At 54.3% G+C, this 115,343-nt stretch carries 112 protein-coding genes, 1 other RNA gene and 2 pseudogenes (2 of these 115 running past the window's edge); 63 read left to right on the plus strand and 52 right to left on the minus strand.

Annotated elements, in window-relative coordinates:
• A protein-coding gene (locus tag J9880_RS05055; protein WP_232770175.1) for a proteasome-type protease crosses the window boundary here: on the plus strand, positions 1-312 show its 3' portion. The gene continues 420 nt to the left of window position 1, outside the view; the window shows 312 of its 732 coding nt (coding positions 421-732); its start codon lies beyond the left edge, outside the window; it ends in the stop codon at positions 310-312.
• A 24-nt stretch (positions 313-336) separates the two neighbouring features.
• On the opposite strand, the gene J9880_RS05060 is transcribed toward J9880_RS05055, so the two are convergent.
• The 4 genes from J9880_RS05060 to uxaC form a co-directional block, all read right to left on the minus strand.
• Entirely contained in the window at positions 337-900 is a 564-nt protein-coding gene (locus tag J9880_RS05060; RefSeq protein WP_119822432.1) for a YgjV family protein, read from the minus strand.
• 96 nt (positions 901-996) lie between these two features.
• Complete coding sequence (locus J9880_RS05065) at positions 997-2,487, minus strand: UxaA family hydrolase (protein WP_095924457.1); 1,491 nt, start codon at positions 2,485-2,487, stop codon at positions 997-999.
• A gap of 11 nt (positions 2,488-2,498) precedes the next feature.
• Positions 2,499-3,950, minus strand: coding sequence for a tagaturonate reductase (locus J9880_RS05070; protein ID WP_095924456.1), 1,452 nt, complete (start codon positions 3,948-3,950; stop codon positions 2,499-2,501).
• Positions 3,951-4,120: 170 nt separating this feature from the next.
• Complete coding sequence (gene uxaC, locus J9880_RS05075) at positions 4,121-5,533, minus strand: glucuronate isomerase (protein ID WP_119822431.1); 1,413 nt, start codon at positions 5,531-5,533, stop codon at positions 4,121-4,123.
• A gap of 984 nt (positions 5,534-6,517) precedes the next feature.
• Here uxaC and J9880_RS05080 point away from each other — a divergent pair.
• The 10 genes from J9880_RS05080 (at position 6,518) to J9880_RS05125 (ending at position 13,665) form a co-directional block, all read left to right on the plus strand.
• Positions 6,518-7,810, plus strand: coding sequence for an MFS transporter (locus J9880_RS05080; protein WP_095924454.1), 1,293 nt, complete (start codon positions 6,518-6,520; stop codon positions 7,808-7,810).
• A gap of 189 nt (positions 7,811-7,999) precedes the next feature.
• Positions 8,000-8,776 carry a transcriptional regulator ExuR gene (gene exuR / locus J9880_RS05085; RefSeq protein WP_095924453.1) on the plus strand — a complete coding sequence of 259 codons (777 nt, stop codon included), beginning with the start codon at positions 8,000-8,002 and terminating at the stop codon, positions 8,774-8,776.
• A 386-nt stretch (positions 8,777-9,162) separates the two neighbouring features.
• Positions 9,163-9,843: a DedA family protein gene (locus J9880_RS05090; protein ID WP_095924452.1), complete on the plus strand. Its 681-nt coding sequence runs from the start codon at positions 9,163-9,165 to the stop codon at positions 9,841-9,843.
• Entirely contained in the window at positions 9,843-10,226 is a 384-nt protein-coding gene (gene mzrA / locus J9880_RS05095) for an EnvZ/OmpR regulon moderator MzrA (RefSeq protein WP_095924451.1), read from the plus strand. Before J9880_RS05090 ends, mzrA begins: the two co-directional genes overlap by 1 nt.
• A 134-nt stretch (positions 10,227-10,360) precedes the next feature.
• A complete protein-coding gene (locus tag J9880_RS05100) occupies positions 10,361-10,738 on the plus strand; it encodes a DUF1090 domain-containing protein (RefSeq protein ID WP_232770176.1) in 378 nt (125 codons plus the stop codon).
• Between the two features lie 148 nt (positions 10,739-10,886).
• Positions 10,887-11,189 carry a DUF883 family protein gene (locus tag J9880_RS05105; RefSeq protein ID WP_013577208.1) on the plus strand — a complete coding sequence of 101 codons (303 nt, stop codon included), beginning with the start codon at positions 10,887-10,889 and terminating at the stop codon, positions 11,187-11,189.
• Between the two features lie 2 nt (positions 11,190-11,191).
• A complete protein-coding gene (locus J9880_RS05110) occupies positions 11,192-11,599 on the plus strand; it encodes a phage holin family protein (RefSeq protein WP_095924449.1) in 408 nt (135 codons plus the stop codon).
• On the plus strand, positions 11,596-11,880 hold the full coding sequence (locus tag J9880_RS05115; protein WP_095924448.1) for a YqjK-like family protein: 285 nt from the start codon (positions 11,596-11,598) through the stop codon (positions 11,878-11,880). Before J9880_RS05110 ends, J9880_RS05115 begins: the two co-directional genes overlap by 4 nt.
• Before the next feature lie 238 nt (positions 11,881-12,118).
• The gene (locus J9880_RS05120; RefSeq protein ID WP_095924447.1) at positions 12,119-12,511 is read left to right on the plus strand and encodes a DoxX family protein; all 393 of its coding nucleotides are present in this window, start codon (positions 12,119-12,121) and stop codon (positions 12,509-12,511) included.
• A gap of 170 nt (positions 12,512-12,681) precedes the next feature.
• Positions 12,682-13,665, plus strand: a complete 984-nt coding sequence (locus J9880_RS05125; protein ID WP_095924446.1) for a glutathione S-transferase family protein — start codon at positions 12,682-12,684, stop codon at positions 13,663-13,665.
• A 54-nt stretch (positions 13,666-13,719) separates the two neighbouring features.
• Here the strand turns inward: J9880_RS05125 and J9880_RS05130 are convergent, their stop codons facing one another.
• Positions 13,720-14,628, minus strand: coding sequence for a LysR family transcriptional regulator (locus tag J9880_RS05130; protein WP_095924445.1), 909 nt, complete (start codon positions 14,626-14,628; stop codon positions 13,720-13,722).
• Between the two features lie 110 nt (positions 14,629-14,738).
• On the opposite strand from J9880_RS05130, the gene J9880_RS05135 reads away from it, so the two are divergent.
• Positions 14,739-15,443 carry a pirin family protein gene (locus J9880_RS05135; protein WP_095924443.1) on the plus strand — a complete coding sequence of 235 codons (705 nt, stop codon included), beginning with the start codon at positions 14,739-14,741 and terminating at the stop codon, positions 15,441-15,443.
• 175 nt (positions 15,444-15,618) lie between these two features.
• Here J9880_RS05135 and rnpB read toward each other — a convergent pair.
• An RNA gene (rnpB, locus tag J9880_RS05140) (RNase P RNA component class A) lies at positions 15,619-15,997 on the minus strand.
• Between the two features lie 25 nt (positions 15,998-16,022).
• Positions 16,023-16,892 (minus strand): 16S rRNA (cytidine(1402)-2'-O)-methyltransferase, encoded by an 870-nt coding sequence (rsmI, locus tag J9880_RS05145; RefSeq protein WP_095924442.1) that lies wholly within the window; start codon positions 16,890-16,892, stop codon positions 16,023-16,025.
• Positions 16,893-16,953: 61 nt separating this feature from the next.
• Here rsmI and J9880_RS05150 point away from each other — a divergent pair, with 61 nt between their 5' ends.
• The 13 genes and pseudogenes from J9880_RS05150 (at position 16,954) to J9880_RS05210 (ending at position 28,586) form a co-directional block, all read left to right on the plus strand.
• Complete coding sequence (locus J9880_RS05150) at positions 16,954-18,990, plus strand: penicillin-binding protein activator (RefSeq protein WP_232770177.1); 2,037 nt, start codon at positions 16,954-16,956, stop codon at positions 18,988-18,990.
• Positions 18,991-19,055: 65 nt separating this feature from the next.
• Positions 19,056-19,424 carry a YraN family protein gene (locus J9880_RS05155; protein WP_232770178.1) on the plus strand — a complete coding sequence of 123 codons (369 nt, stop codon included), beginning with the start codon at positions 19,056-19,058 and terminating at the stop codon, positions 19,422-19,424.
• A gap of 30 nt (positions 19,425-19,454) precedes the next feature.
• Complete coding sequence (gene diaA / locus J9880_RS05160; protein WP_013577230.1) at positions 19,455-20,045, plus strand: DnaA initiator-associating protein DiaA; 591 nt, start codon at positions 19,455-19,457, stop codon at positions 20,043-20,045.
• A 9-nt stretch (positions 20,046-20,054) separates the two neighbouring features.
• On the plus strand, positions 20,055-20,630 hold the full coding sequence (dolP, locus tag J9880_RS05165) for a division/outer membrane stress-associated lipid-binding lipoprotein (RefSeq protein WP_119822427.1): 576 nt from the start codon (positions 20,055-20,057) through the stop codon (positions 20,628-20,630).
• A gap of 417 nt (positions 20,631-21,047) precedes the next feature.
• Positions 21,048-22,694 carry a DUF6531 domain-containing protein gene (locus J9880_RS05170; RefSeq protein WP_232770179.1) on the plus strand — a complete coding sequence of 549 codons (1,647 nt, stop codon included), beginning with the start codon at positions 21,048-21,050 and terminating at the stop codon, positions 22,692-22,694.
• Positions 22,691-23,338, plus strand: coding sequence for a hypothetical protein (locus J9880_RS05175; protein WP_232770180.1), 648 nt, complete (start codon positions 22,691-22,693; stop codon positions 23,336-23,338). The genes J9880_RS05170 and J9880_RS05175 overlap by 4 nt, the downstream gene beginning before the upstream one ends.
• Positions 23,287-25,200: an RHS repeat-associated core domain-containing protein gene (locus J9880_RS05180; protein WP_232770181.1), complete on the plus strand. Its 1,914-nt coding sequence runs from the start codon at positions 23,287-23,289 to the stop codon at positions 25,198-25,200. The genes J9880_RS05175 and J9880_RS05180 overlap by 52 nt, the downstream gene beginning before the upstream one ends.
• Positions 25,154-25,681, plus strand: coding sequence for a hypothetical protein (locus J9880_RS05185; RefSeq protein WP_232770182.1), 528 nt, complete (start codon positions 25,154-25,156; stop codon positions 25,679-25,681). The genes J9880_RS05180 and J9880_RS05185 overlap by 47 nt, the downstream gene beginning before the upstream one ends.
• Positions 25,682-25,752: 71 nt before the next feature.
• Positions 25,753-26,469, plus strand: a pseudogene (locus J9880_RS05190) (RHS repeat-associated core domain-containing protein); the annotation flags it as partial.
• Between the two features lie 83 nt (positions 26,470-26,552).
• Entirely contained in the window at positions 26,553-26,945 is a 393-nt protein-coding gene (locus J9880_RS05195; protein ID WP_166654473.1) for a DUF3887 domain-containing protein, read from the plus strand.
• A gap of 78 nt (positions 26,946-27,023) precedes the next feature.
• Positions 27,024-27,203, plus strand: a pseudogene (locus J9880_RS25180) (RHS repeat-associated core domain-containing protein); the annotation flags it as partial.
• A gap of 418 nt (positions 27,204-27,621) precedes the next feature.
• On the plus strand, positions 27,622-28,266 hold the full coding sequence (locus J9880_RS05205) for a tetratricopeptide repeat protein (RefSeq protein WP_232770183.1): 645 nt from the start codon (positions 27,622-27,624) through the stop codon (positions 28,264-28,266).
• On the plus strand, positions 28,176-28,586 hold the full coding sequence (locus J9880_RS05210; RefSeq protein ID WP_232770184.1) for an SEL1-like repeat protein: 411 nt from the start codon (positions 28,176-28,178) through the stop codon (positions 28,584-28,586). The genes J9880_RS05205 and J9880_RS05210 overlap by 91 nt, the downstream gene beginning before the upstream one ends.
• Before the next feature lie 212 nt (positions 28,587-28,798).
• On the opposite strand, the gene mtgA is transcribed toward J9880_RS05210, so the two are convergent.
• Positions 28,799-29,521, minus strand: a complete 723-nt coding sequence (gene mtgA, locus J9880_RS05215) for a monofunctional biosynthetic peptidoglycan transglycosylase (protein WP_095924438.1) — start codon at positions 29,519-29,521, stop codon at positions 28,799-28,801.
• Between the two features lie 896 nt (positions 29,522-30,417).
• Positions 30,418-32,757, minus strand: coding sequence for an aerobic respiration two-component sensor histidine kinase ArcB (gene arcB, locus J9880_RS05220; RefSeq protein WP_232770185.1), 2,340 nt, complete (start codon positions 32,755-32,757; stop codon positions 30,418-30,420).
• An 872-nt stretch (positions 32,758-33,629) separates the two neighbouring features.
• Here arcB and gltB point away from each other — a divergent pair.
• Entirely contained in the window at positions 33,630-38,087 is a 4,458-nt protein-coding gene (gltB, locus tag J9880_RS05225; protein ID WP_095924436.1) for a glutamate synthase large subunit, read from the plus strand.
• 9 nt (positions 38,088-38,096) lie between these two features.
• Entirely contained in the window at positions 38,097-39,515 is a 1,419-nt protein-coding gene (locus J9880_RS05230; RefSeq protein WP_095924435.1) for a glutamate synthase small subunit, read from the plus strand.
• A gap of 64 nt (positions 39,516-39,579) precedes the next feature.
• Here J9880_RS05230 and nanK read toward each other — a convergent pair whose 3' ends face one another.
• From nanK to zapE, 10 genes are all read right to left on the minus strand, one after another.
• On the minus strand, positions 39,580-40,455 hold the full coding sequence (gene nanK, locus J9880_RS05235; protein ID WP_232770186.1) for an N-acetylmannosamine kinase: 876 nt from the start codon (positions 40,453-40,455) through the stop codon (positions 39,580-39,582).
• Positions 40,452-41,141 carry an N-acetylmannosamine-6-phosphate 2-epimerase gene (locus J9880_RS05240; protein ID WP_119822421.1) on the minus strand — a complete coding sequence of 230 codons (690 nt, stop codon included), beginning with the start codon at positions 41,139-41,141 and terminating at the stop codon, positions 40,452-40,454. The genes nanK and J9880_RS05240 overlap by 4 nt, the downstream gene beginning before the upstream one ends.
• A gap of 18 nt (positions 41,142-41,159) precedes the next feature.
• Positions 41,160-42,653, minus strand: a complete 1,494-nt coding sequence (locus J9880_RS05245; RefSeq protein WP_095924432.1) for an MFS transporter — start codon at positions 42,651-42,653, stop codon at positions 41,160-41,162.
• Positions 42,654-42,741: 88 nt separating this feature from the next.
• Positions 42,742-43,641, minus strand: coding sequence for an N-acetylneuraminate lyase (gene nanA, locus J9880_RS05250; protein WP_095924431.1), 900 nt, complete (start codon positions 43,639-43,641; stop codon positions 42,742-42,744).
• Between the two features lie 181 nt (positions 43,642-43,822).
• Positions 43,823-44,605: a transcriptional regulator NanR gene (locus J9880_RS05255; protein ID WP_119822420.1), complete on the minus strand. Its 783-nt coding sequence runs from the start codon at positions 44,603-44,605 to the stop codon at positions 43,823-43,825.
• A gap of 165 nt (positions 44,606-44,770) precedes the next feature.
• On the minus strand, positions 44,771-45,265 hold the full coding sequence (sspB, locus tag J9880_RS05260; RefSeq protein WP_095924429.1) for a ClpXP protease specificity-enhancing factor: 495 nt from the start codon (positions 45,263-45,265) through the stop codon (positions 44,771-44,773).
• A gap of 3 nt (positions 45,266-45,268) precedes the next feature.
• Positions 45,269-45,910 (minus strand): stringent starvation protein SspA, encoded by a 642-nt coding sequence (gene sspA, locus J9880_RS05265; protein WP_095924428.1) that lies wholly within the window; start codon positions 45,908-45,910, stop codon positions 45,269-45,271.
• A 333-nt stretch (positions 45,911-46,243) separates the two neighbouring features.
• Positions 46,244-46,636 (minus strand): 30S ribosomal protein S9, encoded by a 393-nt coding sequence (gene rpsI / locus J9880_RS05270; RefSeq protein ID WP_013577238.1) that lies wholly within the window; start codon positions 46,634-46,636, stop codon positions 46,244-46,246.
• Between the two features lie 16 nt (positions 46,637-46,652).
• Positions 46,653-47,081, minus strand: coding sequence for a 50S ribosomal protein L13 (gene rplM, locus J9880_RS05275; RefSeq protein WP_013577239.1), 429 nt, complete (start codon positions 47,079-47,081; stop codon positions 46,653-46,655).
• A 319-nt stretch (positions 47,082-47,400) separates the two neighbouring features.
• On the minus strand, positions 47,401-48,537 hold the full coding sequence (gene zapE, locus J9880_RS05280) for a cell division protein ZapE (RefSeq protein WP_095925265.1): 1,137 nt from the start codon (positions 48,535-48,537) through the stop codon (positions 47,401-47,403).
• Positions 48,538-48,822: 285 nt separating this feature from the next.
• Between zapE and zapG the strand changes: the two genes are divergently transcribed.
• The 3 genes from zapG (at position 48,823) to degS (ending at position 51,900) form a co-directional block, all read left to right on the plus strand.
• The gene (gene zapG, locus J9880_RS05285; RefSeq protein ID WP_013577242.1) at positions 48,823-49,224 is read left to right on the plus strand and encodes a Z-ring associated protein ZapG; all 402 of its coding nucleotides are present in this window, start codon (positions 48,823-48,825) and stop codon (positions 49,222-49,224) included.
• Positions 49,225-49,377: 153 nt separating this feature from the next.
• Positions 49,378-50,745, plus strand: a complete 1,368-nt coding sequence (gene degQ / locus J9880_RS05290; RefSeq protein WP_095924427.1) for a serine endoprotease DegQ — start codon at positions 49,378-49,380, stop codon at positions 50,743-50,745.
• A gap of 87 nt (positions 50,746-50,832) precedes the next feature.
• Positions 50,833-51,900 (plus strand): outer membrane-stress sensor serine endopeptidase DegS, encoded by a 1,068-nt coding sequence (gene degS / locus J9880_RS05295; RefSeq protein WP_095924426.1) that lies wholly within the window; start codon positions 50,833-50,835, stop codon positions 51,898-51,900.
• Between the two features lie 77 nt (positions 51,901-51,977).
• Here degS and murA read toward each other — a convergent pair whose 3' ends face one another.
• From murA to mlaF, 7 genes are all read right to left on the minus strand, one after another.
• Positions 51,978-53,237, minus strand: coding sequence for a UDP-N-acetylglucosamine 1-carboxyvinyltransferase (gene murA, locus J9880_RS05300; protein ID WP_095924425.1), 1,260 nt, complete (start codon positions 53,235-53,237; stop codon positions 51,978-51,980).
• Between the two features lie 67 nt (positions 53,238-53,304).
• Complete coding sequence (gene ibaG / locus J9880_RS05305) at positions 53,305-53,559, minus strand: BolA family iron metabolism protein IbaG (protein ID WP_013577246.1); 255 nt, start codon at positions 53,557-53,559, stop codon at positions 53,305-53,307.
• A gap of 167 nt (positions 53,560-53,726) precedes the next feature.
• The gene (gene mlaB / locus J9880_RS05310) at positions 53,727-54,041 is read right to left on the minus strand and encodes a lipid asymmetry maintenance protein MlaB (protein WP_095924424.1); all 315 of its coding nucleotides are present in this window, start codon (positions 54,039-54,041) and stop codon (positions 53,727-53,729) included.
• Positions 54,038-54,673 (minus strand): phospholipid-binding protein MlaC, encoded by a 636-nt coding sequence (gene mlaC, locus J9880_RS05315; RefSeq protein WP_095924423.1) that lies wholly within the window; start codon positions 54,671-54,673, stop codon positions 54,038-54,040. Before mlaC ends, mlaB begins: the two co-directional genes overlap by 4 nt.
• A 41-nt stretch (positions 54,674-54,714) precedes the next feature.
• Positions 54,715-55,275 carry an outer membrane lipid asymmetry maintenance protein MlaD gene (mlaD, locus tag J9880_RS05320; protein ID WP_095924422.1) on the minus strand — a complete coding sequence of 187 codons (561 nt, stop codon included), beginning with the start codon at positions 55,273-55,275 and terminating at the stop codon, positions 54,715-54,717.
• Between the two features lie 3 nt (positions 55,276-55,278).
• A complete protein-coding gene (mlaE, locus tag J9880_RS05325) occupies positions 55,279-56,061 on the minus strand; it encodes a lipid asymmetry maintenance ABC transporter permease subunit MlaE (RefSeq protein ID WP_095924421.1) in 783 nt (260 codons plus the stop codon).
• 15 nt (positions 56,062-56,076) lie between these two features.
• A complete protein-coding gene (gene mlaF / locus J9880_RS05330) occupies positions 56,077-56,880 on the minus strand; it encodes a phospholipid ABC transporter ATP-binding protein MlaF (RefSeq protein WP_095924420.1) in 804 nt (267 codons plus the stop codon).
• Positions 56,881-57,190: 310 nt separating this feature from the next.
• On the opposite strand from mlaF, the gene J9880_RS05335 reads away from it, so the two are divergent.
• From J9880_RS05335 to npr, 11 genes are all read left to right on the plus strand, one after another.
• Entirely contained in the window at positions 57,191-58,168 is a 978-nt protein-coding gene (locus tag J9880_RS05335; RefSeq protein ID WP_095924419.1) for a calcium/sodium antiporter, read from the plus strand.
• Positions 58,169-58,187: 19 nt separating this feature from the next.
• Positions 58,188-59,174, plus strand: coding sequence for an arabinose-5-phosphate isomerase KdsD (gene kdsD, locus J9880_RS05340; RefSeq protein ID WP_232770187.1), 987 nt, complete (start codon positions 58,188-58,190; stop codon positions 59,172-59,174).
• A 16-nt stretch (positions 59,175-59,190) separates the two neighbouring features.
• The gene (gene kdsC / locus J9880_RS05345; protein ID WP_095924417.1) at positions 59,191-59,757 is read left to right on the plus strand and encodes a 3-deoxy-manno-octulosonate-8-phosphatase KdsC; all 567 of its coding nucleotides are present in this window, start codon (positions 59,191-59,193) and stop codon (positions 59,755-59,757) included.
• On the plus strand, positions 59,754-60,323 hold the full coding sequence (gene lptC, locus J9880_RS05350) for an LPS export ABC transporter periplasmic protein LptC (RefSeq protein ID WP_095924416.1): 570 nt from the start codon (positions 59,754-59,756) through the stop codon (positions 60,321-60,323). Before kdsC ends, lptC begins: the two co-directional genes overlap by 4 nt.
• Entirely contained in the window at positions 60,301-60,858 is a 558-nt protein-coding gene (lptA, locus tag J9880_RS05355) for a lipopolysaccharide ABC transporter substrate-binding protein LptA (RefSeq protein WP_095924415.1), read from the plus strand. Before lptC ends, lptA begins: the two co-directional genes overlap by 23 nt.
• Positions 60,859-60,864: 6 nt before the next feature.
• Positions 60,865-61,590 carry an LPS export ABC transporter ATP-binding protein gene (lptB, locus tag J9880_RS05360; protein ID WP_195816579.1) on the plus strand — a complete coding sequence of 242 codons (726 nt, stop codon included), beginning with the start codon at positions 60,865-60,867 and terminating at the stop codon, positions 61,588-61,590.
• A gap of 101 nt (positions 61,591-61,691) precedes the next feature.
• Positions 61,692-63,125, plus strand: coding sequence for an RNA polymerase factor sigma-54 (rpoN, locus tag J9880_RS05365; RefSeq protein ID WP_232770188.1), 1,434 nt, complete (start codon positions 61,692-61,694; stop codon positions 63,123-63,125).
• 23 nt (positions 63,126-63,148) lie between these two features.
• Positions 63,149-63,436: a ribosome hibernation promoting factor gene (hpf, locus tag J9880_RS05370; protein WP_013577259.1), complete on the plus strand. Its 288-nt coding sequence runs from the start codon at positions 63,149-63,151 to the stop codon at positions 63,434-63,436.
• Positions 63,437-63,534: 98 nt separating this feature from the next.
• Positions 63,535-64,017, plus strand: a complete 483-nt coding sequence (gene ptsN / locus J9880_RS05375; protein WP_173362074.1) for a PTS IIA-like nitrogen regulatory protein PtsN — start codon at positions 63,535-63,537, stop codon at positions 64,015-64,017.
• 66 nt (positions 64,018-64,083) lie between these two features.
• Positions 64,084-64,935, plus strand: a complete 852-nt coding sequence (rapZ, locus tag J9880_RS05380) for an RNase adapter RapZ (RefSeq protein ID WP_095925264.1) — start codon at positions 64,084-64,086, stop codon at positions 64,933-64,935.
• Entirely contained in the window at positions 64,932-65,204 is a 273-nt protein-coding gene (gene npr / locus J9880_RS05385) for a PTS phosphocarrier protein NPr (RefSeq protein ID WP_056776243.1), read from the plus strand. Before rapZ ends, npr begins: the two co-directional genes overlap by 4 nt.
• Before the next feature lie 86 nt (positions 65,205-65,290).
• On the opposite strand, the gene J9880_RS05390 is transcribed toward npr, so the two are convergent.
• From J9880_RS05390 to J9880_RS05435, 10 genes are all read right to left on the minus strand, one after another.
• Positions 65,291-67,210 (minus strand): BglG family transcription antiterminator, encoded by a 1,920-nt coding sequence (locus tag J9880_RS05390; protein ID WP_232770189.1) that lies wholly within the window; start codon positions 67,208-67,210, stop codon positions 65,291-65,293.
• Positions 67,211-67,222: 12 nt separating this feature from the next.
• On the minus strand, positions 67,223-68,431 hold the full coding sequence (locus J9880_RS05395; protein ID WP_232770190.1) for a lactonase family protein: 1,209 nt from the start codon (positions 68,429-68,431) through the stop codon (positions 67,223-67,225).
• 122 nt (positions 68,432-68,553) lie between these two features.
• The gene (dagF, locus tag J9880_RS05400) at positions 68,554-69,294 is read right to left on the minus strand and encodes a 2-dehydro-3-deoxy-phosphogluconate aldolase (protein WP_119822415.1); all 741 of its coding nucleotides are present in this window, start codon (positions 69,292-69,294) and stop codon (positions 68,554-68,556) included.
• On the minus strand, positions 69,291-70,418 hold the full coding sequence (locus tag J9880_RS05405; protein ID WP_095924410.1) for a DgaE family pyridoxal phosphate-dependent ammonia lyase: 1,128 nt from the start codon (positions 70,416-70,418) through the stop codon (positions 69,291-69,293). The genes dagF and J9880_RS05405 overlap by 4 nt, the downstream gene beginning before the upstream one ends.
• Positions 70,408-71,541 carry an amidohydrolase/deacetylase family metallohydrolase gene (locus J9880_RS05410; RefSeq protein ID WP_232770191.1) on the minus strand — a complete coding sequence of 378 codons (1,134 nt, stop codon included), beginning with the start codon at positions 71,539-71,541 and terminating at the stop codon, positions 70,408-70,410. The genes J9880_RS05405 and J9880_RS05410 overlap by 11 nt, the downstream gene beginning before the upstream one ends.
• 69 nt (positions 71,542-71,610) lie before the next feature.
• A complete protein-coding gene (locus J9880_RS05415; protein WP_047605604.1) occupies positions 71,611-72,258 on the minus strand; it encodes a DUF4310 family protein in 648 nt (215 codons plus the stop codon).
• Between the two features lie 13 nt (positions 72,259-72,271).
• Positions 72,272-73,048, minus strand: a complete 777-nt coding sequence (locus J9880_RS05420; RefSeq protein WP_013577268.1) for a DUF4311 domain-containing protein — start codon at positions 73,046-73,048, stop codon at positions 72,272-72,274.
• Between the two features lie 32 nt (positions 73,049-73,080).
• Positions 73,081-73,380 carry a DUF4312 family protein gene (locus J9880_RS05425; protein ID WP_047605601.1) on the minus strand — a complete coding sequence of 100 codons (300 nt, stop codon included), beginning with the start codon at positions 73,378-73,380 and terminating at the stop codon, positions 73,081-73,083.
• Entirely contained in the window at positions 73,380-73,745 is a 366-nt protein-coding gene (locus J9880_RS05430; protein ID WP_013577270.1) for an SFCGS family glycine-rich protein, read from the minus strand. Before J9880_RS05430 ends, J9880_RS05425 begins: the two co-directional genes overlap by 1 nt.
• Before the next feature lie 46 nt (positions 73,746-73,791).
• The gene (locus J9880_RS05435) at positions 73,792-74,142 is read right to left on the minus strand and encodes a PRD domain-containing protein (RefSeq protein ID WP_095924407.1); all 351 of its coding nucleotides are present in this window, start codon (positions 74,140-74,142) and stop codon (positions 73,792-73,794) included.
• A gap of 399 nt (positions 74,143-74,541) precedes the next feature.
• Here J9880_RS05435 and rnk point away from each other — a divergent pair, with 399 nt between their 5' ends.
• Positions 74,542-74,952, plus strand: coding sequence for a nucleoside diphosphate kinase regulator (gene rnk / locus J9880_RS05440; protein ID WP_095924406.1), 411 nt, complete (start codon positions 74,542-74,544; stop codon positions 74,950-74,952).
• A gap of 449 nt (positions 74,953-75,401) precedes the next feature.
• On the opposite strand, the gene cybC is transcribed toward rnk, so the two are convergent.
• The gene (cybC, locus tag J9880_RS05445) at positions 75,402-75,788 is read right to left on the minus strand and encodes a cytochrome b562 (protein ID WP_119823070.1); all 387 of its coding nucleotides are present in this window, start codon (positions 75,786-75,788) and stop codon (positions 75,402-75,404) included.
• 159 nt (positions 75,789-75,947) lie between these two features.
• Positions 75,948-77,288, minus strand: coding sequence for a metalloprotease PmbA (pmbA, locus tag J9880_RS05450; RefSeq protein ID WP_095924404.1), 1,341 nt, complete (start codon positions 77,286-77,288; stop codon positions 75,948-75,950).
• A 227-nt stretch (positions 77,289-77,515) separates the two neighbouring features.
• Between pmbA and yjgA the strand changes: the two genes are divergently transcribed.
• Positions 77,516-78,067: a ribosome biogenesis factor YjgA gene (gene yjgA / locus J9880_RS05455; protein ID WP_015698912.1), complete on the plus strand. Its 552-nt coding sequence runs from the start codon at positions 77,516-77,518 to the stop codon at positions 78,065-78,067.
• 37 nt (positions 78,068-78,104) lie between these two features.
• Here yjgA and J9880_RS05460 read toward each other — a convergent pair whose 3' ends face one another.
• From J9880_RS05460 to J9880_RS05470, 3 genes are all read right to left on the minus strand, one after another.
• Positions 78,105-78,398, minus strand: coding sequence for a barstar family protein (locus J9880_RS05460; protein WP_133823623.1), 294 nt, complete (start codon positions 78,396-78,398; stop codon positions 78,105-78,107).
• A 5-nt stretch (positions 78,399-78,403) separates the two neighbouring features.
• Entirely contained in the window at positions 78,404-78,853 is a 450-nt protein-coding gene (locus tag J9880_RS05465; RefSeq protein WP_119823074.1) for a ribonuclease domain-containing protein, read from the minus strand.
• A gap of 77 nt (positions 78,854-78,930) precedes the next feature.
• On the minus strand, positions 78,931-80,391 hold the full coding sequence (locus J9880_RS05470; protein ID WP_232770192.1) for an NAD-dependent succinate-semialdehyde dehydrogenase: 1,461 nt from the start codon (positions 80,389-80,391) through the stop codon (positions 78,931-78,933).
• 413 nt (positions 80,392-80,804) lie between these two features.
• Here J9880_RS05470 and J9880_RS05475 point away from each other — a divergent pair, with 413 nt between their 5' ends.
• Together J9880_RS05475 and J9880_RS05480 are read left to right on the plus strand one after the other, a co-directional pair.
• Positions 80,805-82,403, plus strand: a complete 1,599-nt coding sequence (locus J9880_RS05475; RefSeq protein ID WP_015698916.1) for an APC family permease — start codon at positions 80,805-80,807, stop codon at positions 82,401-82,403.
• Positions 82,404-82,496: 93 nt separating this feature from the next.
• The gene (locus tag J9880_RS05480; protein WP_095924400.1) at positions 82,497-83,078 is read left to right on the plus strand and encodes a maltose acetyltransferase domain-containing protein; all 582 of its coding nucleotides are present in this window, start codon (positions 82,497-82,499) and stop codon (positions 83,076-83,078) included.
• Between the two features lie 7 nt (positions 83,079-83,085).
• Here J9880_RS05480 and aaeB read toward each other — a convergent pair whose 3' ends face one another.
• From aaeB to aaeX, 3 genes are read right to left on the minus strand one after another with little or no spacing between them, the layout of a single operon-like run.
• Positions 83,086-85,044, minus strand: a complete 1,959-nt coding sequence (aaeB, locus tag J9880_RS05485) for a p-hydroxybenzoic acid efflux pump subunit AaeB (RefSeq protein ID WP_195816573.1) — start codon at positions 85,042-85,044, stop codon at positions 83,086-83,088.
• Positions 85,045-85,053: 9 nt separating this feature from the next.
• Positions 85,054-85,989: a p-hydroxybenzoic acid efflux pump subunit AaeA gene (aaeA, locus tag J9880_RS05490; RefSeq protein ID WP_095924398.1), complete on the minus strand. Its 936-nt coding sequence runs from the start codon at positions 85,987-85,989 to the stop codon at positions 85,054-85,056.
• 7 nt (positions 85,990-85,996) lie between these two features.
• Positions 85,997-86,200 carry a p-hydroxybenzoic acid efflux pump operon protein AaeX gene (aaeX, locus tag J9880_RS05495; RefSeq protein WP_015698919.1) on the minus strand — a complete coding sequence of 68 codons (204 nt, stop codon included), beginning with the start codon at positions 86,198-86,200 and terminating at the stop codon, positions 85,997-85,999.
• 274 nt (positions 86,201-86,474) lie between these two features.
• Between aaeX and aaeR the strand changes: the two genes are divergently transcribed.
• Complete coding sequence (gene aaeR, locus J9880_RS05500; RefSeq protein WP_095924397.1) at positions 86,475-87,413, plus strand: HTH-type transcriptional activator AaeR; 939 nt, start codon at positions 86,475-86,477, stop codon at positions 87,411-87,413.
• Positions 87,414-87,459: 46 nt separating this feature from the next.
• On the opposite strand, the gene tldD is transcribed toward aaeR, so the two are convergent.
• The 8 genes from tldD to csrD all read right to left on the minus strand — a co-directional run bounded on the left by tldD (position 87,460) and on the right by csrD (position 100,134).
• Positions 87,460-88,905: a metalloprotease TldD gene (gene tldD / locus J9880_RS05505; RefSeq protein ID WP_095924396.1), complete on the minus strand. Its 1,446-nt coding sequence runs from the start codon at positions 88,903-88,905 to the stop codon at positions 87,460-87,462.
• Between the two features lie 143 nt (positions 88,906-89,048).
• Positions 89,049-92,876 (minus strand): AsmA2 domain-containing protein YhdP, encoded by a 3,828-nt coding sequence (gene yhdP, locus J9880_RS05510; protein ID WP_232770194.1) that lies wholly within the window; start codon positions 92,874-92,876, stop codon positions 89,049-89,051.
• Positions 92,877-92,974: 98 nt separating this feature from the next.
• Positions 92,975-94,444: a ribonuclease G gene (rng, locus tag J9880_RS05515; RefSeq protein ID WP_013577287.1), complete on the minus strand. Its 1,470-nt coding sequence runs from the start codon at positions 94,442-94,444 to the stop codon at positions 92,975-92,977.
• Positions 94,434-95,027: a Maf family protein gene (locus tag J9880_RS05520; RefSeq protein ID WP_095924394.1), complete on the minus strand. Its 594-nt coding sequence runs from the start codon at positions 95,025-95,027 to the stop codon at positions 94,434-94,436. The genes rng and J9880_RS05520 overlap by 11 nt, the downstream gene beginning before the upstream one ends.
• A gap of 7 nt (positions 95,028-95,034) precedes the next feature.
• Complete coding sequence (mreD, locus tag J9880_RS05525; RefSeq protein ID WP_095924393.1) at positions 95,035-95,523, minus strand: rod shape-determining protein MreD; 489 nt, start codon at positions 95,521-95,523, stop codon at positions 95,035-95,037.
• On the minus strand, positions 95,520-96,527 hold the full coding sequence (gene mreC / locus J9880_RS05530) for a rod shape-determining protein MreC (protein ID WP_095924392.1): 1,008 nt from the start codon (positions 96,525-96,527) through the stop codon (positions 95,520-95,522). The genes mreD and mreC overlap by 4 nt, the downstream gene beginning before the upstream one ends.
• 274 nt (positions 96,528-96,801) lie before the next feature.
• Positions 96,802-97,845 carry a rod shape-determining protein MreB gene (gene mreB / locus J9880_RS05535; protein ID WP_013577291.1) on the minus strand — a complete coding sequence of 348 codons (1,044 nt, stop codon included), beginning with the start codon at positions 97,843-97,845 and terminating at the stop codon, positions 96,802-96,804.
• Between the two features lie 354 nt (positions 97,846-98,199).
• Positions 98,200-100,134 (minus strand): RNase E specificity factor CsrD, encoded by a 1,935-nt coding sequence (csrD, locus tag J9880_RS05540; protein WP_119823082.1) that lies wholly within the window; start codon positions 100,132-100,134, stop codon positions 98,200-98,202.
• A 316-nt stretch (positions 100,135-100,450) separates the two neighbouring features.
• Between csrD and msrP the strand changes: the two genes are divergently transcribed.
• The 17 genes from msrP to J9880_RS05625 all read left to right on the plus strand — a co-directional run.
• Positions 100,451-101,452: a protein-methionine-sulfoxide reductase catalytic subunit MsrP gene (gene msrP / locus J9880_RS05545; RefSeq protein WP_195816570.1), complete on the plus strand. Its 1,002-nt coding sequence runs from the start codon at positions 100,451-100,453 to the stop codon at positions 101,450-101,452.
• A gap of 18 nt (positions 101,453-101,470) precedes the next feature.
• Positions 101,471-102,073: a protein-methionine-sulfoxide reductase heme-binding subunit MsrQ gene (gene msrQ / locus J9880_RS05550; protein WP_232770195.1), complete on the plus strand. Its 603-nt coding sequence runs from the start codon at positions 101,471-101,473 to the stop codon at positions 102,071-102,073.
• Between the two features lie 241 nt (positions 102,074-102,314).
• Positions 102,315-102,767 carry a type II 3-dehydroquinate dehydratase gene (gene aroQ / locus J9880_RS05555; RefSeq protein WP_095924388.1) on the plus strand — a complete coding sequence of 151 codons (453 nt, stop codon included), beginning with the start codon at positions 102,315-102,317 and terminating at the stop codon, positions 102,765-102,767.
• A gap of 32 nt (positions 102,768-102,799) precedes the next feature.
• Positions 102,800-103,261: an acetyl-CoA carboxylase biotin carboxyl carrier protein gene (gene accB, locus J9880_RS05560; protein WP_095924387.1), complete on the plus strand. Its 462-nt coding sequence runs from the start codon at positions 102,800-102,802 to the stop codon at positions 103,259-103,261.
• Positions 103,262-103,272: 11 nt separating this feature from the next.
• Entirely contained in the window at positions 103,273-104,622 is a 1,350-nt protein-coding gene (accC, locus tag J9880_RS05565) for an acetyl-CoA carboxylase biotin carboxylase subunit (RefSeq protein WP_095924386.1), read from the plus strand.
• Between the two features lie 84 nt (positions 104,623-104,706).
• Positions 104,707-104,949, plus strand: a complete 243-nt coding sequence (locus tag J9880_RS05570) for a YhdT family protein (RefSeq protein ID WP_119823095.1) — start codon at positions 104,707-104,709, stop codon at positions 104,947-104,949.
• Complete coding sequence (gene panF / locus J9880_RS05575) at positions 104,939-106,384, plus strand: sodium/pantothenate symporter (RefSeq protein ID WP_232770196.1); 1,446 nt, start codon at positions 104,939-104,941, stop codon at positions 106,382-106,384. The genes J9880_RS05570 and panF overlap by 11 nt, the downstream gene beginning before the upstream one ends.
• 43 nt (positions 106,385-106,427) lie before the next feature.
• Positions 106,428-107,312 (plus strand): 50S ribosomal protein L11 methyltransferase, encoded by an 885-nt coding sequence (gene prmA, locus J9880_RS05580; protein WP_095924384.1) that lies wholly within the window; start codon positions 106,428-106,430, stop codon positions 107,310-107,312.
• Between the two features lie 147 nt (positions 107,313-107,459).
• On the plus strand, positions 107,460-108,212 hold the full coding sequence (locus J9880_RS05585; RefSeq protein WP_095924383.1) for a carbonic anhydrase: 753 nt from the start codon (positions 107,460-107,462) through the stop codon (positions 108,210-108,212).
• A gap of 388 nt (positions 108,213-108,600) precedes the next feature.
• Positions 108,601-109,566: a tRNA dihydrouridine synthase DusB gene (gene dusB / locus J9880_RS05590; protein ID WP_095924382.1), complete on the plus strand. Its 966-nt coding sequence runs from the start codon at positions 108,601-108,603 to the stop codon at positions 109,564-109,566.
• A gap of 21 nt (positions 109,567-109,587) precedes the next feature.
• The gene (fis, locus tag J9880_RS05595) at positions 109,588-109,884 is read left to right on the plus strand and encodes a DNA-binding transcriptional regulator Fis (protein ID WP_004097144.1); all 297 of its coding nucleotides are present in this window, start codon (positions 109,588-109,590) and stop codon (positions 109,882-109,884) included.
• Positions 109,885-110,081: 197 nt separating this feature from the next.
• The gene (locus tag J9880_RS05600; protein WP_408637229.1) at positions 110,082-110,513 is read left to right on the plus strand and encodes a DoxX family protein; all 432 of its coding nucleotides are present in this window, start codon (positions 110,082-110,084) and stop codon (positions 110,511-110,513) included.
• A gap of 424 nt (positions 110,514-110,937) precedes the next feature.
• Positions 110,938-111,858 carry a kdo(2)-lipid IV(A) palmitoleoyltransferase gene (gene lpxP / locus J9880_RS05605; RefSeq protein WP_095924380.1) on the plus strand — a complete coding sequence of 307 codons (921 nt, stop codon included), beginning with the start codon at positions 110,938-110,940 and terminating at the stop codon, positions 111,856-111,858.
• Positions 111,859-111,945: 87 nt separating this feature from the next.
• Complete coding sequence (locus tag J9880_RS05610; protein WP_119823090.1) at positions 111,946-112,131, plus strand: hypothetical protein; 186 nt, start codon at positions 111,946-111,948, stop codon at positions 112,129-112,131.
• Positions 112,132-112,538: 407 nt separating this feature from the next.
• Positions 112,539-113,564 (plus strand): amino acid ABC transporter substrate-binding protein, encoded by a 1,026-nt coding sequence (locus J9880_RS05615; protein WP_095924378.1) that lies wholly within the window; start codon positions 112,539-112,541, stop codon positions 113,562-113,564.
• A gap of 184 nt (positions 113,565-113,748) precedes the next feature.
• On the plus strand, positions 113,749-114,927 hold the full coding sequence (locus J9880_RS05620; RefSeq protein ID WP_095924377.1) for an amino acid ABC transporter permease: 1,179 nt from the start codon (positions 113,749-113,751) through the stop codon (positions 114,925-114,927).
• A 9-nt stretch (positions 114,928-114,936) separates the two neighbouring features.
• Positions 114,937-115,343: the 5' portion of an amino acid ABC transporter permease gene (locus tag J9880_RS05625; RefSeq protein ID WP_408637219.1), read on the plus strand. It continues 703 nt past the right edge of the window; only the first 407 of its 1,110 coding nucleotides appear in the window; it begins with the start codon at positions 114,937-114,939; its stop codon lies off the right edge, out of view.

Consider the following 115,343-nt stretch of genomic DNA (forward strand, 5'->3'; position numbering starts at 1 on the left):
CATGACACGCCGTATTTCCAGATTGGCGAAAGTAAGTACGGCAAACCGATCATCGACCGGGTGCTGAACTACGACACCGCGCTGGATCAGGCGATGCAATGTGCGCTGATTTCGATGGATTCGACGCTGCGCAGCAACCTTTCCGTCGGCCTGCCGCTGGATGTCATGACCTATCCGACCGACAGTTTCAGCGCCGCGCAGCAGCACCGGATCACCGAAACGCACCCGTATTTCGACATGATCCGCAAAGGCTGGGGCGAGGGTTTGCTGAGCATTTTTGGTCAGTTACCGCCGCTGAAATTAGACGAGTAAATCCGCTTCTGGCGGAGTGATATCTCACTCCGCTGCTTTATTTTCATCCATTTTCTGGACTATCTTCTTCTCGACCTCAAACGGGTCGATGCCGCGCAGTTGCAGGCGACGGAAGCGGATGATGTTAAAACCGTTCATCACCAGAAAACTGCCTTCGATCAGTGAGCCACCGATCGAGCCGAGCCAGATGTTGTGCGCCACCCAGCAGCAGGTTGAGCACCACATTATGCATCGCGTGGTCAGCCCGCTGGTGCGGAACAGCGCCCAGGTGCTGACTACCGTGGCGCCGACCGGCAAAAGCTCCACCCAGTGATGGGCGCGGCTTAGCCCTAATCCCAGCGTCAGGACGATGAAAATTACCATGATCCACTGGTTACGGGTACGCAGGGAAATCAGTGTGCGCAGGGAGTTGAGTAAGGCGCTCATGCCCGCAGGCGCAGCACCCATCATCAGGAAATGCACGCCGATAATGGCGCTGTAAGCAGAAAGTTGTTGTTTAAAGCGGCGGTCGCTGCGGTTGAAAAACATCGTGATGCCGACCATGAAGGCCACAACACCAACTGACTGGGCAAACCAGTAATACGTCATTTGTCAGGAGTCTCATACGTGGAGTTCTTGCGCTGCAAAAGCAAACGGCGCTTCATAACTGAAACGCCGTTTCATCCTAACGATAAACTTGACCGGTTACAATGTGACACCGCTTTTAAAGATGGCTAATTCGCGGAAATCATTGAGTTCGTTTTTGGCTTTGCGCCCATCGGCGATCGCCACGATCAGATCCACAAATTCACCCAGCAGTTGATCCATGCTGACATCGTGGATCAGGCGTCCGGCATCAAAATCGATCCAGTGCGGTTTTTTGGTCGCCAGTTCACTGTTAGTCGCCAGTTTCACCGTCGGCACAAAACCACCGTATGGCGTACCGCGGCCAGTACTGAACAGCACCATATGGCATCCGGCACCGGCCAGCGCACTGGTGGCGACGGCGTCGTTACCCGGCGCACTCAGCAGGTTCAGACCCGGCGTGGTCAGACGTTCGCCGTATTTCAGCACGTCCATCACCGGGCTTTGACCGGCTTTCTGCGTACAGCCGAGGGATTTTTCTTCCAGCGTGGTGATGCCACCGGCTTTGTTACCCGGAGACGGATTCTCATAAATCGGCTGGTTATGCTCGATAAAGTACTGTTTGAAATCATTCACCATGTGAACGGTTTTTTCAAACGTGCCTTCATCGCGGCAGCGGCTCATCAGAATGCGTTCCGCGCCAAACATTTCCGGCACTTCGGTCAGTACGGAGGTACCGCCGTTAGCGATCACATAATCAGAGAAGCGGCCGAGCAGCGGGTTGGCGGTGATCCCGGACAAGCCGTCAGAACCCCCACATTCCAGACCGAATTTCAGTTCGCTGAGTTTGCCCGGCACGCGTTTATCGTCACGCATCACGGCATACAGCTCGCGCAGACGTTCCAGACCGGCTTCCACTTCGTCGTCGAATTTTTGCAGCGTCATGAAACGCACGCGCTCTTCGTCAACGTCGCCCAGCGTGTCGCGGAACACGTCCACCTGATTGTTTTCACAACCGAGGCCGATCACCAGCACCGCGCCCGCGTTCGGATGACGAACCATGTTTTGCAGCATGGTGCGGGTGTTCACATGGTCGTCGCCCAGCTGTGAACAACCGAACGGATGGGTGAACAGGAAAACGCCATCGATGCCTTCCGCGTCATTGGTTTCTTTCAGGAAACGTGACTGGATCTGACGGGCGATCCCGTTGACGCACCCCACCGTCGGGATCAGCCACAATTCATTGCGGATCCCCACCTGTCCGTTTTTACGACGGAAGATCTGTACATCGCGATCTGCCATCTGTTCCGGCAGGCTGGCGAAATCCGGCTGATACTGGTATTCGTCCAGATCGCTGAGATTGGTTTTGCCGTTTTGTGAGTGGATATGCACACCCGGCTCAATGGCCGCCAGCGCATGCCCGATCGGCAAACCGTATTTAACAATGTTCTCCCCCGCCGCAATCGGGCGGAGGGCGAATTTATGACCACGGGCCACAGGCTGCGGCAGGACGACGGTGTAACCGCCTGCTTCAACCTGCTCGCCTGCTTCGATGTCGCGCAGCGCGACAGCAACGTTATCAGCGGTATGAATTTGAATGATACTTTGCATAGATCGCTCTCTTAGCTGTAAGCCGCCAGCGCATCGCGCATGCCACGGTCTTCAATCGCCTGCAGTTGTTCGGTGACTTTGGCAGTCAGACCCGGCACGGTGTTCAGGTCACGTCCCCAGTGTTCTTCATCGGCCAGCACGGTTTCCACCAGCCCGATCAGCGGCAGACTGCCACTGCGCACATCGCCCCAGAGTTCGGAGAAACGGCTCAGCCAGTGGGCATCGTCCTGCAACGGATAGATTTCACCGTGACGCTCGCCACGGTAGAACGCCAGCAGTGCCGCCAGCGCAAAGGTCAGACGCGGAGGCAGCATCTGGTTCTTTTCCTGACTCGCCAGCAGTTGCGGCAGAATACGGGTGCGGTATTTGGTCATGCCGTTCAGGGCAATCGACAGCAGCTGATGCTGAATGAAAGGGTTGCGGAAACGGCTGAGTACCGCCTGGGCAAAGGACGTCAGTTCATCCTGCGGCAGATCCAGCACCGGCGAGATTTCCTCGGCAATGGCCAGTTCCACAAAGCGGCTGATCTGCGGATCATTCATGGATTCGCCCACGGTATTCAGCCCTGACAGGAAGGCCACCGGCACCAGCGCGGTGTGCGCGCCGTTGAGGATCGCCACTTTGCGTTCTTTGTACGGTTTGATGTCGTCAACCAGACGGATATTCAGCGGCAGTTTGTCCAGGCGCAGTTCCTGAGCCAGACTTTTTGGCCCCTGAATGACGAACAGGTAGAAGTGCTCGGCGCTGTCAAAGAAGCTGTCCTGATAGCCCAGTTCTTCCTGCAGGCTGTCAATTTCGCTGCGCGGATAACCGGTCACGATGCGGTCAACCAGCGTCGAACAGAATGTATTGCTGTTTTCCAGCCACTGCGTGAAGGCCGCAGGCAACGCCCATTGTTGCGCGTAACGCAGCACCAGTTCCTGCAATGCTTCACCGTTATAGTCGATCAGTTCGCAAGGCAGCAGCACCCAGCCTTTATCGGCCGCACCGGAGAAATGCGTGAAACGTTCAAACAGCAAACGGGTCAGTTTGGCCGGGAAACTGGCCGGAGGCGCATCTTCAAGGCGATCGCTTTCTACATAACTGATACCGGCTTCGGTGGTGTTGGAGAACACGAAGCGGATATTCGGGTCGCGGGCCAGCGCCAGATACTCATCAAACTGATGATAAATATTAATTTCGCGGTTAACGGAACGGATGATGCGGGTATCACGCACCGTTTCACCCTGTTCGTTCAGGCCGCTGATGATGGTGGTATACAGACCATCCTGCGTGCTGAGTGAAGGTGGGAAGTCGGTATCAATCGGGCGAATGACCACGATCCCGGCGTCCAGATCGGTGTGTTCATTCAGCAGGTCGATTTGCCAGTCAACAAACGCCCGCAAAAAGTTACCTTCACCAAACTGGATAATTTTGTCCGGATGTTGACGGCCAGGGAAGTCACGGCGATTTAACCTTTGCATCTCACATTCACCTTAATTTGCTCAGACTCCGGTCTTTGAGGGCGGGAAAAATGCCCCGTGGCCGTCGTTCTCTGTTGGGATAGTTAGTTGTTATTACAGTGTTTATTTCAGGAGCGCAGGGACCTGCGCTCCGTCGAACTACTTAATCTATGAAGCTCAGTTTTTGCAGATCAGTTCAGTTCAATCTGGAAATACTGTTTGGCATTATCGAAGCAGATATTTTTCACCATGCTGCCCAGCAGTTCGATATCTGCCGGTGCTTCGCCATCTTCCACCCAGCGGCCGATCATCTGGCACAGGATGCGACGGAAATATTCATGACGCGTATAGGACAAGAAGCTGCGGCTGTCAGTCAGCATGCCGACGAAACGGCTCAGTAAGCCCAGATTGGCAAGCTGGGTCATCTGACGTTGCATGCCGTCTTTCTGATCGTTAAACCACCAGCCGGAACCGAACTGCATTTTGCCCGGCATCCCTTCGCCCTGGAAGTTACCGACCATGGTGCCGATCACTTCGTTATCACGCGGGTTCAGGCAATACAGGATAGTTTTTGGCAGGCCACCGGCCAGACCCTGCGCGCCCAGCAGTTTGGACAGCGGTTCTGCCAGCGGCTGGTCGTTAATGGAGTCGAAACCGACGTCTGCACCAATCAACTGGAACATACGGGTGTTGTTATTGCGCAGCGCGCCAATGTGGTACTGCTGTACCCATTCACGACGTTGATATTCAGAAGCCAGATACAACAGAACGCCGGTTTTGAACTGGGCAATTTCCTGCGCAGTTGGCGTTTCGCCGTTCAGACGACGGGCCAGAATGCCGTCCAGCGTGGCGTCATCCGCTTCGCCGTACACCACCACATCCAGTGCGTGGTCAGACACTTTGCAACCGTGCGCCGCGAAGTGATCCATACGTTTTTTCAGGGCATCACGCAGATCGCTGAAACGGGTAATAGAGACGTCAGCCGCCGCTTCCAGTTTCTTCATGTAATCCACGAACGTGGCCGCTTCAATGTTGAAGGCTTTATCCGGACGCCAGCTTGGCAGCACTTTAATGTCAAAACCGGCATCTTGTGCGACAGCTTTATGATGTTCCAGCGAATCGATCGGGTCATCGGTGGTGCCGACCATTTTCACGTTCATCTGTTTCATGATGCCGCGGGCAGAGAATTGATCCTGCGCCAGCAGTTCATTACCGCGTTCCCAGATTTCGCCCGCCGTAGACGGAGAAAGCAGTTTTCCGGTGATACCGAACGGACGGCGCAGTTCTAAGTGCGTCCAGTGGTACAGCGGGTTACCGATCGTGTGAGGAACCGTTGCAGCCCAGGCATCAAATTTTTCACGGTCACTGGCATCGCCTGTACACATACGCTCAGGCACACCATTGGTACGCATCGCGCGCCATTTGTAGTGATCGCCTTTCAGCCAGATGTCATACAGGTTTTTGAATTTGTAGTCCTGCGCAATCAGCTCAGGTGGCAAATGGCAGTGGTAGTCAAAAATGGGCTCATCTTTCGCATAGTCGTGATACAGGCGACGTGCGAATTCAGTGTCAAGAAGGAAGTCTTCCGTTAAAAACTGCGCCATTTTAAGTTCCTCATCATCAATTCTGTAGAGTTGTCACTCAATGGTGCGAAGTTATCACACCAATTTAAGCTATCGTCCAGTACTTTTTAACGCAGCAAAGCCGCTAAAACGCCTGATTTCATTCCAAAAACTCAAACTAATTCGCTGTAAAATAATGGCTTTATCACCATCAGGTACTGGTGCGTATTATCCTCACAATTAGAGTGTCATTTTGTGATGTTACTCAAACTTTAAATCTGTATGACAAGTTAATTCGTACCAAATGTGACAAAAGCCCCTTTGTCGCTTTATTTCGGCTTTATAGCGCCTTTCGCCCCGTCCCGCCGTCTTCCCTGCCAGGGCAGATCGCCGCACAGCAAGGCGCAGGCGATCGGTTCGTTCATTCGTTGTACAGCCTCTTTCTCATAAGCGAACAAATAAGGTCGTTCATTAACTGTTCGTTTTAAATGTGATCGTTTCGTAAAGTTGTTACACCAATTACGTTTCGATAATCAGGTTGTCATTGTTACTCATGGGCGGAAAAGTGTGAAGCCGATCAAACGAAAGGCAGTTTTCATTGTAAAATCAAGTAAATAAGTCTGTAGTTAAAAAAGTTAAGTAACCACACAATTTAAATGTGGTTTTGTGATGTCATTCAAATTTTAAATCTGTATGACAAGTTATCTTTGCATCGCCCGGACAAGAGCGTCAGAGATTACCTGCCACGTCCTTTCGCTGTTGCCCGGGCAAAACACTTCCCTGGCGCACTCCGCCCATGGCGAAGCAGTAATTCTGGTGTTCAGGACGTTCATCGGACACTTACGCACAGATAACAATAACGCAGTGCGTAATAGCACGGGCAGCTCCCAGTGAAATCATCTGGCGGCGACATTCCCGGAAAACACGTTAAGGAAAGCCAGAACCCCATGCTTGTACAGGTGGTGAGAAATACGCCCTGACAGCCTGACGCTGTCATCGCCGGATTATTTACTGGGAGAGAGTTAAATGGGTAAGATTAAAGGGTTACGCTGGTACATGATCGCACTGGTCACATGCGGCACTGTATTAGGTTATTTAACACGTAACGCCATTGCCGCCGCAGCGCCAACGCTGATGAGCCAGCTGAACATCACCACACAGCAATATTCTTATATTATCGCCGCCTATTCCGCATGCTATACCCTGATGCAGCCGGTGGCCGGTTATGTCCTTGACGTCATGGGCACCAAAGTCGGTTACGCCATGTTCGCCGTGATGTGGGCCGTCTTCTGTATGGCGACCGCGCTGGCAAGCAGCTGGGGTGGCCTGGCCATCGCCCGCGGTGCGGTCGGTATGGCGGAAGCCGCAATGATCCCTGCCGGTCTGAAAGCCAGCAGCGAATGGTTCCCGGCAAAAGAACGTTCTATTGCCGTCGGCTACTTCAACGTCGGTTCCTCTATCGGCGGGATGATTGCGCCGCCGCTGGTCGTCTGGTGTATCGTGATGCACAGCTGGCAGTTAGCCTTCATCATTACCGGTGCGCTGAGCCTGATCTGGGCACTGAGCTGGCTGGTCTTCTACAAGCATCCTAAAGATCAAAAGAAACTCAGCCCTGAAGAGCGTGAATACATTCTGGAAGGTCAGGAAGCACAGCATCAGACCGACAACGGCAAGAAAATGTCTGCCTGGCAGATCCTGCGTAACCGTCAGTTCTGGGGCATTGCGCTGCCACGTTTTCTGGCTGAACCAGCCTGGGGGACATTCAACGCCTGGATCCCGCTGTTCATGTTCAAGGTGTATGGCTTTAACCTGAAAGAAATCGCGATGTTTGCCTGGATGCCGATGCTGTTTGCTGACCTCGGCTGTATCCTCGGCGGTTATATGCCACCCTTGTTCCAGAAATACTTCAAAGTGAACCTGATCGTCTCCCGTAAAATGGTGGTGACGCTGGGTGCGGTACTGATGATCGGCCCTGGCATGATCGGCCTGTTCACCAGCCCGTACGCCGCTATCGCTTTACTGTGTGTCGGTGGTTTTGCTCACCAGTCACTGTCCGGCGCGCTGATCACGCTTTCCTCTGACGTGTTCGGACGTAACGAAGTGGCGACTGCCAACGGTCTGACCGGTATGGCGGCCTGGATGGCCAGTACCATGTTCGCTCTGGTGGTGGGTGCGCTGGCCGATACCATCGGCTTCAGCCCGCTGTTTGCAGCCCTTGCGGTCTTCGACCTGCTCGGTGCCATCATCATCTGGACTGTGTTGCAAAACCGCTCAGCCGTCGAACCTCAACCGGCTACGCTGCACGCTGCGAAAGCCTGATCCACGGTTATCAGCCCGGTAAGATCCTTTACCGGGCTTTGCTTTTTTCTGACATTTCTCCCACTCCTTTCTGGCTAATGCACGGTGCATCAACCTTTCGTAAAACGTATACTGGTACTTGTATAATAAGTTCACAGGTCTGTCCGACACTCACTTCTTACAGGTTTCACTACTTTAAAGAGCACTCATATGGAATCCACAGACACCAGACGCCTATATCAACAACTGGCTGCCACGCTCAAGGAACGCATCGAAACAGGTTTATATCCGGTTGGCGAGAAGCTGCCTGCCGAACGTCTGATTTCGGATGAAATGGATGTCAGCCGCACCGTGGTGCGCGAAGCGATCATCATGCTGGAAGTGGAAGGTTATGTAGAAGTGCGTAAAGGGTCGGGAATTCATGTGATGTCAAACCAGCAGCGTCATCTTGTCGTGCCCGATTGCGGCAGCGAGTTTGGCACCGCCGGTCCGTTTGAGTTGTTGCAGGCACGCCAGTTAATCGAAAGTAATATCGCTGAATTCGCCGCCACGCAGGTGACCAAGCAGGACATCATGCGTCTGATGGAAATTCAGGAACACGCCCGGCAGGAAGACCGCTTCCGTGATTCTGAGTGGGATTTGAAGTTCCATGTGCAGGTCGCGCAGGCTACGCAAAACAACGCACTGGCCACCATCGTCGAGAAGATGTGGAGTCAGCGTTTGCATAACCCTTACTGGCGCAAGCTGCATGAACACATCGACGAGAAGTCGATCGAAAGCTGGTGTGAGGAACACGATCTGATCCTCAAGGCGTTGATCCGTCGTGATCCGCACGCCGCCAAGCTGGCGATGTGGCAGCATCTGGAAAACACCAAACAAATGCTTTTCCGCGCCACCAGTGATGATTTCGAGTTTAACGTAGACCGTTATCTTTATTCAGAAAACCCGGTCGTTCATCTCGATCCGCCTTTGCTGAACAGCAAATAAATTCCACTTAAGGCAGGTTTTCTTCCCCAACCTGCCTTTTTACTCCCTCTGTGCCCTTCTCCCCCTCACCTGTCAGATACTGTCGGGTAGTGTCAGTCAATGTAAAACCCTTTTCCATAACGTGCTGCGGACTTAAATGATCCGTCGCAACGCGCTATATTTACCTGTCTGAGGTATTGTTATTTTGTTACAGTTAGACCACTTTTTTTACCCGTTCAGGCCGTGTGTAACACGCCGAAAAACGTGTAAACCCCCGAACCGCGTTTGACCAGAAAGCCCGCCAGGGAAGAGGCGACCTTATCAGCAAAACAGGCTGCGTCGAGACACATTCTCCGCTGATGTTTTTTTCGCTGACCCACTGCAAATGATGGAGTTTTACGACACAGATGGAAATTATCAGTTCGCTTATCGATGCCTTGTGGCAACAAGATTATAAAACCCTGGCTAATCCGCAGTTGGTCTGGGCGTTGTACCTGATTTTATTCATGATTATTTTCCTGGAAAATGGTTTGCTGCCCGCTGCGTTTTTGCCGGGCGACAGCCTGCTGATTTTGGTTGGCGTACTGATTGCCAAAGACGCGATGAATTTCCCGCTGACGATTTTCCTGCTCACCAGCGCCGCCAGTCTGGGCTGCTGGCTGAGTTACGCACAGGGGAAATGGCTCGGCAACACCAGGCTGGTTCAGAGCTGGCTGGCACATTTACCGGTGCATTATCACGAACGCGCCCATGCGCTTTTCCATAAACACGGGCTTTCCGCGCTGTTAGTGGGCCGTTTTCTGGCCTTTGTGCGCACCCTGCTGCCCACGATTGCCGGTCTGTCTGGCCTGAGCAACAGCCGCTTTCAGTTTTTCAACTGGGTCAGCGGATTGCTGTGGATCCTGATCCTGACGTCGCTGGGCTATTTCCTCGGAAAAACGCCGCTGTTCCTGAAATATGAAGATCAGGTGATGAACTGCCTGATGCTGTTGCCGGTGCTGTTGTTGATCGGCGGACTGGTCGGTTCGATTGTGGTGCTGTGGCGTAAAAAACACGCCGACCGCCAGAACAAAGGCAAAAACGCATAATGAGCCGCAGATTTCTCAAACGTTCATTTATCTGGCCTGTGGTGCTGATGCTGCTGGCCACGGCCGCGGTGCTCGGGCTGGCGGTGTCCCGTCTTCCGGCGCCGGCCAGCGCCCTGCAAATCCGTCCTGCCAGAGCAGGCGTCGCGCTACCCGACGGTTTTTATGTCTATCAGGGCCTGAGTCAGCGCGGCATTCATATCAAAAGCATCACCCCGCTTAACGACGGTCTGGTGGTGCAGCTGGATTCCGCCTCACAACGCAAAATGGCCGAAACCGTGTTGCAGGATATTTTACCTGCCGGGTTCGTGATCCAGTACTGCGAACCGCCGCACGCCAAAGCCTGGGTGGCGAAACTGGATCGTGACCGCCTCAAGTTCGGATAAGCCAGCGCTCAGGATTTGTCTCATATCACCATGTATTCAGTGGTGATATGATTGAGCAGCTAGTTATTCAAAAAACACATCAACAAATGGAATTAAGTGCCACACTCACTTAATGGTCAAAAGGAAGCCCGACGATGAAACTCACTTTATCTGCCCTCACGCTTGTCCCTGCCTTAATGTTCACCACCGCTGCTCTGGCCGCACCTCAGCATGAAAGCTGCGTGACCAAGCAACAGGAAATCCAGAAACAGATCGACGAAGCCCGTGCGCATAAAAACCAGAACCGCGTTGACGGTCTGGAGAAAGCCTTGCGCGAAAATCAGGCGCATTGCACCGATGCGGGTCTGAAAGCAGAAAACCAGAAACGTGTTGAAGAGAAACGTGAAAAAGTTGCCGAACGTGAGCAGGAGCTGAAAGAAGCTCAGGCGAACGGTGATCACGAGAAAATCAGCAAGAAACAGCAAAAACTGGAAGAAGCCAGGTCTGAACTGAAAGAGGCTGAAAGCCGTTAATCGCTTGTCAGCCTGACAGATTTTGTCTCACGCCATAGCGGATTTTTCAGTGAACTTGCCTTTTGAAACAGACAATTCGCATTTGCGATCATCTGAATATCCGCTATGTTAAAAGTTCGAATCAGTTAACGTATGGAGTGACTTACACATGGCTAGTAATACATCAGAACAACTGCGCGCTGAACTCAAGTCATTGGCGGACACCCTGGAAGAAGTTCTCCAGACCTCTACCGACAAGCCGAAAGCTGAACTCGACAAACTGCGTGGCAAAGCAGAATCCCTGCTGAAAGATACCCGCGAACGTCTGAGCGATACAGGTGATAAAATTGCCTATCAGACCAAAGAAATTGCCGGCAAAGCTGACGATTACGTGCATGAAAAACCCTGGACGGGCGTCGGTATTGGTGCCGCGGTCGGTGTTGTGATTGGCGTTCTGTTAGCCCGTCGCTGATTATGCCTGAACCGATCAAACCTTCACCGCAAGGTCCGGGTAAAGGGCTGTTTGACATCGTTTCCCGCATCGCCACCGTGGTGGTGAGCATTGTTGAAACGCGTGTCCGTCTGGCCGTGGTTGAGCTGGAAGAGGAAAAGGCCAATATTTTCCAATTGCTGCTCATGGCTGGCATTACCCTGATCTTTACTGCCTTTGGTCTTATGAGTCTGCTGGTTGTTTTATTCTGGGCTATTGACCCGGCCTATCGTCTGACGGCGATAGCCACGACAACCGGCGTCTTACTGCTTCTGGCCGTGATCCTCGGCGCGATGACGCTGGCGAAAGCCAAACGTTCAACCCTGCTGAGCCTCACCCGTAAGCAACTGGACGTCGATCGTGCCCTGCTGGAAAAGGATGACGAGCCATGAGTATTCCGAACCGTGCTGTCGAAAAAGTCAGGTTGCTGCGCAAGATTGAACGTCAGCGCGGCGAGCTTTCTCAGGCCGGTTCAGACTGGCTGGAGGCCACTGCCAAAGTGGATCACTACTGGGTAAAGCTGGTGGATATGCGTAAATATCTGGTCGTAGGCTCAAGCCTGCTGGCGGTTTACGGTATCCGTCATCCCAGTGCCGTTATCCGCTGGTCCCGGCGTGCTTTCGGCATCTGGGGTACGGTCAAATTGTTCCGTAAAACCATCGGCAACAAATAGCGCAACCTCCTTCCTGTAAAAAGGGCTGACTGGAAACAGGCAGCCCTTTTCTTTTTGAATAACAATCTGGTGGCTGTTCAATTTATTTGAATCATTCAGACAGATTTACTTGCTAACATAACTTATTCATCCGACTTATTATCTCGTCATCAACTGATGCGGTAACGGCAGGAAACATTTTCCGACCGTACCGGTAATACTTAAATAATTGAGCCTGATTTGGGCTACAGGAATGATGATGAACAAGTTAAACGACACAGCTTTACTGGTTGCCCGTATTTTGATGCCAATTCTGTTTATTGTTGCAGGCTGGGGAAAAATTAACGGTTACACCGCAACGGCGGGTTACATGACATCCATGGGCGTGCCAAGCTTCTTCCTGCCACTGACTATCCTGCTTGAATTCGGCGGCGGTCTGGCGATTCTGTTTGGTTTCTTTACCCGTACTACTGCGCTGATCACGGCCATCTTTACTATCCTGACCGCCCTGATCTTCCACACTGATTTTGCACAGGGCGTGAACCAGATGATGTTCATGAAAAACCTGTCCATCGCGGGTGGTTTCTTCGTCCTGTTTGCTTCCGGTCCTGGCGCATTCAGCATCGACCGCCTGATCAAGAAAAACTGGTAATTGCTCCGACACCAGGGCGCAGTAACCAGACTATAATGAAATAAGACAAGAATACCTGCAGGGCGATGTGATTTATCACCTCGCCCTTTTTTATGACGTATCTGCACATCTCCCCTGAATCATTCGGGTTGCATCAAAGCGGCTCAAAGGAGGATGGGAAAGGAGGAAACATGGGACAACTCGTGAATGGCGTTTGGCAGGACACCTGGTACGACACCAAATCGACCGGCGGTCATTTCAAACGTTCAGCAGCGCAGTTCCGCAACTGGATCACACCGGATGGCGCGCCGGGCGAGCATGGCGTCGGGGGCTTTGCCGCTGAACGCGACCGTTATCATTTGTATGTTTCGCTGGCCTGTCCGTGGGCGCACCGCACTTTACTGATGCGTACCCTGAAAGGTCTGGAAGACATTATTCCGGTGTCTGTGGTGCATCCGCTGATGCTGGAACACGGCTGGACATTTGGTACCGACTTCCCGGCTGCCACTGGCGATGATTTGTATCATCTGAATTACGCCTATGAAATCTATCTGCGGGCGCAGAACGATTACACCGGCCGCGTCACTGTGCCGATCCTGTGGGATAAAAAACAGCAGACCATTGTCAGCAATGAATCCGCCGATATCATCCGCATGTTCAACAGTGCATTTGATGCCACCGGCGCCAAAGCCGGGGATTATTATCCGCAGGCGTTGCGCTCAGAGATTGATGCAATTAATGAGTGGGTGTATCCGCAGATCAACAACGGCGTGTACAAGGCAGGGTTTGCGACGTCTCAGGAAGCCTATGATGAGGCGGTTGATGGCGTGTTTGCTGCGCTGGAACGCGCCGAGGAGTTACTGGGCAGGCACCGCTATCTGACCGGCAATCATCTGACCGAAGCCGATCTGCGTTTATGGACCACGCTGGTGCGGTTTGATCCGGTGTACGTCACGCACTTTAAATGCGACCGCTACCGCATCAGCGATTACCCGAATCTGTACGGTTTCCTGCGGGATATCTACCAGATGCCGGGGATCCGCGACACGGTGAACTTCGCGCACATCCGTCATCACTATTTCCGCAGTCACGCCACCATCAATCCGTACGGCATCATTTCCACCGGACCGGCGCAGGATTTAGACTCTGAGCACGGCCGCGATACCCGTTTCTGATTTAGTACCGCGCCTTCCCCTTTCACAGGGGGAAGGCGCGGGTAGGGGCTTGCTCTATGACTTCGCTTCCCGCGTCGCCAGTAACCGGGGAATTTCCCGCAGGAACCAGGCTTTTGCCTCGCCCATGCTGTCACGACGCCACGCCATGATAATGTCAGTTTCGCGGTTATATTCCGCGCTCACCACCCGCAGACGCCCTTCCTCGATGTCTTTTTCTACCATCGGATAAGGCATCGTCGCCACGCCTAATCCCGCCAGCAAGGCTTTGCGCTTCTCTTCAATGGTACTGACGGTCAGACGCTGCTGTTTATCCAGCAACTGCACGGTTAAGACCGGACGCTCACGGGCAGTATCCGCCACCGCAATCCCGCGGTATTTCACCCGGCTGACTTCAGACAACGGCTCGGCTTCGAGATGGATCGGATGATCCGGCGCGGCCACATACACGCTGACCAGCTTATACAGTTTGCGGCTGTTGATTTCAGTCGAGGAACGGAAATGCATATCCGGCGCGATCACGATATCCGCGCGGCCCTGCTCGAGGCGCTCCCACGCACCGGCCAGCACTTCGGTGATCAGCGAAACCTGCGTATTGGCTTTCAGCGCCAGTTTTTCAATCAGCGGGAACAGCTGCGCGGCAGGCGATAAGGCTTCACAAACGATGGTGATGTGCGTTTCCCAGCCGCGTGCTAACGCTTCGGCATCCACCGTCAGTTTGTCAGCGGCTTCCAGCAACACACGCCCGCGTTCGAGCAGCATCCGGCCAACATTGGTGAATTTTGTCCGATGACCTGAACGGTCAAACAACACCACGTCCAGCTCTTCTTCCAGTTTCTGCATGGTGTAGCTCAGTGCAGACGGGACGCGGCCCAGCTCATCAGCGGCGGCGGCAAAACTCCCTCTGCGGTCAATCGCATCCATGACCCTTAAGGCTTCCAGTGTGAGTGCGCGATCCTTAGCCATTCTCTTCTCTTTCAGGAAATTTGAATATAGCGACCAGATTAACTGGCTAACAATCACACGTCCAGACGCTTACCATTTATACATCGAAATTTTTAAGAGAGGCGACCGCCATGATTACCAGCAGAACGGCAAAAGAGTGCGGTACCGCTGACTTTGGCTGGCTCCAGGCGCGGTATACATTTTCCTTCGGCCATTACTTTGATCCTAAACTGATGGGCTATGCGTCCCTGCGCGTCCTGAATCAGGAAGTGCTGGCGCCCGGTGCCAGTTTCCAGCCACGCACCTATCCGCGTGTGGATGTGCTGAATCTGGTGTTACAGGGGTCGGCGGAATACCGCGACAGCGAAGGGAACAGTATCCGGGTCAGCGCCGGTGAAGCGGCGTTGCTGTCGACACAGGCGAATGTCACGTACAGCGAACTCAATACCAGCGCCAGCCAGCCGCTGACGCGCATGCAATTGTGGCTGGATGCCTGCCCGGAACATGAGAATCCGTTAACCCAGAAAATGGTGCTGCCGGAGGCCGCGCATTTCCTGCTGGCCTCGCCGGACGGCGAAACGGGCAGCCTGCAACTGCGGCAAAATGTCTGGATCCACCAGCTGACACTGGCGGCGGGGGAAGAGATAACCTTGCCCGTTCGCGGACCCCGCGCCTATTTGCAGTCCATTCACGGGCAGATTAACGCGCAGGGTTCGGTCAGCCACGAATCACAAAAACTGGCCTGCGGCGACGGCGCGTTTATCCATCAGGAAAACAGCCTGACCGTTTCTGCCAGCACGCCATTACGGGCGCTGCTGATTGATATGCCGGTGTAGAACGTCCCCTAAATCATTCAAATTGCAGTAAGGCGGTAAACGAATGAATCCCGATGAACTTACTGAAGTCAGTGATTCGGGTGAGTAAGGGCAGCCAACGCGCCAGCAGTTTGAAGGGTGACGGGGAAAAAGACGAAAGCCCGCGCAGATTGCTCTGCGCGGGCTTTCTTTTTGACGAGGGAGTTGACCGTTAAGCCGGGTTCTGTCGTGGACAGTCATTCGTCTAGGCCAGCAATCGCTCACTGGCTCAAGCAGCCTACCCGGGTTCAGTACGGGCCGTACCATGTGAACCCCTATTTGGCCTTGCTCCGGGTGGAGTTTACCCTGCCACGGACTGTTGCCAGCCGCGCGGTGCGCTCTTACCGCACCCTTTCACCCTTACCTGATCCCGCTTGCGCGGGCCATCGGCGGTTTGCTCTCTGTTGCACTTGTCGTAAGCTCGCGCTTCCCAGGCGTTACCTGGCACCCTGCCCTATGGAGCCCGGACTTTCCTCCCCTCCTTCTGTCTCCCCCGGAAGGGACGGCAAAGAAGCGGCGACTGTCTGGTCAACTCCGCGGCGGATAATAGGGTATTACGCCCTATTTGTCACCCTCTTGCTCATCAAGCGCATATTTATACAACGCATTCTTTTTCACGCCGTGGATTTCGGCGGCCAGCGCGGCGGCTTTTTTCAGCGGCAGTTCTTTTTGCAGCAACGCCAGTGTGCGCAGGGCTTCCGCCGGTAAGGCTTCGGTATCCACCTTATGGCCTTCAACGATCAGCACCATTTCGCCGCGACGGCGCGTTTCGACTTCCTGCACCCACGCCAGCAGTTCGCCCACCGGCGCGCCGTGAATATTTTCCCAGGTTTTGGTCAGTTCCCGCGCCAGCACCACATAACGCTCAGGCCCCCAGACCTCCACCATGTCCTGCAAACTGTCCAACAGGCGGTGGGTAGATTCGTAGAAAATCAGCGTGCGCGGTTCTTCGATCAGTGCCTGCAACGTATCCTTGCGGGATTTGGTTTTGGCGGGCAGAAACCCTTCGTAACAGAAACGGTCCGAAGGTAAACCGGCGGCACACAACGCGGTGATCGCCGCACAGGCACCGGGCAACGGCACCACGCGGATCCCGGCTTCGCGGCAGCGACGCACAAGGTGATAGCCGGGGTCATTGATCAGCGGTGTACCGGCATCCGACACCAGCGCAATGGTCTGGCCTTCCTGCAATTTTGCCAGTAAATGCTCGGCTTTCTGCTGTTCGTTGTGGTCATGCAGCGGATACATTTTTGCGCTGATGGCGAAATGTTGCAGCAGCAATCCGGTATGGCGGGTATCTTCTGCGGCAATCAAATCGACACTGTTCAGAACGGCCAGCGCGCGTTGGGTAATATCCCCTAAATTGCCAATTGGCGTGGGTACGATGTACAGCGTTGACGCAGAAATATCTGCTTGATCGTCTTGATTCATTGTTTCATCCGGATTGCCGATTTAATATTGAGCATCTTGAAAAAACATCACTGGAAACTGAATGCCTTCCTCAATGACCTTTCGTACCCGTTCGGGACGTTTACTCCCTGCCATTATCGTGGCGATGCTTCTTGCCAGCTGTACCGGTCAGGCGCCACAGGCACCGACTGAAAGTGTCCAGGGTGCAGCATCCGGCAGCTCTGACTATTATCTGCAGCAGGCGCAGCAAAGCGGTGATGATAACAAGGCTGACTGGCAATTGCTTGCGGTGCGTGCCCTGATACGTGAAGGCAAAGTGCCTCAGGCGGCTGAGCAACTGGCGAAAGTGCCGCAAAATCTGACGGACGCACAAAGCATTGAGCAGAAACTGACCAGCGCAGAAGTGCAGGTGGCGCAGAAAAATGCGCAGGCCGCCGCAACCACACTCAGCCAGATAGACCCGTCAAACCTGACCAACGATCAGAAAGCGCGTTACTATCAGGCGCAAATCGATGCCAGTCAGGGCCGCACCAGCCTCGGCCTGATCCGCGCTTATATCGCGCAGGAACCGCTGTTGCAGGGCAAACCCCATCAGGACAACATTGATCAAACGTGGATGGCGCTGACCCAGATGTCCGCGCAGGATGTCAACAGCATCGTGATCAATGCCGATGAAAATACCTTGCAGGGATGGCTGGATTTACTCAGCGTCTGGCAAAGCAACAAGCAGGATCCTGATCTGCTGAAAGCCGGTATCAAAGACTGGCAGCGCCGTTATCCGGTGAACCCGGCAGCGAAAACCCTGCCGACGCAGCTCAATAATGTGCTGAGCTTCCAGCCTGCCTCGACCGGTAAAATTGCGCTGTTCCTGCCGATGAGCGGTCCGGCACAGGTTTACGGTAACGCCATTCAGCAGGGCTTTACCGCTGCCATGAACGGTCAGGTCAGCCAGCCAGCACCACAGGCGGCACCGGTTGATCCTAACGCCCAACCGCAGGATCAGACCGACCCGAACGCGGCGGTCAGCACATCTGCGCCAGACGCCGCAGCGCAGGACACGCAGCCACAAACCGATCCTGCTCAGGCTCAGCCTGCGGCAACCCCAGCCGCTGCGCCCGTAGCCAGCAGCAACGCGCAGGTGAAGGTGTATGACACCAACGGTCAGCCTCTGGCCGCGCTGCTGACGCAGGCGCAGCAGGATGGCGCGACGCTGGTTGTCGGTCCGCTGCTGAAAGATCAGGTCAACGAACTCTCTTCTGACCAGACCCCGCTGAATGTTTTAGCGCTCAATCAGCCAGAAACTGAGAAAAACAGCCCGAATATCTGTTACTTTGCGCTCTCGCCGGAAGACGAGGCACAGGATGCTGCGCGCCACATGTGGTCTGAGCAGAAACGTATGCCGCTGTTACTGGTTCCGCGTGGCAACTTCGGCGACCGTATCGCGCAGGCTTTTGCTAACGAATGGCAGAAACTGGGCGGCGGCACCGTTCTGAAACAAGGTCTCGGTTCAGGCAGCGAATTGCGTTCTTCTATCGGCAGCGGTATCCGTCTGACCGGTACACCGGTCATCGCCACTGATGCCGCCGCGCCGGCACAAGCACAGGGCGTGACGATTGGTGGCATTACCATCCCGGCTCCGCCGACAGATGCCCAGATTACACAAGGCAGCACCGGTGGCAGCGTGGATTCCGTTTACGTGGTGGCGACGCAAAGTGAACTGACGCTGATTAAACCGATGCTGGATCTGGCCGTGAATGGCCGCGCGCATCCGGCTGTCTACGCCAGCTCCCGCAGCTATCAGGCAGGTGCAGGCCCGGATTATCGTCTTGAAATGGAAGGCGTGCAGTTCAGCGATATTCCGTTGCTGGCGGGCGGCAATCCGGCACTGATGCAGCAAGCCACCGCGAAATTTGGTAACGACTACTCACTGGTTCGCCTTTACGCGATGGGGATTGATGCCTGGAGTCTGGCGAATCATTTCTCCCAGATGCGCACATTGCCTGGCTTCCAGGTATCCGGCAGCACCGGCGATCTGAGCGCCAATAGTAACTGTGTGATCCACCGTAAATTGCCGTGGCTGCAATACCGTCAGGGCTCGCTGGTGCCGGTTTCTTCCTAAAAGAAAACCGAAACAGCCGCGCCGGGATCGGAATTCTCAGCCATTACAGGTACAAGGACGTACTGATGAAGTCTTTTTTGTCAAAAACGCGGGCGTGCGGCGATAAGTACGAAACGTTTGCACGACGTTATCTCGAAAAAGCCGGGTTAACCTTTGTGGCGGCCAATGTGGCCTGCCGTACCGGTGAAATTGACCTGATCATGCGTGACCAGCAAACCTGGGTGTTTGTTGAAGTCCGTTACCGGCGCAACGACAGTTTTGGTGGCGCGGTGGCCAGCGTAACGGTTCAAAAACAGCAGCGCCTGTTACGCGCTGCGTCCTTCTGGCTTGCAGGACACAACGCAAGCTTTGACACATCATCTTGCCGTTTTGATGTTTTTGCCATCACCGGCAGCCAGATAGAATGGCTGCGTGATGCCTTCAATGCGGAATAAATATTACGACGACTGACTGGACGAAAACCCGTGCTGGATAGAATCAAAGTCTGCTTTACAGAAAGTATCCAAACTCAGATTGCGGCGGCAGAAGCCTTGCCAGACGCGATTTCCCGCGCCGCGATGACGCTGGTGCAATCGCTGCTCAACGGCAATAAAATTCTGTGCTGCGGCAACGGCACCTCTGCGGCAAATGCTCAGCATTTTTCCGCCAGTCTGATTAATCGTTTTGAAACTGAACGTCCGAGCCTTCCTGCAATCTCATTATGTGCAGATAACATTGTGCTGACGGCGATTGCTAACGATCGTCTGCATGAAGAAATTTATGCCAAACAGGTGCGCGCCTTAGGTCAGGCGGGCGACGTTCTGCTGGCCATTTCTACCCGCGGCAACAGCCGTGATATTGTCAAAGCCGTTGAAGCAGCGGTAACCCGTGATATGACCATTGTGGCATTAACAGGTTATGACGGCGGCGAGCTGGCGGGTTTACTGGGGCCACATGATGTGGAGATCCGTATCCCTTCCCATCGCAGCGCCCGCATTCAGGAAATGCATATGCTCACAGTCAACTGTCTCTGTGACCTGATAGATAATACGCTGTTCCCACACCAGGACGATTAAGGAGATCCAATGAAGGCGAGTCCTCTCTTTGCTGTATTGTTAAGCGCCCTTCTGTTACAAGGCTGTGTCGCCGCTGCGGTTGTTGGTGCAGCTGGCGTTGCCACAAAAACAACGACTGACCCGCGTACGGTCGGTACTCAGGTTGATGACAGCACGCTGGAAGCCCGTGTTTCCAACGCGGTAAGCAAAGATAAACAACTGAAAGATGAAGCCCGTATCGTGGCTACCGCGTATCAGGGCAAAGTCCTGTTAACCGGCCAGGCACCGACTGCGGATATGGCCGCCCGCGCGAAACAAATCGCGTTGGGTGTCGACGGCGCAACGGAAGTGTATAACGAAATCCGCACCGGTAAGCCGGTGAGCATGGGCACCGCGTCAATGGACACCTGGATCACCACCAAAGTCCGTTCGCAGTTGCTGACCAGCGACTCGGTCAAATCGTCTAACGTGAAAGTCACCACCGAAAACGGCGAAGTGTTCCTGCTGGGTCTGGTCACGCAGGAAGAAGGTAAATCAGCGGCAGGGATTGCGGCAGGCGTGAGCGGTGTGAAACACGTCACCACGGCCTTTACTTACGTTAAATAACTCTTCCAACAGATATCAGCTAAATGCCGGTCGCTCAGGATGACCGGCATTATTTTTTTGAAGGAAACCTCCCTATTCTCCTCCTTTCTTCTCTGGAATATTCCGCTTCCCTCGTACTTACATTTTCAGCATTTCTGCGTGGCTTCCCCACTATCCGATGCTCTTTAACTACTTCTGAAAACATTATTTGAACTTGCGTAGTACCGGCACCCTGTTCTTCATACTGATGTCATGCCTTCCTTGGCTATATCTTTCAGGCACGCAATACTTTTATCCCCCTTCACTTTGTCCTAGCAATTCATGCTGATTTGGCAAAAATTATAACGGAACTCTCTGCCTTTCCGGCCTGCAACTTCCCGCGTCTTGCCGTAAAATCCCCTTCATCTGTAAGGATTAATTTTACATAAGGAATGTGAGATGGCAGGACAACCCGCCGCCCGTCAGGGCGATGCCACGCTGTTCGGTGGCCCGATAGTTCAGGGCTCCGCCAGCGTGCTGATTGGCGCGCCTTCCGGTATTGCCTGCTCGGTCTGTCCCGGCGGGCTCATAAAGGGCAATCCGGTCAACCCGTCGCTCGGCGCCAAGGTGCTGCCGGGCGAGACCGACCTGGCGCTCCCCGCCCCCGCCCCCCTGGTCATTCACCGCAGCTACAGCAGCTACCGCACGCCCACCCCCGCTCCGGTCGGACTCTTCGGCCCCGGCTGGCAGGGGGCGTTTGACGTCAGCCTGCAGGTCCGTCCCCGCGCCCTCATCCTTAACGACAACGGCGGCCGCAGCCTGCACTTCGACGCCCTGAGCGCCGGGGAGATTGTCTACAGCAGCAGCGAGAAGCTGTGGCTGGCACGCGGCGGCGCGGCTGAGCTGGCGGACGCGCGCCACGCGCTGTTTTTGCTCTGGCAGTCGTTGCCGCGGCGTCTTCGTGAAGACACCCATCACTACTTTGTCAGCAACAGCCCGCAGGGGCCCTGGTGGGTCTTCGGCTATGTCCCGCAGGTGCCCGCCGCTGACGCCGTGCTGCCCGCCCCCCTGCCGGTGCACCGCCCGCTGCTGTGCGTGGCTGAGCGGACCGGCCACCAGCTTCGCTACCTGCGCGACGTCGGCGGTGAGTTTGCCGGACGGGTCACCGGCGCTGTGGACGGCGCCGGGCGGCGCTTTCGTCTGGCACTGACCCGCCTCGCGCTGCCGGCGTTATCCCGCCCGGACGGTGGCACCGACGACGGCATCCGCCTGACCGCCGTGCATCTGCTCTCCGCCCCCGGCTTTACGGCCGTTCCCGCGACGCCGCTGGCGCGCTATGAGTACGGCCCGCGCGGCGAGCTGACGGCCGTGTATGACCGGGCGGGCGTCGCGGTGCGCGGGTTTGAATACGATGCGCAGCACGCCGGGCGCATGGTGGCTCACCATTATGCGGGACGTCCGGTGACGACCTATGAATACAATGCGGACGGCAGGGTGATACGCCAGCACAACCCCGGCGGGCTGGACTACCGGTTTGAGTATGACACCGACCGCACCACCGTCACCGACGGCCTCGGGCGCCGCGAGGTGTACCACTTCGCCGGTGAGAACGGCCTGCGCCGCCTGATTACCCATGAGCGCGCCGACGGCACCACCACGCACAGCGACTATGACAGCCACGGGCGCCTGACGGCCACCACGGATGCGGCCGGGCGTAAAACCGAGTTTGACCTCGACGTCGCCAGCGGCAGCCTGTGCGGCATCACCGCCCCCGACGGCAGGCAGACCCTCTACGTCTGGAACCGCCGGCATCAGCTGACCCGCGCCATCGCCCCCGACAAAACCGAAACCACCCGCGAATACGATGCCGCAGGCCGTCTGGCGGCGCAGGCCGACGCGCTGGAGCAGACCACCCGCTACCACTACGCGGACGCGCACGGTGACCGGGTCATGGCCGTGGAACTGCCGGACGGCAGCCGTCAGCAGCTGGCGTGGACGGATTACCATCAGCTGCGCCGCACGACCGACTGCTCCGGCCACGCCACGGATTATGAGTATGACCTGTGGGGGCAGGTGACAAAAATCACCCGTGAGGAGGGCAGGTGACCCGCTACCGCTACGACCCGCGCGGCCGCCTCACGGCCACGGAAAACGCCGCCGGCGAAGTCACGGCGTATCACTACAACGCCGCCGGTGACCGGGTGCGCACCGTCTTCCCGGGCGGGCGGCAGGAAGACGTGGAATACGACGCGCGCGGTCAGCGTCTGCGCACCCTGCACGGCGGGCTGTCGCAACGGTTCAGCTACGACGCCGCCGGACGCGTACTCAGCCTCATCAACGAAAACGGCGCGCGGACGCAGTTTGTCTATGACGTCATGGACCGCCTGATACGCGAGACCGGCTTTGACGGGCGCATTCAGCAGTATCAGTACAGCGCGGCGGGCGAGCTGATACACCGCCTCGACGGTGAACGGGCGACCCGCTGGCACTATGACGCCGCCGGGCGGGTGATATGCCGCGAAAATCCGCCGCACGGCGACGGCACGCCGATGACGAACGGCGGACCTATGATACCAACGGCCTGCCGCAGGCGGTGGTGCACCACAGCGGCGGGCATCAGGTCACGGCCGTCTGGCAGCGTGACGCGACCGGGCGCATTGTCGCCGACGGTCAGCAGGTCACCGCGCCGGACGGGCGGGTGCTGTGGTCGCACACGCAGGCCAGCCGCTACGGCCCGCGCGGCGTCCTGACGCAGACGCTGCCCGACGGCTTACCGGCCGTTGACTGGCTGACCTACGGCCCCGGCCACCTGCTGGGCGTGGCGCAGGGCGGCACACCGCTGCTCGAGGTTGAGCGCGATAAGCTTCACCGCGAGCGCACCCGCACCTTCGGGCCGCTCACCCGTGAGACGCGCTACGACAGGGCCGGGCGCCTGTCGCACCTGACCCTCGCCGGGTATCCGGCGCTCAGCCGTGAACACCGCTACGACGAACGCGGGCAGCTGACCGCCATCATCAGCGGCACCCGTGACGACGCCGGCGCCCGCCAGTTTGTCTTTGACGACGCGGGCCGCCTGACCGAAGCCCTGGGGCTGTATCCGGCGCAGTATCAGTACGACCCGGCGGGCAACCGCCTGCCGCCCTTGCATCACGCCGACCCGTTCTCTCCCGCACGGCCTGACCCGCGCGACGCCCCCCGTCCGGCGCTCGCGGATAACCGGATACGCGAGGACGCCACCTTTACGTATCACTACGATGATTACGGCAACCTGACGGAGAAGGTCTGTAAGGCCACGGAGGGCGAGGTATACCGCTACGGCTACGACAGCAGCCACCGCCTGACGCACTACAGCCACACCCTGAGCTGGGGCGACGGCCACAGCACCCGCCACGGCCATTACCTGTATGACCCGCTGGGCAGGCGCGTCGGCAAGCGCACCCTGCGCATCAGCCCGCACGGCCAGGAGCTGGAGCCGGAATGCGTGACGTGGTACGGCTGGGAGGGCGACAACCTGGTGGTGTCAGAGCGCGACGGCCAGCGCATCCACACGCTGTATCAGCCGGGCAGCTTCGTGCCGCTGCTGCGCATGGCGGGCGGCATCCGCCAGCCGGTACCGACGCTGGTGGCGCGGCTTGAGCAGGATTCAGACATCGTCTTCCCGCCGGAGGTCGCCGTGCGGATACAACGTCTGGAGCAGGACCTGCGCGCGGGCGAGCTGTGCGAACAAAGCCGGCAGCTGCTGGCGGCCTCGCAGCTGACGCCGGCGCGCCTGCTGCCGTTGCTGCAACCGGTGCCTGAAACCGCGCCGCCGGTGGTGCATCTGTACTGCTGCGACCACCTGGGCACGCCGCTGGCCCTGATAAACCCGCAGGGCCACGTCGACTGGCGGGCAGAGTTCGACCCGTGGGGCAATCAGGTGGACGGCAGCAACCCGCTGCGCATGTACCAGCCCATCCGCATGCAGGGTCAGCATTATGATGAGGAGTCGGGGCTGCACTACAACCGCCACCGGTATTACGACCCGACGCTGGGCAGGTATATCACGCAGGATCCGATTGGGTTGTTGGGGGGATGGAATTTGTATCGTTACACCTCAAATCCGCTGCAAGGGGTGGATCCGTTGGGATTAAGCGAATTTGGAAAATGGGCTGGCTCAGCATTTAACTTGCCAGAGGATCAGATTGCCGCAGCCCTTGATGTTGCAAATGGACCTTACTATGAGCCCCCTCAAGGTTCCATATCTATTGAGGGGGGAGGTTCAGCGGACATTTTTACTGGGGCAAGTAATGCTATTGGTGCGAGTCTGACTACAAATGAAAAATCACCTATCCATATGGATGCGTGTGTATACAACACCCTTTGTGAGCATGAAGGAATCGGTGAGGCGGTGGGATATGGCGGGACAGGCACAATATCTGAAAGTGAGATGTCATCAGGAAAAACCGATTCAACTGGTTATATGGCAACTGGGGGGATTTTAGGCAAATTAACAATTTCAGGGACTCAGGATGGTAATGGAAAAAAATCCGCGTCCATAGGATTGGGTCCCGGCGAAGGGGCATTCGTTGGAACAATTACTTGCCATCAATCAACAGCCTGTATGTTTAATTAGAGATCAAATGAAAAGTAAAAAATTTATCATTAATGTCACTATCATTTTTCTGCTTGCGTTAAGCATTAACGGGTGTGAAAAAAAATCCCAAAAACTAAGTGATGTCGAAAAAAAAGTAAACATTATCCAGCATCAATATAATTCCGAGGAGTTTGAATTAATTTATGACCAAGCTTCTGAAGGATTTAAAAAAGTAGCAACCAAAAAAGGGTTTGTTAAATTTATGAGGGAAAAGTTTAATTACCTGGGAAAGTTCACGAACTCTAAGATTTTGTTTAGCAAAGAAAAGGATGGGGTGATTGTGAATGTAACATATATTTCCGTGTATGAAAAATACACACTAGCTGAAAATATTACATTTAAAGATGAAAAGAATGGCAACGGCCTCAGGTTGTTGCAATATACAGTCGACACTGGTGGGAAAATAGTTCCAGTAACTAAAACAGAAAACTCTATGAGGGTAGACATAAAAGCCAATTAATTATTCTTATCTATATTTTACAATGTTTGGTACTCACGCATCACAATGAAATATAGCAATAATATTTGGCGGCAGAGTTTGACCCGTGGGGCAATCAGGTGGACGGCAGCAACCCGCTGCGCATGTACCAGCCCACCCGCATGCAGGGTCAGCATTATGATGAGGTGTCAGGGCTGCACTACAACCGCCACCGCTATTACGACCCGACGCTGGGCAGGTATATCACGCAGGACCCGATTGGGGTGTTAGGGGGATGGAATCCATACGATTATGCTATGAACAATCCAATGTATTGGGTTAACCCGCTGGGATTAACCAGTTGGGGAAACTTCGCGAATTTAGGCACTCCTGGAATTAAACCTATTGATTCACAACCACCAATTAAACCAATGATGCGCTCTATTTCTGTAGATATTGGATATGCCCTAAGCGCATTTACTGGAGCAAGTGATTCTTATGGTGCTTCTTTGGGTGGGAGTTCCGCACCATCCATTGATTATGATATTTGTGGATATCATACGATTTGTAATGCTGAAGGAATTGGCCTGGCCGCTGGGGGTGCTATAACAGGAACAATGTCTGCAAGTGGGGTGTCATCAGGAGAAACTACGTCGGAAGGTTATACTGCTGGAGGTGGTTATTTAGGTAAGTTAACAGTAACAGCGACACAAGATAGTTCAGGAAATAATTCTGAGTCAATAGGTGTCGGCCCAGGCGTTGGCGCATTTGTTGGTAAAATCACATGTAATCAATCCTCACATTGCCTCATTGAATGGATATATAAATGAAAAATACTAGTCCGGTGCTAAAATACGTAATGTTAACCATCTTATGTTTAGTGCTATCTGGTTGCGATAGTAAAGGCAGTAGCATGGATGAAGTACAAGAAAAAATAGATATATTTCAAAATCAATATAACAACCATGATTTCAAAGAGATGTACAATCAAACATCTGATGGTTTTAAAAAAGCCATGTCAGAAGATAAGTTCAATCTAATTATGCAAGACAAAATTGAAAGTCTAGGGCTTTACAAAAAATCAAAGGTATTATATAGCCTGTCCAATGATGATGCTTATGTGAAAATTACGTATATATCAGAGTATGAAAAATATACTCTTGCCGAGGAATTTGGTTATCAAAATAAAGGCGATGGCAATGGTTTCAAAATGTTGAGTTTTTTAGTTGATATGGGTGGTTATATAAGTCCAGTAACCAAAACAAAGGACTCCCTGAGATTAGATGTTGGAGTAAACTCCAATTAAACTCACCTTTGATATAAGTGACTAACCAGGTTTACAGGGGACAATCAGGTGGACGGCAGCAACCCGCTGCGCATGTACCAGCCCATCCGCATGCAGGGGCAGCATTAGGATGAAGAATCAGGGCTACAACCGCCACCGCTATTACGACCCGACGCTGGGCAGGTATATCACGCAGGACCCGATTGGGTTGTTGGGGGATGGAATGTTTATGCTTATCCGTTGAATCCTGTTTCAAAAGTGGATCCGCTGGGATTAGAAAGCATAGATGGATTTGGCAGCGGGTTTGGAGATTATTGCCGAAGTATTGAGACAGCTGCATCTTACTTACCACAAGAAGATGCCGAACAAGTAATACATAATGCTGAGAAAATGCATAATGTATATAGCCCCCTTGGAGAGTATGTGCAGGGAATAGCGATTGGAGCACCAATTATTGGGATGGCAGGTATTGGAATGGGAGTAATTCCTCTTGCAGAAAAAGGGGCTGCATGTATCGAAAATACTGCGGAAACGGCAATAACTGAAGGTGAAAGAGACCCTAAAAATCTAATGCTAACGTGTGCGAAAGGTTTTATAAATAAAGGATCCACTAGCTTTCAAGGGAAAGTATCTGATTATTTAATCGATGCGCTACCCTCCTATAGTCAAAAACAATAATATAAATATGGATATGAAAATGAATAAAAAGATAATCATCATATTTTTTAGCCTAATAATATCATTAGGTGTGACATTATTACTTTTATCATGGGGAGGGTTTCAATCCTCCAATGACGTTAACTCTGAAAAATTGAGAGGGGATAATAAAATCACTCTCCAAAATGCAGCAGAAAAAGGGGATATGGTTGCACAATCTGAACTCGGTTTTTTATATGAAACGCAAAAAGATTACAAGCAGGCTGCATATTGGTATAACAAATCAGCACAGCAAGGATATGCACCGGCTCAGTATAATATAGGTGTGGCTTATCGATATGGAAGAGGAGTTACTCAGGATTTAAAGAAAGCAAGTGAATGGTATCAAAAGTCAGCCACGCAAGGTGTAGTAAAGGCACAAGTCAATCTTGGAATGTTGTACTTATTGGGGGCGGGAGTCCCTGTGGATTATAATAATTCCCGACAGTGGTTTATGAAAGCATCAGAAAGTGGAGATACTATTGCCATATTCAATATAGGGCAATTGTATTTTTATGGTCTTGGTGTGCCAAAAGATTATTCTCAGGCAGAAATATGGCTAAAGAAAGCTTTGGCCTTAGGTTCCATGAGGGCAAAAACTCACTTGCATTATTTTATGGACAAGGGCTTGGAGATATTCCATTGAATATAAACGAAGCAATGAAAATTTTGGAATCATCTGCCTGTCAGGGATATGTAGTTGCTCAGGAAAATTTAGGAGCTATATATATGGGAGAGAACTCCGGGTTTCCAAAGAACTATCTGCAGTCTTACGCCTGGTATGCAGTAGCGGCAGAAAACGGCTCAAAAAAGGCTAAACAGATGCAAGCTGTAGTTATAAAAAACCTCGCTGAAGACGAAATTAAAAAAGCTAAATCCATCGCAATGACATATATTAAAAAATATCCAGCACCAATAGATGAAAACGATACGAATAAATCCAATGATGAATGCAAATACCCATAAAAAGGGTTATTAACGTTTCACATTGCTGGCGTTGTTTAACCCGCTGGGCGGAACTGACTAAACAGTATGCACGGGCAATAAAGTAAAAGTCTATGTAAAAGGTTCATCTTCCGCATGACCCCTTTTACTCCAGCTTTTGGATCGGTCAGGTGACCTTAAACGATTGGACAGCCCTCAGGCTGTCCTTTTTTTTACTGTAAACATCACCCGCTCTAATGCAGTTTATGCTCGCGCAGGAAGGATTCGCCGCCGAGCTGGCTCATCTGACGCAGGATCCATTGCTGCCGACGCAACACGTACGCCGAGGGGGCGTTCACTTTGAACAGATGCGGATTCGGCAACACTGCGGCCAGTAACGCGGCCTGAGACGCAGTCAGGCGGCTGGCCGGTTTATGGAAGAAATGCTGCGCAGCCTGCTCGACGCCAAACACGCCGTCACCAAATTCCACGATGTTCAGGTACACCGTCAGGATGCGACGTTTCGTCCAGACGGTTTCAATCCCCACGGTCAGCCCGGCTTCCAGCCCTTTTCTCACCCAGCTGCGCCCGTCCCACAGGAACAGGTTTTTAGCCGTTTGCTGAGACAGCGTTGACGCTCCGCGCATTTTACCACCGTCTTTATCCAATACAGACTGAATGGCTGCAACGTCAAATCCCCAGTGCTCAGGGAATTTCTGATCTTCTGCCGCCATCACCGCCAGCGCCATCGGTGAGGAAATCTCACTCATCGGCACCCAGTCTGAATGGGCCACGTAGCCAAAATCGCCGGTCAGCCATGCTGAAACCTGGCGTTCCACCATCACCGCAGAGAAAGGCACGGGTAAAAAAGAAAAAAGAAGAATGCCTCCTACCCATAAGCAGAGTAACAGTATTAATGCGCGTTTGATCCATAACAGCGGCGTGCGCAGCAGCCCTTTTCGGGTAATTTTATTCATTTGCCCCTTTCCACAACACATCTGACCATCTAATCATTCTCATGAAGAACCTGTAAAATCAGGCTAGCGAAATGCTTCGCAAGATTGCTAACAATCAGGCAATAATGATGAAACTTTTACTTACATTTGGGAAAGAAAATTCTGATTTGATCATTTCCATCAACGGGTTCCAACTCTCAGCCTAAAATTATCATTTTTTTCAACAAGATGCTTTTTTCGCCAAAAAAGTAAAATCCTTGTGAACAAATCAACAAAAAATACATTAACCACGCTTATGCTTCGTTACTGCGGAAATGAATAAATTCTCGCCGGTTATTCCGCAATGAGCGACCTGACTAAGTCAAATCTGCTACCTGTAAACCGTAAAAAATCAGCAGGGTGTACGTCTTTTTGTCGGACAAAAAACACACCACCCTAAGTGAAATTTTTTCATTTGAAATATAATTCACCTCTTTTTTGGCTCCGGTATTCTCCCGTCGTCAAAAAAAAGACTTATACGATGCATTACAGAGACTTGCCAGTGATTTTGGGTTTTATACAACCGGTTTCATAGCCGGATATGTCGCAAAATCAGCGGTAAAACAGCCTGTGATTGTTCACTTCCATAAGTAAAATTGCATGTGACCAATACAACATCAGCATGCTTCATTTGTATTCTGTCAAAAATCCTGCGATAAAGGCTTGATGTTTTGTATAGACAAAGACTAATCTACATCACAGTTTTTAATGAATGTTGTAACAGTTCTGCTTATATTTGTTATGTTGATTGCTACAGGATGTATTAGACTTTAAGACTGAATTCCAAGACCTGCGAAAACCGAACCCTAAAAACTATCGTGGGTTACCTCTTTCCCTGGTGTTGGCGCAGTATTCGCGCACCCCGGCCTCGGCTGGGGTTATTTTTTTTCAGCGTTTGCCGTCCAGTCGCGTAACACCTGAATGTCATTGCGCCATTCTGCCTTCAGCTCATCAATCCATTCCTGCACGTTATCCCACCAGGCTGGCAATGTCGGCGTCTGGATCTGCTGGGCCAGTTGCTGCAAATGTTTCAGGCCAACCGAACCCGCTGCCCCTTTGATTTTGTGACCTTCTTCAGCAATGCCTTTCTGATCGCGCGCCGTCATGTTGGAATCGAGAACGGCCAGATAGCCCGGCATCATTTTTTCAAACATATCTGCACTCTGATAAATCAGTTTCGCGCCAACCAGATCGATGTACTGTTCAAGCATGGCGGTATCAAGCAACGATTCACTGTCTTTCATCACTACGGGCTCCTGTTCCGGTTCACGAACGTCTGGCTGATGATCCCAGAATTGTTGGATCATCGCGGTCAGCGCAGAAACAGACAGCGGCTTGCTCAGCACATCGTCCATTCCGGCATCGAGATACTCTTTTTTGTCTTTCAGCACGTTGGCCGTCAGGGCAATCAGTGGCGGCAGATGCTGTCCGGCGTAATCGGTGCGCAGCTTACGGGCGATATCCAGCCCGGTCATGTCCGGCAACTGGATATCCAGCAGGACCAGATCGAATTCGTCGGGATCAAACATCTCCAGCGCATCATGGCCGTTCATTGCCACCTCCACGCTGTTACCCAACTTCTCCAGCACCGAACGCGCCACAATGACGTTCAGCTCGATATCTTCCACCAGCAGCACGTGCAGCGCCGGTAACGGCATATCATCGTCGTCATCAGTCAGTGCAGCCGGTGCATCCAGCGTTGGCGCCCGTACGGTAAGCGTAAAGCAGGAACCCTGACCCGGCACGCTGCTGACGGAAATATCGCCGCCCATCGCCTGCGCCAGACGTTTTGACACCGCCAGCCCGATGCCCGTACCGGTCGCCGGTTTGCCGCCGTTCTGATCTTTCACCTGATAATACATGGCAAAGATTTTGTCCTGCTCATCCTGCGGAATGCCGAGACCAGAGTCGCGCACCACAAACCGCAGCATATCGTTCGGCTCATAATGCACGCTCAGCACAATTTCCCCTTCACGGGTGAATTTGACGGCGTTGCCGATCAGGTTCCATAAAATCTGCCGCAGGCGCGTGCCGTCTGTCGTAATGCTGCGTGGCAACGGCAGATCCGGCTCCATGATAAATTTCAGCCCTTTCGGCTGCGCCAGCAGGCCGGAGAGGTTTTCAAGGTCGGTGAGAAATTCGGTGAAATCGACAGGCTGGTTATCGAGCTGCACTTTACGGCGCTCAATTTTGTCCATTTCAATAATGTCGTTGAAGATATTGCCGAGGGTGATGGCGCTGACGTGGATCGTTTTCAGATAGCTGTGCTGTTCTGTATCCAGCTCGGTATCGAGCAGAATGCGGCTCAGGCCGACAATGCCGTTAAGCGGCGTACGCAGCTCGTGGCTGATCGTAGAAATAAACGTGGTCTTCTCACGGCTGGCGTTCTCTAACGCGTCCTGATAACGCTTACGCTCGGTAATATCGCGTCCGAAGCCCATCAGTCCGTGTCGTTTACCGATACGGTCGTAGAACGGCACTTTACGCAATTCGAAGCAGGCTTTACGCCCGTCGGGATAAACCAGCCATTGTTCGTAGGTCAGGGACACGTTGTGACGGAACACCTTCTCGTCGGTTTCCACCACTTTCTCGGCGATGTCCGGAGTGTAGACATCGTCCGGGGTCAGGCCGATCAGCTGCTTTTCGCTTTTGCCGGTCAGCAGTTCCATCGCCCGGTTACAACCGGAGAATTCTTTGTCTTCGTTTCGGTAATACACCAGGTCCGGTGAGGCATCGAGGAAAGAGCGTAATAATGCAGATTGCTGACTCAGTTCGATCTGCGCCTGCTCGCGGTGCTGCATTTCGAGTTTCAGCTTATCGACCACCGCCAGACGCGCTTCTTCCGCTTTCACACGGTCGGCGATTTCCTGATTCAGCTGGGTAATGTTGTCTTTGAGTTGCTGATTCAGTTCGAGATCGCGGTGGCGCATTTCTTCCAGTTTATCGACCAGACGGGCTAAACGCTGGCGTGACTCTTCTAACTGCTCCACCACCACTGACAGGAAGTAAACCGCCCAGGGTGTGATCAGCAAACCAAAGAAGATAGAACGAACGACGTCGATACTCTCCACCTGCCCGCGCAGGAGCATGGTGACCGCCATCTGGACAATCATCGCCAGCACCACCAGCGCAGACGCCAGCAGCAGCGAGAATCTCACCAGCCCCAGCTTGACCATCAGATCGACATAATACTGCGCTAAAACCCGGATTTGCTTCATAACGGTTCCCTTAAAACGAAGTCATCTGAATCATACCGCAAAACCTCCCCGGCGTGATGGCGGGGTAGAGATTGCCCATGAAGTTTGTGAGATGCACCTTGCAGGGGCTTGTCATGGTGCAATGCAGGAAATAAGGGCAGAGTTATTGACTATTATCGGCGGGGATATTATTAATATCGGCCGGCTTTATCAGGCTGACCGCGTTGCCAACTGCCGTCCGGCTAACATTTTTTCCTTTTATCCTCCGAATACCTTCCCTCTCGGCGCATTTCGCGCAGGCATAACTATTCATTATTACTGCAAATAAAGTCATTCGTGCCTGTATGAATAATTCTTATTACAAACACCGGTCTGACACATTATTACGGTCAGGTTAAAAACAGTGACAAACCGCATGTGCACAGTGTTTTCCAGTATAAAATACTGGTAATTACGCCCCTGCCAGCACGGTGCGGAGATCTTACGCTTTCCCCATAGTGAGTCAGCTCACACTTTATGCGCATGACCCCATCGAAAATATGCCAATAAAAACGCCATAATTCATATATATTTCAAATAATTAAAGTCCTTTATATCACTTTTAATATAACTTAAATCGCCATTTGACCTGTCTGTGCTTTCTCGCTAAGTTGGGAGTCCGCTGGAAGCAATCTCGACGGGTGAGCAACTCGTCATATTTATGCAGTAATTGAAGACTCCCTCATTAAAACAAGTCAACCACCACTTGTGAGAACCATCACGAGAGGCCTTTGACGGAGATGCCCGGGCAATCAACGCACCGCAAGAGTGCGCGAAATTGCGGACAAACCTCCGTCTATAAGACCGCTCGCGGTTGGTGTGAGAGTCTCGCAGAGCCTGGGGAGGTTCACGTTATGTTGTACGATAAATCCCAAGAGAGGGACAACTGTGGTTTCGGCCTGATCGCCCATATAGAAGGCGAACCTAGCCATAAGGTCGTGCGTACTGCAATTCACGCACTGGCCCGTATGCAACACCGTGGCGCGATCCTTGCTGACGGCAAGACCGGCGACGGCTGTGGCCTTCATTTACAGAAACCTGACCGCTTCTTCCGCATGATTGCCGAAGAACGTGGCTGGCGTCTGGCGAAAAACTACGCCGTGGGCATGCTGTTCCTCAGCAAAGATGAAAAAGAAGCTGAGGCGAGCCGCCGCATTGTAGAAGAAGAATTGCAAAACGAGACGCTGTCCGTGGTGGGCTGGCGTGACGTTCCGACCAATCCGGACGTACTCGGTGAAATCGCGCTTTCCTCCCTGCCTCGTATCGAACAAATTTTTGTCAACGCGCCTGCCGGCTGGCGTCCGCGTGACATGGAGCGTCGCCTGTATATGGCGCGCCGCCGCATTGAGAAACGCATTCAGGATAAAGACTTCTATGTGTGCAGTTTCTCCAACGTGGTCACGATCTACAAAGGCCTGTGTATGCCTGCGGATCTGCCACGCTTCTATTTAGATCTGGCCGACCTGCGTCTGGAATCGGCCATCTGCCTGTTCCACCAGCGTTTCTCGACCAACACCGTGCCGCGCTGGCAACTGGCTCAGCCTTTCCGCTATCTGGCGCACAACGGCGAAATCAACACCATCACTGGTAACCGCCAGTGGGCGCGTGCCCGTGCGTATAAATTCAAAACGCCGCTGATCCCCGATTTGCAGGACGCGTCGCCTTTCGTCAACGAAACCGGTTCGGACTCCAGTTCGCTGGATAACATGCTGGAACTGTTCCTGGCGGGCGGGATGGATTTGCTGCGCGCCATGCGTTTGCTGGTGCCGCCTGCCTGGCAGCAAAACCCGGACATGGACGATGACCTGCGCGCGTTCTTCGACTTTAACTCCATGCACATGGAGCCGTGGGATGGCCCGGCCGGTATCGTGATGTCAGACGGTCGTTACGCCGCCTGTAACCTCGACCGTAACGGTCTGCGCCCGGCGCGTTATGTCATCACCAAAGATAAGCTGATCACCTGTGCGTCTGAAGTTGGCATCTGGGATTATCAGCCGGACGAAGTGGTCGAAAAAGGCCGCGTCGGACCGGGCGAACTGATGGTGATTGACACCCGCAGCGGCAAGATCCACCACTCCGCTGAAACCGACAACGACCTGAAAGGCCGCCATCCTTATAAACAATGGATGGAGAAAAACGTTCAGCGTCTGGTGCCGTTCGAAGACCTGCCGGAAGATCAGGTGGGCAGCCGCGAGCTGGAAGACACCTTGCTGGAAACCTTCCAGAAACAGTTCGGCTACAGCAGCGAAGAACTCGATCAGATCATCCGCGTACTGGGTGAAAACGGTCAGGAAGCCGTCGGTTCCATGGGCGACGATACCCCATTTGCCGTGCTCTCCAGCCGTCCGCGTATCGTGTATGACTACTTCCGTCAGCAGTTTGCGCAGGTCACCAACCCGCCAATCGATCCGCTGCGTGAAGCCCACGTAATGTCTCTGGCGACCAGCATTGGCCGCGAGATGAACGTGTTCTGTGAAGCAGAAGGTCAGGCTCACCGTCTGAGCTTCAAATCGCCAATCCTGCTGTGGTCTGACTTTAAACAGCTCACCACGCTCGACAGCAAACACTATCGCGCTGAAACGCTGGATCTGACCTACGATCCGACCGAACAAAATATGGAGCAGTTCGTCCAGAAACTTTGTGACGAAGGCGAACAGAAAGTGCGGAACGGCGCGGTTCTGCTGGTGCTGTCTGACCGCAATATTGCCCCGAACCGTCTGCCGCTGCCTGCGCCAATGGCCGTCGGCGCGCTGCAATTACGTCTGGTGGAAAAAAGCCTGCGCTGCGATGCCAACATCATTGTTGAAACCGCCAGCGCCCGTGACCCGCACCATTTCGCCGTGCTGATTGGTTTCGGTGCCACTGCGGTGTATCCGTATCTGGCCTACGAAACGCTGGCAAAACTGGTCGACTCTCAGGTTATCGAGAAGAAATACCGTGAAGTGATGCTGAACTACCGTAACGGCATCAATAAAGGCCTGTACAAGATCATGTCCAAAATGGGCATCTCAACCGTCGCCTCTTACCGTTGTTCCAAACTGTTTGAAGCGGTCGGTCTGGCGAAGGATCTGTGCAACACCTGCTTTAACGGCGTGGTCAGCCGCATCGGCGGTGCCGGTTACAGCGATTTCGAACAGGATTTGCTGAACCTGTCCAAACGCGCGTGGCTGAAACGCAAGACGCTGGATCAGGGCGGTCTGCTGAAATTTGTCCACGGCGGCGAATATCACTCCTATAACCCGGACGTGGTCACCACCCTGCAAGCGGCAGTGAACAGCGGTGATTACGACGATTATAAAAAGTACGCCCGACTGGTTAATGAGCGTCCGGTCGCCACACTGCGTGACCTGCTGAAAGTGACACCAAAAGGCCAGCCGATCCCTGTTGATCAGGTTGAACCGGCGGAAGGGCTGTATACCCGCTTCGATACCGCCGCGATGTCTATCGGTGCGTTAAGCCCGGAAGCGCATGAGTCGCTGGCAGAAGCGATGAACAGCATCGGCGGACGTTCGAACTCCGGCGAAGGCGGCGAAGATCCGGCGCGTTACGGCACCAATAAAGTCTCCCGTATCAAGCAGGTGGCTTCCGGTCGTTTCGGTGTCACACCGGCGTATCTGGTGAATGCCGACGTTATTCAGATCAAAGTGGCGCAGGGTGCAAAACCAGGCGAAGGCGGCCAGTTGCCGGGTGACAAAGTGACGCCGTATATCGCGAAACTGCGTTACTCCGTGCCGGGCGTGACCCTGATTTCTCCACCGCCGCACCACGATATTTATTCCATCGAGGATCTGGCGCAGCTGATTTTCGACCTGAAACAGGTCAACCCGAAAGCGATGATTTCGGTGAAACTGGTGTCTGAACCGGGCGTCGGCACGATCGCGGTCGGCGTGGCAAAAGCTTATGCAGATCTCATCACTATCGCTGGCTACGACGGCGGCACCGGCGCAAGCCCGCTGTCTTCGGTGAAATACGCCGGTTGTCCGTGGGAACTGGGTCTGGTGGAAACCCAACAGGCGCTGGTGGCCAACGGCCTGCGTCACAAGATCCGCTTGCAGGTGGATGGCGGCCTGAAAACTGGCCTCGACATCATCAAGGCGGCGATTCTGGGCGCAGAAAGCTTCGGCTTCGGTACCGGCCCGATGGTGGCGCTGGGTTGTAAATACCTGCGTATTTGCCACCTGAACAACTGCGCAACGGGCGTGGCAACTCAGGATGACAAACTGCGTCGCAACCATTATCACGGCCTGCCGGAACGCGTAGTGAACTACTTCAGGTTCATCACGCAGGAAACCCGTGAAATCATGGCCGAGCTGGGCGTCAGCCAGCTGGTGGATCTGATTGGTCGCACCGATCTGCTGACCGAGCTGGACGGTTTCACCGCCAAGCAAAACAATCTGGATCTTTCTGCGATGCTGGCAACCGCCACGCCGCATGAAGGCAAAGCGGTGTACTGCACCGAAAGCAATCCGGCGTTCGACAAGGGTCAGCTGAACAAAGACATTCTGGAACAGGCCGCGCCGCACATCGATTCTAAGCAGAGCAAAGCGTTCTACTTTGATATCCGCAACACGGACCGTTCCGTGGGTGCCATGTTGTCCGGTGCGATTGCCGAAAAACACGGTGATCAGGGTATGGCAGCGGATCCGGTACGGATTAACTTCAACGGCACCGCGGGCCAGAGCTTCGGCGTCTGGAACGCAGGTGGCGTTGATCTGATGCTGACCGGCGACGCGAACGACTACGTCGGCAAAGGCATGGCCGGTGGCCGTATTGCCATCCGTCCGCCAATCGGTTCAGCGTTCCGCAGCCACGAAGCCAGCATCATCGGCAACACCTGTCTGTATGGCGCAACCGGCGGCAAGTTGTTTGCAGCGGGCCGTGCGGGTGAACGTTTCGCGGTGCGTAACTCCGGTGCCATCACCGTTGTTGAAGGTATCGGCGATAACGGTTGTGAATATATGACCGGCGGCATTGTGTGTGTGCTGGGCCGTACCGGCGTCAACTTCGGCGCAGGCATGACCGGCGGCTTCGCTTACGTTCTTGATGAAGACGGCGAATTCCGCAAACGTGTTAACCCGGAACTGGTTGAAGTCCTGGAAGTGGCCGATCTGGCGATCCATGAAGAGCATCTGCGCGGTTTGATCATCGAACACGTACAGTTGACCGCATCGACCCGTGGTGAAGAGATTTTGGCGAACTGGCCGGAATGGGCGCCTAAATTTGCCCTGGTAAAACCGAAGTCCAGTGATGTCAAAGCATTGTTGGGTCACCGTAGTCGTTCCGCAGCTGAGCTGCGGGTACAAGCGCAGTAAGAGGTTAAGATGAGTCAAAACGTTTATCAATTTGTCGACTTACAGCGTGTTGATCCGCCGAAAAAAGCGCTGAAGATCCGTAAAATTGAGTTTGTGGAAATTTACGAGCCGTTCTCAGCAACTCAGGCTGCGTCGCAGGCAGACCGCTGTCTGTCCTGTGGTAACCCTTACTGCGAATGGAAATGTCCGGTTCATAACTACATTCCGAACTGGCTGAAGCTGGCGAACGAAGGTCGCATCATGGAAGCCGCCGACCTCGCGCACCAGACCAACAGTCTGCCGGAAGTCTGCGGGCGCGTTTGCCCGCAGGATCGCCTGTGCGAAGGTTCCTGTACCCTGAACGATGAGTTCGGCGCAGTGACCATCGGTAACATCGAACGCTACATCAACGATAAAGCTATCGAAATGGGCTGGCGTCCGGATATGTCTCACGTGCAGCCGACCGGCAAACGTGTGGCGATCATCGGTGCCGGTCCGGCAGGTCTGGCGTGTGCCGATGTGCTGACCCGTAACGGTGTGAAAGCGGTGGTTTACGATCGCCATCCGGAAATCGGCGGTCTGCTGACATTCGGTATCCCGGCCTTCAAGCTGGAAAAATCGGTGATGACCAAACGTCGCGAAATCTTCACGGAGATGGGTATCGAATTCCAGCTCAATACCGAAGTCGGCAAAGACATCACCATTGATGCGCTGCTGGCGGAATACGATTCTGTGTTCCTCGGCGTCGGCACTTATCAGTCCATGCGCGGTGGTCTGGCGAACGAAGATGCACCGGGCGTGTACGATGCCCTGCCGTTCCTGATCGCCAACACCAAGCAGCTGATGGGCTACGATGACAGTCAGGAAGAGCCTTACGTGACGATGGACAAGAAACGCGTCGTGGTGCTGGGCGGTGGTGATACCGCGATGGACTGCGTGCGTACGTCAATCCGTCAGGGCGCGACTCACGTGACCTGTGCGTACCGTCGTGATGAGGAAAACATGCCGGGCTCGCGTCGTGAAGTGAAGAATGCGCGCGAAGAAGGTGTGGATTTCAAATTCAACCTGCAACCGCTAAGCATCGAACTGAACGATTCAGGCCGCGTATGTGGCGTGCGTATGGCGCGTACTGAACTCGGCGCGCCGGATGCTCACGGGCGTCGTCGTGCCGAAATTGTGGCCGGTTCCGAACATGTGATGGAAGCCGATGCCGTGGTGATGGCGTTTGGTTTCCGCCCTCACAAAATGGAATGGCTGGCAGCCCATGACGTTGAGCTGGACACCCAGGGACGTATCGTTGCCCCTGAAGGCAGCGACAACGCCTTCCAGACCAGCAACCCGAAAATCTTCGCCGGTGGCGATGCGGTTCGCGGTTCCGATCTGGTGGTCACTGCAATTGCCGAAGGCCGTAAAGCGGCAGAAGGCATCATGAACTTCCTCGAAGTCTGATCCGTCGCCTCATAAAAAAGGGTCCGCCAGCCATGGCAGACCCTTTTTTTATGCTTCGCAACCGTCACAACATTCTGTCCTGCGCCAGCAACGCGGCACCCAGCAAGCCTGCGTCATGCTGATGTTTCGCCCTGAAAAGCGGCACGCGACAAATCTCCGGCTCTTCCTCAAGCCATGCTTTCACCCGCGCTAAATATCCGTCGGCCAGACCCACACTTCCGCCCAATACCACGCACTGACAATCGGTCGCGACTTTGATATCCGCAATCAACCGTGCCAGCACACGGGCTGAACGCTGGATCAATTCCTCCGCTTGCGGATGCCCCGCCGCCGCATGAGCAAAAATCTGTTTCGCCGTGCAACCGGCTAAATCACCGTTTGCGGCGCGGGCAATGCCGCGCCCGGAGGCCATCGCCTCAACGCACCCCGTCCGGCCACAACCGCAGCGCGGACCGTGCGGATCGGCCAGCGTATGGCCGAAATGTCCCGCCAGCCCTTCCGTGCCGGTCAGCAGTTTGCCACCGGTGACCATTCCGCCGCCTATACCGGTCGAGACGGTGAGAAACACCATGTCCGTCGTATCAGCTGAAAGTGCGTGATACTCCGCCCAGGCAGCCGCCTGAGCGTCATTGACCGCCATGCACGGCAGGTTCGTCAGCCGGGACAGGACATCCACCAATGGAAAATGGCTAAGGCCTCCGAGATTATCCGGATTTAGCGCCGTCAGAATGCCCTGTTTAATGATGCCGGTTGAGGCCACCGCCACCCGTTGCGCCTGAGAGACCAGCGGCGCGACGAGAGTTGCCAGCGCCGCCTGCAAGGCTTGTGGCGTGCGGCTGGCGGGTGTCGGGATTTCACGGCGGCCGGTGAGATTTGAGGCGCTGTCTGCCAGCGCCGCCGCCAGTTTGGTGCCGCCGATATCGATGACCAGCGTCGTCATTTGGCGACCTTCACGATCTCATCCCGGAACCACTGACATACATGCTCCAGACGGGTAATGGCCGAACCGACCGTGACCGCCCAGGCACCCTGCTGCATCGCCTGCGCCGCCAGGTGCGGTGAGTTATAGCGTCCTTCGGCAATGACCCGGCATCCTTCAGCGCTGAGTGCTTTCACTAAGGCAAAATCAGGTTCTTCCGGCACCGGCCCGCTGATATAGCCTGATAACGTTGTGCCGATAATGTCCGCCCCCAGCCGCTGACAATCCAGCCCGTCCTGCAACGAGGAACAATCCGCCATGGCCAGCAAATGATGCTGGTGGATACGCGCCAGCAGTTCCGCCACCGGCACCGGCCGTTCCCGGTCCGTGCCATCGAAAGCAATAATGCTGGCACCCGCCTGCGCCAGCGCGTCCACATCCTGCAGATACGGCGTGATACGCACCGGAGAATCCGTAAGGTCACGTTTAATAATGCCGATGACCGGTACCGACACCCGCGCATGCGTCGCCCTGAGATTCTCAATGCCTTCGATGCGCAGCGCCACGGCACCGGCCTGCTCCGCAGCCAGCGCCATTGCGGCCACGATTTCAGGCTTATCCAGCGGGCTGCCGGGTACCGGCTGGCAGGACACAATCAGTCCGCCCGCTTGTGCAATCTTCGCATCCAGTTTTTCAAGCAATGACATAAACACTCCCTGCTACATTCAGTTTCTGATCAATCCGTTTTTCGGATTTTCCGGCTTCGCTTTCTTCAATGCACCGCTGAAAGGTTTGCCATCAATCGTATCGTGCGTGCGCAAGGCGTCAGGATGTACCCAACGCTGAATACGGGACGGCATATCCAGACCGATCAGCAAGATCACCACAAACGTCAACCCGAAGGACAGGGATGCCAGCGCGGTACCGAGATCCAGACGCTGGGCAATCGCCACCCCGATGACCGGAGCCAGTGCCCCGCCCAGCGCGCCGACGTTGTAGGTAAAGCCCAGCCCTGCCGCACGTTGTTCGGTATCGAAATAACCGCCAATCAGTTTAGGCAGAATGCCGGAGATGCCCTGTCCCAACATTTGTTGCAGGAATAACAGTAATCCCAATACCCAGATATTTCCGCCGCCGATCGCAAAGACCGGAATAATCAGCAGTTGCGAGGCCAGTAAACTGCACACGTACGCTTTGCGCGTGCCCAGCCAGTCGCCGAGGAAACCGCCCACGCAGCAGCCGACCGCCGCACCAAATCCGCTGAAGAACAACACATGCGCCACCAGTGTCGGGGAATAGGCCAGTTCCGTTTTTAAATACGTCGGTAATAACGCCTGAATAGGCCACGAGTAGAGGAAAGCAAAGAAGACAACGACCATCAGCGTGACGCCGGTCGGCCAGCGTTTACCGCTGCCCTGCACCATAAAACTGATGAATATCGCCGCACATACCAGCCCCAGAATGGCAATCACGGCGGCGCTGCCCACATCCCCGGCAAAACAGAAATAGAGCGCGGTGGCGGCCACGACGGTCATGCCAACGTTGATGACGCGATGTTTGCCGCGATAAAGAACATCCACCATGGTTTTGACCGGTTTCTTATGGGCAAATTTCGCCTGCCAGTCTTCTGCTTCCGGGATATTTTTACGCAGCCACAGAGCGAAAATAATCGGTAAGATGCCGATGAAAAACAGTGCGCGCCAGCCCCAGACCGGTACCACCACGCTGTAAACCTGAGCGGCAATCACGGCACCCACCGAGAAGCCGGAAATCAAAAATCCGCTGGCCTTGTTACGTAAATGCTTTGGCCAGCTTTCAATGACGTAGGTCGCACTCGAGCCGTACTCCCCCGCCATGCCCATGCCGATAATCAGTCGTGCGAAGAACATCACCGTGAAACCGGGGGCAAAACCGCAGGCCAGCGTCCCCACGGAAAACAGCACGATACTGGTGATCATCGCCAGCTTTCTGCCATACCGGTCGCCCATGGCGCCGAGCAGCAAGCCGCCAAACCAGCGGGAGATAAACGCCGCAGAAATCAGACTCGCGGCCTGAACACCTGTCAGGTCGAACTCGCTTTTAATTTCTGTCAGTACTAAGGCGATCAGGACAAAATCAAAACCATCTAAAAGGTAGCCAATCCAGGCGGCCGAAAATGCTTTCCATTGCGGTTTAGTCAAATGGCGAAACCATGAGATCTGTCGGGCATTGTTACGCATAAATCACCCCCGGGGCGGATGAGTAGGGATCCGCCCTTGGTTAGGACTGATAGAGTATTGTTGATGCCGGGCAATCCGGCATCCGGATTCAGAACGCGCTGCGTTCTGTCTGTAATTGCGCGGCCAGTGCTTTAAGCTCAGGCAGGTATTGCTCATCCACCGGCGCAAAAGGTTTGCGGCAAAGCGGTACAGCGACGATATCCATGTAATGCAAAATCGTTTTCAGCCCGCGGAAGACACCCGTTTTGATCAGCAGATCGATGACCTTGTTGCACTCGCTTTGCAGATGCATCGCACGCTGAACGTCTCCTTCCTGCACGGCAGTTTTAATTGCCATGTATCGCCAGCCCATGACGTTATAGGTACTGCCGATCCCGCCATCGGCGCCTGCCAGCAGGCCGGAGGCAAAGATTTCGTCGTACCCGTTGTAGAGCACCAGATCGGGATGCGCGCGGCGGATTTTTTCCATCTCATACAGGTCACCGGACGTTTGTTTCAACGCGCCCACGCCCGGCAGTTTGATCAGGGTGTCGATCTGATCCAGCGTCAGTTTCACGCCGCTGAGCGCCGGAATGTTGTAAACCACCATCGGTAAGCCTTCGGCGGCATCTGTGACAGCACGGTAGTGATCGCAATGTTCATTAAAGCTGAAAGGGTAATAGAACGGCGTCACCGCAGAGACGGCATCAAACCCGTAACGGTTTGCCGCCGCGGCGAGTGTCTGACTTTCACGGGTGCTGATTGCGCCGACATGCGCGATTAACGTCACCTTCCCTTTCGCTTCTTCCGCCACGATTTCCAGCACCTGTTCGCGCTCCTGCGGACTTTGAAGGAAGGCTTCGCCGGTAGAACCGCCGACGTACAGGCCATCGATCCCCTGTTCAATATTGAAACGCACCAGACGGCGCAGGCTGTCGGTATCCACTTGTTGTTGCTGATTGAAAGGAGTGAGCAATGCCGGCATCACGCCCCGCAGATTCTGTGTCATAAACGCCTCTTGGTTGTTGGGTTTTCAGGCAATTCGATATACCTTTATACCTGTTATACCAGACCAAAAAACAAACACAATACACCTGAAGGTTCAGGATGTGATCTGCACCATATGAAATAGTTATGGGTGATCAGAGACGATCAAAAAGAATGCGGGGAAGATCGCAGTTCAGGGTGGGTTACAGCTTCGCACCACGATCAGGCTTTGCCGCGTAATACGCCGCGAACACGCTTTTCAGATGCGCTTTCAGCGCCGCATCGGCGGCATCCGGATCACGCGCCCGGATAGCGTTGAAGATTTCGATGTGCTGCTGATAACTGACGTTGTTGTGGGCGTGCAGCTCTTCCTGTGGCACGGAAGGACGCGCCGCAATCAGCCAGTCCAGCAGGGCCACATGCACGACCATGAAGATCGGGTTGGCCGGGATTTCTGCCAGTTCGCGGTGAAATTCGATGTCAGAGCGGATGAACAAATCGTTGTCGTCCAGTGACTGGCTGTTCATTTCCAGCGCTTTGCCAAGACGTTCAATCTGCTCGTCGGTGGCGAATTCGGCGGCGTAGCGCACCAGGCTGGATTCGAAAAACATCCGCAGTTGCTCGAAATGGGCAATCCCTTCAGGCCGGGCGAGAAAGTCTGTCGCCACACCGGACAACTCACTGATGATGGTTTCTGCCGACGGACGGGAGACGCGGGCGCGCTCCCCGTTACTGATCTGCACCAGCCCTTTACGTTTGAGCGCCGCCAGTGCTTCGCGTACGGAAGGCCGGCCAACGTTGAAGAATGTCATCAGCTCACGTTCTGACGGCAGTTGCTCCCCTTCGGCGAATTCGCGCCTGCGGATCATCTGCTCCAGCTCTTCTTCCACCATTTCTGAAAGCTTCTTGCGCGCCAGAGGACGGCGGCGCATTGCATGCCCGAAGGTGTCGTTGATATCTGCCGGTTGTTCGTCGAATGTGCTCATAACTCAGGATCAGACCCTGTTTAATGAATGGGATACGAAGGAATTTTTGAATGATAACACAGCACATCTGCACTGGCGAAAGGAGAGGCAGGCGGAATACGGGCATAAAAAACCCCGCGTAGTATTACGCAGGGTTTAGAGGCGAAGCCGGTATGAGGCGGAGTGTTATTTCACAACGCGCAGTGCCGGGCGACCACCGCGTGGCGGGGTCGGAGGCTCATCATCCGGATCTTCTTCAGCCACGTCCGGCAAATCGCCGTCAATGACTGACATGGTCGGTTCTGTCGGCTCATCCACGCTCAGGTCGCCGTCAAAGGCGCCTTCCGCTTCATAAGCAGGTTCAGGTTCGAACATGGTACCGGCACCGTTTTCACGGGCATAAATCGCCAGTACGGCAGCAATCGGTACAAATACGTTACGCGGTACGCCACCAAAACGGGCGTTGAAGCGTACGTCATCGTTACCCAGTTCGAGATTGCCGACAGCACGCGGCGCGACGTTCAGAACAATTTGTCCGTCACGCGCAAACTCCATCGGCACCATCACGCCAGGCATCGTCACGTCAACCACCAGATGCGGGGTTAACTGGTTGTCGAGCAACCAGTCATAAAAAGCCCGCAACAGATAGGGGCGACGCGGAGACATGTCGGTCATCTCCATACCTTAACCTCGGGTATGCAAACGCATTTCGCGCTCTGCTTCGGTCAGGGAAGCCAGGAAGGCATCACGTTCGAAGACGCGGGTCATGTAGCCTTTCAGCTCTTTAGAACCGGCACCCGCCAGCTCAATGCCCAACTCCGGCAAACGCCACAGCAGCGGAGCCAGGTAGCAATCGACCAGGCTGAACTCTTCGCTTTTGAAGTAAGGCATGTAAGAGAAGATTGGCGCAATCGCCAGCAGCTCTTCACGCAGTTGTTTACGCGCAGCATCGGCTTCGGTCGCAGAACCTTGTTCGATTTGGCGCATCAGCGAATACCAGTCATTTTCGATGCGGTGCATCATCAGACGGCTCTCACCACGGGCAACCGGATAAACCGGCATCAGCGGTGGATGCGGGAAACGCTCATCAAGATATTCCATGATGATACGGGATTCGAACAGGGTCAGCTCACGATCAACCAGCGTCGGTACAGTGCGGTAAGGGTTGAGGTCAATAAGATCCTGCGGCAGGTGATCCATCTCAACCTGCTCGATCTCGACACTGACACCTTTTTCCGCCAGTACGATACGTACCTGATGGCTAAAAATGTCGGTCGGGCCGGAAAACAGCGTCATTACCGAACGTTTGTTGGCAGCGACAGCCATGAAAACCTCCAAGTTTATCTAGAATATTACAGCGAGTTATCGCCAGCCTGCAGTTTTTGTCCCGTAGTTTCATAGACAACCATCGGCAAGGCGAACCCAGCCAGGAAGCGCGGCAACGTCAACTGCTCGGCGAACAGGCACAAAAGTGTGTGATAGTTTACCAGATTTTACGCAGGCTGTGGGCGACGGTGAGACGATTTCATGGGGAATTGTGTGTCAGGAGATCATTTCCCCTGCGATTACTGAAAAACAGGTATAAAAAAACCCGGTGAAACACCGGGTTTTTGACGCTGATTTCCGTGCCGAAGCACTGTGCTGCAAAGCAGCAGAAAATTAACGTTTGGAGAACTGAGGACGACGACGTGCTTTACGCAGACCGACTTTCTTACGTTCAACCTGACGAGCATCACGAGTAACGAAGCCAGCTTTACGCAGTTCGCCACGAAGATTTTCGTCATATTCCATCAGTGCACGGGTAATACCGTGACGGATAGCACCAGCTTGACCGGAGATACCACCACCTTTAACAGTGATGTACAGGTCGAATTTCTCAACCATGTCGACCAGTTCCAGTGGTTGACGAACTACCATGCGGGCAGTTTCACGACCAAAGTACTGTTCCAGGCTACGCTGGTTAATTACGATGTTACCACTACCCGGTTTGATGAAAACACGAGCGGCGGAGCTTTTGCGGCGACCAGTGCCGTAGTATTGATTTTCAGCCATTGCCTATAATCCCGAATTAAATGTCAAGAACTTGCGGTTGTTGCGCCGCATGAGTGTGCTCGTTACCCGCGTAAACTTTCATTTTACGGTACATTGCACGACCCAACGGGCCCTTTGGCAACATGCCTTTAACCGCGAGCTCGATCACGCGTTCAGGACGGCGAGCGATCATCTCTTCAAAGGTCGCTTGCTTGATACCACCGATGTGGCCGGTGTGATGGTAATAAATCTTGTCGTTACGCTTGTTGCCGGTTACAGCAACTTTTTCTGCGTTCAGAACGATGATGTAATCACCAGTATCAACGTGCGGAGTGTATTCCGCTTTATGTTTGCCACGCAGACGGCGAGCCAGTTCAGTGGCCAGGCGACCTAAGGTCTTGCCGGTAGCGTCAACTACGAACCAGTCACGTTGTACGGTTTCCGGTTTAGCTGTAAAAGTTTTCATTAAAAGCTTACCCAATTAAAGTTACACGTTGGCGAACACCCGAACGCTTACTTGTTTATAAAATAAGTATTTGAGGTTCACACGACCATCGTCCAGCAAACCTACCCCTTCGAATAGCCAATGCTGGCACTTATAAAGTTTCGGGAAAAAAACTTTGTAGTAACGTGGGGTCGCAAGATTATAGAGAAGTCTCCTGCAAAGATCGAACCCTTTTTCGACAAAAAGGAAGATTTCCCTCAACATCGTCTGAGGGTTCGGCAGGCAGGCTTTACTGACTCTTTTTATACCACAAAACGAACAAAGAATAACCAACCCATCATCATGGCAGATGCGGGCGCTTGAGGTATTCTTCGCTCTGCATCTCCTGTAAACGCGACAGGCAACGCTGGTATTCGAATTTCAGCCGTTCGCCCTGATAGATGTCAAACATCGGCGCGGCAGCGGAAATCACCAGTTTGACATGGCGCTCATAGAATTCATCCACCAGCGCCAGAAAACGGCGTGCAGCATTCTCACTGTCTGCGCCCATCACCGGCACATTATGCAGCAACACACTGTGATAGATTTTTGACAGCGCAATGTAGTCGAGCTGGCTGCGCGCCTCTTCACATAAGGTATGGAATTCTACCGCCAGCACGCCATCCACGGCGGCAATCGCCTGCAATGGACGGTGGTTCACTTCCAGCAGCGGTTTGCCGCCTGCGTCCGCGCCGCTGTGATTGCCGGTCAGTTTCCCCAGCATGGCATGCATCGCATCCGCCGTTTCCGGACCGGCCGGCGTCAGCCATAAATTGGCTTGTGTCAGCGTACGCAGACGGTAATCAATCCCGGCATCCACATTCAGCACATCGCAATATTCTTTAATCAGATCAATCGCGGGCAGGAAACGCGCACGTTGCAGACCGTTCCGGTACAGCAAGTCCGGTGGAATGTTTGAGGTGGCAATCAGCGTGATGCCACGGGCAAACAGCGCCTGCAATAATGTGGCCAGCAGCATCGCATCGGTAATATCCGAAACAAAAAACTCATCGAAACACAGCACGTCGGTTTCTGCCTTGAAGCGGTCAGCGATCACTTCCAGCGGATCTTCCTGCCCCTGAAGCTGCGTCAGCTCTTCATGGACGCGCAACATAAAGCGGTGGAAATGCAGACGAAGCTTACGTTCGCCAGGCAGGCTGTGGAAAAACAGATCCATCAGCCAGGTTTTGCCCCGCCCCACTCCGCCCCACATATATAAGCCCTGGACGGGGCGCGTCGTGGTTTTCGGCGGGCTTTTGGCAAATAAGCGTCCCAGCAAGCCACGGCTGGCGGCCGGTGGCGATGCGGCAGGCCGGGCGGACAGCGCCTGATAGATGGCATCAAGCTGAGCGACTGCCTGTTTCTGAACGGCATCCGCCTGGAACTCACCGGCATCAACAGCGTTCTGATACAGGAAAAGGGGTGATTGAGATTGCATCTTCGTTAACGTCCCTGAGAAAAAAATTTTATGTTTTTCACGTCGTTTAGCCGCTTTTTTGCTGTGGATTCGCCGCATTTCCCGGCTGTCTGTGTGTGAAAAAACCAACAGACCGCAGTGATTTTCCCGGCAGGATTCCACTCTGACAAGGTTAACGGTTATAGTGGAGCTATTGCATGACGCATGCGTGTGACAATTACGTTAAAACCATTGTGTAAAAAAGTTAAGTCATAAAAGTTACGTGAAAAAGCCCTGCGGGACAACGAAGTCAAAATAGGAGTCATTATGACCTGGGAGTATGCACTCATTGGATTAGTGGTCGGTATCGCGATTGGTGCGGTAGCGATGCGCTTTGGTAATCGTAAATTACGTGATCAACAAGTCATGAAAAACGAGCTGGAGAAAAGTAAAGCCGAACTCGACGAATACCGTCAGGAGCTGGTGGGCCATTTTGCCCGCAGCGCAGAGTTACTCGATAATATGGCGACCGATTACCGCCAGCTTTATCAACACATGGCGAAAAGCTCCAACAATTTGCTGCCTGATATGCCAGAGCAGGATAATCCGTTCAACTACCGTCTGACCGGTTCTGAAGCCGATAACGATCAGGTGCCGGTGCAGATGCCACGCGATTACTCTGACGGTGCGTCTGGTCTGCTGCGCGGCGAGCGTCCTGTCCGTAAATAACTGACGCGCCTGACCGGTATGACATCCTCATGCCGGTCAATATGCGGCACATGTTCCGTGCATGTGCCGTTCTCCGGATCCTTCCCGTGCTGTGAATCACCGTTCTATTGTCCATAACTGACGTCCATTACAGAAAGCGAGAGAGTTATCGTGATGAAGAAAAAGTCATTTTTGCTCAGTGTGTTAGCTGTTAGCCTTGGATTAACTTTCGCTTCTGCGCCTATGGCGAATGCTGCTTTGCCTACGGAAGTTCAGGGACAACCTTTACCCAGCCTGGCTCCGATGCTGGAAAAAGTCTTACCGGCGGTGGTGGGCGTACAGGTGTCCGGCACCCAGCCGCCAAGTGCGGATGTGCCACCGGAATACAAGTTCTTCTTCGGCCAGCAAGATCCGGAACCGAATCCCGGCCCGCAACCTTTTGAAGGTCTGGGTTCCGGTGTGATTATTGATGCCGCGAAAGGCTACGTGCTCACCAACAATCACGTGGTGAACAACGCGGATAAAATTAACGTCCAGCTCAATGACGGTCGTGAATATAAAGCCAAGCTGATCGGCAAAGACGATCAGTCTGATATCGCCGTGATCCAGCTGATTGATGCCAAAAACCTGACACAAATTGCGATGGCCGATTCCGATAACCTGCGCGTGGGGGATTTTGCGGTTGCCGTCGGTAATCCGTTCGGACTCGGTCAGACCGTGACGTCCGGCATTGTCTCAGCACTTGGTCGCAGCGGCCTGAATCTTGAAGGGCTGGAAAACTTTATTCAGACCGATGCGTCAATTAACCGCGGTAACTCCGGCGGCGCGTTGCTCGATCTGAAAGGTGAACTGATCGGTATCAATACCGCCATTATCTCTTCACAAGGTGGCAGTGTCGGTATCGGTTTCGCTATCCCGGTGAACATGGCGAAAAACCTCAGCCACCAGCTGATTGAGTTCGGTGAGGTGAAACGCGGCCTGCTGGGGATCAGAGGCAGTGAAATGACACCGGAACTGGCGCAGGCATTTAAGCTCGACAGCCAGCGTGGCGCGTTCGTCAATGAAGTGTTACCGGATTCCGCCGCCGCCAAAGCAGGTATCAAATCCGGCGACGTGCTGATTACCCTTCAGGGCAAAACGCTGAGCAGCTTTGCCGAATTACGCGCGAAAGTCGGCACGGCCGGTCCGGGCGTCACCATGCAGATTGGTCTGCTGCGCGACGGCAAACCGATGACCGTCAATGTCACGCTGGATAAAAGTCCGGCAGTGGAAGTCAGCATCGAGAAGCTGAATCCGGCGCTGCAGGGCGTGACGCTCAGCGATCCGGCGGATAAAAACGCCAAAGGCGTACATGTCGATGACGTGAAAAAAGGATCACCGGCTGAGCAAATTGGCCTTGAGAAAGACGATGTGATCATCGGCGTTAACCGCGAGCCTCTCGAAAATCTGGCGGCTTTCCGCAAAATTCTGGAAAGCAAACCGGACCTGATTGCCCTGAGCATTCAGCGTAAAGGCCAAAATATCTATTTATTCATGCCGTAAAGCGTTGAAAATCGGACGCAGGTGCTGCTGCGTCCGATTAACTCATGCTATTCTTCCCTCACTTTTCATCTCGCACCCCATACACCCATGTTTGTTAAGCTATTGAGATCTGCTGTTATCGGCCTGATTGTTGCCGGCATTTTGCTGGCGGCGGTGCCTATGTTGCGTAAAAACATCACAGAACCGTTGTTTGACCGTAATTTTGTGCAGAACAGCGAAGAACCCGTCAGCTATAACTCAGGCGTCCGCCATGCCGCACCGGCGGTGGTGAACGTTTATAACCGCAACATGGGCAACAGTTCGCAAAACGAACTGGCCATCCGCACACTGGGTTCCGGTGTGATCATGAACGACAACGGTTATATCCTGACCAATAAACATGTGATCAATAATGCCGATCAGATCATCGTGGCATTGCAGGATGGACGCGTATTCGAGGCCCTGCTGGTCGGCTCAGACAGCCTGACAGACTTAGCCGTGCTGAAAATCAACGCCGGAAATCTGCCGGTGATCCCGATTAATCCACACCGCACGCCGCATGTCGGTGATGTCGTGATGGCGATTGGTAACCCTTATAACCTCGGTCAGACCGTCACGCAGGGCATTATCAGCGCGACAGGCCGTATCGGCCTCAGCCCGTCAGGTCGCCAGAACTTCCTGCAAACCGATGCCTCGATTAACCAGGGCAACTCCGGTGGTGCGCTGGTGAACTCATTGGGTGAGCTGATGGGGATTAATACCCTGTCCTTTGACCAGAGCAACGATGGTGCCACGCCGGAAGGCATTGGTTTCGCCATCCCGACCGCGCTGGCGACAAAAGTCATGGGCAAGCTGATTCGTGATGGCCGCGTGATCAGGGGTTATATCGGCATCGGCGGGCGCGAGGTATCGCCTCTTCACGGGCCAAACAGCGGGCTGGATCATATTCAGGGGATTGTGGTTAACGAAGTCACGCCAAACGGCCCGGCGGCCAATGCCGGTATGCAGGTCCGGGACGTGATTGTTAACGTCAACAATAAACCGGCGATTTCGGCAATCGAAACCATGGATCAGGTGGCAGAGGTACGGCCGGGCACGGTGATCCCGGTGGAGATTATGCGCAACGGCCAGAAGCTGACCTTGCAGGTGACCGTGCAGGAATACCCTTCTCACTGACCGCCGCTGATTCCAGAAACGAAAAAGCCGGAAAGGTTTCCCCTTCCGGCTTTTTTTATGGCATCAGGCTGAGTTTATCACTCGCCTTTGAAGCGCTCGATTTTCGCACCCAGCTGACGCAGTTTATCTTCGATACGCTCGTAACCACGATCGATGTGATAAATACGGTCAACCACGGTCACACCTTCCGCAATACACCCCGCCAGAACCAGACTCGCAGACGCACGTAAATCCGTCGCCATGACCTGAGCGCCAGACAGTTTTTCAACGCCGTGACAAATCAGGGTGCTGCCTTCGATTTCAGCATGTGCGCCCATACGGATCAGTTCAGGAATGTGCATGAAACGGTTTTCGAAGATGGTTTCGGTGATCACACCGGTCCCTTCCGCCACCAGGTTCAGCAAGCTGAACTGCGCCTGCATATCGGTCGGGAACCCCGGATGTGGTGCAGTGCGGAAGGTGACGGCTTTCGCGCGGTTACCGTGCATGTCGAGACTGATCCAGTCTTCGCCCACTTCGATATCCGCACCGGCTTCACGCAGTTTTGCCAGCACGGCATCCAGCGTATCAGGACGGGCTTCGCGACAGGTGATTTTGCCACCGGAGATCGCCGCCGCCACCAGGAAAGTCCCGGTTTCGATACGGTCCGGCACCACGCGGTAAACACCGCCGCCCAGACGCGCAACGCCTTCGATGGTGATTTTGTCGGTGCCTGCGCCGGTGATTTTCGCACCCAGCGTATTCAGGAAATTCGCGGTATCGACGATTTCCGGCTCACGCGCGGCGTTTTCAATGATGGTGGTGCCTTCGGCCAGTGTCGCGGCACTCATGATGGTGACGGTCGCGCCAACGCTGACTTTATCCATCACGATGTGCGCGCCTTTCAGACGGCCATCGACAGACGCTTTCACATAGCCTTCTTCCAGCACGATGGTCGCGCCCAGTTGTTCCAGACCGGTAATGTGCAGGTCGACAGGACGCGCGCCAATGGCGCAACCGCCCGGCAGGGACACTTCACCACGGCCAAAACGCGCCACCAGCGGGCCAAGCGCCCAGATGGAAGCACGCATGGTTTTCACCAGATCATACGGCGCACAAAACTCGTTAACTGCGCTGGCGTCCACGAACACAGAACCGTTGCGTTCGATTTTGGTGCCCAGCTGGCTCAGGAGTTTGATGGTGGTATCGATATCTTTCAGGTGAGGAACGTTCTGGAGTTCAACCGGTTCTTCAGCAAGCAGTGCGGCAAACAAAATAGGAAGTGCTGCATTTTTTGCACCAGAGATAGTGACTTCACCGCTCAGGCGAGTCCCACCCTGTACACGAAATTTATCCATTATGACTGCTCTCTATTCATTAAAACGACAGGTCAGATACGAGGAAGCTGCCGGGACGCCGGCAGTCTTATAAACCGCTCAGTTTACGGTCACGCGCCCATTCTTCCGGGGTATAAGCCTTGATAGACAGGGCGTGGATTCGATTGTCGGCGATGTATTCCATCAGCGGGGCGTAAACGGTCTGCTGTTTTTTCACGCGGCTCATGCCATCAAACATCGCACCAACGACAATGGCCTGAAAATGACTGCCATCGCCAGTAATGTGGGCTTCGTCCAGTGCCAATGCATTCATCAGCACGTCTTTAATTTCACTTGTTTCCATAGGGATCTATTCTTCTGAGAATCATAACAGCCCGATATCTTATAGGGATCGGCGCAATTCTTAAACCACGAAAAAGCCCCTGACGAAGAGTTTCGCACAGGGGCTTTGGGGACATTCAGGCGGTGATCCTTCTCCCGCGGCCTAACTCACGGGAACTGCTGACATATTTACTCAACAGCGCAGGCCGTGGTGTCAGACGGAATGATGTCCTGAAGGTTATACAATGCAATCAGTGTACGCAGACGGTCGGTGATCCCCGCGATGGTCAGCGACGTTCCCTGCTGGCTGGCTTCTTCGCGCAAATGCACCAGCAGCGCCAGCCCGGAAGAATCCACCCGCGCCAGCCCGGACACATCCAGACAGGTCACGCCGGCCATCAGCGTTTTACGCACATCCCAGAATGCCACCAGCGTTTCGCGATCAAGTTCACCGTGCAACCTCAGTCGCGGCGGCTGCGATTCCCAGCGCAGGGCTTCACTCATTGTTGTTTATCCAGCGTGATCGGCTGAGCCGCCGCTTGTTTCAGACGGGCAGTCAGACCATCAATGCCTTTCTGACGCAGGATATCCGCCCATTCGTTCTGCTTGGTGGAAATCATGCTGACGCCTTCGGCAATCATGTCATACGCCTGCCACTCACCGGTGCGGCTGTTTTTACGCCACTGGAAATCCAGACGAACCGGCGGACGGCCATTCGGATCGGTAATGGTCACACGGATCGCAATGATGTCTTTACCGGCATAAGACTGCTCCGGTTGTACGGTATAGCTCTGGCCGTTGTACATCGCCAGCGCCTGACCGTAAGCCTGTTGCAGATAGTCAGAGAACGCGGCGAAATAGGCGTCGCGCTGTGCCGGCGTTGCCTGCTGGTAATAGCGACCTAACACCAGCGCACCGGCGTATTTGATTTGCACGTATGGCAGCAGTTCTTCGCGGACGATCTGACGCAGATAATTAGGATCCTGCTTAATCTTCGGCTGTTCGGTTTTGAGGCGGGTGAAGGTTTTGTTCGCCGCTTCATTCATCACGCTGTAAGGATTGGTTTTATCCACCGCGGCATTCGCCAGCGGAGCCATAACCACCAGCAGGGCAGCGATCATTAAACGTTTAAACATACTCATTTCCTCTTTTTTGGAGAATCCGTGATAGCAAATTCTTAATGGGCAGCCGGTTGGGGTGCCGTATTCGCGTCAGGCGCGGTATTCCCTTCCGGCGCAGCAGGCGCCGCAGTCGCATCCGGGTCAGCTTTGCCGTCGCCACTCTTGTAAAGGAACTGACCAATCAGGTCTTCAAGAACCAGCGCTGATTTGGTGTCCTGAATGACGCCACCCTCTTTAAGGATAGTCGTTCCCATGTCAGGGTCTTCAAATCCAATGTTCAGGGCCAGGAACTGTTCGCCCAATAAACCCGAGGTACGGATCGCCAGCGTACTGGTGCTCGGGATCTGGTTATATTTTTGGTCGATGTCCATTTCTACGCGTGGGGAGTAGTTTTTATCCAGCGTGATGCTGCTGACGCGGCCAATCACTACGCCGCCGACTTTCACCGGAGAACCACTTTTCAGGCCGCCGATATTATCGAAGTCGGCAGAAATACGGTAAGTCGGATCAGAACCGATGGAACGGATATCCGCCACTTTCAGACACAGGAATAACACCGCAATCAATGCGATGATTAAAAACGCGCCTACCCAGATCTCACTCTTTTTCGTTTGCATGGTTTAATTTCCAAACATCAGTGCTGTCAGCACAAAATCCAATCCCAGCACCGCCAGTGACGAATGCACCACAGTACGTGTCGTTGCCCGGCTGATCCCTTCGGACGTCGGTATCGCATCATAGCCATTGAACAACGCAATCCAGGTCACAGTGATAGCGAAAACAAGGCTTTTTATCAGACAGTTAAGCAGGTCAGTCCGCCAGTCTACGGCAGTTTGCATCGCAGACCAGAAGAAACCGCTGTCGATCCCTTTCCAGTCCACACCCACCAGCGAACCGCCCCAGATCCCGACGGCGACAAAAATCGCTGTCAGCAGAGGCATGGAAATCAGACCGGCCCAGAAACGCGGTGCCACAACGCGGCGCAGCGGATCGATTGCCATCATTTCCAGACTTGAGATTTGCTCGGTGGCTTTCATCAGCCCCAGTTCAGCGGTCAGCGCAGATCCCGCGCGACCGGCAAACAACAGTGCCGTGACCACCGGACCGAGTTCGCGCAGTAAAGAGAGCGCCACCATCATGCCCAGACTGGCTTCCGCACTGTAGGTGGTTAAAATCAGATAGCCCTGCAAGCCAAGCACCATGCCGATAAACAAACCGGACACCAGGATGATTAACAGGGAAAGCACGCCAACACTGTAGAGCTGCTTAACCAGCAGCGGCCATTGTTTGGCAAATTGCGGCTTACCGATCAATGCCCGGAAGAGCATCAGACCGGCACGGCCAAAAGACGCACAGGTATTTATCCCGCGACGTCCGACTGAGGCGAGTGCCTTAGTTAACATAAGCAGATAACTCCATCATCCGAGCAACTCGGTTTTGTAATCACCGGCCGGGAATCGGAAAGGCACCGGTCCGTCGGCAATACCGTCGAGGAACTGGCGAACCCGCGGATCAGGATTGTTTTGCAATGCCTCCGGCGTTCCTTCTGCAATCACCCGCTGCGCCGCCACAATATAGGCGTAATCCGCGATGCTCAGCACTTCAGGCACATCATGAGACACCACAATACAAGTCACGCCCAGCGCATGGTTCAGTTCATCGATAAGTTTGACCAGCACGCCCATGGTGATGGGATCCTGTCCGACGAAAGGTTCATCGAACATGATCAGCTCCGGATCCAGCGCGATAGCCCGCGCCAGCGCCACACGACGCGCCATCCCGCCTGATAATTCGGCAGGCATCAGATCACCGGCACCGCGCAGACCGACCGCTTCCAGCTTCATGGTCACGGTGCTGCGCAATAACGCTTCTGGCAATTTACTGTGCTCACGCAGCGGAAATGCCACATTTTCGAACACAGTCAGGTCGGTAAACAAGGCACCGGACTGAAACAGCATGCTCATTTTTTTGCGCGATTCGTACAGTTTGCGGCGCGACAGCGTCGGAATGTTATCGCCGTCAAACCAGATTTCGCCGCTGTCCGGCGCAAGTTGCCCGCCGATCAGGCGCAGCAAGGTGGTTTTGCCGATCCCCGAAGGCCCCATAATGGCGGTAACCTTGCCCCGTGGCACTGTCATGTTTATCTCTTCGAAAATGGGACGATCGCCGCGCACGAAACTCATGCCTTTGATCTCTACCAGATTCGATTCGCTTTGACTCATTCAGTTTATCCCTTCGGAATGCTTTCGCTAAGAATACGTCTGACCCGCACCGGGAGTCGTATAACTTTGGTATTTTTACAAAAACTTACCCCGGTTTCGTTACCAAACTTGCCATCGATTTACTTTTCCACCACAGACGGTCAAAATCGACGAATTACCATGTTAAATTAAAAGCCTTCATCGTCTAACATACAGGAACCTGCTGACGGCGTCGTTTTCAGAGAAAATGTTGCTTCAGCTCATGTTGACGAAGGAATCGCCTGCCTGCAAAGGCAACGAACCTCGCATTATACCCAATAAAGGATGTTTCATGCTTCTCGCTATCGTACTGATGATTGTCGGCTTGTTACTGTTAGTTTACGCCGCCGATCGTCTGGTGTACGGAGCCGCAGTGTTGGCACGCTCAATGGGCATTCCTCCGCTGGTGATTGGCATGACCGTCGTCGGCGTCGGGATCTCCCTGCCGGAGCTGGTGGTGTCCACCACGGCCGCCATCAACGATCAGATGGATTTGGCCGTCGGAAACGCAATTGGTTCGAATATCATTAATATTCTTCTGATTTTGGGCGGTGCCGCCCTGATTCATCCACTTTCCGTTCGTTCTGATATATTACGCCGCGAACTCCCTCTATTGTTACTGGTCACTGCGCTGTGCGGTTTTCTGCTCAGCGACGGCGAACTCAGCCGCATTGATGGCGTGCTGCTGCTGGCCAGTGCCGCCGTGTTTATGATGCTGGTGATAAAAATCGCCCGCGCCGCCGAGAAAGAAGGGCTGGATACGCTGACCTACGAGCAGATGTCCGAACTTCCGCAGGACAGCAGCAACACCGTGGCGTTTCTGTGGCTGGCGCTGGGCTTTATCATCATGCCGCTGGCGTCCGGGATGATTGTCGACAACAGTACAGTGATTGCCCGCTATTTCGGCGTCAGTGAACTGGTGATTGGTCTGACAGTCATTGCTATCGGCACCAGTCTGCCGGAACTGGCGACATTTATCGCCGGGGCGATTAAAGGTGAGGATGATATCGCGCTGGGCAATATCATCGGTGCCAATATTTTTAACACCTGCCTGGTGCTGGGATTACCCGCGCTGGTGGCACCCGGTTCGTTCAACCCGGACGCATTCCATCGCGATTACTGGGTGATGCTGGCGGTCAGTGTGGTGCTTTCCGGCCTGTGTCTGATGCGTAAACACCGTATCGGTCATTTAGCCGGTGCATTGTTGCTGTGTGGATTTATCGCCTATATGGCACTGCTGTTCCTGCAACCGGACAGCATTGCCTTCTGAACTCTGTCAGGAACTGACTATGGCTAACTTTACCTTCGCCGCCGACTTTGATTTCCAGGCCGTCGGTCGCGATGTGCTGAAAACAGAACGTGAAGGACTTGAGCAGTTAGATCAATACATTAACGGTGATTTCACCCGCGCCTGCGAAAAAATCTTTGCCTGCACAGGCAAAGTCGTGGTGATGGGGATGGGCAAATCCGGGCATATCGGCCGCAAAATGGCCGCCACCTTTGCCAGCACCGGCACACCGGCTTTCTTTGTCCATCCGGGCGAAGCCAGCCACGGCGATCTGGGCATGGTGTCGAAGCAGGATGTGGTGATTTTGATCTCCAACTCCGGCGAGGCCCATGAAATTCTGGGGCTGATCCCGGTCCTGAAGCGCCTGAACATCACGCTCATCTGCATGACGTCCAATCCGGAAAGCACGATGGGCAAAGCCGCTGATGTCCACCTTTGCGTGAAAGTGCCGAAAGAAGCCTGTCCGCTGGGTCTGGCACCGACCAGCAGCACGACGGCGGTACTGGTGATGGGCGATGCACTGGCGGTTGCGCTGCTGGAAGCCCGTGGCTTTACGCCGGAAGATTTCGCGCTGTCGCATCCGGGCGGAGCACTGGGTCGCAAGCTGTTGCTGCGTGTCAGCGATATTATGCACACCGGCAATGACATCCCGCATGTCACCCGCGACGCCTCCCTGCGGGATGCCTTGCTGGAAATCACCCGTAAAAACCTTGGCATGACGGTGATTTGCAATGATTTGATGAAAATCGAAGGCATCTTTACCGACGGGGATTTACGCCGCATCTTTGATATGGGCGTTAACATCAACACGGCATCGATTGCCGATGTGATGACCACCGGCGGTATCCGCGTCCGCCCTTCTCTTCTGGCGGTGGATGCACTGAATTTAATGCAGGAAAAACACATTACCTGCGTCATGGTCGCTGATGGTGACCAGTTGCTGGGTGTGTTACATATGCACGATATGCTGCGCGCTGGCGTAGTTTAATTGAGGAATGCCCTGAATGAGTAATAGCGCAGCCCTGGTGGACACCTGCTACGGCCCGGTCAGCACAGACGTGCTGGAGCGGGCGAAAGCGGTCCGCCTGCTGATTTGCGATGTGGACGGCGTCATGTCTGATGGCCTGATCTATATGGGAAATCAGGGAGAAGAGCTGAAAAGTTTTAACGTTCGCGACGGTTACGGTATCCGCTGCCTGCTGACATCTGACATTGAGGTCGCGATTATTACAGGCCGCAATGCAAAATTGCTGGAAGATCGCGCCAAAACCCTCGGCATACGCCACTTGTATCAGGGGCAATCGGATAAGCTTTTGGCCTTCCGCGAACTGTTAGATACACTGTCTTTACAGGCCAGCGAAGTGGCTTACATCGGTGATGACCTGATTGACTGGCCGGTGATGGCCGAAGTGGGCCTTTCTGTCGCGGTTCAGGATGCGCATCCTATCCTGTTGCCGAAAGCAGATTATGTGACCCGAATTGCGGGTGGACGCGGCGCAGTGCGTGAATTGTGTGATTTGATTCTGCTGGCGCAGGGTAAGCTGGAGGACGCCAAAGGGCTGTCGATATGAGTAAAACAAGACTTTGGGTTATTCTGGCTCTGACGGCCATTGTTCTGATACTGATTGGCTGGTCGCTGTCTGACAACAGCGATGATGCCCCGCAGGCCGTCAACGATCAGGATCCGACCTATCAGAGCGCCCACACCGTCACGATGGTGTATGACCCGCTGGGCAGCCTGACGTATAAACTGGTGTCAGATCAGGTAAAATATTACACCGCTGATCAGGTGACATGGTTTACCAATCCGGTAGCCACCATGTATGACAAGAACAAAGTCGCCACCTGGGTATTGCGTTCTGATAAAGCGAAACTGACTCAGGATAAGATGCTCTATCTTTACGGGCATGTGCAGGCCGACAGCCTGACCCCTGAAACATCACAGCTGCAAAGAATCAAAACGGACAATGCACGGGTTAACCTGACGACACAGGACGTTGCCTCAGACGATGAAGTAACGCTTTATGGCACAGGTTTTACATCTAATGGCATGAAAATGCGTGGTAATCTGCGTGATAAAACAGCAGAGCTGATCGAAAAGGTAACGACCTCTTATGAAATTCAAAGCAAAAAATAAATTCCGTGATCTCCTGATCGTCAGCTCATTGTTAGCCGTCAGCATTCCGGCCTTTGCATTAAAAGATGACACGACGAAGCCGATCACCATTGATTCGCAAAATCAGGCGCTGGACGTGAACACCAATACCGCGACCTTCACCGGCAACGTGGTGGTGAATCAGGGTACGATCCAGGTGAAAGCCGATAGAGTTGTCGTGATCCGCCCGCAGGGTGTTTCCGGCAAAGAAGTGGTGGAAGGTTACGGCAACCCGGTGACGTTCTATCAGATGCAGGACAACGGTAAACCGGTTAAAGGCCACGCCCAGAAAGTCCGCTACGAAGTGGAAAACGATCTGGTGACCCTGACCGGCAATGCTTACCTTGAACAGCTGGACAGCAATGTCAAAGGCGACCGCATCACCTATCTGGTGCAAAAACAGCAAATGGAAGCTTTTAGTGATAAAGGTAACCGTGTGACGACCGTACTGGTTCCTTCGCAGCTGCAACAGAAAACGCCTGCAGCAGGCGGCCAGCCGACCAAAAAGAGTAACTGATATTTTATGGCAAAATTAATCGCAGAGAATCTGGCCAAGGCATACAAAGGCCGCAAGGTCGTTGAAGATGTCAGCCTGATGGTCAACTCAGGTGAAATCGTCGGATTATTAGGGCCAAACGGTGCCGGTAAAACCACCACCTTTTACATGGTGGTGGGTATCGTTCAGCGCGATGCGGGACGTATTATCGTCGATGAAGAAGACATCAGCCTGCTTCCGCTGCATACCCGCGCCCGTCGCGGTATCGGCTACCTTCCGCAGGAAGCGTCCATTTTCCGCCGTCTCAGCGTGTTTGATAACCTGATGGCGGTGTTGCAGATCCGTGATGATCTGAACAAAGAACAGCGTAACGATCGCGCCAATGAACTGATGGAAGAGTTCCATATTTCTCATTTGCGCGATAACCTCGGTCAGTCACTGTCCGGGGGTGAACGCCGTCGTGTAGAAATTGCCCGTGCGCTGGCAGCGAACCCGAAATTCATCCTGCTGGATGAACCGTTCGCCGGGGTTGACCCGATTTCAGTTATCGACATCAAAAAAATCATTGAGCATTTACGTGACAGCGGCCTCGGCGTACTGATCACTGACCATAACGTGCGTGAAACACTCGATGTGTGTGAACGCGCGTATATCGTCAGTCAGGGGAAATTGATCGCCCACGGCACGCCAGCCGACATTCTTGCTGATGAACAAGTTAAACGTGTTTATCTTGGTGAAGAATTCCGTCTGTGATCTGTGCCGCCGGAACCGTGCCTGTTTCAACTTAAACTGAAACAGGCCGTCTCTGACAGAAGTGTTGCCGTTCTCACTCATCAACGGAATTAAGCCAAGATATGAAGCAAGGTTTGCAACTCAGACTCAGCCAACAACTGGCAATGACTCCTCAGTTACAACAGGCCATCCGCCTGTTGCAATTGTCCACGCTCGAGCTCCAGCAGGAGATCCAACTCGCGCTGGAGAGCAACCCTCTGCTGGAACAAACCGACCTTCATGATGAAATCGATGCGGTGGAAGCCACCGACAACGAAGGATTAGATACCCGCGAAGCCCTCGAGCAAAAAGACATGCCCGAAGAGCTGCCGCTGGATGCCACCTGGGATGAGATTTACACCGCAGGCACGCCGTCCGGTACCGGCAATGATTACAGCGACGACGAATTGCCGATTTATCAGGGCGAAACCACCCAGACCCTGCAGGATTACCTGATGTGGCAGGTGGAACTGACGCCGTTTTCCGATACCGATGCCGCGATTGCCACCTCCATTGTCGATGCCGTAGATGACACCGGTTACCTGACCGTTTCCCTTGACGATATTCTTGAAAGCGTCGGTGACGAAAACGTCACCATGGACGAAGTTGAAGCCGTGCTTAAGCGCGTTCAACGCTTTGACCCGGTGGGCGTGGCGGCGCGTGATCTGCGCGACTGTCTGCTGATCCAGCTTTCTCAATATGTTACTGATACCCCGTTTATCACCGAAGCCCGTCTGATCATCAGCGAACATCTGGATTTGCTGGCGAACCATGATTTCCGCGCACTTATGCGATCAACCCGGTTAAAAGAAGATACACTGAAAGGAGCGATGCTCCTGATCCAGTCTCTTGATCCGCGTCCGGGCCAGTCGATCAATACCGGTGAATCCGAATACGTGATCCCGGATGTGCTGGTGCGTAAAGTGTCAGGTGTCTGGACGGTCGAACTGAATTCCGACAGCATTCCGCGACTGAAGATTAACCAGCAGTACGCCGCAATGGGCAATTCCGCACGCAGCGACAGCGACGGCCAGTTTATCCGCAGCAATCTGCAGGAAGCCAAGTGGTTAATCAAAAGTCTGGAAAGCCGTAACGACACGCTGTTAAAAGTGACGCGCTGCATCGTTGAGCAGCAGCAGGCGTTCTTTGAACTGGGTGAAGAATTTATGAAACCTATGGTGCTGGCCGATATCGCCAGTGCCGTAGAAATGCACGAATCGACAATTTCACGTGTGACGACGCAGAAGTTCCTGCACAGTCCGCGTGGCATTTTCGAACTGAAGTATTTCTTCTCCAGCCATGTCAGTACAGACAGCGGCGGCGAGGCATCGTCAACCGCCATCCGGGCGCTGGTGAAGAAATTAATCGCAGCGGAGAATCCTGTAAAACCGCTCAGTGACAGTAAGTTAGCGACCCTGCTTTCCGATCAGGGGATCATGGTCGCACGACGGACCGTCGCCAAATACCGAGAGTCTTTGTCCATCCCGCCCTCAAACCAACGTAAACAGTTAGTTTGACCTCAACAGAGAAGGAAGACATTATGCAGCTCAACATTACCGGACATCACATTGAGATCACGGATCCCCTGAGAGAATTCATCACGTCGAAGCTGGCCAAGCTCGAGCAGTATTTCGACAGGATTAATCAGGTGTATGTGGTGTTGAGCGTGGAAAAGGTGCAAAAAGTTGCGGAAGCGACTTTGCATGTGAATGGAGGCGAATTACATGCCACCTCGGAACATCAGGATATGTACGCAGCGATTGACGGACTGGTTGATAAACTGGCCCGCCAGCTGAATAAACATAAAGACAAACTGAAACAGCACTGACATTCATGTAGCCAACCCTGTGCTACAAACCTTCGGGCATCGGCTTGTGACCTTCGGGAAACGAGCCGATATAGCTTTAAGGGTGAAACAGCGCAAAAGTGAAAGATGACATGATTAACGATACTGCAATGCAATTAACGTCGGTGCTCAATGCCGAATGCACCAAAAGTGGCGTTCATTGCGCCAGCAAGAAACGCGCACTGGAAATCATCAGCGAACTGGCCGCTAAGCAATTAAATTTATCGCCACAGGTGATTTTCGACGCCATTTTGACCCGTGAACGTATGGGCAGCACCGGGATCGGTGCCGGGATCGCCATCCCGCACGGAAAGCTGGAAGAAGATACTTTACGTGCCGTCGGGGTGTTCATTCAGCTGGAACAGCCGATCGCTTTTGACGCCATCGATAATCAGCCGGTAGATTTACTTTTTGCCTTGCTGGTTCCGGCAGATCAATGTAAAACCCACTTACACACCTTATCGTTAGTTGCTAAGAAATTGGCTGATAAAACAGTGTGTCGCCGTCTGCGCGGAGCGCAAAGCGACGAAGAACTGTTCCAGATAATGACTGAAAACGAATAGCGTCTGATCCCGGTTTTCGTGCCGGGAAAATGAATGCTGAACACTGAATGCCAGGGGAGTGACACCATGGTGCTGATGATTGTCAGCGGCCGTTCCGGTTCCGGGAAGTCGGTTGCCCTGAGGGCACTCGAAGACATGGGTTTTTACTGTGTGGACAACCTGCCGGTGGTGTTACTGCCGCAGCTCGCCCAGACCCTTGTTGAACGCAATACGTCTGCGGCCGTCAGCATTGACGTCCGTAACATGCCAGAAACACCGGAAGTTTATGAGCATGCGATGTCACAACTGCCGGAGAGCTTCTCACCGCAGCTGTTGTTCCTTGATGCTGACCGCAATACCCTGATCCGCCGCTACAGCGACACGCGTCGTCTGCACCCGCTTTCCAGCAAAAATTTATCCCTCGAAAGTGCCATTGATGAAGAAGCCGATCTGCTCGAACCGCTGCGTTCGTCGGCGGATCTGATCATCGACACCTCCGAAATGTCCGTGCATGAGCTGGCAGAAATGCTGCGTACCCGCCTGCTGGGGAAACGCGAGCGCGAACTGACGATGGTGTTCGAGTCCTTCGGTTTCAAACACGGCATTCCGATTGATGCGGATTACGTCTTCGACGTGCGTTTCCTGCCGAACCCGCACTGGGATCCGAAACTGCGTCCGATGACTGGCCTTGATAAGCCGGTGGCGGCGTTCCTCGACCGTCATACCGAAGTACACAACTTTATCTACCAGACCCGAAGCTATCTCGAACAATGGCTGCCGATGCTGGAAACCAACAACCGCAGCTATCTGACCGTCGCCATTGGCTGTACCGGCGGTAAACACCGTTCGGTGTATATCGCAGAACAACTGGCCGACTATTTCCGTTCCCGTGGGAAGAATGTTCAGTCCCGCCATCGCACGCTGGAAAAACGCAAATGACGGTGAAACAAACGGTAGAAATCAAAAACCGGTTAGGCATGCATGCCCGTCCGGCGATGAAGTTGTTTGAACTGGTGCAGAGCTTTGAATCAGAAGTGATGCTGCGCAACGGCACAGGCATTGAAGCAGAAGCCAGCAGCGTGATCGCGCTGCTGATGCTCGATTCGCCGAAAGGTCAGCAGATTGAAATCGAGGCCACCGGCCCCGACGAAGAACAGGCACTGACGGCAGTGGTAAATCTGATCAATTCAGGATTTGACGAAGACTAATACGCCTCAATCCCGATGAGCTGACATCAGTCAGTGATTCGGGTGAACGCACGCCGCTGACGCCGTTGCGGCGTCAGGGACGCAGGCTAAATACGGCTTAAACAGTCGATAGCAATGGCCTTAAAGCTTTCAAAGTTCTCACTGCTCAGCAAACGGCTCATTGAGCGTTCCCGCACAAACGTCACGAACAAATCGTAAATCGCCATCGCCTCTTCATAATCAGCCTTGCTGATCGCCAGCAGGAAAATCACGTGCGCGGTTTCCCCTTCTCCCCACGCAATGCCCTGCGGCGAAAGCAACGTAATCACCACGGTTTTCTTCGCCAGCAGTCCCAGCGAGTGCGGCAGCGCAATCCCTTCGCCGAGCATGGTGGAGACAATCTCTTCGCGCTCGACCACTGACGGGTAAAACGCCTGATCGACGTAGCCTTCTTCTTCCAGCTGTGAGCACACATGGCGGAATAACTCCGCCTGCGTCATCGGCTGGTTGACGATCATAAAGTGTTTTTCGTCGAAGAATTTTTCCAGCATATAAGGCCGCGTGCGGTCGACCAGCACCAGCTTGCCGAGCTGTTCCATCTGGTATTCCGTCGGGAAAGGCGACAACACCACCACCGGCTTGTTCTTCTCGCTGATACGGGCGTTAGAAATAATAAAATCTTCGTCGATATGGTCCAGTTGTTCGTAATCGCGCAGCGTCACAATCTGCTTCATCACCAGTTGCGGATACTTACGGTTAATCTGCGCCTGGATCATGCGGATGGTCGAATTACCGGTATCGCACACCAACATCACCTGCGGATGCCGCTGATAGCCGATGTTGTAATGCCGTTCCAGTCCGACGCCGATATGCAGCACCAGAAAACCGATCTCGTTTTCGCTCAGGGTGTACGGCGTGTATTTCCCCCAGCTCGAGACCGCCGCCAGCGTGACGTCATACGCCATCGGGTAATGCTGTTTGATGTTGTTCAGCAGCGGATTGGGGATATTAATCTGGTATTTCACCCGCGTAATCATGGTCTTGATATGGGTCAGCAGGTCGGCGCGCAGCTGCTTATCGCCCTGCAAATCATAGTTATAGTGCGAATTGATATACGAGAGAATGTAATCGACCAGCGACTCGTCATCGTCGGCGTTAATATCCGTCGGCAAAATCTGCTGCACCCGGCGGGCGGCGATATTGACCCGCAGATAGGCTTCTTCGGAGGCCGGGATTTCCTTACCCACCAGATTTTTCAGTTCCGCCGCCAGACGCACGGACACCTGCTTCACCGCCGGATCGCCGTCTTCGGCATCGAAATCCGTCAGCGGATAACCGCCGGTAATACGCTTGATCGCCACCGCGCAATACAGAATTAAATACTGCTCGCCTTCATCGGTCAGCTGAATGGCAGACTGCGCCAGCAACTGATGCATAAAGCGCGTCAGCGGCACCAGCGCCTCAGGTTCCAGACTTTCCGCTTTCAGCAGCGGATTGGCCTGCTCCTCGGCATCAAGCTGGAACAAGAGATCGGTCAGACAGGCGCGGATCGCCAGCTCCGCGCCAAACAGCTTCATGCCATAGCGCGGTTTGGTTTCGATATTCAGGTGATAACGCGCCAGATGCTCGCGTACGTCGGCCATATCATTTTGCAGCGTGCCCCGGCTGACAAACCATTCATCGGCCAGATCTTCCAGCTTCAAAGAAAAGGCCGAGGTCAGAAAGCGGATCAGCAACGTCTTTACCCGCTCAGCCGCCGTGCGCGGCGTCGGGTTCGGTTTACGCTGCACCGGCTGCTGTAACGAGGAGAACAAGGTGTGATCGTCAATCCGCAGCTGATAACCGCTGCCACGGCTGTGTACGAACGTCGCGCCATAGTCTGCGATGATTTCATTCAGCGCCGTGATGTCTGCACGCACCGTCCGCGTCGAGACGGACAGACGTTTCGCCAGTTCATCCTGAGGCAACGTTTCGGTTTGCAGCGCATCAAACAATTGCGCCAGCCGTTGATTGGGAAATCTCACCATTGTTTTTCCATATTATTCCGGCGACGGCGCGATCACCATTTGCGACGGACTGCCGACCGCAACATAGCCATCGACGAACGTCAGTTTGCCGTTTTCAGCAGATACCTTGAATCGGGTGATGTTATCGCTTCGTTGATTCATTGCGTAAATATATTTGCCATCCGGTGACAATGTCAGCGTGCGCGGGTAGTCGCCGCGCGTCCAGACGTCATCGTGCCAGGTCATTGCGCCTTCGCCGGTCACGTTGATCTGCGCGATGCTGTTATGCAGACGGTTCGCCACGTACAGATGTTTGCCGTCCCTGCTCAGCACAATGCCTGCGGCAAAGTTAGTGCCTTTGAAACCGGCCGGCAGCGATGAAAGGCTGTGCAGTTGCGTCAGCGTGCCTTTTGCCGCATCAAGGCGATAACTGGTCAGCGTCGAGGCTTCCTCGTTGATCAGGAAAACCACTTTGCCGTTCGGATGAAACACAAAATGGCGCGGCCCTGCACCTTCTGAAGACGCGTTGATAAACGGCGGATCGTTGGCTTCCAGCACGCCGGTTTCGCTGTTGAGTTTCCACTGATAAATCCTGTCCAGACCGAGATCCGTGGAGAACACGAATTTACCGGAAGGATCGGTGGCGATCATGTGAGCGTGCGGCCCGTTATGGTCGCTGATGGCAAAGCTGCCTTCTGCCGCCGCCGCCGGTTTACCTGCGCCCGCCGGACCGGAATCCTGCTGGCTGTGGCTGGCCTCACTCAGTTTTCCGCTGGCATCCACCGGGAAAACCGCCACCACGCCGCTGATATAATTCGCCACCAGCAGATGGTCGCCTTTTGGCGTCAGCGACAAATACACCGGCCCTGCGCCCTGCGAATCCACCTGATTGATCAGCGTCAGGCTGCCGTCTTCAGGCGCAATACGGTAAGCGGCCACGGCACCGTGTTTGCCGCCGTTGTAATCATCAGTTTCACTGCCGATGAACAGCGTTTTGCCGTCGTGGCTGAGCACCATCTGCGCCTGATTGGGCAACTGGCTGGCGAGGGTTTTATCGCTCAGTGCGCCGGTATTCGGATCGAATTTAAAGCGGTAGACACCTTCCCCGTTCGGGTTGTAGGTGCCGACGTAAGCAAACTGCGGAGTCGTGGAGGTCATTGTTTTTTCTGCTGCATAAAGCGGCGCGGCGGTCACGGCCAGCATCGCGGAGGTTAAACCTGAAATCAGAAACCAGTTTCTCATACATTTCCTCAAAATTTGGGGGCTGTCAGACAAACAAGATAACTCTGCATCCGCCCGAAGGTTGAGGGATGCAGAGTGTTTAACCGCGCAGACGGCTTACCGCGCAGGAAAGGTCAGAACCTTCAGCCCACCAGTTTTTTAACACTGGCCAGCAGCGTTCTCACATCGTCAGGACGGGTGTTGCCCGACGCGCTGTCGATAATCGAACTGTAGATATGCGGGATGATTTTGGTGACACCTGCCGCCAGCGCGATTTCCATAATCGGCTCAAAGTTTTCCAGATCGATTCCGCCGGTTGGCTCCAGCCAGAAATCCTGCTCCGCACAGGCACGCGCCACGGCGGCGAATTCGTCACGGGTTTTCAGGCCGCCCATCGGGAAATATTTCACCGAGCTGCCGCCCATGTCTTTCAGCAGCGCAATCGCCGTTTCCACCGGCACAATGGCATCGCTGGCCGCAGAACTCAGCGGCCCGGTATTGATCTTCACAAAGCCCACTTTGCCGGTCGGAGAAATCAGACCGTTGACCACGCTGTCGTTTTGCCCGAGCAGCGCACGGCTGGTGCCGACGCCGGTAAACACCTGATTGACGTGCTGCGGCTGAACCTGTGCAGAAATCTGGCTGACCATCAGCGACTGCCGCGGATCGCCCGCGCCTAAGCCGACGGACAAGGCGTTTTCAATCAGCGCCGCGTATTCCTTCATGTCCGCGACCGCGCTCGTCACATCGGCGTAATTTTTCGACAGCACGCCGACCAGCACGTGGCCCTCTGCGGCGGCGTAAATGTCACGGGCATTGTCTTTAGAACCGGCCAGCACATTCAGGCACACGCGGTCACGGTAGAAATTCGGGGTCAGCTTCATGCTTTATCTCCGCTGAAAAGGTGTTTAAAACGTTGTGCGACGATGGCGAGCTGCGGCGGGGTCACGCTGCGCACATCGACTTCAATCTTGCCTTCGTTGGCGCGGTAGCCACGGAAATAAATCGCGATATCGCCGTTCTTCATGGCATCCACAATGTCTTTGGTTTTCCAGCCGAGCACCGCTTCATCGAAAGTAATTTCCGTGCGGGCGATATCACGTCCGGCACTGTCCCAGACCACACGACCGGTCACGCCGTTAATCTCATTCAGGCTGGCGATGAATGGCGTCATCTTGTCGACCATTTCCTGTCCGGTGGTTTTCGGCAGCGTGATGTAGCTTTCAATCGCCTGCGTCAGGCCGAGAATGCCTTCCTTGCCGACTTTCATCGCACGGCCAATGCCGCCGGATTGCAGTTTTACCCATTCAACGTACTGTTTCTTGCCGAGCACCAGACCGCTGGTCGGCCCTTCGATGGCTTTTGCGCCGCTGTAAATCACCAGATCCGCGCCCATCTCGTAATAGCAGGTCAGATCTTCTTCTGCGGCGGCATCAACAATCAGCGGCAGGTTATGCGCACGCGCCACTTCTGCGGCTTCGGCCACCGACAAAATACTTTTCTGCACGCTGTGATGCGATTTGATGTACAGAATGGCGGCCGTACGCGGCGTGATGCAGGCGGCGAGTTGTGCGGCAGAACATTCGTTGGCGTAACCGGCTTCCACCACTTTGCCGCCGCCCATCGTGACCATGGTGGCGACCGGCGCGCCGAAGTTCACGTTATGGCCTTTTGGCAGCACGATATCGTGCGGGATCTCCAGCGGCGCAGCGTGCAGGTTTTCCAGCAGCCAGGCGTCATCTTTGACGATCACCGCCGCAACGGACTGCGCGATCCCGGCAGAGGCGCAGGACACCACCACGGCATTTTCGACGTTAAGCAGTTTCGCGATATAAGCGCCGGTTTTGTTCACCAGATCTTTCATCTCGAAGTAATGATTCAGGCCGGTATTCACCACTGCCGCCACTTCTTCACGCGGCGTGGACACACCCAGCGCCGTCATGCGACCTGAGGCGTTAATAACCTGTTTTAAATCATATTTTTCATATAAAGAGTGTTCAGAAGACATGAGCAGATTTCCCTTCTTCGGTTAACAGGGTGACGCCCGCGACCACAGCGGCCAGAGGCACCAGCAAACTTTCGCCCTTCACGGACTGTCCTTCGGAATCGACAAACACCTGCGGCGTCTGACGGCGTTCAAACAGGGTCAGGTCGGCGTCAGCACCGACTTCCAGACGGCCTTTGGCAGGCAGGCGCAGCGCGTCGGCGGCGTGCGAGGTGACGCAGTCAATCACCTGCGGCAGGGTCATGCCGACGCTGAAGAATTTCGACATGACGGTCGCCAGGCTATGCACCGGGCCGTTCATACGGTTACGGCAGTAAATATCGGAACTGATGGTGTGCGGCAAAATGCCCTGCTTAATCGCCAGTTCCGCCACGTCGAAACTGAAACTCGCGGTGCCATGACCGACATCCAGTAATACGCCGCGGCTCAGCGCACGTTTAATGGAATCGCGCAGCACACCTTCCGGCGAGAGAATGCGGTTCGGTTTGCCGTTGTAGCAGTGGGTGATAATGTCGCCGGAGGTCAGTAAATCCGCGATCTCATCAAGGTTCGGCGGGTTATTACCGATATGCACCATCAGCGGCAGGTCGTCGTTTTCCTGCTGAATTTCTTTTGCGCGCACCAGTGGCTTGATGCCGTTCTGGCCGACCACGCTGCTGCTCATCCGCGCCTTGATACCGATGATAAAACCGGGATTCCGCGCGATGGCGTCACGCACGCCGACCTTGTCGATCTGCGTCATGTCCGCCAGTTCGTTCTGCGTGACAATGCCGGTACGCGCGATATTCAGAAACGCGTAAACGTTGGTTTTCGCCGCACGGGTGAGCTGATAAAAATCGTCGACATCATTGGCACCGGTGCTGCCGGCATCCGCCACGGTGGTGACACCGCAGGCGACGCCAATCAGGTCGGCCTCGTCATGATAAATCGGCGATTTGGGATAACAGTGAACATGGGAGTCGATCCAGCCTGCGCTGGCGTAAACCTTGCCCTGAAGATCGAGGGTCTGGCGGGCGGTGGCATCGGAAGCCAGCGTGCCAATGGCGGCGAATTTGCCGTCGCGAATTGCAATATCAGTCAGGCTGCCGTCTGCGCGTAATGCCTGGCGGATGATTAAGTCATACATACGACGTTCTCCATAATCTCGGGCGTCAGGAGTGTTCCTGACGCCCGTTTACTGCTTATGTACTGCTTCTTACAGTGAAACCGGGAAGATGGCGCCCAGCACCATCGCACCGAGAATGGCACCACCGGTAATCGGCTTCTGCCACAGATAGAAACCCAGTGCGCCAATCAGCGAGCCAAGACCGATAGGAATCGATGCGGCCATTGCGGAGAGGATAATCAACGGCCCGAGGAAGCGGCCGGAGGCATTACCCGCGCCCATCATCACGTCAGCGCCGTAGGTGGAGTTGCTCTGATTGATGGTGAATTTACGCGCCAGAATGATGATGTAACCGACGGCTAACCCGAGGATCAGGCCGGTCACCAGCGAGGCGGCAAAGTTCGCCACCGGGAAGATAATCCCGGCGCCCAGCAGCATTGCAGGAACGCCCAGGCCGATACCGGTCTGGATCGCGCCGCCGATATCGAGAATACCGACCAGCGAACCTTCGATGATGCGGGCAAACAGGAAGCTGGCACCAAAGGCCGCCACTGCGCCGTACACGCCGGTATCCATGCCGGAACGCAGCATCGACACAAAGGCCACTTCGTTAAATGCACCGATGCCGTACAGGTAATACATGTGTGTCCCGGCGAAAACGCCGGAAGACAGCAGTCCGACAAAAATCGGGAACGACCACTCGGCGTACCAGAAACCACGTTTGGCTTGTTCTTCCATTGTCATGTTCCCCTTACTTACCGCTGAGTGAGTTGTGAATGCCGTTCAGCCATGTCGGGACGTCCAGCATGAAGGATTGCAACAGCTTGACGTCGAAACCACGGAAGAAACCGCTGAGGACGAACAGCGCGATAATCGCCGCCATCATCACTTTGGTGACGTGGTTCCAGCCGCTTTCTTCGACGCCTTTACCGATCAGGATACCCAGTACCAGACCCGGCACGGCGTTCCCCATGATCATCTGCGCCAGACCGCCAAAAATGGTGGCCCAGAAACCGGAACGACGTCCTGCATCGATCGCCGCCAGCCAGAAAATCACCGGCATGACGGTGTTCACCAGCAGGTTCGCCGCAGGCACCAGCACTTTAATGGCCGTGACCTGCAACGCCGCAGGCACGGCAGACGCGGTGGTGTTGAGGAAGGCCACCACAATCATGCCGATGATGCCGCCCGCAATCGCCATCTTGCGCGGGTCGTGCAGGGTTTCAGTGACATTGCGGTTTTTGAACATCAGGGCAGCGGTGGCCCAGTGAGGAATGATGCGGTGGTCAACGTCCTGAGTGAAAGAACCTGCCGCCACGGAAGATGCCCAGGCGTTAAAGAAGAAGCCCAGACCGAATGAGAAATGCGAAGCCGGATCGCCTTCACAGGAGTTTAATTCCCCAAGCGTACGAAAAGCCCCCATTCCTTGCACGGTTGGCGCATGGAACATACGTGCGGCACCCGCACCTACGCCCACCCCAACCAGTCCGCCGATAATTAGCGACTTAAATAAAATAATTAAAAACATCAGTATATCCTTGTCATTTATAGCTAACGTTTTTATTTCGTGACAAAAACTACCTGTTCCGTATTAATAACAGTCAGGTTGACGGTAATGTCTAACGCCACGTAATAACTCTTTCTTTCCCTGGCCAGAAAAAAGAACAGAAACTTTTCTCTTTTAACCGACTCCTCTGCCTTTATTACCTTGACGTCCTGCGGTTCAATGCGCAGCAAGACATTATTAGCAGACGATTTGAGAACCGTTCTCTGAACCTGACTCAGTGCGGAAGAAAAGGCGGCAGCCTTATTTTCGCCCTTTCCTTCAACCCGGACTGTTGTGGTTAATTGTTGCTTCATTACGCCTGACCATACTTCTTGTTATAAGCTTCAACCAGACGCTGACCCAGTTCTTCTTTATCCATAAATCCGAACCCTAATACTAAACAGCCTTCGTTAATCGCCGTGACACCTTCATCAACTGAACGCATCCCGTACTTCGCTTTATATCCGTATTTGTTTTGTGCGGTAATCGCACCTGCACCGCCACTGCCGCAGAAAGAAATACCAAAGGTCGCGCCTTCTGCTTTCATCACGTCGCCGAGTTTCATATCTGCCGCCATACCGGGGACAACAATGGCTTTTCCGCCAGCCGCTTCCACGCCTGCTGCCACTTTCTGGCCTTTACCTAAACGGTCGCCGATCACAACTAATACTTGTCCCATGATTCACATCTCCACATTAATTAATTCATTAAAATTTCAATAAAAATTATTTCGGCTCGTTATCTCTGGCCACTTCAAAATGTACCGAGAGCAAATACGCTTCCTCAATCGGTAAATTCCCGAACCAGCTCACCACGACCTCTGCCATATGCATGGAGTCGGCAGAGATTTCATCAAATAACTCTTTTTCGACTTCAGGCAACGGCTCACCGGTAATCGAGCGTAATACCATGGCTTTAACGTGTGACGTTAACATCTGCAACTGAACATCGGTGGTGTAGATATTCTTCGCACTTTGCATTGTCTGAATATCTTTTAATACTTGCTCTGTTATCGCCGCAGCATCTTTCAATTCAATCCGCCCGGTCCCATTCACAGATGCGCTTGCGTTATTCACTCGCGGTTTCCTCTCTCCTTGCCCGGCCCACTATTTTCAGCCGTGTATTTCGTCTGTCTTTACCCTAACCCCGGTAAGATTTCCTGTGTAGAGGGTCTTTTTCCAGTTCGAAGTGGAAATACGATGCGCTGAGCAGATCCAATTCGCAAAACGAAAAGTTAAGTCGCCATATCACTGAATATTGCAGGGTGTAGCAGCGTATTACACTGGTAATCGGATTTTTCGCAATGCGGATTAATTCCCTCACAACGCTTTCATTTCCGCTTAAGAGTGCCTAGTATCAAAGAACACATGCAAATTACCGACACCCCTGCGCTTACCCGCAGGGGTGTTATTTTTTGCCGACCGGCACCCCACTCGCATGAAGCGGGTGATGCAAAAGGAACCATGGAGAATGTTATGAGTAAACCGACACTGATCATCAATGAACTTGACGCAGAACGCCTGGACACACTGCTGGCGCAACCGGCGTTTGCCAGCAGCCCGGTCGCCGACGCACTGAATGACGAGTTAGATCGCGCCGAGATTTTGCCGCCCGAGGAAATCCCTGCCGACGTAGTGACGATGAACAGCAAGGTTCGCTTTACTGAAGGTAAAGACGGCGAAGAACACATCCGCACGCTGGTGTATCCGGCTGCGCTCAAAGACAGCAACGAGCAACTGTCGGTGATGGCCCCGCTGGGCGCTGCCCTGCTGGGGCTGCGCGTGGGCGCAAGTATCACGTGGGAAATGCCCAATGGCGAGGAAAGCCACATCACCGTGCTGGAGTTGTTGTTTCAGCCGGAGGCGGCGGGAGAGTTGAGACGTTAAGGCAGTTAACTCCTTGTTCTGCGAAAGTGGGAGGCAACGCGCTGAACGGCTCCCTCCCCTGCGAAGGGGAGGGTTGGGGTATTAATGGCGAATCAATAAGTTAAAGTTTGCACTGACATTGGTTTTGTCATTAAAACCCCCTCCCCGCCTCCCCCTTCGCAGGGGGAGGAGCAAGACAGCGGTCAATTCCGGCTATTTCTCACCATGAAATAATGTGGGTTTTACTCCCTCCCCTGCGAAGGGGAGGGTTGGGGTGGGGTATTAATGACGAATCAATAAGTTGAAGTTTGCACTGACATTGGTTTTGTCATTAAAACCCCCTCCCCGCCTCCCCCTTCGCAGGGGGAGGAGCAGGACAGCGATCAATTCCGGCTATTTCTCACCATGAAATAATGTGGGGTTTACTCCCTACCCTTCGCAGGGGGAGGAGCAAGACACCCGCCATCTGCTTACTTAAACTTCTTGTGGTTCTCATTCCTTGTCGCCTTGAACCCTTCGGCTTCTTTCTTCGCTTCATCCACTTTACCCGCTTTCGCTAAAGCAGAAGCTTTATCAATCTGGCCGATCAGCGTATCCAGCCCTTTGTGGTAATCCTGCATTTCCGGGCTGTCAGGGGCTTTGCCTTCCAGTTTCGGTGGCGTGGCTTTTTTCGCGTCTTCCGCTGCGGCTTTCATGTTCGCCAGACCGGTGGTCAGTTCGGCCTGATCGTTGGTTTTCAGCACCTTGCTGTAATTATCAGAAATGGTGTCCATGTCCGTTTCTAAATCTGCTGCCAGTGCCACCGTGCTGCTTCCCAGCATTGCGACTACCGCTAACGCCATCAGTTGTTTACGCATGAGCTTTTTCTCTATTGTTATTTATTTGTTAGATAAAACGACATTGCTTGTAAGGCTTTATAAAAATAGGCTGAGAGAGAGGAAAACGGGATGAATTTTTTGTAAAGAAGGGTGGCAGGTGAGAAGCAGCGATCGGGCGACCGCTGCTTTGCAGGAAAATTACTCGCCGGCGATTTTCATTGCCGGTAACAGCACGGAACCGCACTGGATATTACTGCGGGTTTCGATATCGCTGCCGATGGCGACCATGTTGCGCCACATGTCTTTCAGGTTTCCGGCGATGGTGATTTCACTGACCGGATACTGGATTTCGCCATTCTCGACCCAGAAACCGGCCGCGCCGCGTGAGTAGTCACCGGTGACGCCGCTGACGCCCTGACCCATCAGTTCCGTCACGACCAGACCTTTATCGAGCTTACGCAGCATACCGGCGAAATCATCACCCTGACCGGCGATGCGCCAGTTATGGATGCCGCCCGCGTGACCGGTGGTTTGCAGACCGAGTTTACGTGCGGAATAACAGGTCATCAGCCAGCTTTGCAGGATGCCGTCTTTAACGATATCGCGACGCTCAGTGCGCACACCTTCGCTGTCGAACGGCGTGGATGCCAGCCCCTGTAACAGATGCGGATGCTCTTCGATGGTCAGCCACTCCGGCAGGATCTGCTTGCCGAGGCTGTCGAGCAGGAAGGACGATTTACGGTAAATGCTGCCGCCGCTGATCGCCCCGACCAGATGCCCGAACAGGCCGGTCGCCACTTCGGAAGCGAACAACACCGGAGCCTGCATGGTCGGTAATTTACGCGGAGCCAGACGCGATAAGGTGCGGCGTGCACATTCTGCGCCGACCCATTCCGGATCTTTCAGGTCGCTGATTTTACGCGCGATGGAATAAGCGTAGTCGCGTTCCATGTCGCCCTGGTGTTCCGCGATAACCGAGGCGGAAATCGAATGGCGCGTCGAACAATAGCTCTGCAACATGCCGTGGCTGTTGCCGAACACGCGGATGCCATAATGGCTGTTGAAACTGCCGCCTTCGGTATTGGTGATGCGCTTATCGGCTTTCAGCGCCGCCTGTTCAGCACGGGCGGCCAGTTCGATACTGCGATCGGCATCGAGTTCTTCCGGGTGGAAGAGATCCAGATCCGGCGCGTCGAACGCCAGCATCTCTTTGTCAGCCACGCCCGCGAACGGATCCGGCGAGGTGTAACGGGCGATATCCAGCGCCGCCTGCACGGTGCGGGAAATGGCGTCCGGGCTTAAATCGGTAGAAGAGGCGCTGCCCTTACGGTTCTGATAATAAACGGTAATGCCCAGCGCGCCGTCGCTGTTGAATTCAACGTTTTCCACTTCGCCAAAACGGGTACTGACGCCGATACCGGTGGTTTTGCTGACCGCCACTTCGGCAGCATCTGAACCGGCTTTCGCCAGTTCCAGCGCCTGAGATACGGCCTGTTCCAGGGTTTTACGCTGTTGCGCTACTTGATTCACTACGTTCATCGGCATGCCATCGCTTATGAGATTAAAGGGTTTGTTCTACACTGATATACAGAAACGCTTACCTTTGAGTCTAACAGAGACTCGCCACAATTTCGCATTCACTCCGGCGTTGTTATGCCCAAAGTTGCAACAGAACATGGATGTATGCGGCATAACCCTGCATAATGCCGCCGAAGCAATAAAGCACAATCAAACTGACAGGATTACCTCGTTAAGAGGAAGCGCCCATGACAAAGAAAATTGACGACTGGCACGACGACGTTCCCGACACCAACGAGAACGACGATGATGATGAAATCATCTGGGTCAGTAAAAGTGAAATCAAACGTGACGCCGAGGCGCTGAAAGATCTCGGTGCAGAAATGGTTGAGCTGGGTAAAAACTCGCTGGACAAACTGCCGCTGGACGACGATCTGCGCGCGGCGATCGACTTAGCGCAGAAGATCAAGAAAGAAGGCCGCCGCCGTCAGCTTCAGCTGATCGGCAAAATGCTGCGTTCCCGCGATGTCGAGCCAATCCAGACTGCGCTGGATAAGCTGAAAAACCGCCACAACCAGCAGGTGTCGCTGTTCCATAAACTGGAAATGCTGCGTGACCGTCTGGTGGAAGAAGGTGACGATGCGATCCCGCCGGTGCTGGAACTGTATCCGGAAGCCGACCGCCAGCAGCTGCGTGCGCTGATCCGCAACGCACAGAAAGAGAAAGCCGCCAACAAGCCGCCAAAATCTTACCGCCAGATCTTCCAGTATCTGCGCGAACTGGCTGAAGGTCAGGACTAAAAAACAAAAACCCGCTTTGATGGCGGGTTTTTTCTTTTCAGCCTTTGGCCTTCGCCGCCGGTTTCTCCGGCAGGTTCAGACGCAGCGCGCCTTCCAGTTCTTCTTCCGCTTCTTCAAACAGCAAAATTAATGCGCCGAAACGTCGTTTACGGTTGGCATTCAGGTTCATGAAATCTATCTCAACCGGCAGTGAAATCCCGCCCGTTACCTCGTCCCAGAGTGCGTCCAGATTCGCGCCGAAGCTGTCGGTCAGCGCAAACTGACGGGCAAACTCGCGGTAGAATGCGGGTAAATCCGGGATGTGATTAAAATCGAAGCTCACTTTATTCATCGACGTTACTCCACCCGAACGAAATGCTGATAATGATCTTTACTGACGTAAATCAGCCCGTCGCTGGCAAACAGCACGCGGTCAGCGCCGCGACGTCCGCAGCGATAGTTGATATCCGCTTCACGCCAGACCCGTTTTGAAGCCGAAGGCAGCCGCCCTTCCCGGTTAGAGAAACGGTCGCCGCCGATGGCTTTGCCCGGCAAGACATCACACAGATTCCCGGCGCGTGCATCCCATCCGGCTTCCCGCGCCTTTTTCTTGGTGATGTAGTTTTCCGGCAATTGATGATTCTGGCGCAAATAGCTGATCACCGTTTTCTCTTCCGTCCCCGTCACGATAGTGCCCGGGTTGTGTGTCGTTTTCGCGACAATCTGTCCTGCGATGCCACACAGTCCCGCGATCACGGCGACCGCCATCATCAGTTTGCGCGGCCGTAGCCCGTTAAATACCGTCATTGGCGTCCTTTGTGTTTAGCCCGCATCGATCTGTTCCTGTTTATTGTTTCTTAAAACGCCGTATCTGGAAAGCTGACTTAAAGATTTCCTAAATGCAGCGTTTTCACCTGCAAATACTCTTCCAGCCCCAGCACCGAGCCTTCGCGTCCCAGACCGGATTCTTTCACCCCGCCGAACGGCGCGGCTTCATTGGAAATCGCACATTCGTTAACGCCGATCATGCCGCTTTCGATGGCGTCCGCGACGCGGAAAATGCGTTTCAGGTTCTGGCTGTAGAAATACGCCGCCAGCCCGAAAGGCGTGTCATTGGCGCGTTTAATCACCTCTTCTTCCGTGCTGAAACGGAAACAGGCTGCCAGCGGGCCGAAGGTTTCTTCGTGCGCCACTTTCATGTCATCCGTCGCATCGATAATGACCGTCGGCTGGAAGAAGTTACCGCCGAGTTTATGACGCTGGCCACCTTCCATCAGCCGTCCGCCTTTCTCCAGCGCGTCTTTGACGTGTTCTTCGACTTTCTCCAGCCCCTGAATATTGATCAGCGGCCCGACAATCACGCCCTCGTCCATGCCGTTGCCGACTTTCAGCTTGCGCACCTCTTCCACCAGACGCGAGGTGAATGCCTCATACACGCCGTCCTGCACGTAAATCCGGTTGATGCACACGCAAACCTGTCCGCTGTTGCGGAATTTACAGGTGATCGCGCCCTGCACCGCCGCCTCAATATCGGCATCGTCAAACACGATGTACGGCGCGTTGCCGCCCAGTTCCATCGACACTTTTTTCATGATGTCGGCGCTGTTACGCACCAGCGTTTTACCGATGGCGGTCGAGCCGGTAAAGGAGACTTTGCGCACCGCGTCGCTCGCCATGATCACGTCGCTGATCGCCGCCGTGTCCCCGGCCACGCCGTTGATCACGCCGTCCGGTACACCGGCGTCCTGCGCCAGTTGCAACAAGGCAAAGGCCGACAACGGCGTGTTGCTGGCCGGTTTGATCAGGCCGGTACAGCCTGCCGCCAGCGCCGGACCCAGTTTGCGGGTCAGCATCGCCAGCGGGAAATTCCACGGCGTGATTGCCGCGACAACACCGACCGGTTCGCGGGTCGCCAGAATGCGCGAGCCGGCTTTGGCCGGAGGGATGATTTCGCCGTTGGCGCGTTTGGCTTCTTCGCTGAACCATTGCAGATAGCTGGCGGCGTAATCGACTTCGCCCAGCGCTTCTTTCAGCGGCTTGCCCTGTTCGGCCACCATCAGCTCGCCGAGGAATTGTTTGTTTTCCAGCATCAGCTCATACCAGCGATGCAGAATTTCAGAACGGGCTTTTGCCGTGGTTTTGCGCCATTCAGGGAACGCGTAGCTGGCCGCTTTCACCGCGGCTTCCGTCTCTGCTTTACCGGCTTTTGCCACTTTAGCCACCACCTCGCCGGTGGCCGGATTCAGCACATCAAACGTTTCTCTGGCCTCATGCCATTTACCCCCGGCAAAGTAGCCGGTCTTGAATAAAGGATGCGCGGACAGTTTTTCTGATTGGGCAGACATAGGGGATCCTCCTGATTTATGCCGTTCAACACGGGATATGGCAGTAAGTATAGACTCTAAAAAGGAAGGCGAAGGCACAGGACATTTAGCGTTCTGTGCTTGTAACATTCAGTTACACCAGGCTTTTCTGCTGAGATTAGCCAAAACCTCCGCATAACCATGAGGCGTCAGCTGCACCCCGCAGGTGCATGACGTGACCTTCCCGGTGTCTTTTTGCGCCATCAGATAGCATGCAAACCATAAGCAGAGTGTGATTTGCGCCGTCAGGGACAGAATGTGATGCAAATCACATGACTGGCATGGTTCCTGCTCAATACCTTCCGACCGCGCAATTCCTGCGCCGGTGCAAATTCCCTTTTTGGCAGTGAAGGTTTCTGCCGTCTTCCCAACTCTTCAACCCTAAAGAGGATCCTATGACTCAGGGGACGTTGAAAAAGAAATTAGGACTGGTGGATCTGACATTACTTGGTGTCGGCTCCATGATCGGTTCCGGATGGCTTTATGCGGCACTCACCAGTTCCGGCTATGCGGGCGGATTAACCGGCTGGGCGTGGCTGCTCGGCGCAGTGATGGTGCTGCTGATTGGGCTGGTGTTCGCCGAGCTTGCCGCCGCCATTCCGCGTGCCGGGGGTTTTGTCCGCTATCCGAATTACACGCACGGTAATGTGGTGGGTTTTGTTATCGGCGTGAGTTCGCTGCTGGCGTACACCAGTACTGCTGGCGTGGAAGTGGAAGCCGTGCGTCAGTATGCGATGTACTGGTGGCCCGCGCTGGGCCAGACCGACGGCAGCCCGACCGGTCTCGGCTTTGTGATGCAAATCGTTCTGCTGGTGGGTTTCTTCCTGCTGAACTACTGGAGCGTCAGTTTCTTCGGGCGCATCAATACCATTATTACGACTTTCAAATTCATCGTCCCGCTGATGGTAATTGTGACGCTGTTCGGCTATTTCCACGGCGGTAACCTGAGCGTACCGGGCACCGCACCGGGCGGCGTGCACGGTATCTTCTCGTCGCTGACCGGCGCTGGCATTGTGTTTGCGTATCTCGGTTTCCGTCAGGCGGTGGATTTCGCCAGCGAGGCGAAAAACCCGCAGCGCAATATCCCGATCGCCATCATGCTGGCCATTGGCATCAGCTTCGTGATCTACATTCTGTTGCAGTTCGCCTTTATGGGCGCGGTGCCCGCCGACATCCTCAGCGCACATGGCTGGGTCGGGCTGAAAACCATCTTCCAGTCGCCGTATGCCGATCTGGCGCGTAGTCTGGGCATTACGTGGCTGATTAACCTGATCCTGATCGACGCCGTCATTTCTCCGGCAGGGACCGGGAATATCTATCTCGCCGGGGCTTCCCGCGTGCTGTTTGCCTGGGCGAAGAACGGCCATCTGTTCTCGATTTTCGCCAAAGTCGATCCGAAATCCGGCGTACCGCGCGGCGCACTCTGGCTGTCGCTGATTCTGGCCATCGCCTGGACGCTGCCGTCTGAATTTCAGGTCTGGGGCGGGCTGATCGGTGCAGTGACGTCCGCGACCGTGTTCACCTATATGCCCGGTCCGGTCAACGCCGGTGTTATGCGCTCACGGTTACCAAATCTGCCACGTCCGTTCCGGTTGCCGGTGTTTGGCCTGCTCAGCCCGCTGGCGTTTGTCGCCAGTACCCTGCTGATTTACTGGAGCGGCTGGTCGGTGAACGAATTGCTGATCCCGATCCTGGTCATTGCGTGGGTGGCGTACGTTTTGTTCGGCAAGAAAGATCAGCATTTCAAACGTGATGTGCAGAGCGCGTGGTGGTTGCTGGCTTATTACATCGCGATTTTCATTCTCTCTTACTTCGGCACCTACGGCGGAACGGGTGCGATTTCCAGCCCGCTGGACATGGTGCTGGTCGTGGTCGTGACGCTGGTTTGCTATTATTGGGGCGTGGCTTCCGGGCATGAAAAACTGGAAATCCCGCAGGATGACGAGGAAGACGACACACCGGTCAGCCCGCGCCGCGAGACCCGTGTCGCATAGTTGATGTAATGAAATTGTCGTACGTTCACATTGCGTTTCTTTGTCAGTAGACTGCGGGTTTTACTCCGCCATTCTCTGACAAAGGAACACGCAATGTCGACGCGCGAAAAGATGAATAAGGGTGAGCTGTATACGGACATGGGCGAAGGATTGCCGGAGGAACGCTGTGCCGGAAAAGAGCGGGTGTATGATTTCAATCTCACGCGCCCTTCTGAAGAGGCAAAGCGCCTGCAATTGCTCAAAAGTATTATGGGCAGTCTGGGGGAGTCCTGCTGGATAGAGCCGCCGCTGCGTGTCGCCTACGGCACGCATATTCATATCGGCAACCACTTTTATGCCAACTTCAATCTCACGGTGGTGGATGACGCCACCGTGACCATTGGCAATAACGTGATGATCGCACCGAACGTCACGCTCGCCACCGCCGGACATCCCATCGATCCTGACATCCGCATCACCGGTCAGCAATTCTCGCTGCCTATCGTCATTGAAGATAATGTCTGGCTGGGCACCGGCGTGATAGTCAATCCGGGGGTGACGATTGGGCGTAACAGCGTGATTGGAGCTGGCAGTGTGGTGACCAAATCCATTCCCCCGGATGTGGTCGCGGCAGGTGTACCCTGCCGCGTATTACGTCCGATCACCGCCAGCGACCGTGAGGCTTTCCTGAAATAGCCGCCGGTCAGGCAAGGAACGCATGCTGATAACGGTGCAGCATGTCAGTCAGACGCCGCACCGGCTCGGTCACTTTCAGCGGTGCGTCGTACTCAACCAGTTTTTCCTGATATTCGCCCAGCTCTTTCAGTAAACGCTGATAGTAATAGGTGCGTTTGCCTTCGCCTGAGGACGACACTACATGATCGGCGGTGTTACGGATTTTCTTGTGGAACGCTGACAGCTCGTCATTCACCGGCACTTCGGCCAGTTTCATGCGCTGATGGGCGATGATCAACAACAGCGCCAGACGGTACTTACCGATGTCATTCGGGAACATCACCAGCAACTGGTTCAGCTGATGGTACAGCGCCGGAAGATGGTTTTCCCGACGACGGTACGCTTTGGTGGTCAGCGCCGACACCGCGCTGCTCATGAAGCGGTTTAGCAGCGTACGACCGGTTTTCTCGCGGGATTTATCGCGAATAATCAGCAACACCGCCATGGCGATCACCGTACCAATCGCCTGCCCCAGCGCGTTGTCGAGAAACGACGTCACGTTAAAGACCATCGGGTTGCTGAGCACCAGAATGTTGATGGTGCCCGCCAGCAGGCCAAGCATGCCGAGGCGGCGCTTGGTGACTTCGATACCGATAAAGAAGGTGAAAATCCCCAGCATCAGACAGAGCAAAAACAGGCTTTGCTGCGTCGCGGGCATGATCAGCATAAACATCATCGAGCCGACCGGGATCGCCAGCAACATGCCGACGATAAAGTCCATCGCCATGCCTTTCGGGTTCGGCGTACGCATCGCCAGCGAGGTCACGACGGCGATGATAATCACGCAGCCGCTGGCCGACGTCCAGCCGGTCCACAACCACATCAGGCAGCCGATGGCGGTCGCCGTAAAGGTCCGCAGGCCGTTGACCAGCGCATGATGGCGTTCCGCAGAAACTGGACGCACTACCACCTCACCGTCGAGCACACCGCTTTCAACATTGTTAATGCTGCTGTTGGTATGGATGCCTTTCATCAGCAACAGCGCACGGGTACCGGCGCCGGTCCACGCGCTGAGGGTCATCAGCACGTTGTCGCTGTGCGTGCCGGTGATGATCTGACGCAACTGTTTCAGCCTGCGATGCACATCCGCCACGTTTTCAGCCGGTTCCGCAAACATCGCTTTCAGCTCAGGAGACAGCCGTTCCGGCGTGTTTTGCATGATCAGGTAGGTTTCGCACGCCTGAGTAATCATGCTCAGCGACGTGCTGTGCAGCGCTTTCAGACGACGGTTGACCCGCTGCCAGCGCGAGGATTCCATCATCAGGCTGCCACGCATGCCGTTCAGCGCCGTGGTGCTTTTCACCAGATTATTCCACGACTTATCAATTTCTTCGCGGGTGCCGATATTCACGCAAATCCGCATCAGCGCAAACTGATCCAACATCAGCTGACTGACGGCGCGGTCGATATCTTTTTTGATGGAACGGGGAGAAAACAGCAGGTCGGCGACAATGGCGCAGCAAATCCCGATGACGATTTCACTGCAACGTTCCACCGCAAACTGCGGTGTCTGTAGCGGCGCACTGGCGGAGGTCACCACAATAATCAGCGCGGTATAACCGGCCAGTCCCAGTGCATAGGAATTCTCAACGCGCACCAGTGAAGACCACCAGGTGCAGACACCAGCCCAGATACAGCACAACAGCAACATCACCACCGGCGCGCGGGCGGTGGCGATAACAATCACCAGCGCCGCGATACAGCCAATAAAAGTGCCGATCACGCGCAGGAAACCACGGTGACGAATAGCCCCGGCAAAGGGTTCGCCACCCGCCACCAGCGCAGGGCCGGAGGTGACAATGGCGGCGGTCATGGCTGACCAGCGCGGGGTTTCGAGTTGCAAATAGAACCCGAGAACCAGCGCGCCGAGGATGGCGAATGTCAGCTTGCAGGCAAAACGGACGCGCGGGATAAGTACGCTATTCATTTTCCGGCCTTAACCAAACTCTCTCAGGCGATGCAGGAGGCGAAGGAACGGAGATCCTTCATCTTGTTTACGGTCATGCTGACCCGTGATAACCACGGTGGCCGTGGTGCCTGCCGGATACGGATGTTGCTGATCTTCATCGTCGAGCACGATTTTCACCGGCACACGCTGCGCCAGACGCACCCATTCCAGGTTACTGTCGATGGTCGCCAGACCGTTGGTCGCCGCAGAGGAAGAGCTGTTGGTCACTGCGGCCGCCACACTGTCGACCGTACCGTGCATGATGCGGTTGCTGCCCAGCGGCGTGATTTCCGCACGGTCGCCTTTTTTCAGCCCCGGCAATTTGGTTTCTTCCAGATAAGCCAGAATGTAGAAAGAATTTTTCTTCACCAGCGCCACGGCGGTAGAGCCACGGTTGATGTAGTTGCCCGGATGCACGGTCAGGTTCGTCACCCAACCATCGGCAGGCGCAACCACCACGGTACGTTCCAGATCCAGCACCGCCAGATCCCGCGCAGCCTGCGCTTTCGCCAGCTGATGTTGGGCGGTTTGCAGCACGTTATTGGCCTGGTCGATCTCTTCCTGTGACATGGCCTGCACGCCCAGTTTCACACGACGTCCGGCTTCGCGTTTTTTCTCTGCGGCCAGCGCCTGGTAATAGGCGACGTCAGCACTCGCTTCGTCCAGCGCCTGCTGGTAGCGCGGCTGATCGATTTTGAATAGCACCTGGCCTTTCTTCACCAGTTGGTTATCAATCACCGGCACATCGGTGATAAGACCGGTGACGTCGGGCGCGATAGACACGACATCTGCGGTAAATTTGGCATCACGGGTCCACGGAGATTCGGTATAGAACGCCCAGGCTTTGAAGATTGCGATGACAGCCAGCACGACAAGAATCAACGTTATTGCATAACGTATTATTTTTATGGAGAAATTTTTCACAACGCCCTCAGACGAACATGCAGGAGATCAGGTAAAAAAGACAGCAGTACAACGCTGTGTTGAACAACGCCGGGTGCCAGACAAAGTCGTAGATCCCGGTAGGTTGCAATACGCGCCGCAGCAGGAAAAACACCACCAGCGCCAGCAGTATTTCAAAAAACACCGGAGGAAACGACAATCCGAAAATCACCATTACCGGAAGCAAACTCATCAAAAATTCCTTACATTATTACGACGGACAAACCAGTATCGTCCCGCGCACGCATTATTCATTATTTTAGGCAACGGCACGCGACCCCGTTGAAAAATAAATTCAGCGGAAGTGAACGGTAAAACCATGGGGTTGCCAGGGAAGTGTGCGAAGGTAAGCAGTCAGTCAGGAATACTGAAACCTGAGGTTTATCACCCGGAAGGGTATATTAGCGTGCTTATTATCAAGTAATCAACGTTCTGTGATCTAAATCACTTTTAAGCCAGAGTTAACAATGGACCGATTAAAACGCATGTCGATCTTTGCTCAGGTGGTCGAAAGCGGCTCCTTCACCGCGGCCGCACGACGTCTCGACATGAGCGTTTCCGCCATCAGCCAGACTGTCTCAAAACTGGAAAATGATTTACAAATCAAATTATTAAACCGCAGCACCCGCAGTATCGGCCTGACCGAAGCCGGTAAGCTGTACTATCAGGGCTGCCGGAAAATGCTGCATGACGTGCGTGAAGTGCATGAACAATTGTATGCCTTCAACAACACCCCGACCGGTACATTACGCATCGGCAGCTCCTCCACAATGGCACAAAATGTTCTTGCTGCGATGACGGCGGAAATGCTCTCCGAATACCCCGGACTGACCGTCAATCTGGTCACCGGCATTCCGGCACCGGATTTGATCGCCGACGGGCTGGACGTGGTGATCCGCGTCGGTGCGTTGCAGGATTCCAGCCTGTTCTGCACCCGCTTAGGATCGATGCCGATGGTGGTGTGCGCGGCGCGCAGTTATCTGGCGCAACACGGTACCCCGGAAAAACCCGCCGATATGGTGAATTTCTCGTGGCTGGAATACAGCGTCCGTCCCGACAGCGAATTTGAGCTGATCGCCCCCGAGGGTATTTCGACACGCATTACGCCGCAGGGCCGTTTCGTCACCAACGATTCGCAGACCATGATCCGCTGGCTGAAAGCCGGGGTCGGTATCGCCTATGTGCCGCTGATGTGGGTGATTGAGGAGATCAATAACGGTGAGGTGGAAATCCTGTTCAGGAGCTATCAGTCGGATCCCCGTCCGGTCTACGCGTTGTATACCGAAAAGGACAAACTGCCGCTGAAAGTGCAGGTGTGCATTGATTATCTGACGGATTATTTCAAACGGGTGAGCAAGGTATATCAGGGCTACAGGCAGGGCAAAAAAGTCACGCAGTGGAATTAACCCTCCCCTTATCAAAGAGGAGGGAAAACACCGAAATCATCTTCTGTTACGCAGTACCGCCGACGGTCAGATTATCCAGTTTCAGGGTTGGCTGACCCACCCCGACCGGCAGGCTCTGGCCTTCTTTACCGCACACGCCGACGCCTTTATCGAGCGCCAGATCGTTACCGACCATGGAAATCTGCTGCATCGCTTCAATACCGGAGCCGATCAGCGTCGCGCCTTTCACCGGTTTAGTGATCCGGCCTTTTTCGATCAGGTACGCTTCAGAGGTGGAGAACACGAATTTACCGGACGTGATATCCACCTGGCCGCCGCCGAAGTTTGGCGCATACAGGCCATACTCCACGCTGCTGATGATCTCTTCCGGCGTGGATTTGCCGCCGAGCATATAGGTGTTGGTCATACGCGGCATCGGCAGATGGGCATAGGATTCACGGCGGCCGTTGCCGGTCGGCGCAACACCCATCAGGCGCGCATTCAGTTTGTCCTGCATATAGCCTTTCAGCACGCCATTTTCGATCAGCATGTTGTACTGACCCGGCACACCTTCATCATCAATCGCCAGCGAACCGCGCAGATTCGGGATCGTACCGTCATCCACCACTGTGCAGAGTTCAGATGCCACCAGCTTGCCCATCTGACCGCTGAAGACCGAGGTGCCGCGACGGTTGAAGTCGCCTTCCAGACCGTGTCCGACCGCTTCGTGCAACAGCACGCCCGGCCAGCCCGCGCCCAGAACCACCGGCATGCCACCCGCAGGCGCCGCCACTGCGGTCAGATTCAGTAATGCCATCCGCACCGCATCACGGGCAAAGGCTTCAGCACGGACTTCACCGTTAACCGTTTCGAGGAAATAGTCATAACCGACACGACCGCCGCCGCCGCTTGAGCCACGCTCACGACGACCATCCTGCTCGACCAGCACGCTGACAGACAGACGCACCAGCGGACGGATATCCGCCGCCAGCGTCCCGTCGGTCGCCGCCACCAGCACGGTTTCATACACGCCGGTAATGCTGGCGCTGACTTCCTGCACGCGTTTATCTGCCGCACGGGCAATTTTGTCGACGCGGTGCAACAATTCGATTTTCGCTTCGCGGGGCAGGCTTTGCAGCGGATCCAGCGGAGAATAAAGAGATTTATAGGCAATTTCGCCCAGCGTATGCGCTTTGCCATTGCCCTGTTCACGGACAATGCTGCGGGCGGCTGTCGCGCTCTGGTTCAGGGCATTCAGGGTGATCTGGTCGGCGTAAGCAAAACCGGTCTTTTCGCCGCTTATCGCACGGACGCCCACGCCCTGATCGATATTGTAAGAACCATCTTTGATGATGCTGTCTTCGATCACCCAGGCTTCATGGAAACTGGACTGGAAAAAGAGATCGGCATAATCAAGACGACGTTCAGACAACTGGCCCAACACCGAAAACAGATCCTGATGACTCAGATTATTGGCAGTTAGTAACTGCTCACTGACTAAGGCCAGACTCATAGATGTTCACTCTCTTTTTAGACGACAATCCGGCGGGCTGACCGTGATAAAAACGGTCCGCCTGCCAGACAATCCATTGTGACAAGGTTATTTACAGCCTAACACAGCCCGCACGAGGTTTCCTGCCACCTTCGCCGCTGAGATTACTGTGCCACGGCGGCTTTCGGATGCTCCACGGGTTTGCGCAGAATTTCGTTGATGTGCGGATCCGCAATGGTGCCGCTGATCTGATAACGGATCAGCGAGATTTTATTCCACAGCGGCGCCAGCACTTTACTGGCGGCAAAGACGGCGACGCCGACCACCGGGTTAATGACGAAGGCGGTCGCCACGCCAACCGTGGCGGAAATTTCCGGTGCAATCACCGCTTCCAGATCCAGCTGCTGATTCACGAAGTTGACCTTGCCGGTGATGGCAATATCCGCTTCCAGACCATCTATCAGCAGGTCGTCCGTGTGCATCACACCGTCTTTAATCCAGGCGGTCGATTTGATCGAGTCAAAGTAGAAGCCCTGACCAAAGGTATCGCTGAAATCGAGGCGCAATTTACGCAGTAAGGCATCGAAGCTGACCAGACGCAGTAATTGTCCGGCGCGGCCGGTGCCGACATCCGCAATTTCGCCTTTGCCCAGCGTGTTTTTCAGCGTGCCGTTCAGCGTGCTGATATCCGGTTTCCACGGCAGGGATTTCCAGTGCAGGTCAAAGTTGACGTCAAACGGCGCGCCTTTTAGCGGCGTGGTCACGCCAAAGAATGACATGGCCTGCTCAATGTCTTTACCGGCAACTTTCCCTTTCAGGCCGGTATTCTCACCCTGTCCGTTCTGCGTCCAGTCACCCTGCACATCAAGGCGCGCCACGCCGGTATCAATCAGACCGTTACGCAACATCAGCTTATCGCCCTGCGGCGTCAGGTCAGCATTCACTTTGCGGAAGTTCTGTCCGAGGAACCAGCAAGCTTCACAACGCAGCTGCAATGCAGGCCAGCCCGAGAACGAAATCTTATCGCCTGCCAGCGGATTGCCCGCCGGCTGGTCGCTGCTGGCGACATCCGCCACGGTCCATTGCGGATTGAAATAGACATATTTCAGATTCGCCAGCCACGGGCCGTTGTCATTCATGTTCAGCTTACCGTCGATTTCCTTCCCTTTGGCCGTCACTTCCATGCCCTGATGCCCCTGAACCGAGGTGAGGGTCAGGTCGTTCCAGACTTGTCCGGCCAGCGTCAGTGCCGGTGTTGTCAGGATAATCTGGTGCGGGAAGCTGAAACCGGCCACTTTGCTTTTGGTATCCTGTGTCGCTTTTTCCGGCGACAGCAGGCCCAGCCAGTTCTCGCCATCCAGCGCAGGCAGATGCAGCGTCAGGCTGCTGTCTTCCGGCAACGGCGGCGTTTTTTTGCTGTTTGCCTGCCATGACGCGCGGTCCAGTTTCAGCTGTTTACCCAGCAGCCAGCGGCTGTTGAAATGGTCCTTGCCCGCCAGCACGCCTTGCAGGGTAAAGCTGTGAAGATCGCCTTTGACATTCACCACCAGCGGCATCGCTTGCCCGGCTTTCTTACTCAGTGGATCAGGTAAGTGACTGCTTACATCTTTCAGATCGGCGTTCACATCGACGGTGTATGTCGGCGTGCCTTTGTGCGGCAGGGTAATATTGACGTCGCCTTTCCACGGCGTACCGCCGGAAATCTTGCTGGCTGCCGCCGCAGGCAGACCCGGAATTTTGGACAATTGCCAGTTGGCATCCAGCCCGACCTGAACCCTGAAATCATCCGGCAGTTCCTGCGTACTGAACATCACGTTAACCGGTTGCCCGAACCAGTTGCCGGTGAGCCGGTTACTTTGCAGGTTGCCATTGTCATAACTGAACTGGCCGCTGAGATTGTTGATTTTGCTGTTCAGCGGTTTGATAAACAGGCTGTTGTCATTGAGCGTGACGCCCCCGGAGGCGCGCACCAGCTCGCCATCCAGCGGGATATCCAGATGTAAGCGACCATTCACATCGCCGCCGATTTGCAGTTCCTGTAAAGCCGAACCCAGCGAGTCGTGCAGCGGCGTATTCATGAAGTAATCGCCGATATCTTTACCTGAGCCGTGCAGATCGGCATCGATAAACAGTTTTTCTTTCAGGTAGTCAGGGATATTGGCGACCACGTTATTGCCATCAACGTTGCCCAGTTTGGTATGCGCGGCTTTCATAAACAGGCCGTCGTTAAGGAAATCGAGATCGATATCCAGATCGGTCAGCGCAGGCCATTTTGGCTGGTACTGGAAGGTCGAATGGCGCAGCGGCACCCAGACTTCAAACTGCCCTTCATTCTTTTTGAACGGGAAATGATGCGGATTGCCATTAAAGGTCAGCGTGGCATTATCCACCTGACCGCCCTGAATGGCGCCGCTCAGATAATCCACCAGATGTTTGCCCATCAGCGGTTCAGGGAAATAGCGCCACGCCTGCCCCGCATCATACAGGCGGATACCGGCCAGAATATTCAGCCAGGGTTCGCCTTTGACTGGCTGGTTGTAGCGGAAATCCCCTTTGGCCCACAGCGCATTGGCCTGTACATCCACGTCTTTGCCCGACAGCATCCAGCCATCCTTGCCGTTCGTCCAGTTAAAGGTCCCGGTCGCGGCGCTGACATCCAGCGGTGCGCGGAACATTTCGCCGTACGGCAGCAGGCTGTCCTGCAATTTCACGGTCATCTGACCGCCTGCCACACTGCCTTTCAGGCCACCGCTGAAATGGTTGATGCCAGGCAGCAGTTTCCAGCGCTGCCAGCTGACATCGTGCCAGTTCACATCAAAGCGGGTCTGATCCAATTGTTTGAGCGGAATATCCAGCGCGAGGCGATTGACGTTACCGGCGGGTTTTAAATCCTGCCAGCGTTCCAGCAGCGCCGGTGTCAGGAAGGAAAACGTCGGGATCACCGGCCCTAAACGTTCCAGCTGCAAATTCGTGCCGCGGATACGTAACTCTTCACCCTGCGTCGGCCCGAGAAAATCTGTATTTTCCGGCAGATAGAGCGCCTCAAGGCGACCTTTCGGCCAGGCCACGCCATCGGTTTTCAGGTTCAGCTGCTGCGTACCGACCTGCCAGCCATTACCCTGACGATTACCGTGCAGCGTCAGATTATCCACATCCAGCCGGTGTTCATCCGTGCCGGTTTTCCAGATGGCGGAACCGTTTTTCAGCAAGGCGTCTCCGGCAAAAATCTCGCCGTTGCGCACGGTCAGCCACGCCGCCAGGCTGAAGTTGGCATTCTCCAGACCGGTATTGCTGCGCAGCCAGCGGCTGAACCACGGCTTCATATCAATGTCGTCCGCCTGCAGGTAAATTTTACCGTTATTGAGCAGACCGTTGGTGTCATTGAGATCCATACGCAATTGCACAACACCGTGCTGCCCGTTGAAACTCGACAGGCTAAGCTGCCCTTCGGCACGGTGACGGTTGTGACTGTTCAGCCAGGTGAGCTGCGGAATATCAAATTCTGCACGCGGGCCGGAAGGCGTCGGGAAAGAAATGCGGCTGTTGCGCAGATCGAAATGGTCGACCTGCCGCAGGAAAATATCGCTGACACGCCCCGGCTTGATGCCGCTGCCTTTATTGGCATCGCCACCCAGCGGGGTGTTGAGATCGAGTTGCAGATTGTAGAAGGTGAGATCGCGGAACTGCCAGCGCAGGTGCAGCAGCGATTGCCAGACGTCCAGCGCCATGGTGATGCGCTGAACCTGCCATTTGGCGTCCGGTAAGGTCACCTGCAGGCCACGGATCTCCATAACCGGGCCAAAGGTTTTCCAGCTCGCGCTGACTTGCGACAATTCGATCGGTACGCCGGTGACCGCCTCGACTTTCCCGACCAGCTGATCCTGAAAGCGGGTCAGCTGAGGCAATGCCAGACGCAGGCCACTGATCACCAAAGCCACTATCACGACAAGGGTTGCGCTGGTGGTTAATAAGATACCGGGCAGTCGCCTCAAACCTCTCTCCTTGTTTTCCATTCCATGCCGGTTTTCACCCGCACAGACGGCAATGGAAACCTTTAACTTCCTGATGCTTCAGGCGAATAGCCATCTGATCACATCATGACGACGTCGAACTGTTCCTGACTGTAGAGCGGCTCAATCTGCACTTTGACCTGCTTACCGACGAAGATTTCCACTTCGGCCAGTGCATGGGATTCCTCTCCCTTGAGCGCCTCACCGACGGCCGCAGACGCATAGACCAGGAAACGGTCGGAATCATACGCATGATGCACGCGCACGATTTCACGCAGAATTTCATAGCAGACGGTTTCCACGGTTTTCACCGTGCCGCGCGCATGACAGGTCGGGCAATCGCTGCACAACACATGTTCGACGCTTTCACGGGTGCGTTTACGGGTCATTTCCACCAGACCGAGCGCCGAGAAACCATGAATGCCGGTTTTCACGCGGTCTTTCGACAGCGCCTGCTCAAGGCTGTGCAACACGCGACGGCGGTGATCTTCATTCGACATATCGATGAAGTCGATGATGATGATGCCGCCGAGATTGCGCAGTCGCAGCTGACGGGCAATGGCCTGCGTCGCTTCGGTGTTGGTGTTAAAAATGGTGTCTTCCAGATTGCGATGGCCGACAAACGCACCGGTGTTGATATCCACGGTGGTCATGGCTTCGGTCTGGTCGATAATCAGATAACCGCCGGACTTGAGTTCCACCTTGCGCTCGAGCGCGCGCTGGATCTCGTTCTCCACATCGAACAAATCGAAAATGGGCTGCTTGCCGCTGTAATGCTCCAGCTTACTGGTCATTTCAGGCATGTATTCGCTGGTGAACTCCACCAGCAATTCATAGGTCAGGCGGGAGTCCACGCGGATACGATCCAGTGCTTCACCGGCAAAATCACGCAGCACACGGTGCGCCAGCGCCAGTTCGCCATACAGCTTGCACTTGGTTTTGTTGCGACGTTTGCGCTCCATCACCTTGGTCCACAAGCGTTTCAGGTAGGCCGCATCCTGCTTAAGTTCTTCTTCGCCCACGCCTTCGGCCGCCGTGCGGATAATATAGCCGCCGTGCTCATCACAATATTCCGAGACGATACGTTTAAGGCGGTCGCGCTCCGCTTCGCTTTCTATACGCTGCGACACACCCACGTGTGACGCGCCGGGCATAAACACCAGATAGCGGGAAGGCAGCGTAATGTCAGTGGTCAGGCGTGCGCCTTTGGTGCCGAGCGGATCTTTCACCACCTGCACCATCAGATCCTGTCCCTGATGCACCAGCTCGGCGATATCACGCACATGGAAATTTTTCTGCTCATCACGCGCCACGCATTCGGTGTGCGGCATGATGTCGGACGCGTGCAAAAACGCCGCTTTTTCAAGGCCGATATCGACAAAAGCGGCCTGCATGCCAGGCAAAACCCGGCTGATACGTCCTTTATAAATGTTGCCGGCAATCCCGCGCTTGGTCTCACGCTCAATATGGATTTCCTGCAGAATGCCACCGTCAATGTAGGCCACGCGGGTTTCAGACGGGGTGACATTGACCAGTAATTCAGCTGTCATGTTTTCTCCTAAGCTCGCGTAAGGCAGAAAATTCATTTAGCAGTTCCTGGGTTTCCACCAGAGGAAGACCCACCACTGCATAGTAACTGCCGCGAATTTCACGGACGAAACAACCGCCCTTTCCCTGAATACCATAAGCGCCCGCTTTATCCATGGGCTCACCGCTCAGAATATAATGTGCAATGTCATCCGGGGATAGTGAACGGAAGGTGACATCGGTCACAACCAACGTATTGAGGCAATCCCGCCTGTCGGCAAACGCAATGGCGGTCATCACCTGATGCTGTCTGCCGGACAATGAGTTAAGCATAACAGCGGCTTGCGCTTCGTCACGCGGCTTTTCCAACACTTTACCGTCGAGGACCACAATCGTATCGGCGCCGAGCACCGGCAGATCCTCTGTTGCTACCTTCACACCGGCCTGCGCTTTCTCTTTCGCCAGCCGTAACACGTAAGCTTGCGGCGCTTCATCAGGCTGGCGTTCTTCGGCAACGTCGGTGACCAGACGTTCAAAAGGTTGCTCCAGCAGGGCCAGTAATTCACGGCGGCGCGGCGAACCGGAAGCCAGATAAAGTGCGGTCATAACATCCTCATTGCACAGCAAACTGACGGCGAATTTTACGCATCAGCAGGAACAGCCACGGCCAGAGAACGCCATCAACCACACTGCTCCAGAAAACTTCCGGGCGGAACGATACGTTGACCACCAGAAATTCACCCCAGAACACCATGACGTCCACCGCCAGCGAAAGCACCATGACAATCAGTGCTTGTTGCCACAGCGCCAGATTACGGAATAACTGGAATTTGAACGCGACCAGATAGGCCGTGATGGCAAACGCCAATGCCCGGATGCCCAGAGTCGATCCCAGGATCAGATCCATAATGAAACCGACAATAAAACCGGTACCCACGTTGACGCGATGCGGTAACGCCATCACCCAGTAAATCAGGATCAGCATCAGCCATGACGGCCTGAACATATAGAGCTGTTCAGGCCACGGCATCACCTGCAGCAGCATGGCTATTAAGAAGGATAGCCAAATAATCCAACGTCCGTGGCTCCGGTAACTGTTCATTGCGTCGCTCCCTGTACTGCAGGAGCACTGACTGGCGCCGTCACGGTGCCGGTTGCCGGAGGAGGAACCGGCGCAGGCGGCCCCATATCGCCCGGAGGCGGCAATACCTGCGGCATCATCTGCATCAGGCGTTCGTTCGCCACGCGATGGACTTCATCCGGCGGCAGCGGATGCTCGCCGTTACGGTCAGAACCCCACAGCAACAACAGATAACGCAGACGTTGCAGACCGGCGGTCGGACGCGCCTGAATCACGGTGTAAGCACGCTGGTTATCGACTTTCACCGAAGACACCACGCCCACCGGATAACCTTCCGGGAAACGTCCGCCCAGACCTGAAGTCACCAGCACATCGCCGACACGAATATCGGTATTGCTTGGCAGATGCTCAAGTTGCAGGTCATCAGCACAACCGCTGCCGGCTGCGATAACACGGATGTCGTTACGCAGCACCTGAATCGGCAGCGCATGTGACGCATCACAAATCAGCAAAACACGGCTGGTCAGCGCGGCCACAGCCACCACCTGACCGACCACGCCTTTGTCGCTGATCACCGGTTGCCCGATATACACGCCGTTATTGCTGCCTTTGTCGATCACCACCTGATCGCTGTACGGGTCATTGCTGGTCGACAGAACCTGCGTCACCATTTTGTGCTCATCCTGACGCAGCGGTGATCCCAGCAGTTCACGCAAACGGGCATTTTCCTGTTTGTACTGGCCGAGCAGCATCAGGTCGCTGTTTTTCAGCAACAATTCCTGGCGCAGGGCACGGTTTTCCAGTTCCAGCTGACCACGTGTGGCAAAGGTCGAGGAGACCTGATCTAAGAATTCACGCGGGGCATTCGACAAAAAATAGAAGGGACTGACGGCAGTATCCATATAGGTGCGAATTTTAACAAACGTACCTATTTTACTGTCGGCAACAATCAGGACAATGGCCGTGAGAATAGCCAAAAAAAGTCGCAGCTGCAGGGAAGGTCCCCTGCTAAAAATTGGCTTCATAAAATATGCGAGTTCCTCGGCAACAGAAGGTTTCAGCCAGTCGAAGTAAAGACTTCACCTGACAGAAAAGGCGGCAATCTCATGGGATAGCCAAAGCACCGGCAAAGCATCATCGCTCAGCCAGTGTTTGCGCGGATCCACATTGAACACTGCACACTTCACGTTGCAGGTTTTACCTGACGGACAACCACCTTCCCGGACAGACTAATGTCGTTTACAGCAATAAGGCTTGCTTCAAACAAGCCTTATTCAAAACCACACGTCTTCGCTGGGATTACTCTTCGCTGAATAAGTCGCCGCCGTGCATGTCGATCATTTCTAATGCTTTACCGCCGCCGCGTGCAACGCAGGTCAGCGGATCTTCTGCGACAACCACCGGAATACCGGTTTCTTCCATCAGCAGACGATCGAGGTTACGCAGCAATGCGCCACCGCCGGTCAGCACCATACCGCGCTCGGAGATGTCGGAAGCCAGCTCTGGCGGACACTGTTCCAGTGCGACCATGACCGCGCTGACAATACCGGTCAGCGGCTCTTGCAGGGCTTCCAGAATTTCGTTGGAATTCAGCGTGAAACCACGCGGAACGCCTTCAGCCAGGTTACGGCCACGCACTTCAATTTCGTGCACTTCATCGCCCGGATACGCAGAACCGATGCTGTGCTTGATACGCTCAGCAGTCGCTTCACCGATCAGTGAACCGTAGTTACGACGAACGTAGTTAATGATCGCTTCGTCGAAACGGTCACCACCAATACGTACAGAAGAGGAGTACACCACGCCGTTCAGGGAAATCACGGCCACTTCTGTGGTACCACCACCGATATCCACCACCATTGAACCGGTTGCTTCGGAGACGGGCAGACCTGCACCGATCGCCGCAGCCATCGGTTCTTCAATCAGGAACACTTCACGCGCGCCTGCACCTTGTGCAGATTCACGGATCGCGCGGCGTTCAACCTGCGTTGCGCCGACCGGCACACACACCAGCACGCGCGGACTTGGGCGCATGAAGCTGTTGCTGTGAACTTGCTTGATGAAGTGTTGCAGCATTTTTTCAGTCACGAAGAAGTCAGCGATAACGCCGTCTTTCATTGGACGAATGGCTGCGATATTGCCAGGAGTACGACCCAGCATCTGTTTCGCGTCGTGACCAACAGCAGCAACGCTTTTAGGTGAACCAGCACGATCCTGACGAATAGCCACAACTGATGGCTCATTCAGCACGATGCCTTGTCCTTTTACATAGATGAGGGTATTGGCGGTACCCAGGTCGATGGACAAGTCGTTGGAAAACATGCCACGAAATTTCTTAAACATAACGAAGGGATAATCCTGCTAGCTGGGGGCGGAAAATAAAATCCGCCTACTTTACCAACCACGCGAAGCAGCGACAAGGCGCAAAAACGTCCTGCTTCCGTGAAAATTGTCCGCGATGTCGCCATTCACTTGCTGTGTCTTTTTGAGGCTGATGGCACTGTGAGAAAATCTGTCTCGCAGGCTCGGTTTACCTCGGGCAGGCACCCAGGCGAAGTAGCAACACCGCACATAAATTCTTACACTTTTACCGACATTTTCCGTCTATCTGCGGTCAGAGCACAAGCACCGGTTACCAGACAAGGGCGTAGGTCAAAAGCTGGCTCATTCTACGTTAAATAATGCATTAACGGTCACTTAAACATCGCGGTTGTGTGAATATTTTTTACCGACCGGTTCAACAGGCTCCGGACCGGCAAAGAAATCGCCCTGACCGCCGTGGATCCCGCTTTTCAGCAGGACGGCCCACTCCTCTTTTGTCCGCACGCCGGAGGCAAATACCAGCGCCTGAGTCCCTTCGCATGCACTGAGCAGGCTTTGGACAAAAAGTTGATTCTCTACCCTTTTATCAATATCGCGCACTAAGCCGGGGTGAAGTTTGACTCTCTCCACCGGGAAAGTTTTCAGATAAGAGGTGCTGACCACCGTCAGTCCGGCCTGTGAAACCGCCAGACGACAGCCTAAACCCTGCAGCAATCTGATCGCAGGACGCAGCCGGTCGGTATGTTGACAGAGATCCGCCTCTGCAAGTTCAATCAATATTCGATTTCGTTGAGTTCTTTCGCATTGCAGCAAGGTATCGCGTAACCAGCGTACAAATGAGCGCTGCAATAATGAATCAACCGTCAGGTGAAATGCCAACGTTTCGTCCGGCCAGCGGTTAAGTAACGGAATAATCTGACTTAACATCACCCGGTCGAAACTTTGCGATAAGCCGAACTGCACCACCAGCGGAATAAACTCGGCGGCCAGCAGCTCCTGCTCACCGTCGAAGACGCGTCGCTGGATCTCACGGTGATCTTGTTTGTGATCGCGGGTGAAGGCCGGTTTCTGATAAAGGCGCGGGCCGCCGCGCGCCAGCGTATTTTCCAGCAAGGTCCGCCAGCGCACACTGCCGCGGCCTTTTTCCGGCACATTTTTGTCGTAGATAAACCAGCTGTTGCTGCCCTGGAAAGCCGCATGCCGCGTGGCCTGTTCCGCCATGTCCATCACCTGATCCGGCGTCTGGCCAAAACGATAAGCACTGATCCCGATGTACATCAGAGCTTCACGGTCGATCAGCGAAGACGTGGGCAAAACACCAAGCGCATTGACCAGCTGACCGGCCATCACTTCCGCTTCTTTTAATGTGCGGTGGGGTAACAGCACGGCAAAATCACTGTGGAAATAGCGCGCCAGCAAGGCATCAACATGACGCATGACAAAGGTGGATAACAGATTGACCATCGCAGAACGCAGTTCCTCGACGATCGTCTGACCGTGCGTTTCGCGCATGGTGTCAAAATCAGGCAGGCGTAATAACATCAGCACGCCGTGCGCGCCCTTTTCTTCCAGTTGCGTCGCCAGCTGATTATCAAAGAACAGGCGGTTGCTCAGTCCGGTTTGGGCATCCTGCTGGGCGTACGCGCGGATCAGGGTATCCACCCGGCTGCGCTGTTCGCGCGCTTCATTCAGATCCCCCAGCAGACGGTCGATCGCGCTGCTGGCAGAATGCGGCCATTCGCCCACATCGCCGGTTAAACCTTCACGTTCACCGCGCAAAATCCGCACTGCACGGTCTTCCAGTTTTTCCACGCCGTCCGTTTCTTTTCTCAGCCAACGGAAACTGAGCAGCAGCATGGCGAGCATGGCCAGAATGGCGAGACCAATCGTGAAGGTAGAACGCAGGGAGCGGATATAGCTGCTGACCGGATCGACATAGGAAATATGCAGCGTCATGGCGTGGTTTTGCATCAGCGGGATAATGGCGGTGTCATATTCCGGCATCACGCTGTCCCACGAACGGTGTAAATCCGGACGCTCGTGGTATTCATAAATGGTGGCGTTATCGAGTTTGACGTCGATATCCGTGATGTCGAGCATGCGCATCGCCTGCGGCATCCAGCGCCGGGCTTCGGCAGGCGTATGGGTCAGCAATGCCTGATCATAGGTCGTGGCAAGTGCCTGAAGATGTTGTTCAGTATCTTGTTTGTTCAGGTAGATAAAGCTGAAAGTGACGCCGAGCAACATCAGTAACATTGCCAGCGCGACTAACATCGTCATCAGTGCCGAGAGTCTGGTAGTAAATCGCATCCCTGTGCCTTACTCGCTACGGTGGGGTGGAAACAAACCCGTTCTCTGGGCCTGTTACGAAAATGCGCCGCTACTATAAAACAGAAAAACACGCTGAAAGGAGAAATTTACCAAAGAGACCTTTGCTTACATTCATAGCATAGCAATCCAACAGCCCATCAATTCAGAATTCTTATACAAACGATAAACGCGGCCGCCCTTCTCTGCCACAAAACGCGGTATTTTAAGACTACGTCTCGCAAAGCGGTCAGTTTCACGCCATGCTCTGTCTATAACCATAATAATGAACCATAAAATGAGAATGCCGGAGAATGCTATGTTCAACCCCCGCAAACTGACCGAAGCCGATGTCACTCCCGAAAGTCTTTTCCATGACCGGCGCAAAGTGTTGCAGGCGCTGGGGATCAGCGCCGCCGCACTCGCCCTGCCGCAAAACGCGCAGGCGGATCTGCTTTCCTGGTTTAAAGGCCACGACCGCGCCCCTGCGCCCGCCGGTAAACCCCTGGATTTCACCAAACCCCCCGCTTATCAAAATGATCTGCCGCTGACGCCGGAAGACAAAGTCTCCGGCTATAACAATTTCTATGAATTCGGGCTGGATAAAGCCGATCCCGCTGCGAACGCCGGGCAACTGGTGACGTCTCCGTGGAAGTTAAAAATAGAAGGCGAAGTCGCTAAACCGATGACGCTGGATATGGACGACATCATGAAGCGTTTCCCGCTCGAGCAGCGGATCTACCGCATGCGATGCGTTGAAGCCTGGTCAATGGTGGTGCCGTGGGTCGGATTCCAGCTCAGTGAAATCCTGAAACTGGCCGAACCGACCAGTAATGCGCGATACGTGGCGTTTACCACCTTATATGACCCTGAACATATGCCGGGGCAAAAAGACCGGTTTATCGGCGGCGGGCTGGATTATCCCTATGTCGAAGGGCTGCGTATAGATGAAGCGATGAACCCGCTGGCGATGCTGACGGTCGGTGTTTATGGCAAAGCACTGCCGCCGCAAAACGGCGCGCCCATTCGTCTGACGATCCCGTGGAAATACGGTTTCAAAGGCATCAAGTCGATCGTGAACATTAAATTCACCCATGATGAGCCGCCGACCACCTGGAACCAGATTGCCGCCAACGAATACGGGTTTTACGCCAATGTGAATCCGCACGTCGATCACCCGCGCTGGTCACAGGCCACGGAACGCTTTATTGGTTCCGGCGGTTTGCTGGATGTGCAACGCCAGCCGACACTGCTGTTCAACGGCTACGCGGAACAGGTGGCCTCGCTGTATCACGGTATGGATTTACGTAAGTTCTATTAAGGAAGAGGCCGCTCAGCTATGCGTCGTTTAAGCCCTGCCAACATTACCTGGCTGAAGGTGATCATTTACCTTGCCGCCATTCTGCCCTTCATATGGCTGATACTTTCCGTCGATCAGGGCTGGTTCAGCGCCGATCCGGCAAAAGATATTCAGCATTTTACCGGCCGGATGACGCTGAAATTCCTGCTGGTCACGCTGCTGGTGACGCCGGTTGCGCGCTATGGCAAACAACCGCTGCTGATCCGCACCCGCCGTCTGCTGGGTTTATGGTGTTTTGCGTGGGGAACGCTGCATCTTCTCAGCTATTCGTTCCTCGAACTGGGTATCAGCAACCTTCGCCTGCTGGGCAGTGAACTGATTTCCCGCCCGTATCTGACGCTCGGCATTATTTGCTGGATCCTGCTGCTGGCGCTGGCCTGCACCTCGACATTGTGGGCGCAGCGGAAAATGGGCGCTGGCTGGCAAAAGTTACATAATCTCATCTATCTGATCGCCATACTGGCGCCGATCCACTACCTTTGGTCGGTCAAAGTGTTGTCACCGCAACCGATCATCTACGCAACACTTGCCGTGATCCTGCTGGCCTTTCGCTATAAAAAATTCCGCCAGTGGCTGCGATAAACCGGGGGAAACAGGCGGGCGTTGCCTCTCAGAATAGTGCCAATTGCGCGCGCATTCACCGGCCGAGGGTTGATTATCTTCGCTGATAAGACCAGTATTTAGCTGCGAATTGCCACGATATCATTATAATGCCCGACCTCATGCCGAAGAGACGGGTCGATTTGCCGCGAAATAGGTGACAAATCGGTGACATCAGGGTATTTTCTACAATCTTTGTCTAATTGCCGGAGATAGGCTCACAATGGCGCATAAGTTTGACATTTTGCTACTGAACGGTCCTAACCTGAATTTGTTAGGGACCCGTGAGCCTGAAACGTACGGACACACCACGCTCAACGATATTGTTAAAGGTTTGGAAGTTCAGGCTGCCGCTGCCGGTGTGGCACTGAGCCATCTGCAATCCAACGCAGAACATGTCCTGATTGAACGTATTCATCAGGCACGCGGAAACGTCGATTTTATTCTGATCAATCCCGCGGCCTTTACCCATACCAGCGTGGCGCTGCGCGATGCATTACTGGGGGTATCGATTCCGTTTATCGAGATCCATCTGTCGAATGTACATGCCCGCGAAGCGTTCCGGCACCATTCTTATCTTTCCGACATCGCAGTGGGCGTTATTTGCGGACTTGGCGCAGATGGCTACCACTTTGCATTACAGGCAGCGGTTAACCGCTTGTCAAAAACCCACTAATTTCTACGCAAAAAGAGTACGGAATCACACCCATGGATATTCGTAAAATCAAAAAACTGATCGAACTGGTTGAAGAATCAGGTATTTCTGAACTGGAAATTTCTGAAGGTGAAGAGTCAGTTCGTATCAGCCGTGCTGCACCTGCGCAGGCTTATCCTATGATGCAACAGGCTTACGCTATGCCTGTCCAACAGCCAGGTCTGGCTGCTGCGGTTGCGCCAGCGGCTGCACCCGCAGAAGCTGCACCGGCTGCCATCAGCGGTCATATCGTCCGTTCACCGATGGTAGGGACCTTCTACCGTACGCCAAGCCCGGACGCAAAAGCCTTCATCGAAGTGGGTCAGAAAGTGAACGCCGGCGATACCCTGTGTATCGTTGAAGCGATGAAAATGATGAACCAAATCGAAGCAGACAAATCCGGTGTTGTTAAAGCAATTCTGGTAGAAAGCGGCCAACCGGTTGAATTCGACGAGCCGCTGGTCGTCATCGAATAACGAGGCGTACCATGGTAGATAAAATTGTTATCGCGAACCGCGGCGAGATTGCCCTGCGTATTTTGCGTGCCTGTAAAGAAATGGGCATCAAAACCGTTGCTGTGCACTCCACCGCTGACCGTGACCTGAAACACGTGCTGCTGGCAGACGAAACCGTCTGTATCGGCCCTGCACCTTCAGTAAAAAGCTATCTGAACATCCCTGCCATTATCGCTGCGGCGGAAATCACTGGCGCGGTGGCTATCCACCCTGGCTACGGTTTCCTGTCCGAGAATGCGGATTTTGCAGAGCAGGTTGAGCGTTCTGGTTTTATCTTCATCGGCCCGAAAGCGGAAACTATCCGTCTGATGGGCGATAAAGTTTCTGCGATCCACGCGATGAAAGCGGCTGGCGTACCTTGCGTACCTGGCTCTGACGGCCCGCTGGGCGACGACATGGATCAAAACCGTGGCTTCGCAAAACGCATCGGTTATCCGGTCATCATCAAAGCCTCTGGCGGCGGCGGTGGTCGTGGTATGCGTGTGGTGCGCAGCGACAAAGATCTCGAGCAGTCCATCAACATGACCCGTGCTGAAGCCAAAGCGGCCTTCAACAACGACATGGTTTATATGGAAAAATACCTCGAAAACCCACGTCACGTGGAAATTCAGGTACTGGCCGATGGTCAGGGCAACGCGGTTTATCTGGCAGAACGTGACTGCTCCATGCAGCGCCGTCACCAGAAAGTCGTGGAAGAAGCGCCGGCACCGGGCATTACGGAAGAACTTCGTCGTTTCATCGGCGAACGTTGCGCCAAAGCCTGTGTGGATATCGGCTACCGTGGTGCAGGGACGTTCGAGTTCCTGTATGAAAACGGTGAGTTCTTCTTCATCGAAATGAACACCCGTATCCAGGTTGAGCATCCGGTTACCGAGATGATCACTGGTGTGGATTTGATCAAAGAACAGCTGCGCATTGCGTCCGGCCAGCCTCTGTCGATCAAACAAAGCGAAGTGAAAGTCAAAGGCCATGCGGTGGAATGCCGTATTAACGCGGAAGACCCAAACACCTTCCTGCCAAGCCCGGGCAAAATCACCCGCTTCCACGCACCTGGCGGCTTCGGTGTTCGTTGGGAATCGCACATTTACGCAGGCTACACCGTGCCTCCGTACTACGATTCCATGATCGGTAAACTGATCACTTACGGTGAAACCCGTGAAGTGGCCATCGCCCGCATGAAAAATGCGCTGGCAGAACTGATCATCGACGGCATCAAAACCAACATTGACCTGCAAATGCGCATTATGAACGACGAGAACTTCGAGCACGGTGGCACTAACATCCACTATCTCGAGAAAAAACTCGGTTTGCAGGAAAAATAAAAAGACCGTACCGTTGCGTACTCTCTTATCAAGGCCGGATATTCCGGCCTTTTTTACGTTCAGAGGGGAGACAAGTAAATGGCGTTGGATACACGTTTCTTACAGGCTAACCGCGAGGCCCGCTGGGCATTTGGGCTGACAATCGCCTATCTGCTGGCCTGGGGCTGTGCGGCTTATATTCCTGACGACAAACAGGGCATCACCGGCCTGCCGCACTGGTTTGAAATGGCCTGCCTGCTGGTTCCGCTGATATTCGTTCTTTTAAGCTGGCTGATGGTTCGCGTGATTTACCGCGAAATTCCGCTGGAGGACAGTGATGCAGACTGAAGTCTTATTACCGCTGATCGCCTATCTGCTGCTGGTGTTCGGGCTGTCGGTTTATGCCTATACCCGCCGCGAACAGGGCAACTTCCTGACCGAATATTTCCTCGGTAACCGGTCGATGGGCGGTTTCGTGCTGGCCATGACCCTGACCGCTACCTATATCAGCGCCAGCTCGTTTATTGGCGGCCCCGGCGCAGCGTACAAATTTGGGCTGGGCTGGGTATTACTGGCGATGATCCAGCTGCCTGCTGTCTGGCTGTCGCTGGGCGTACTGGGTAAAAAATTCGCCATTCTGGCGCGCCGCTACAACGCGGTCACGTTGAATGACATGCTGTTTGCCCGCTATCAGAGCCGTCTGCTGGTCTGGCTGGCCAGCCTGAGCCTGCTGGTGGCGTTTCTGGGGGCGATGACCGTACAGTTCATCGGTGGCGCACGCCTGCTGGAAACCGCCGCGGGGATTCCTTACGACACCGGTCTGCTGATTTTCGGCATCAGTATCGCGCTGTATACCGCATTCGGCGGTTTCCGCGCCAGCGTGCTCAATGATGCCATGCAGGGGCTGGTGATGTTGCTCGGCACCATTTTGCTGCTGGTAGCGGTGATCCACGCCGCCGGTGGCCTGCACAGCGCAGTGGATAAACTGCAGCAAATCGACCCTAAACTGGTGTCCGCGCATGGCGGAGGTGACGTCCTTTCGCTGCCGTTTATGGCATCTTTCTGGGTATTGGTTTGCTTTGGCGTGATTGGCCTGCCGCATACCGCCGTGCGCTGTATCTCCTACAAAGACAGCAAGGCAGTACATCGCGGCATTGTGCTCGGCACGCTGGTGGTCGCGGTGCTGATGTTCGGTATGCATCTGGCAGGCGCGCTGGGACGTGCGATATTGCCTGATCTGAAAATCCCCGATCAGGTGATCCCAACCCTGATGATCACCGTGCTGCCGCCTTACGCCGCCGGTATCTTCCTTGCCGCGCCGATGGCCGCCATTATGTCGACCATCAATGCACAGCTTTTGCAGTCATCTGCGACTATCGTTAAAGACTTATACCTCGGCGTGAAACCGGAACAGCTGACCAACGAGCGCAAGTTAAAACGCTTCTCAAGCTGGGCAACCTTTGTGCTGGGTTTACTGGTGCTGCTGGCCGCATGGCGTCCGCCGGAAATGATTATCTGGCTTAACCTGCTGGCCTTCGGCGGGCTGGAAGCGGTGTTCCTGTGGCCGCTGGTGCTCGGTTTGTACTGGGAACGGGCCAATGCCACGGGCGCGCTCAGCTCAATGATTGTTGGCGCGGTTTGTTATACCCTGCTCGCCAGTATCGACCTGCATATTGCCGGTCTGCACCCGATTGTGCCGTCGCTGTTGCTGAGTCTGCTGGCGTTTTATGTCGGCAATACCTTTGGCAAACCGCCACGCGAAACCGCATTCAAGCCGTCCTGACCGGGCGGCACTGATTTTACAGATTGTTAAGAAGAGAATGGCTATGCCTTGGATCCAACTGAAAATTAATACCACCGGTAACGACGCGGAAACGCTGAGCGACGCGCTTATCGAAAGTGGCGCCGTGTCCGTGACTTTCCAGGACACACACGATAATCCGGTCTTCGAACCCCTGCCGGGCGAAACCCTGCTGTGGGGCGATACCGATGCTATCGGCCTTTACGATGCAGAAACCGACATGGCCGAAGTGGTCGCCATGCTGGAAAACGAACCGCTGCTGGGTAAAGGGTTTGTGCACAAAATTGAGCAACTCGAAGACAAAGACTGGGAACGCGAATGGATGGATAACTTCCACCCGATGCGTTTTGGCGAACGTCTGTGGATTTGCCCGAGCTGGCGCGATGTGCCGGATCCGGATGCGGTGAACGTGATGCTGGATCCGGGTCTGGCGTTTGGTACCGGCACCCATCCGACCACCGCGATGTGCCTGCAATGGCTCGACAGTCTGGATCTGACCGATAAAACGGTGATCGACTTCGGTTGTGGATCCGGCATTCTGGCGATCGCGGCCCTGAAGCTCGGCGCAAAACACGTGGTCGGGATCGACATCGATCCGCAGGCGATTCAGGCCAGCCGTGATAACGCAGAGCGTAATGGCGTTTCAGAGCGTCTGTCGCTGTATCTGCCGAAAGATCAGCCTGAGAACCTGTCAGCCGACGTGGTCGTCGCTAACATTCTGGCCGGTCCTCTGCGTGAGCTGGCACCGCTTATCAGCGTATTGCCGGTCGCGGGCGGCCATCTGGGGCTTTCCGGCGTACTGGCCAGCCAGGCGCAAAGCGTGGCGGATGCCTACAACGATAAATTTGAACTGGATGCGGTGGCCGAGAAAGAAGAATGGTGCCGCATTACCGGGGTTAAAAAAGCCTGATTTATCGTCTCCCGCTTTTTCTGCTTGTGCAGAAAGAGCGGGTTTTCCCCTAAAGTCCAATTCCGGCCTTTTCTCATATTTCTCCTGCCGCACAAAACCCTTACACTTCACGAGGTTTTATTACTCATTAAATGAAAGGGATATCTCGTGAAAGGAACACTTCTCTCTGCCGCGCTGGCCGCCCTCACGCTGTCAGTGACCGCCCTGCCCGTCTTCGCAAATGAAGCGCCACACTGGTCCTATGATGGCGAGGCTGCCCCGCAAAACTGGTCGAAACTCAGCCCCGACTTCCATCTGTGTGAGCAAGGCAAAGCGCAGTCACCTATCGATATCAAAGATGCACTGGAAGTGCACCCTCGCCCGCTGAACCTCAGCTATCAGCTGCCGCCGGTCAGCGTCATCAATAACGGCCACAGCGTGCAGGTGAACGTCCGGGAGGGAGATTTCGTCACCCTCGACGGCGAAAAATTCGTCCTTCAGCAATTCCACTTCCATTCCCCGAGCGAAAATACCCTCAACGGGAAATCCTTCCCGATGGAAGCGCACTTTGTTCATATGAATGCGGACGGTGAAATTGCGGTGATTGCCGTGATGTTTGAAACCGGCAAGGCCAATGCTGAACTGGAAAAAATCTGGCAGCAGATGCCGGAAAAGGCGGGCGAGCCTGTCGCACTGAAACAACAAGTCAGTCTTGATGGCCTGCTGCCAAAAGATCTGACCCATTACCGTTTCAGCGGTTCGCTGACCACGCCTCCCTGCACGGAAGGCGTTCGCTGGCTGGTCGTTAAACAGCCTCAGATGCTGTCTGAAGCGCAACTGGAGAAATTCCGGCACGCGATGCATCATGCGAATAACCGCCCTGTACAGGGTCTGCACGGTCGCGTGGTTGTCGCCGAATAATCTGCTCTGAGGGAAGAGGCGCAGATACCCTTTCTGCGCTTCTTTCTGCCGCTTGTTAAGCTTTCTGAAAATGAGTCACTTTTTGAACAAAAAGAGATCCGCATCACGGATTTTTGTGGTTGTTGCTGCTTAAAACGACAAATCTACCCTTAGAATCAACTGATATAACAGGATGTTTCAGAGAGATATTAGGAATTTGCTGAAGCGCACAATTTGACCGCCATCACATAACTCAATGTAAAACCTCGATAAAAAAACAAATCCCGCTGTATTTCACCCCTGGCAAGGGTTTTTCTTCATGAATTGCTCAAAGTTTGGCCTTTCATATCGTGGCGAAAATGCGTAATATACGCGCCCTTGCGGACATCAGTATGGTCATTCCTAGTTCATGCGCATCGGACACCACCAGCTTACAAATTGCCTGATTGCGGCCCCGATGGCCGGTATCACAGACCGACCATTTCGTGCCTTATGTCATGCGATGGGGGCTGGAATGGCAGTATCTGAAATGCTCTCCTCCAATCCGGAGGTGTGGCGGACGGATAAGTCACGTTTGCGCATGGTACATAACGATGAACCGGGGATCCGCGCCGTGCAAATTGCCGGTTGTGACCCCGACGATATGGCGGCTGCTGCACGAATTAACGTGGAAAGCGGTGCGCAAATCATTGATATCAATATGGGCTGCCCGGCCAAGAAAGTGAACCGCAAACTGGCAGGTTCTGCATTATTGCAGTATCCGGATTTGGTGAAACAAATCCTGACTACCGTTGTGAATGCGGTAGATGTGCCAGTCACGTTGAAAATTCGTACTGGATGGGCACCGGAACACCGTAACTGTGTACAAATTGCCCAACTGGCTGAAGACTGTGGAATTCAGGCCCTGACGATTCATGGCCGAACCCGTGCCTGCCTCTTCAATGGAGAAGCAGAGTACGACAGTATTCGGACAGTTAAGCAGAGTGTTTCCATTCCGATTATCGCGAATGGCGACATAACTGACCCGCATAAAGCCAGGGCGGTGCTCGACTACACCGGAGCTGATGCTCTGATGATAGGACGTGCCGCTCAGGGGAGACCCTGGATCTTCCGGGAAATCCAGCATTATCTGGACACAGGGGAGCTGTTACCTCCACCTCCTATGGGTGAGGTTCAGCGCTTGTTACTAGGGCACGTACGGGAATTGCACGACTTTTACGGTCAAGGCAAGGGATTCCGTATCGCCCGTAAGCACGTTTCCTGGTATCTCCAGGAGCATGCCCCAAATGACCAGTTTCGGCGCTCCTTCAACGCCATAGAGGATGCCAGCGAACAGCTGGAGGCGTTGGAAGCATATTTCGAAAATCTTGCGTAACAAAAAAGAGCTGACAGAACTATGTTCGAACAACGCGTGAATTCTGACGTACTGACCGTTTCTACCGTTAATTCTCAGGATCAGGTAACCCAAAAACCCCTGCGTGACTCGGTAAAACAAGCACTTAAGGGCTATTTTGCTCAATTGAATGGTCAGGACGTGAATGACCTGTATGAGTTGGTATTGGCTGAAGTTGAACAGCCACTGTTAGACATGGTGATGCAGTACACCCGTGGCAACCAGACTCGTGCGGCCCTGATGATGGGTATCAACCGCGGTACGCTGCGTAAGAAATTGAAAAAATACGGCATGAACTGATACTAATCAGTCGATGTCTTAAAAAGGCGCTTTTCCGCAAGGGGAGCGCCTTTTTGTTTTCTGCTTTACCCGCAAACCTTTAGCCGAAAATTTGCGCAAAACCTAACGCAGATCAACCCAAATGAGAATAATTATCCGCCGCATTCAGTGATTAAGAATTACCTTATAGAGACAATAATACGTCTCCTGGAGTCACACTGATGAAGCAACTTTATCTCCGTTTTACCGCGGCGCTGAACAAACCGGATCTGGCCATTTTGCTGCTGCGGCTCACCTACGGCCTGCTGATTTTTCATGGCTGGCATAAACTGCATGACGGGCTGGGCGGTATTCAGGGCATGCTGGCAGGTTATGGCATTCCGGCGTTTGTCGCTTATGGCGTGATTATCGGCGAAGTCATCGCCCCGGTTATGATGATGCTGGGCATTTTCACCCGTCTCGCGGCACTTTCGGCGGCCGCGACCATGATCGTCGCCTGGCTGATGGTGGGTATTCATCATACCTTCGCGCTGTCTCCGGTCGGGGCGTGGGCGATTGAAGATATCATCTACTACTTTATGGCAGCCGTCGTGATTGCGCTGTATGGCAGTGGCCGCTATTCCGTGATGAGCAACCCGCTCTACCGCTGATATGCCTGTTCAGCATGCTTTGCGAAAGGAGCATGCTGAAATATCATACTGGGGAGGTTTCGGGTTCCAAAAGCTAATCCCTTCTTTCCGTAACCTTTTCGTTTTTTTGTGCAAACCCACACGTAAATAAACAGTAAATAGTGCGTTTATCGGACAATTACCCTCTGCGGTTCGATCACGCTGCATGTTATACTTGTGACAAGAGTCGTATTCGCCTCGCTCAACGCCTACGGACAGCCCTTCAGCTTCGCGATCCCGCCTTTTAATTGTGTCTCGATAAGGTAAAAGTGAGTCAATTTGTGTGTTACCGAAAACGTTTACACACCCCTGTTGTCCCACTCTTTGACAGACAATCCGTATCGCGACTGAGCCAACTCCTGACGCGTTACCCCGGTTTTTTTTAAATGCAGATGATTAGGCTTTTATGACCTCTCCTCGTTTTCGCGCATCATTTTTACATCCACGTTACTGGCTGACCTGGTTTGGCCTTGGCGTCTTGTTCCTGCTGGTTCAGCTTCCTTATCCGGTGTTATACCGTCTGGGGAACTGGCTCGGCCGCACGTCGATGCGTTTTCTGAAACGCCGCGTGTCTATTACACGTCGCAACCTGCAACTGTGCTTCCCGGATCTGAGCGCCGATCAGGTTGAAGCCCGTATTATCAGCAACTTTGAATCCCTCGGTATGGGTCTGCTGGAAACCGGCATGGCCTGGTTCTGGTCGGACGCCCGGGTAAAACGCTGGTTTGATGTCAGCGGCCTGCACAACCTGAAAAAGGCGCAGGAAAACAACAAAGGCGTGCTGGTGATTGGCGTGCACTTTATGTCTCTCGAACTGGGAGGCCGCGCGATGGGTCTGTGCCAGCCGATGATGGCGATGTACCGTCCGCACAACAATAAAGCGATGGAATTCGTGCAGACCTGGGGCCGTATGCGTTCCAACAAAGCGATGCTGGATCGCAAAGATTTACGCGGCATGGTTCACGCGCTGAAAAAGGGCGAAGCCGTCTGGTTTGCACCGGATCAGGATTACGGCCCGCGCGGCAGCGTCTTTGCGCCGCTGTTTGCCGTTGATCAGGCCGCCACCACCAGCGGCACGTTCATGCTGGCCCGCCTGGCAAAACCGGCGCTGGTGACCGTGGTGCTGGTGCGTAAAGCCTGCGGTAAAGGTTACGAGCTGGTCATTCAGCCGCAATTGCAGGATTACCCTATCGATGACGAAATGGCCGCAGCGGCCTACATGAACCGCGTGATCGAAAAAGAGATCATGCGCGCGCCGGATCAGTACCTCTGGCTGCACCGCCGCTTTAAAACCCGCCCGGCGGGTGCGCCTTCGCTTTATCGATAAGCGCCCGATGTGATAAAACACCCAGCCCGATGCCACCGCGTCGGGCTTTTTCTTTTCATAACCTCCACTAAGAGACCGGTAATCCTCATGGCTAAAAAAACCGATGCGACCCCTTCCATCTTTGATCATCTGAAAGAAGATGACGGCTTTGACCTTTGGGGCCGTTCCGGCCTCAGCACGGCACTCAATAAAGCCAAACCGAAAGCGCCGGACAACGACCAGATTGCTGCCGCCCGCAAACTGATCCAGGGCAGTAAAGACCAGACCAAATAAGTCGCCCCGCTGCACTGATAACGTCCCTGTTCCCGATCCCGTCATACCGATATCTCTCTCAGACCCGCCGGTCTGAGAGATTTACTCATCGTTTCGCCTCATTTTTTTTCCAAATATGACCGTACATTTCACTTCGCTGCAAACTGCGCGATCTGCACTCCAATATTGAAATATTCCGCACTCTTTTAAAGCAGCCACATTGACCGCGCACTGAAACGGGGCAATAAATTTTATAAGCCCCGTCAATGTTACTGTGCAATTCCTCTACGTGACTTGATTGACGGGGCGTTTTCGATGTTGGCACTCCCTTTGCAAAGACAGGTGCAGAGGGCGTTGCCCCATAAACAGACAGGGTGCTCCGGCACTCATACAATAATAATTTTCAGTTTTGTCTCACAGGACGCTTTATGAAAAAAATATTGCTCTCAACGCTGATTGCCGCAGCAAGCTTCGTGACACTGGCTGGTCAGGCTCATGCAGGTACCACTCTGGATGCAGTTAAAAAGAAAGGATTTGTTCAATGCGGTATCAGCGACGGCCTGCCGGGCTTCTCTTACGCTGACTCCAAAGGCAAATTCACCGGTATCGACGTTGACGTCTGCCGCGCGGTGGCAGCAGCCGTGTTTGGTGATTCTGAAAAAGTGAAATACACCCCGCTGACGGCGAAAGAGCGTTTCACCGCGCTGCAGTCTGGCGAAGTGGATATCCTGTCCCGTAACACCACCTGGACCTCTTCCCGCGACGCAGGCATGGGGATGATTTTCGCCGGCGTAAACTACTACGACGGTATCGGCTTCCTGACTCACCAGAAAGCGGGCCTGAAAAGCGCCAAAGAACTTGATGGCGCCACCGTCTGTCTGCAGGCCGGTACGGATACCGAGCTGAACGTCGCTGACTACTTCAAAGCCAACAAAATGACTTACACCCCGGTGACCTTCGACCGTTCAGACGAAAGTGCCAAAGCCCTGGACTCAGGCCGTTGCGATACGCTGGCGTCTGACCAGTCTCAGCTGTATGCCCTGCGTATCAAACTGGGCAAACCAAACGAATTCATCGTACTGCCAGAAGTGATCTCTAAAGAGCCTCTGGGTCCGGTGGTTCGCCGTGGTGATGAAGACTGGCTGGCGATCGTCCGCTGGTCACTGTTCGCCATGCTGAACGCCGAAGAAATGGGCGTGACCTCTGCCAACGTCGATCAGCTGGCCGCCAGCCCGACCACACCGGATATGAGCAACCTGCTGGGCAAAACCGGTACCTACGGTGCTGACCTGAAAGTGCCTAACGACTGGGTGGTTAAAATCGTTAAACAAGTCGGCAACTACGGCGAAAGCTTCGAACGTAACGTCGGTCAGGGCAGCGAATTGAAAATCAAACGGGGTCAGAACGCATTGTGGAATAAAGGCGGGATCCAGTACGCACCACCCGTCCGTTGATCCAGTTTTTTAAAATAAGATTTGTTTAAGAAATTGCATACAAAATCCCCAAAGTAATTGGCGTTGCAGCAAGGCGGCAAACAAGTGAATCCCGATGAGCTTACTCAGGTAAGTGATTCGGGTGAGCACGTGCAGCCAACGCAGCTGCGGCGTCAAGTACGACGGGGATTTCGAGGTCATTACTATGTCGCAACGCCCAACCGTAAAGGCTTCGTTCTCGCTGACCAACCCAGCGGTACGCGCCTGGATTTACCAAATTGTCGCGGTGGTGTTGCTGGTAGCCTGTCTGGGTTACCTGCTCCACAACACCATTACCAATCTGACTACACGAGGGATCACCTCGGGATTTGCGTTTCTTGAGAAAGGTGCCGGTTTCGGCATTGTTCAGCATCTTATCGACTACCAGGAAGGTGACACTTACGCCCGCGTATTTGTTATCGGTTTGCTGAATACACTGCTGGTTTCCGCGCTGTGTATCGTTTTTGCCTCCATTCTCGGTTTCATTATCGGCTTAGGACGTCTCTCCGATAACTGGCTGATCCGTAAAGTCTCGACGGTGTATATCGAGACGTTCCGTAATATTCCTCCGCTGCTGCAAATCTTTTTCTGGTACTTCGCCGTACTGCGCAACCTGCCGGGACCGCGTCAGAGCCTGAATGCGTTTGATCTGGCGTTCGTCAGTAACCGTGGTCTGTATCTGCCGTCGCCGGAACTGTCACCGGGCAGTCTGGCGGGATTTATCGCCGTTCTGCTGGCGATTTTTGGCATCATCGCACTGCAACGCTACAACCATTTCCGTCAGATCCACACCGGACGCGTCTGGCATATCTGGCCGTGGGCGATTGCCATGCTGGTGGTCTTTCCGGCCATAGCGCATCTGTTCTTCGGGCCTGCGCTGCACTGGGATGTACCGGCATTGCGTGGATTTAACTTCCGTGGCGGCATGGTGCTGATCCCGGAACTGGCGGCGTTAACGCTGGCGTTATCGGTGTATACCTCGACGTTTATCGCCGAAGTGATCCGCTCCGGTATTCAGTCTGTTTCGCACGGTCAGCATGAAGCCGCCCGTTCGTTAGGCTTGCCGAATCCGGTCACGCTGCGTCAGGTGATTTTGCCGCAGGCGATGCGGGTGATCATTCCGCCGCTGACCAGTCAGTATCTCAATATCGTTAAAAACTCCTCTCTGGCTGCCGCAATTGGTTATCCGGATATGGTTTCGCTGTTCGCCGGTACGGTGCTGAATCAGACCGGTCAGGCGATTGAAACCATTGCCATCACCATGTCGGTTTACCTGATCATCAGCCTGGGCATTTCGTTCCTGATGAACATTTACAACCGGCGTATTGCGCTGGTCGAGCGTTAAGGGGGCCCCATGACAATGACAACACTTCCTCCGGGAGTCAGAGCCGTGAAGCCCGGCACGCCACTGGGTACCGCCGTGCTGTGGGCGCGTAAAAATCTGTTCTCGAGCTGGTTTAACAGCCTGCTGACGCTGTTCTGTGTATGGCTGATGTGGCTGATTATTCCTCCGCTGCTGAACTGGGTGATTTTTCAGGCCAACTGGGTAGGCACCGCACGCACTGACTGCACCAAAGCCGGGGCCTGCTGGGTGTTTATCCACGCACGTTTCGGCCAGTTCATGTACGGGTTGTATCCGTTCGATCAACGCTGGCGCATCAACGTCACGCTGATTGTCGGCCTGCTGACTCTTGCGCCGATCTTCTTTAAAGCCACGCCACACCGCGGACGTTATATCGCCTGCTGGATGGTGCTCTTCCC

This window comes from Rahnella victoriana (genome assembly GCF_021276285.1).
GTDB classification, from domain to species: domain Bacteria; phylum Pseudomonadota; class Gammaproteobacteria; order Enterobacterales; family Enterobacteriaceae; genus Rahnella; species Rahnella victoriana.

Excerpts from the sequence above, each read along its gene's own strand:
- J9880_RS05100 (WP_232770176.1), top strand. The coding sequence starts at position 10,361 with ATGAAACTCACTTTATCTGCCCTCACGCTTGTCCCTGCCTTAATGTTC.
- yjgA (WP_015698912.1), top strand. The coding sequence starts at position 77,516 with ATGACAAAGAAAATTGACGACTGGCACGACGACGTTCCCGACACCAAC.
- degQ (WP_095924427.1), top strand. The coding sequence starts at position 49,378 with ATGAAGAAAAAGTCATTTTTGCTCAGTGTGTTAGCTGTTAGCCTTGGA.
- J9880_RS05405 (WP_095924410.1), bottom strand. The coding sequence starts at position 70,418 with ATGTCTTCTGAACACTCTTTATATGAAAAATATGATTTAAAACAGGTT.
- sspB (WP_095924429.1), bottom strand. The coding sequence starts at position 45,265 with ATGGAGATGACCGACATGTCTCCGCGTCGCCCCTATCTGTTGCGGGCT.
- J9880_RS05480 (WP_095924400.1), top strand. The coding sequence starts at position 82,497 with ATGTCGACGCGCGAAAAGATGAATAAGGGTGAGCTGTATACGGACATG.
- lptA (WP_095924415.1), top strand. The coding sequence starts at position 60,301 with ATGAAATTCAAAGCAAAAAATAAATTCCGTGATCTCCTGATCGTCAGC.
- prmA (WP_095924384.1), top strand. The coding sequence starts at position 106,428 with ATGCCTTGGATCCAACTGAAAATTAATACCACCGGTAACGACGCGGAA.
- rng (WP_013577287.1), bottom strand. The coding sequence starts at position 94,444 with ATGACAGCTGAATTACTGGTCAATGTCACCCCGTCTGAAACCCGCGTG.
- J9880_RS05415 (WP_047605604.1), bottom strand. The coding sequence starts at position 72,258 with ATGGAAGAACAAGCCAAACGTGGTTTCTGGTACGCCGAGTGGTCGTTC.
- mzrA (WP_095924451.1), top strand. The coding sequence starts at position 9,843 with ATGAGCCGCAGATTTCTCAAACGTTCATTTATCTGGCCTGTGGTGCTG.
- J9880_RS05125 (WP_095924446.1), top strand. The coding sequence starts at position 12,682 with ATGGGACAACTCGTGAATGGCGTTTGGCAGGACACCTGGTACGACACC.
- accB (WP_095924387.1), top strand. The coding sequence starts at position 102,800 with ATGGATATTCGTAAAATCAAAAAACTGATCGAACTGGTTGAAGAATCA.
- J9880_RS05620 (WP_095924377.1), top strand. The coding sequence starts at position 113,749 with ATGTCGCAACGCCCAACCGTAAAGGCTTCGTTCTCGCTGACCAACCCA.
- dagF (WP_119822415.1), bottom strand. The coding sequence starts at position 69,294 with ATGAAGCTGACCCCGAATTTCTACCGTGACCGCGTGTGCCTGAATGTG.
- lptC (WP_095924416.1), top strand. The coding sequence starts at position 59,754 with ATGAGTAAAACAAGACTTTGGGTTATTCTGGCTCTGACGGCCATTGTT.
- tldD (WP_095924396.1), bottom strand. The coding sequence starts at position 88,905 with ATGAGTCTGGCCTTAGTCAGTGAGCAGTTACTAACTGCCAATAATCTG.
- msrQ (WP_232770195.1), top strand. The coding sequence starts at position 101,471 with ATGCGTCGTTTAAGCCCTGCCAACATTACCTGGCTGAAGGTGATCATT.
- mlaF (WP_095924420.1), bottom strand. The coding sequence starts at position 56,880 with ATGAGTCAAAGCGAATCGAATCTGGTAGAGATCAAAGGCATGAGTTTC.
- aaeX (WP_015698919.1), bottom strand. The coding sequence starts at position 86,200 with ATGAGTTTGCTTCCGGTAATGGTGATTTTCGGATTGTCGTTTCCTCCG.
- zapE (WP_095925265.1), bottom strand. The coding sequence starts at position 48,537 with ATGCAATCTCAATCACCCCTTTTCCTGTATCAGAACGCTGTTGATGCC.
- J9880_RS05395 (WP_232770190.1), bottom strand. The coding sequence starts at position 68,431 with ATGAGAAACTGGTTTCTGATTTCAGGTTTAACCTCCGCGATGCTGGCC.
- J9880_RS05470 (WP_232770192.1), bottom strand. The coding sequence starts at position 80,391 with ATGTCTGCCCAATCAGAAAAACTGTCCGCGCATCCTTTATTCAAGACC.
- J9880_RS05255 (WP_119822420.1), bottom strand. The coding sequence starts at position 44,605 with ATGAGCACATTCGACGAACAACCGGCAGATATCAACGACACCTTCGGG.
- J9880_RS05410 (WP_232770191.1), bottom strand. The coding sequence starts at position 71,541 with ATGTATGACTTAATCATCCGCCAGGCATTACGCGCAGACGGCAGCCTG.
- J9880_RS05520 (WP_095924394.1), bottom strand. The coding sequence starts at position 95,027 with ATGACCGCACTTTATCTGGCTTCCGGTTCGCCGCGCCGCCGTGAATTA.
- rapZ (WP_095925264.1), top strand. The coding sequence starts at position 64,084 with ATGGTGCTGATGATTGTCAGCGGCCGTTCCGGTTCCGGGAAGTCGGTT.
- J9880_RS05060 (WP_119822432.1), bottom strand. The coding sequence starts at position 900 with ATGACGTATTACTGGTTTGCCCAGTCAGTTGGTGTTGTGGCCTTCATG.
- fis (WP_004097144.1), top strand. The coding sequence starts at position 109,588 with ATGTTCGAACAACGCGTGAATTCTGACGTACTGACCGTTTCTACCGTT.
- J9880_RS05170 (WP_232770179.1), top strand. The coding sequence starts at position 21,048 with ATGGCAGGACAACCCGCCGCCCGTCAGGGCGATGCCACGCTGTTCGGT.
- dusB (WP_095924382.1), top strand. The coding sequence starts at position 108,601 with ATGCGCATCGGACACCACCAGCTTACAAATTGCCTGATTGCGGCCCCG.
- mlaB (WP_095924424.1), bottom strand. The coding sequence starts at position 54,041 with ATGAGTGAAGCCCTGCGCTGGGAATCGCAGCCGCCGCGACTGAGGTTG.
- arcB (WP_232770185.1), bottom strand. The coding sequence starts at position 32,757 with ATGAAGCAAATCCGGGTTTTAGCGCAGTATTATGTCGATCTGATGGTC.
- zapG (WP_013577242.1), top strand. The coding sequence starts at position 48,823 with ATGACCTGGGAGTATGCACTCATTGGATTAGTGGTCGGTATCGCGATT.
- J9880_RS05210 (WP_232770184.1), top strand. The coding sequence starts at position 28,176 with ATGGCTAAAGAAAGCTTTGGCCTTAGGTTCCATGAGGGCAAAAACTCA.
- ibaG (WP_013577246.1), bottom strand. The coding sequence starts at position 53,559 with ATGGAAACAAGTGAAATTAAAGACGTGCTGATGAATGCATTGGCACTG.
- hpf (WP_013577259.1), top strand. The coding sequence starts at position 63,149 with ATGCAGCTCAACATTACCGGACATCACATTGAGATCACGGATCCCCTG.
- mreC (WP_095924392.1), bottom strand. The coding sequence starts at position 96,527 with ATGAAGCCAATTTTTAGCAGGGGACCTTCCCTGCAGCTGCGACTTTTT.
- mlaD (WP_095924422.1), bottom strand. The coding sequence starts at position 55,275 with ATGCAAACGAAAAAGAGTGAGATCTGGGTAGGCGCGTTTTTAATCATC.
- J9880_RS05240 (WP_119822421.1), bottom strand. The coding sequence starts at position 41,141 with ATGTCATTGCTTGAAAAACTGGATGCGAAGATTGCACAAGCGGGCGGA.
- uxaC (WP_119822431.1), bottom strand. The coding sequence starts at position 5,533 with ATGGCGCAGTTTTTAACGGAAGACTTCCTTCTTGACACTGAATTCGCA.
- aaeR (WP_095924397.1), top strand. The coding sequence starts at position 86,475 with ATGGACCGATTAAAACGCATGTCGATCTTTGCTCAGGTGGTCGAAAGC.
- rpoN (WP_232770188.1), top strand. The coding sequence starts at position 61,692 with ATGAAGCAAGGTTTGCAACTCAGACTCAGCCAACAACTGGCAATGACT.
- accC (WP_095924386.1), top strand. The coding sequence starts at position 103,273 with ATGGTAGATAAAATTGTTATCGCGAACCGCGGCGAGATTGCCCTGCGT.
- J9880_RS05245 (WP_095924432.1), bottom strand. The coding sequence starts at position 42,653 with ATGCGTAACAATGCCCGACAGATCTCATGGTTTCGCCATTTGACTAAA.
- J9880_RS05155 (WP_232770178.1), top strand. The coding sequence starts at position 19,056 with ATGAAGTCTTTTTTGTCAAAAACGCGGGCGTGCGGCGATAAGTACGAA.
- nanA (WP_095924431.1), bottom strand. The coding sequence starts at position 43,641 with ATGACACAGAATCTGCGGGGCGTGATGCCGGCATTGCTCACTCCTTTC.
- J9880_RS05070 (WP_095924456.1), bottom strand. The coding sequence starts at position 3,950 with ATGCAAAGGTTAAATCGCCGTGACTTCCCTGGCCGTCAACATCCGGAC.
- J9880_RS05205 (WP_232770183.1), top strand. The coding sequence starts at position 27,622 with ATGAATAAAAAGATAATCATCATATTTTTTAGCCTAATAATATCATTA.
- pmbA (WP_095924404.1), bottom strand. The coding sequence starts at position 77,288 with ATGAACGTAGTGAATCAAGTAGCGCAACAGCGTAAAACCCTGGAACAG.
- J9880_RS05420 (WP_013577268.1), bottom strand. The coding sequence starts at position 73,048 with ATGTTTTTAATTATTTTATTTAAGTCGCTAATTATCGGCGGACTGGTT.
- panF (WP_232770196.1), top strand. The coding sequence starts at position 104,939 with ATGCAGACTGAAGTCTTATTACCGCTGATCGCCTATCTGCTGCTGGTG.
- J9880_RS05110 (WP_095924449.1), top strand. The coding sequence starts at position 11,192 with ATGCCTGAACCGATCAAACCTTCACCGCAAGGTCCGGGTAAAGGGCTG.
- aaeB (WP_195816573.1), bottom strand. The coding sequence starts at position 85,044 with ATGAATAGCGTACTTATCCCGCGCGTCCGTTTTGCCTGCAAGCTGACA.
- csrD (WP_119823082.1), bottom strand. The coding sequence starts at position 100,134 with ATGCGATTTACTACCAGACTCTCGGCACTGATGACGATGTTAGTCGCG.
- J9880_RS05425 (WP_047605601.1), bottom strand. The coding sequence starts at position 73,380 with ATGAAGCAACAATTAACCACAACAGTCCGGGTTGAAGGAAAGGGCGAA.
- npr (WP_056776243.1), top strand. The coding sequence starts at position 64,932 with ATGACGGTGAAACAAACGGTAGAAATCAAAAACCGGTTAGGCATGCAT.
- J9880_RS05105 (WP_013577208.1), top strand. The coding sequence starts at position 10,887 with ATGGCTAGTAATACATCAGAACAACTGCGCGCTGAACTCAAGTCATTG.
- exuR (WP_095924453.1), top strand. The coding sequence starts at position 8,000 with ATGGAATCCACAGACACCAGACGCCTATATCAACAACTGGCTGCCACG.
- rpsI (WP_013577238.1), bottom strand. The coding sequence starts at position 46,636 with ATGGCTGAAAATCAATACTACGGCACTGGTCGCCGCAAAAGCTCCGCC.
- J9880_RS05465 (WP_119823074.1), bottom strand. The coding sequence starts at position 78,853 with ATGACGGTATTTAACGGGCTACGGCCGCGCAAACTGATGATGGCGGTC.
- msrP (WP_195816570.1), top strand. The coding sequence starts at position 100,451 with ATGTTCAACCCCCGCAAACTGACCGAAGCCGATGTCACTCCCGAAAGT.
- J9880_RS05610 (WP_119823090.1), top strand. The coding sequence starts at position 111,946 with ATGGCTAAAAAAACCGATGCGACCCCTTCCATCTTTGATCATCTGAAA.
- J9880_RS05135 (WP_095924443.1), top strand. The coding sequence starts at position 14,739 with ATGATTACCAGCAGAACGGCAAAAGAGTGCGGTACCGCTGACTTTGGC.
- J9880_RS05195 (WP_166654473.1), top strand. The coding sequence starts at position 26,553 with ATGGATGAAGTACAAGAAAAAATAGATATATTTCAAAATCAATATAAC.
- J9880_RS05615 (WP_095924378.1), top strand. The coding sequence starts at position 112,539 with ATGAAAAAAATATTGCTCTCAACGCTGATTGCCGCAGCAAGCTTCGTG.
- rsmI (WP_095924442.1), bottom strand. The coding sequence starts at position 16,892 with ATGAATCAAGACGATCAAGCAGATATTTCTGCGTCAACGCTGTACATC.
- J9880_RS05150 (WP_232770177.1), top strand. The coding sequence starts at position 16,954 with ATGCCTTCCTCAATGACCTTTCGTACCCGTTCGGGACGTTTACTCCCT.
- degS (WP_095924426.1), top strand. The coding sequence starts at position 50,833 with ATGTTTGTTAAGCTATTGAGATCTGCTGTTATCGGCCTGATTGTTGCC.
- dolP (WP_119822427.1), top strand. The coding sequence starts at position 20,055 with ATGAAGGCGAGTCCTCTCTTTGCTGTATTGTTAAGCGCCCTTCTGTTA.
- mlaE (WP_095924421.1), bottom strand. The coding sequence starts at position 56,061 with ATGTTAACTAAGGCACTCGCCTCAGTCGGACGTCGCGGGATAAATACC.
- mlaC (WP_095924423.1), bottom strand. The coding sequence starts at position 54,673 with ATGTTTAAACGTTTAATGATCGCTGCCCTGCTGGTGGTTATGGCTCCG.
- J9880_RS05065 (WP_095924457.1), bottom strand. The coding sequence starts at position 2,487 with ATGCAAAGTATCATTCAAATTCATACCGCTGATAACGTTGCTGTCGCG.
- rplM (WP_013577239.1), bottom strand. The coding sequence starts at position 47,081 with ATGAAAACTTTTACAGCTAAACCGGAAACCGTACAACGTGACTGGTTC.
- J9880_RS05335 (WP_095924419.1), top strand. The coding sequence starts at position 57,191 with ATGCTTCTCGCTATCGTACTGATGATTGTCGGCTTGTTACTGTTAGTT.
- gltB (WP_095924436.1), top strand. The coding sequence starts at position 33,630 with ATGTTGTACGATAAATCCCAAGAGAGGGACAACTGTGGTTTCGGCCTG.
- J9880_RS05120 (WP_095924447.1), top strand. The coding sequence starts at position 12,119 with ATGAACAAGTTAAACGACACAGCTTTACTGGTTGCCCGTATTTTGATG.
- cybC (WP_119823070.1), bottom strand. The coding sequence starts at position 75,788 with ATGCGTAAACAACTGATGGCGTTAGCGGTAGTCGCAATGCTGGGAAGC.
- sspA (WP_095924428.1), bottom strand. The coding sequence starts at position 45,910 with ATGGCTGTCGCTGCCAACAAACGTTCGGTAATGACGCTGTTTTCCGGC.
- J9880_RS05430 (WP_013577270.1), bottom strand. The coding sequence starts at position 73,745 with ATGGGACAAGTATTAGTTGTGATCGGCGACCGTTTAGGTAAAGGCCAG.
- murA (WP_095924425.1), bottom strand. The coding sequence starts at position 53,237 with ATGGATAAATTTCGTGTACAGGGTGGGACTCGCCTGAGCGGTGAAGTC.
- rnk (WP_095924406.1), top strand. The coding sequence starts at position 74,542 with ATGAGTAAACCGACACTGATCATCAATGAACTTGACGCAGAACGCCTG.
- lpxP (WP_095924380.1), top strand. The coding sequence starts at position 110,938 with ATGACCTCTCCTCGTTTTCGCGCATCATTTTTACATCCACGTTACTGG.
- mreB (WP_013577291.1), bottom strand. The coding sequence starts at position 97,845 with ATGTTTAAGAAATTTCGTGGCATGTTTTCCAACGACTTGTCCATCGAC.
- J9880_RS05390 (WP_232770189.1), bottom strand. The coding sequence starts at position 67,210 with ATGGTGAGATTTCCCAATCAACGGCTGGCGCAATTGTTTGATGCGCTG.
- J9880_RS05115 (WP_095924448.1), top strand. The coding sequence starts at position 11,596 with ATGAGTATTCCGAACCGTGCTGTCGAAAAAGTCAGGTTGCTGCGCAAG.
- J9880_RS05475 (WP_015698916.1), top strand. The coding sequence starts at position 80,805 with ATGACTCAGGGGACGTTGAAAAAGAAATTAGGACTGGTGGATCTGACA.
- J9880_RS05080 (WP_095924454.1), top strand. The coding sequence starts at position 6,518 with ATGGGTAAGATTAAAGGGTTACGCTGGTACATGATCGCACTGGTCACA.
- aroQ (WP_095924388.1), top strand. The coding sequence starts at position 102,315 with ATGGCGCATAAGTTTGACATTTTGCTACTGAACGGTCCTAACCTGAAT.
- lptB (WP_195816579.1), top strand. The coding sequence starts at position 60,865 with ATGGCAAAATTAATCGCAGAGAATCTGGCCAAGGCATACAAAGGCCGC.
- J9880_RS05130 (WP_095924445.1), bottom strand. The coding sequence starts at position 14,628 with ATGGCTAAGGATCGCGCACTCACACTGGAAGCCTTAAGGGTCATGGAT.
- J9880_RS05090 (WP_095924452.1), top strand. The coding sequence starts at position 9,163 with ATGGAAATTATCAGTTCGCTTATCGATGCCTTGTGGCAACAAGATTAT.
- kdsD (WP_232770187.1), top strand. The coding sequence starts at position 58,188 with ATGGCTAACTTTACCTTCGCCGCCGACTTTGATTTCCAGGCCGTCGGT.
- nanK (WP_232770186.1), bottom strand. The coding sequence starts at position 40,455 with ATGACGACGCTGGTCATCGATATCGGCGGCACCAAACTGGCGGCGGCG.
- mreD (WP_095924393.1), bottom strand. The coding sequence starts at position 95,523 with ATGAACAGTTACCGGAGCCACGGACGTTGGATTATTTGGCTATCCTTC.
- J9880_RS05460 (WP_133823623.1), bottom strand. The coding sequence starts at position 78,398 with ATGAATAAAGTGAGCTTCGATTTTAATCACATCCCGGATTTACCCGCA.
- mtgA (WP_095924438.1), bottom strand. The coding sequence starts at position 29,521 with ATGAATAAAATTACCCGAAAAGGGCTGCTGCGCACGCCGCTGTTATGG.
- J9880_RS05230 (WP_095924435.1), top strand. The coding sequence starts at position 38,097 with ATGAGTCAAAACGTTTATCAATTTGTCGACTTACAGCGTGTTGATCCG.
- kdsC (WP_095924417.1), top strand. The coding sequence starts at position 59,191 with ATGAGTAATAGCGCAGCCCTGGTGGACACCTGCTACGGCCCGGTCAGC.